Raw genomic sequence first — 115,343 nt, 5'->3', positions numbered from 1 at the left:
AGATTGAGCGTTTACAACGGCAGAATTGATTTTGAGACGGTTTTTGATGATGCCGGAATTGTTCATGAGCTGTTCAATTTTATCGCCACCGTAACCGGCAACAATTTTCGGGTCGAAATTGTCAAAAGCGTCCCGAAAAGCGTCCCGCTTTTTCAAAACCGTGATCCAACTGAGTCCGGCCTGCATGCCTTCTAAAATCAGCATTTCAAATAAAAGACGATCGTCATGAACAGGACGTCCCCATTCGTTATCATGATAACTCTGATATAACACATCATTACCGGCCCAAGCGCATCGAATCCTATTTTCCAAACTCTCCACCTGTTTTCTGTCTTTTGAAAGCGAAACTTTAAGAACGAATATCAATGTACAGATTAAAATAAAATACACGGGATGTTCATATAAATAATCAAAGGAAAATTTAAATTAAAAAATTAAATTTCAAAAAATCTAAAATCTAAAAAATCGAATAATCAAAATTTAAAAAAAGAATCCGGAATTCTGAAAAATCGGTAAGGTTTGAAAATATGGGAAACGTCTTAAAAACGCTTTTAATCACGGCAAACGAGTGCGACTACCTTGAAGAGAACGCCCTATCCAAAATAGGCCGCCATATTTCATTTATTCAGGAATCCGGCATTCGAAACATCATTTTTCACATCAATATTTCGGATGAAATCAGCGATGAAAAAAAGAATCTTTTGATTCACTTTTTGACGGCGGAAATCGAAAAAACTTTTGAAAAAGCAACCGTGATTAACCATTATGCCGTTTCGGCAAAACCCGATCAGTTGAATGATTTTTCAGTTTACTTTGTATTGGGACTCGGCGGCCGCGAAGAACTAAAAACAATCCTTTCCGAATTGGTCCAAAGAAGTAAAAACGGATTGATCGATATTGAAAATATGACGCCGGAAGGCGCTCAAGAATTCATTTCCGAAAATTTATTCTTGCCGATGGAGCCGGATTTGGTTTTATCCTGCCACGAAGAAACGCTGACGGATTTTATGATTTGGCAAACGATTTATTCGGAATATGTTTTTGTTCAAAAAAGCCTGGGAGAACTGACAGCGGCGGATTTGGACAAAGCGTTTTCGGATTTTAAAGCCCGGCAACGGCGTTATGGCGTTTAATAACCTCTTCGTTTCATTTTTCAATTTTAAAAACTCAATTTAAAATTCAATTTAATCAGGGGAAAAATGTATCTCGTCTTTGTTTGTCCGAAATGCGAAAGAAACGCGCAGCTGCTTGAGCCGGGACATAAAACCGTGCGTTGTCAGCGTTGCTCGTCAATCATTCAAACAAAAAGTTTGCGCGTTTTGGGCTCTTTTGAGGAAAGAGAAGAAGCCGTCTTCCTTCGTTCTCAGCTTCAAGCCGAACTGGCGAACCAACCGGATGGAATTCCGGTCCAAAGAAAAGAAGACGGAACAGTCTACCACGCAAACGATCACGTATTTGAAACAAAAACGCCGCTGAAAACAAAATCCAAAAAGGCCGATGAAATCATTTGCGAAATCCTTCGGGAAAAGGGACCGCTCATCGTTGCCGACTGTGAATATTATTGTCAAGAAAAAGGACTTGAGCCTGAAAAATTCCAAGAAATGCTTCAAAAACTGATCCAAAAGGGAGATGTTTACCGGCCGGATAAAGGAATCGTGGCGCTTGTCCCTTAATTTGGCTGAAATTTTATGATATTTATTAGAGGGACGTTGCCGCGCGCTAAAGCAATCGGCGTACGGCAAAAGAGTTCGAAAAAAAGCAACCGGTTTACGGTAAAAAAATTAAAAAAGGAACGTCGGTTTGTAACGACGATAAAAATTTTATCTGAATCTGTTTTATTTTGCCGTTGACACGATTTTAATCACGTCGCCGTCTTTCATCTCATGCTTTTCAGCCAGACGCATTTTGGTTCTGGCGTCGACTGCATACAAAAATTTGTCGCCGATTTCCGTGTGAATCATGTACGCCAAATCCTTGCATGTCGACCCGCGCTTCACCAAATACGCATCCAGAAGCATCTCTCCCATTTTGTTGGCCCATTTGCCTTCATCTTCGACCGGATAAACGACAATCATGTCCAAAATACCGAAAACGGCTTCATGAATGCACTTTTGAACGCCGGTTCCGTGATTGCTTTGAAGCAAATGCTCCACCGACTTCAAGCCTTTTTCCTGTGCGGGCGTCAGCGTTCCTAAAATTTCAAAATGATCGTCGCCGGGAATGTATTTGATAAGACCGGCTTTTGACGCCGATTTGAGCACCAGTTCTGCCGCTGCGCTGATAAAAATAACCGGTTTTCCGACGTCTGACAACTCGGATTTTGTTTTTTCAGGCGCCACATCGCATTTGTTGGCCGCAATAATCATGGGTTTGCTTTCCTTTCGGATAACCTGACAAAGCGTGACCATATCTTCTTCCGTCCAATGTTGAGCTTCTTTGTTCCCCAACTTTGTTTCGTGAAGCGCGAAAAGCGCATGCTCAACCGTAATTCCGGCGCCGCTCAATTGGTCGGCGATGACTTCTTCCAATTTGAGATTTTCCGCTTTAATTTTTCGGGATAACTTTGACCAGTTGCGGTTCAGAATTTCAAAAAGCCACATTTCCAGTTCATAGTCCAAAAATTTCACATCCGCGGCCGGACTTCCGGTGCCGATGTCAATCGGATTTCCTTCCGCGTCGGTTCCCCCGGATGCGTCAACAACATGAATGATGGCTTGAGCTTGCCGAAGGTCATCCAAAAAAGCGTTCCCAAGACCTTTTCCTTTGTGAGCGTCCGGAACCAAACCGGCCACATCGATAATGTCAATCGGGACGTAACGGATTCCGTTATCACATTTGCGACAGCGGGCGTCGCGTTCAAGGCATGGACATTTGGTTTGAACATACGTCACGCCATGATTGGCATGAATCGTTGTAAACGGATAATTGGCAATTTCAACGTCCGCAAGCGTTGCCGCCTTATAAAATGTTGATTTGCCGGCATTCGGTTTTCCGGCGAGTCCGATGGTCATTGACATAAAATATAAAACGGGCTTTAAAGATTTAAAAGCTTTCAAAAGAGAATAATCAAATGTATTAAAATTGAAAACAAAAAAATAAAACAAAATAAAACAAAATAAAACAAAATAAAACAAAATAAAACAATAAAATAAAACAAACAAAATAAAACAAAAAAACAAAACAAATAAAACAAATAAAATAAACAAAATAAAAACGGAATAAAATAAAAACAAAAACATTAAATTAAATAAATTAATATATTAAAATTTACTTTAAAGACTATGTTGTTTTAAATAAAAATAAGTTTATCAAACAATATTTTAATTTTATTCACATCTTTAAACGAAACTTGGTGAGTCAATGGAGTTATCGGTCAATAAGAAAGTTTGGCAGTACATGTTTATTGTTTTCGTGCTCTTGGTTTTGATGGTTTCGTTCGTCTTTTATTTAAGAGTCGTTTTCATCGCCTTGGTCATCGGTCTTTTGGCCATTATTTTCATTGAGCGTCTGCTCAAAATATTCAACAAGATGACGGTAAATTATACGAAAAACCAACAAAAAGTTATGATTGCCGGCATTCTCATTGTCACGTTTCTGACCATGGGCGCTTTGGTTGTCAGCCAAGCCGCTTATTTCTCGGATTATTTTAACAGCTTTACGGAAAGTTTAGACGAACTCAACGCTGATTATAACACAACCGCCGGAGATATCGCTGAAAATTTAACCAACATTTCCGTTGTTGAATTTGTTCCCGGAATAGACGACAACACAACCAATCCAAATGCCACCGGTGAAAATAATACGCCTCCGCCGCCGGCCAGCAATACGACAAACACTTCTGCCAACAACACAACCGTCAGCAACGCAACTGCCAACAATGTGTCCGGTAACAACACAACCGGCAATTCATCAATTCAGCCGTTTAACTTTTCATTCACCTGGCGGGATTTGATCCGGTCCATGTTGGTGTCGGGAAGCGGTATCTTGACGATGGCCAAAAGCTCGATTTCAATGATGATTTCCATCATCTTTGCGACCTTGTTGGTGATTCCGATTATGACCGGATTTTACTTTAAAAGAAAAGGATACATCGGCGACAAAATTGTATCGTACGCGCCGGACCAATACAAAGATGGCGTCGCGAAGACAATTAAGAAAATTCTCAAAGACTTGGACACCTACATGTCGATGAAAATCTTGGAAGCGATTATCATTTCATTCCTCTATTGCATCGGGTTTTATATCGCAGGTCTTCCGCATTGGCTCATCAGCGGTGTCTTGATGGGAATATTTAATACCGCGCCGTACATCGGATTCGTGATTCCGGCGCTGCCGATTGTGGTTTACTCCTACAATTTCGGCATGAACACCATGCTTGCCGTCATCGGAATCATCATCGTCATTCAGTTGTTCGACTATTTCTTCATTATGCCAAACGTCGTGACGTCAAACATCGGCATCAAAGTGAGTTCGTTTACGTCCGTCATATTGGCATTGGCCGGACTGAAATTGTTCGGGGTTTTCGGACTGATATTTGCGATGCCGCTTTATATTTTCTGTAAGATCATTCTGACATCTTGTTATGAGCAATTGGTGGTTTTATATCCGGACCCGGTCGATCCAAATGACCCGGAAGAAATCGCGCCAAGCGTTTTAGCACCGCCTGAAGAAAAAGCGGCCGTTTAATCTAAACCGGATTCCAGAGGTTCCGAAAATCGGAACCTTTTGATTTTCAGTTTGCATCTGCGGTTTTCTATTTTCAGTTTGCATCTGCGGTTTTCTATTTTCAGTTTGCATCTGCGGTTTTCTATTTTCCAATTGCATCTGCGGTTTTCTATTTTCCAATTGCATCTGCGGTTTTCTATTTTCCAATTGCATCTGCGGTTTTCTATTTTCCAATTGCATCTGCCATCACTGTACCCAATTCATTCCATGGAAATCCGTTTAATCAGACGCTATGCGTCTGATTAAACGGGATGGTTTGCTTGAAATCAAAAAGAGTAACAGACTAAAATTAAAATCAAAAATAAAAACTGAGGCATCAGGCTTTAAAAATAAAATCAAAACGAACCCCTGTTTTTTTCGACACTTAGAAAAATGTGTCGCCATAACGCGCGCGCAGACCGCCATAAAAAACAAAATTCCGAAGCGAAGCGTAGGAATTTTTTTTACATAAAATCCGACAGCTGCGTCTTTTTAATCCGGTGATTTTCAAACGTATCTTCAATGTCTTTTTCCAACAAATCAATCCGCTCCTTTGTGTAAACGGATACATTATACTTCTCCGCCACCTGCTTTGAAACTTCAACGTATTTCCGAACAGCGCCTTCGTGGACCGTCAAGATCACATTTCCGCCGTTGCATTTCGGACACGTTCCCGTGAGCGGCGGGCGCCTGAATTTGGCTTCACATTTGATGCAGCGGAACGTTTGTTTGGAAAAGGCGCGCAAATTGCCGGTAATGTCGGGCAAAAAGTGGGACTTCAAAACACGCTCGGCAACATCGGATTCGTCAACCGCCCGGATGATTTCCGCCAATTTCAATTGCGCGTCCATTTTGTCTGTCATGCTTTCAAGCGTCTTGTACGCGGAATAAGCGGGACCTTTAGCAATGTTCGTCGTCGGATGCGTGTACATGAAATTTTCATACTGATCATTTGTTTTCAAGCGGCTGCTCACGAGGTCCATCATTTTTGAAATCTCGCCCGGATTTTTGAAATTTTCAGTCGCGAGATAGAACTCCCGCGGATAGCGGGCACACATATCGATATTATGCGCTTCCTTGTCAATTTCATTTGGATCGATCCGAATCGTCAGAACAAGAGGCGCGTCCATCTGTCCGCCGCGTTTGTCCGGCAAATATGCCCGGGAAAAATTGAGAAGACCATCCAAGAGAAGCATCACACAATCTTCGTCCCCGTCGCAGTTCCGGCGCTTAGACGCATGGAAATACGGATGCGCAAAGCCAACAGACGCGCTGGTAAAGCCAATCAGCCGACCCAAAACACCGGCCGACGTGTGCGGCGCAAGACCGATCACAAGAACGCCGATCAAATCTTCTCTCTTTTCACATTTGTAGTACGGCTCAACACCGTAATACCGGACCAACAAGTCGTCAATGTATTGGGTCGTCTTGACCAAATAATCGGCGCAATCGTTTGAAATCACCAGGTCCTGAACAAAAAGGCAAACCACTTGGCTCGGATCCGTTAATTCGTTTCCGTAAATATCTTTTTTATAACCGGCTTTTTTCAAATCGTCTACCGTAATTCCAAGCTCATCCGCCCGGATGTGCGTGAGCGGGATGTCGGACATGTCGTAGCGGACCGTCCCGTCTTTAAACATATAAACATCATGAAGAGACCTTAAAATTCCTTTCTCAAGCGGTTCCGGCGTTCGTGAGCGGCTCATCAATTCCTTGACGCCCTTGATCATATCAAAATTATCCCGGACACCCAGCCGTTCGATCGCTTCTTTATAAATCGGGCGAAACTCAATCGTTCCAATCCGAACACCCGTCGTTGGTTTTTCGCATTTCGGACATTTATCTTCCGTTGTTTCAATCACGCAGCGCGGGCAGAAAAGTTTCTCAGTCGTGTATTCGCCGCATCCGCACCGCCATTTATGCGTTTCCCGGCCGCACCGCGGGCAAGTCCGGGTTCCCATTTTTACCTTAATTTGGCCGGTCGAACTGTTCATGGTTTCACGGTATTCGGAAGCATCAACAATGTTTCGCGTTTTTCCGCCTTGATCGCCGATGGGAAAAAGAGCTTGCGCCGCCGGCGACATTTTGCGCATATCTGACTTTTCGGGACGCCCCATCCGGGCACCGATTCGAGACGGGGCCCGTGGCTTGACAATCATCCCGGACAACAAATTGACCGCTTCAAGACATGTATCCGCGCCGTTTTCTTCAAAGATTTTGGTTGCCGCCGCCGAATCGAAAGGCTGAATTTTCCCGTTTTTCCAAAGGCCCAAACAACACAGAAACGGAACCGGATCCTGAATCAATATGGTTTTTTCAGGAACAAAGCGGATGATATGCGGGAGCAAGATATTTTCAAGAAGAGATTTGATGCCGCAATCGGCTGCCGCCTCATCAGGAAGAGTCAGGCAAACTTTCCCGGCAAATCGGGAATCCGACAGCAACTCCCCAAATGAAGCCGTTCCGGCAAAATCCAGTGCTGGCGGATTATATTCCGCCAGTTTTCCGGTTTCAGAAACAAAAGCGGCCAGCCGGAAAAAATCATCCAAAGAAAGGTCGTGCCACAAATAATCATAGCGAGGATGGAGCGGAATTCCATATTTGGTCAGTAAAACGGCATCTTCCGCGGACAAATTCAAAAGCCGGTCTAAAATTTCAAGATAAGGAGACGATTCATTTTCTGTTTGAGGGTTCGGAAACTTTTCAAAATCAAAATCTGTCGGCTCTCCTTTTATTTTTTTGTCCGCTTCCACGCGGTATCCGTCTTCATAATCATAGATCCACCATTCGAAAACATAAGGAGACGGCGTCAACGGATGATTGTTTTCCAGAAAATCTCCGAAATTGAACAAAATCTCTCCCAGGTCGATCAGGTGGTCCAACTCGGGTTTGATTTTTTCGGCCGTTTCGGCGTCGTCCACTCGAAACACATCGCCGCATTTGAGACGGACTGTCGGTCCTTCTAGCGAATCCACTGCCGCCATTCCGGCCGCTTTTCCGGGACGTTCGACTTTGAGCTGTGTTCCGTTGGTGATAAAATCGCCGAGAAGGCTCATGGAAGCGGGACTGATTCCGGCGGCGGCGAAGGATGTATTTCGGGCGCGCCCATAGCGGAGACGAAAACCGCCCGGACGGGACGGGTGTGAAAAAAGAGGCCGCCCGGCAATCAAATCTTGAAGATATTTGTCTTTCGGCTTAATTTTCTTGGTGACTTGCCCCGGCTTAATTGTTTCAACTTTTCCGGCGTCAGCTTTGTCTTTGTCATCGTCGCCGGATTTGGAGCCTGCGATCAATTTATCCAAAAATTCCCAGCCATCCATACCAAGAGCATCGACGTGTTTTTTGACTTTTGGCGCCTTTAGAATCATGCCTTCCGCCACCACAAGCGCCATTCCGCCGCGAACGCGGTTTCCGGGAATTTCCGGCAAATTCCGGTAACCTTCAACTTCAGCGTCTTCCGTCGCGTCGCCGTCCACGCAAACCGGACAATTCTCAACAATCAAACGAATTTCATCGTCCGTCGGGGAGTATTGAAGCGAAGCCGTCCGCTTGTAAATTCGGATTTCTTCCGCATAACGCTCCACCAACTCTTTTCGGGGTTTGAACCGGTCAAGCCCGATGCTGCGCCGGACGTAATCGCCCACCAAAACCGAAAGCGCTTGCGCGGTTCCGCCGGCACTTCGAATCGGTCCGGAATAATAAATCCTTAAATATTCAGTTCCGTCATTGTTTTTGTCAATTTTAACTTCGGCAATTCCTTCAATCGGCGCCGCAACGACACCTTCCGTCAAAACCGCCATTGAAACACGGATTGCGGCATCGACCGCTTCCTGTTTGTCCCGAAACTTTCCGACTTTTCCTTCCGCAATTTCCTTACCAATCAACAGAGCGGATTCTTCACGATTTTTGCCTTCAAGCTCAATTTCTCGGAGTCGAACGGCAACGCCGGAGACACCGATTAAATTTTCCACACGGTCGGCTAAGTCCTTTGCCAGTGGGATTTCGGCATGAGGATGCGGATCTTCACCGTTTGAACGGGCTTTATCGGCAATTTCAATTTCAAGAAACAGCTTCGACTCAAGACGGCTGAAATAGTCCGCCATATCGTCGCTGACCGCTAATTTCTTTTCCATTTCCATCACCCGATTCAAAAAACAATGAACAACTCATCTGATTAATACGGCTTTTCCGATTGAATGACGTTTTAAATTATTTCTTTTTCCGCAATTTTGACGTGAAATACAATTGAATAACAATGGTGGCGACGACCATAATGGCTCCCGCCATAATGAGTCCGGAACCGATTTTTGTCATGAGTGCTCCGGTGCTGAAATAATAAAGAAGCACACCGCCAACGATCACAACCAAGTTGATAATATTTAAAATACGAACCGATTCGCCCAGCTGAGCTACTTGCTGCCGGCTTTTGATTTTTTCTTTCTTTTCCGATTTCATTGGAGATCTCCGATACATTCTTTGATAGATTCAATGGAAAGCCCGCCCTGTCTGAGAATTTTAGGGGGATTTTCCGTCAGATCAATAATCGTGGAAGAGATTTGTATTTTTGTTTCGCCGCCGTCGATTAAAATGTCAATTTTGCCGTCCAAATCTGCCAAAACATCCGCGGCGGACTTTGGATCTTTTTTCCCGGACAGATTCGCACTTGGACAGGCAAGCGGACCGGTTTTCTGAATCAGCGACAAAGCGACCGGATGGTTCGGCACGCGAAGGCCAACCGTTTTTTTACCGCAAGTGACATTGTCGGGAATTTTGGAGTTTTTATTTAAAATAATGGTCAGCGGCCCCGGCCAAAATTTTTCCGCCAAAAGAAGAGCAACTGCCGGAACATCCGCAGCGATTTGTTTCATATCGTCGGCGGACCCGATCAGAACGCTGAGCGGTTTTTCGGAAGGCCGTTCTTTTATTTGATAAATTTTTTCAACCGCCTTGGCATCAAAAACGCTCGCGCCAAGGCCGTAAACCGTATCGGTCGGAAAAGCGATGACTTGACCGCTCATCAACGCCGCGGCAGCGTGCTCGATAACGGTTTCAAAAACCATCCGATCGGCCGGATTCGGTTTCTCTTTGACAGACAACGGAAAGACAATTGTTTTTGAAAACGTCATAAGTTCACCTCAACCCGTATTTTTGTTTTTTGCCGCACGAACCCGGCGGCTGTTACTGGCCGGTGTTGTACCTTAAAACGGCAACGACGCCGCCAAAAGCCGACATCAGCTGATTTCCTTCCTCAAAATCGGTGGAAATGAAATAAACTTTGGCATTGGACTTGTCGGCCAATTCGGAAAGTTCGTCAACAACATCTTTGATTTCAATATTTTCAAGAACGGCGCCACATTTTTTACAAGTTCCCATATCCGGAACATGTTCTCCCGGACGCCACATACGCGTTTTATTGTTGTATTCGCCGCAGCTTTGGCAAACGGACGACATAATTTCGGCACGCAAATCTTCGGACAAAATCAACGTTTCAACCGCGTTGATTTCAAGGTTGGACCGAACGCTTTTTTCACCGTAAGACGCGCGTCCGGATTCGGCGATGAGTTCCTTGAAAAAGCCTTTCATGATGTTTTTTTGTTCCATCAATTCTAAGTCCGCCAATTTTTCGCCGGCGGCATTGACAAGTTCGTAAAGGCCGGATTCGTCCGTATAAGCGATATCAAAAAGCCCGAGAACTTTTTTCATGAGCTCGTGATGGAAAAATTCGCCATCCTGAAACTCTTCCTTCGTCGGGGACGGACCGCCGATTAAAATACCTTTAAAATGTTTGGGTTCGACCGCTAAAAAAACTTCGCTGGCAGCATCGCCGATGCGTTTGTAGAACTCATGGATCGCAATCAAACGAAGGCTTTGGAAACGCTGCGCACTCTGACCGCCTTTTCTTTGTTTTCCGGGAACGGTGGATGTCAATCGGCGGTAAGAATCAATTTTTTTGCCGGTCAAAAGCCCGACGGTGGCCTCTCTCCGGTCCAAAACCAAAAGTCCGAACGTTCCTTTTTCCTTTAACATTTCCTCAAGCGGTTCCAGATAAAATTCGGAGTTGCAGTGATACTTGTACGTCACAATCGGTTCCGGCGGGTGGATGACATAACTTTCCATGCTGGTTTTGTTGGCGCCGATATCAACAGCGCCCGTAAAGTAAACAATTCCATTCTCCGGCACCTTGTCCAAATAGCGCAGCCGGGACAGGAGAGAGTCAATCGCGCCTTGAACATTTGTTTTGGTGAGTTTGGACTTGATGTTGGCCGCCTGACTGTGTTCTTCACGAAGATCGGCGGCAACGTCCGAAATTTGTTTGTCCGGCGGAATGTAAAGAGAAACCAATTCGGTACTGCGCCCGTGCTTGTCGCGAAGGATCTCAAGCGTTTTTTTGAATTCATATTTGTCATGTGCTGACGTTTCTGCCATTTTAGTAATGCTCCGAAAGAATCATTGTCGATGAATGAATTGCTGAATCATTTTGAATGATCTGAATAAATGGATAATAATATAGTTTTAGAATTTTGGATTAAATGAACTCATAAATTATAAACCAATCTGAAAAAAGAAGAAAACAGACAAACAATCAGAAGAAAAATGAAAAAAAGAATGAAGAAATATAAATTTTAAAAATAAGCGCCCCGACTGAGATTCGAACTCAGGTCGAAAGCTCCGGAGGCTCTCAGGATATCCACTACCCTATCGGGGCAACTTAACTTTATCAATAAAAGAACAAAACGGCGGCCGTTTTGCAGAAAAACGACCGCCAAGAAACGTCCCGACTGAGATTTGAACTCAGGTCGAAAGCTCCGCAGGCTTCCAGGATATCCACTACCCTATCAGGACACAGAGCAACAAATAGGCAATATCGGATATAAACCTTATGATAATAACCCGCCGCATAATCCGCCGCAAAGATTCCATACCTGTTTCCGGCACACCTATTGTTGAAATGAATCCCTGTGTCTCAGAACGGTGTGAGAAAGATAATGTTTTAAAGATTCAGATGATTAAAGCGGAAAGATTTGAAAAGAGGAGGAATCAGGATGGATGTGGCCGATAAAAAGTATTTTATGAAATTCAACGACGCCGCCGGACGGAAATTGAGACCCTTAATCAATGATTTTGAGAAAGATTTCCCGACCGCAACCGAACTTGAAGATTCCGACAACGAAATTCTCATGCTACTGGCCTTTTATTTGTGGAATTTGGACAAAAAGACGGACGTTATCAAAGAAAAAGAAGCGGTTCCGGAATTATATGAACCGACCGTCGAGGAAATCGAGCGGGCGATTTTGGCGTATCATGTTGTTTTTGAAAAAGAACTGACGGAAAAGAATTTTCATGAAGCGGTTCATTATTTGTCCGGAATTTTGTCGGGACCGAACAAAAAAACGCCGCGTGTTGAATACCGTCGTGTGCCGGTTGCCATATTTAACACACGCGGGAAGCGCGTTTATGCGCCGCCGGCGCCGGAGTATGTCGGCGCGCTCATGTCAGCTGTTTTTAATCAAATCACTCTGCTGCTCAAACAAGATCTTTCCGCTTCCGAAATTTTTTATCACGCGACACTCATTCACCTGAAAGTGATTCAAATTCATCCGTTTACGGCAAACAATGTCAAAGCTGCGGTTTTGCTCGAAAAATGGTTTTTAAAAGAAAAACTCGGAAATTGTTTTGTCAAACTGCCGTCCGAAAAATATTATTTTGAAAATAAAGACCGGTACAATGTCAATACGCTGACCGGGCTGTCTTACGAGACGATTGATGATGAACGCTGCCTTCCGTTTCTGCTGATGCTTCCGGAAAGTTTGAAAATTCGGGAAATTTAAAAGAGAAATGAAAGATTCCGAAAATTAAATATTTAAAAACAGATCGAAAAGACGGAATTATACAAAAGTCCGACTAATTTGCAATGACGTTGCAAATTAGTCAATAAATTGGGTTGTATTATAAATCAAAAAATAAAACCAAATTTTTAACCATTGGTTAGATGTATCCGACCGGAATGATATTCACGTCTTTCGTTAGCGGTAGCAAATTTTGATAAAAGCAAATGATTGCGCCTTTTCCTTTTTTGAGTCCTATTTTTTCCAAAATTTCAAAATTGGCGACGTCTTTTTGATGCGGTGAAGCTGTTCGCTTGATTTCAACCGGATAAAAAGTACCGTTTTGCTCAATCAGCAAATCAATTTCATCTTTGTCTTTATCCCGATAGAAGTAAAACCCGGCTTGTTTGCCGTTATACCAATAACTTTTCAGAATTTCGGAAACGACATATGTTTCCAAAATCGCACCGCTCATCGCGCCGTTTGACAAGGCGTCTGCATTGTCCCATCCGCTGAGATAGCAACATAGTCCGGTGTCTAAGAAATACATTTTCGGTGTTTTTGTTGCTCTTTTGGCAATGTTATTGTAATAGGGCTGAAGCAAATAAATGAGACCGGACGTCTCTAAAATAGAAATCCAAGACTTGATGGTATTAACACTCACATCGACGTCTTTCGCCAAATCGCTGTAATTCAAAAGTTGCCCGGTTCGGGAGGCGGCAACTCTCATAAATTTGAGAAAACTGTGTTCGTCAGAAATGTTAAGTAAATCGCGGACGTCTCGTTCAATGTATGTTTTGAGATAAGAGGCGTAAAATATATTTTTATCCAAATCCGGCACCGCAAACAATTCCGGATAAGACCCTCGTAAAATCAAATCATAGATTTGACGAATATCCGTCTGTTGTTTATTTTTAAAACCGCCGTCCGGCAAAAATGGTTCAGATTCGGGTTTTTGTTGTTTTTCGGAAAAAGACAAACCTTGCAGTTCCAAAATAGCAATCCGCCCGGCTAAACTTTCGGAAACATTTTTCATCATTTGAAATTGCTGCGAACCGGTCAGCCAAAACAACCCTTTTTTCTTTTCCCGGTCAATGGCCATTTTAATATAAGGGAAAAGTTCCGGAGCATATTGAATTTCATCAATGAGAAGCGGTGTTTTGTATGTTTGAAGAAACAAGTTCGGGTCGGTTTGGGCGAGTTCACGAATTTGAGGATCATCCAAAGACACGTAAGTTCTCCCGAGTTCCTTGTTTTTTTCAAAAAGAGTCGTTTTGCCGACTTGCCGCGGCCCGGTAATCAAGACCGCCGGAAATGTCGCCGTCACTTTTTTCAGGACGCCGGACAAAGTTCTTTCAAAATACATGTTAACCCTTCTTCACGTGATTTTTAAATATCTCGACTTTTTTGCAATGCTACTGCAAATTAGTCGAAGAAATAGATATAGATTTGGATGAGCAACTCAAAAGATTGAAATAAAATTGAAACAGAATTCCAAATGAAGAAACATCGCAAACTGAAGAAACGCCCGCAAACTGAAGAAACGCCTGCAAATGAAAATAGAATCGGAAAAACAGGCAGAGGCCTGTTTTTCACAAACTTGGCTTTACTTTATGAGTTATTTAATTATTTATTTTCCGATTTCTTCGACGTGGTATAGAAATAGTACACGCCGGCTGCCGCAATGACAATCACGACAATGCCCAAAGCAACCCAAATCCAGGTCATGGAAGACATGCTGTCGGTCTCTAAATCAACATTAAATGTGTCGGATGTTCCCGGAGCCGGACGGTTGCTGTTTGTAATCGCAATGGTCTCGGTTTGGTAACCGCCGGCCTCGACCATAATTTCAGCAATGGTCGGACCGTTGCTGTCCGTATTAATGGTGACAGACCCGCCGGTCACGTATCCGGTGTAAGCGACTTGGCCGTTCGTGTTAATCAAAGTGACTTTGGCGCCATCGACATTACAATTGACGATGTAGGTGCTGGTGCTGCTCGGCTGGGAAACCGGAGACAAAGTAATATTAACAGTAACGACTTGCCCTTGATCCATCGGATAGGTGTACACCGGCACGCTGGTGTTGTAGTAACCGCTGGCAGACGCACGGATTTCCGTAATCGGCGTGGCCGGAATGTAAATCGGGAACCAAGCATAGCCGTTTTGAATCGAACCGGTATAAACAATCATTCCGTTTGCGTTAACAAGCTGGACAAGCGCGCCGTTGACATTACAATCCACTTCAATGAAAGCAATATTTTCACCGTTATAATCGTCGCCGCTGTCTGTCGGAGCCAAACTGACCGAAACGGTTGTGGTCTGACCGGATGCCGGAGAATTCACGGAAACGACAGCCGTTTGATAACCGTCGGCGGAAATGACGGCTTCGGTAACGGGCGTTCCGGTTGTGTAAACCGGAATGACGGCATAGCCGTTTTGGATGGTGGCCGTATAAAGAACACTGCCATTTGATGCCAGGAGCTGAACGATGGCGCCGTTCACGTTACAATTGACGCGAACATCACCTTGATCGCTGCCCGGCGCCGCAAAAGCTGCACCGGAAAGAGCGAACAAAATAAATAGAACGATAAAAAGGGATGATATTTTTTTGATACTTCTCACAATATTTCCAACCTGAACATTGAATCGAAATTTATTTGCTAAATTTTAATCGTTAATCTTAATTTTTTGAATTTTGTAATGGGTTCATATAATACTTTTAATAAAGTCACTCTGCGTATATTGAACTCTTTTAACGGCAGGACAAAATTATTAAAAGATATTTATTAAATAGTAAATATGTTATTTATATTTTATTAAAGATTTTATTTATTTTTATGTATTTTAATAAGAGCAATAAAAATAAGGATTAATGCTGTGTCAAAGAGGAGATCAAAAAACCTCATAAATGAAAAAAATGAGAAGTTGATAAAATTAAATAAATTTAGACGTTAATAAAATTAAATAAATTGAGAAATTAATGAAATTAAATAAATTCAGAATTAATGAAATTAAATAAATTCAGAATTAATGAAATTAAAAAATGTTTGAAAAAATGATTTTTTAAAAAGTTGAAAATGGTTTTTTAAAAACAGATTTGAAAAATAGTGAATGTTAAGTTTTTGTTAAAAAAAGGATAAAGCCAAAGCTTTATCCTGTCTCAAGTGGGGTTAGAACTTAAGATTGATTAATTAAGTCCGCCAAGTGTCTTTTCCTTTTTTTCTTTGTAGTAAAGGTAAGCATAGGCAATGATCAAAATAATGATCAAGATAATTAAGATAATCGGAACCCATGGAACGGTCTTCTTTTCAAGGTTCACCGTGATGGTCGCTGTTCCGTTAACGGCCGGGCGGCAACCGTCACTGATGGTCACAACAGCGGTGGTGTATCCGTCCGCTTCGACTTTAACTTTTTCAACCGGTGTTCCGGTCAAATAAACCGGAACGGAGACTTGACCGTTTTTGATCGTACCGTTATAAGCTGCATTTCCATTGATGTCAATTAATGTGACATTGGCACCTTCAACATTGCTTTTAATGACATACGTGCCTTTGTCGCCGCCAATCGGATCGGCTGCAACGGCAACGCTCGCCAATGAGAGCAAAACCAAAAAAACAAAGAGAATTGAGATTAAGTTTTTAAAATTTTTCATGAGTACCCTTACCTTTATTTTATAATATTTATTGAGAATATTGAAATGAATTTTTCATAAAATATTCCAACCCAATGCATTTTATAAAAAATCCGGATTAACGGATATACCGATGGTATAAAAACATAGATAGTATATAAAAATGTCCCCGTATTAAACGGGGAATAATCGTCCGGACATAAGATTTTTCACCGTTCCGCACATGGATTTATTTTGATTGTTCAAGGCGTTTTTAGTGCGGTCATTTGTAATGCTTTTCGTGGATATGATTGGATTTGCGAGTTGGTCCGTTTTAATTTCTGTTGTTCTTCTGTTGTTCTTTTTTTTAAGACACTTTGTTACCGTTTTTCTTTTTTCCGTTTTGTGAATTTTTGCATGCATTTGGATTATGGGTCCTTCGTTTTTGCAACGTTTTTAGCATATGCGACCGGTTACGAATCGATTGAAATAAAGCAATTATGGGAAACCAAGATAGCAGAAACCGAAATAATTGCGAAATCAATCGATTTTGCCGGCTTTTTATTATATAAAATAAATTATATATAAGATTATGTTTTAATCTTTTTTCGGAGGAAGACCGAGTGAATTGATTCGGTCGATCAATTCTGAAAATGCCTGAACCTCAAACTCAATGATTTCTTCCTGTGTCATGCCGGCCGACATTTCCCCGTCCATTGAAAGCGTGTCCGGCCCTCGTCGAACAATTCGATTGAGGCCATCGGATTCCATAAATTCTTTGAGTTCGCGGTCATGCACAAACGCACGTCCCGGAATAAAAACCGTTTCCTTAATCTTTTTCATATCGTTCGGACTTAATCTCTTAAAATCTTCAATTGTAATCAAGCAGCCGATGTCCTTAGGAACGGCAACAACATTGACAAGTCCGCCGAGTTTTTCAAAAATTTCAGTTAATCGAGGTTCTGCGGCCTTTCCGGTAATGACGGTCGCTTCTTTTGTGATTTTCGGCAGTTTGAGAAGAGCTTTTGAATCATTACGAATCGCAAACGGAGAATCCAAAATCGGATCGCAAAGCGGCGTTCCTGAAATTCGGAGATTCGGATGATTTTTGGCGGCGTTTTTCACAATTTCAGAAAATTCCGGAATCGTATGCGGCACAATCCCCGGCATAACCGGTTCGTTTCGAAGAATCAAACCGTTTTCATAACTGTTGGCAAACCGCATCAAAAGCGCGCCTTTAGCGCCGGCTTTTTCAAGCCAGGAAAGCGTTTCATCCAAAACGGCGCCGTCGTTGATGCCCGGAACAAGAACAATCGCCGCATAAACGCTGCAGCCGGCACACAATTGTTCAAAAACCGCCAGCGACATTTCGGGTTCGGGGTCGCGCATATATTCACGCCGAAGCGCCGGGTCGGATGCAAAAAGTGTAAAATTAACTTCGGAAACGCCTGAGCCGAGCAAAACCGGCGCTTCTTTTCCCAAAAAACCTTTCCCGCTGGTGTAGCCGATTTTGACCGGAAGCCCGAATTCGGACAAAAAAGAAAGCAAAGAATAAAAATCAGGATAACAGCTGACGTCGCCGCCGCCGGTGATCATAAATCCAGTGATGTCATCCGGGTTTGCTTGTGAGAGTTTTTGAGCCGTTTCATCCAAAACCTGGCGCATCGGCTTAAACCCGGAATATGATTCCCGAACGCTTCGCGTGCAGTAGTCACAGCCTTTTTTAAACGGAAGACAATATTTGCAGCCGAGAGGTTCGGCATCTTTGACTTTTTTGAAATAGCAATATTGACAAAATCCACGGCAATCCACCCCGGGATTTCCACCAACATCGATCAAGATATCCATGACAGAAAAAAGAAAAGTCTTCTATTAATAATATGTGCTTGGGAAATGAAGGACGGAAATCCGCCATCTGAACCATTTGGTGCTTGCCTGTATTTTTCAGTTCCGATTGCATCTGCCGTTGACTGTTCCGATTGCACCTGCCGTTGACTGTTCCGATTGCACCTGCCGTTGACAGTTCCGATTGCATCTGCTGTTGACTGTTCCGATTGCATCTGCCGTTTACAGTTCCGATTGCACCTGCCGTTGACTGTTCCGATTGCACCTGCCGTTGACTGTTCCGATTGCACCAGCTGTTTATGAAATTCATTCATTTCATTGAAATCCGGTTAAACAGACGCATCGCGTCTGTTTAACCGGGATGGTTTGCTTGGGATTTTGAAAGAATCGGGACATATTTTCAGTGACCGATGGAAACCATTTTCAATATTTGATGAAGTTGCATGACAAATTACTAAAAACGTCCCCACAAAATGTAAAAAATAAACAAACCGACCCGTAACTTGATTATTTTTCAAAAAATGTGTCGCAATAACGCACGTGCACCCCGCCCTTTCAAAAAAACAAAACAAAAAGAATCGAAAAAAATAGAAACAAAACATAATGATAGATCATTACTATTTTTCGGCAAAAAGAATTCAAAGAAAAATAAAAGAATTCAAACCGAAAATAAAAATTTGCATAAAATAATTCTTCTGTTTCGAAAATGGTTGATGACGTTTTTTGACGGATACATAAACATTAATTAAAAATGTTTTGATTCAATAAATTGATGGTTTTGAAAAAAAACAACGATTTTTAAAAAAAATGACCGAGATTCAAAGTATTAACACGTTTTCAATTCAAAATAATACCCCGTGCTAAAAATATATTTTGTCGTATTCGCTCACCGATTTTCAAAATGATTTTTGGTTAACAAATCTCAAAAGCTTTAAGTATAAAACTTACGAATTGGATAGATGATTGGAATGGTAAAGAAGTGCAGTGATATTATCTCTGCTTTTTGAATTTTTTATCATAGCCAATTTTTGTTTTAAATATTTAAGGAGGATATATCCGTGTCTGACACAGTAGATATCTACAGCGATAGAGGAAAACTCTTAGAGAGCAATGTCAACATTAGAGACCTTGCCCCGACAAAAAACAAGGCAGTCCAAAAAATCATTATGGACACTAAAAGATCGGTCGCAGTCAACCTTGCCGGAATTGAGAAATCACTCTCCACCGGAAAGATGGGCGGCGCTGCAAAGCAAATTCTCGGACGCAAACTTGAGTACAAAATCGTTGCGGACTCAGGCGCGCTCTCCGACGCCATCAAAAAGCTCGTCCAAGTTGACGCAGGCGACGACACAGTTGTAAAGCCCCTCGCCGGCGGAAAACAACTCTTGGTCCAAGTCCCAACCTCCAGATTAATAGCGAGTGCGGACTCTACCACCTCCATGACCGTCACTGCCGCCGCAGTTACCCAAGCGATTCTTGACACATACAACACCGACATGTACGACTCCATGATGGTCAAAGCCGCCATTTGGGGCAGCTACCCGCAAACCGTCGGTATGGCCGGAAGCCCGATCAAAGGAATTCTCGACATCCCGCAAAACAACGAAGGTCTCGGATACTCGCTCAGAAACATCACATCCAATCACGTTGCCGCTATCACCAAAAGAAATGCGATGAACGCAGCCGCGCTCTCCTCCATTTATGAGCAAGCCGGCATCTTTGAAATGGGCGGTGCTGTTGGCGAATTCGAAAGACACCAACTCCTCGGCTTAGCCTACCAGGGCTTAAACGCCAACAACTTGGTCTACGAGATCGTCAAAGAAAACGGAAAGTCCGGAACTATCGGAACCGTCGTTGAGTCCGTTGTCAACCGTGCAATTGAAGCAAAAATCATCACCGTCGACAAAACCGGCCCGTCCGGATACAAATTCTACAAAGCAAACGACGTCGCCATGTGGAACGCATGTGCCGCTGTCGGAACCCTTGCCGCAACCATGGTCAACTGTGGTGCCTCCCGTGCCGCACAAGACGTTGCCGCAACCATGCTCTACTTCAACGACATCCTTGAAAAAGAAACAGGCCTTCCGGGCTGTGACTATGGTAAAGTTCAGGGTGCGTCCGTCGGATTCTCCTTCTTCAGCCACTCCATTTACGGTGGCGGTGGACCGGGTATCTTCAACGGTAACCACGTCGTTACAAGACACTCCAGAGGATTTGCCATCCCCTGTGTCGCCGCAGCCGTTTCACTCGACGCCGGAACTCAGATGTTCACCATTGAATCCACGTCCGCCATCATCGGAGACGTTTTTGGAACAATTGATGAATTCAGAGAACCCATTAAAGCCGTCGCAGGAGCCGTCTAAAATAACCAAGACAAGGTCTGATGTGTATGACAAATCCCACAGAATCAGGTACAAAATGCCCGGAACAACCGGAACTTGGGGACACACTCCAAATTGAGATCGTCCCGCAGCGAATTTTGAGTCCTGAGACCTCGGAAAAGCTTCTCGGAAGAATTTACGAATGCGACGGAATTGTCAGAGTCATGGTTCAAGGATCGCGTCTCCCCGATATGGTCGGATACGGACCCGGAAAAGGCGAAAAAGTCAGCCATCCGCTGAAAAAGCAAATTGAAGTGGAAGGACAAGAAATCAACATGAGAGTCAGCCTCGGGCGGCTCCGGATTGAAGTTCTCGACGAAGAATGTGTGGAACAAATCAGATTGGCTTGCAAAGAAGTCCTGAATTTTCCGTTTGAATTTTATGTCGGAACTTTTTTCAAGAAACACGCAACTGTTGTTGATTACGCCAAAATGGGACCCTGTGCCGATGAAACCCTTCTCGGAATGACAGATCCGAAAGCAAAACTTGACCAAATCATCTACATTAAAAAAGATGAGGACAGCGAAGACGACAACATAAGCGACGAAGAATGCAAAAGCACCTGCGGATGCAATGATTAAGAGATTAAATGATAGATCACAAATCTGTCCGATCGGTGAAAAAATGATGAACTTTAACCGGAACACCCAAGTTGTCGATTGCCGTTGCGGCTTAAGCCACGGAAAAGGCGGCAGTCTCGCCCGCGCGGGAACACTTTCCCAAGCCGGAAAACTGGAAGTCGTCGTTGTGGCGATGGGGTCGGGACGAAGACACGTTACAAAACCGATTTGCGAAATCACTTATGCCATCCGAAGAGAAAATATTCACACCGGTGTTTTGGTCCTTTATGCCGGAACCGGTTATCCCGATTCGGGAACCATGGGATCTTTCGGTATCGACCCGAAAGAAATCGACCAAATCAACATGCACAAAATGGCCATCATTCATTTCGGAAACGTCCGGAACCATTTTGTGAAAAAAGCCCGGGATATTTTCAGCGGCGTGCACATTCCCGCAATCATCATTTGCCAAGCGCTTGTGGATTTTGAAGACTTCGCCAAAGTCGGCATCAAGACACGCAACGTAAAACCCAAAGAGAAAGACATGATATCCGACGGTATGATCTTAAATATTGTGACAGGAGTCGCAAGAGGCGACGCTTGTTCAAGAGAGAAGTTGAGTGAGATTATCGTCAAAACAAAAGAAGCATTAGGCCAAATCCAATAAGGAGTTAATAATATGGCATACAAAGCACAATATTATCCAGGTACAACCTCTGTTGCAAAAAACAGAAGAAAACACATGGGTCACGACTTAGAAAAATTGAGAGAAATTTCTGACGAAGACTTAACCGCAATTCTCGGACACCGCGCTCCGGGTCAAGACTACCCGAGCACCCACCCGCCGCTCGCCGAAATGGAAGAGCCGCCGTGCCCGGTCAGAGAAATTGTTGAGCCGACCCCCGGCGCAAAAGCCGGTGACCGTGTCAGATACGTTCAGTTCGTTGACTCTATGTACAACGCACCGTCCGTTCCGTACGTCCGCTCCTACTACGCCGCCATCAACTTCAGAGGCGTCGACCCGGGAACCCTTTCCGGTCGTCAAATCGTTGAGGCCCGTGAGAGAGACATGGAAATCATCGCCAAAGACCAACTTGAAACTGAAATGAGCGACCCGGCCCGCTCCAGCATCCGCGGCGCCACCGTTCACGGACACTCCGTCAGACTTCAAGAAGACGGCGTGATGTTCGACATGCTCGACAGAAGCAGAAAAGAAGGCGACGTCATTATCATGGACAAAGACCAAGTGGCCATCCCGCTCGACCGCAAAGTCGTCCTTGGAAAGCCGATGTCCGAAGAAGAATTGGCCAAGAGAACCACCATCTACCGTGTGGACAACGTCCCGTACAGATCCGATGCAGAAGCAATCGAATGGGTCCACAGAGTGTACTTACAGAGAACCCAGTACGGTTTCAAACCGGGATCAAACAAAGCCCAGTAAGGAGAGACAAAAATGGCACAAGATATTTTTGCAAGATTTAAGAGATCCATGGAAATCAAATTCGGTGAGGACTATGGAGACAACAGACAGGGCGGCACGGACATCACCTCAAAAACCGCGAAGTTCTTGAGATTAGGCCCCGAACAGAGCCCGAGAAAGAGAGAAATGATCAAAGCCGGTAAAGAAATCGCGAAAAAGAGAGGCCTTGCCGGTTACAACCCCATGATGCACACCGGTGCTCCGCTCGGTCAGAGATGTATCACCCCGTACAGAATTTCCGGCACCGACATGGTCGTTGACCCCGATGACCTCCACTACGTCAACAACGCCGCAATGCAGCAAATGGTTGACGATATCAAGAGAACTAACATCGTCGGTCTTGACATGGCTCATGAGACCCTTGAGAAAAGACTCGGTAAAGAAGTGACTCCGGAAACCATCAACAACTACCTCGAAAACCTCAACCACTCCCTTCCGGGCGGCGCCGTCGTTCAGGAAATGATGGTCGAGTGTCACCCGGGACTTGTTGACGACTGTTACGTCAAGATCTTCACCGGAAACGATGAACTCGCTGATGAAATCGACAAACAATTCTTAATCGACATCAACAAAATGTTCCCGGCCGAACAAGCCGCACAGTTGAAAGCCGCCATCGGAAACACTTCCTGGCAAGCGCTCCACATCCCGACCATCGTCATCAGATCCACTGACGGCGGTCAGACCAGCAGATGGTCTGCCATGCAAATCGGTATGTCCTTCATCTCCGCGTACAACATGTGCGCCGGTGAAGCTGCTGTCGCCGACTTGTCCTACGCTGCCAAACACGCCGGAGTTATCAACATGGGAGAACTTCTCCCGGCCCGCCGTGTCAGAGCGCCGAACGAGCCCGGAGGAGTTTCCTTCGGTCACCTTTGTGACATCGTCCAGTCCAGCCGTGTGAACGTCGATGACCCGGCCAAAGTCGCCCTCGAAGTTGTCGGCGCAGGCTGTGTCATGTACGACCAAATCTGGCTCGGTTCCTACATGTCCGGTGGTGTCGGATTTACGCAATACGCAACCGCAGGATACACTGACGATATCTTGGACAACAACTTGTACTACAACATGGACTACATCAACAAGAAGTACAACCAAGCTGCCAAGACCGGAACCAACAACAAGGTGAAAGCCACAAACGACATCATCAAAGACATCACCACGGAATCCACCCTCTTCGGTATCGAGGAATACGAGAAATACCCGTCCGCCCTTGAAGACCACTTCGGAGGCTCCCAAAGAGCAACCTCCCTTGCGGCCGCTGCCGGATGCGGTGTCTCCATCGCCACCGGAAACGCAAACGCCGGTCTCTCCGGCTGGTACCTCTCCATGTACCTCCACAAGGAAGCCTGGGGACGTCTCGGATTCTACGGCTACGACTTGCAGGACCAGTGCGGTGCCTCCAACGTTTGTTCCTACCAGGGCGACGAAGGATGTCCGGCTGAACTCCGCGGACCGAACTACCCGAACTACGCCATGAACGTGGGTCACCAGGGCGGTTACGCCGGTATCACAATGGCTGCTCACTCCACCCGAGGAGACGCCTACACCGTGAGCCCGCTCGTCAAAGTCTGTTTCGCCGACGACCTTTTGCCGTTTGACTTCACCAGACCGAGATACGAATTCGGCCGCGGTGCCCTCAGAGAATTCGAGCCGGCCGGCGAGAGATCTTTGATCATCCCCGCAAAATAAGCGTGAAACTCAAATAAAAATTAAAAAACAAAATCCGATGACTTGAAAGATTCATCAGATTTAAGCCGGACAAACTTTTGCTTGTCCGGCCTTTTTTTGGCTTATAAAACACTCATAATTATTTTAGGAAACATATTAAAAAGGAAAAAGTATAAAAGCAACAATTTGATATATTCATAATCATTTAATATCCGAATAATATCCGAATAATATCCGAATATAATTTAGTTCTTTTAAGCTGAAATCAAAATTTGATTCAGGAAATGAAAAATGAAAAAATATTTATACGTTCTTTTGACACTTTGCTTTATTTTGACGATTCTTCCAAACGGTGCTTCCGCAGCGGATGCGCCGGAAATTACATACGTTTCAAATGCGCAAGGAACAGCTGGTGATCGTTATGGGATTACTGTTCTTAATCATTCGCCGGATATGAAAATTTATTTTGGGACAAATGAAGCAACAATTACTATGCAACAACCCAACCTTTCGAATTTCATGGTAATAATTCCATCCGGAACCGGTAAGGTAAATATAACAGTTGTAAACTCTGTCGGAACCAGCAATGCTGTTCCTTTTATTTATTACAATACGCCTTACATTACCGGGATTACACCGTCTTCCGGCAACAAATTACAAGAAACGGCGGTGACAATTACCGGCGGTAATTTTGAAACGCCCGTCAGTGTGATGTTTGGAAGTGAGCCGGCAACAAATGTTCAGCTTGTTAATTCAACAAGTATTACTTGCGTAACTCCTTTGAGTAACGAAGACAGCGCTTTGGTTAAAGTCACTTGTAACGGAAAGGAAAGCAATGAGTTTGTTTTCACGTATTCCAATCCCGAAGTTCATTTGCCCACCATCACGAGCGTTTCCCCTTCTTCCGGACCTGTGACCGGCGGCACGCTTGTAACAATTACCGGAACGAATCTGGGGGATGTTTCGGTAATGTTTAATAATACACCGGTGTCGGGAACTATAATGCAAAATGGCGATTTTATGGAAATACATGTTGTTACTCCCGCACACAGTGCAGGATTTGTTGATGTTTCTGTCACAAATCCGGATGGTACGGCAACTCTTACAGACGGTTTTGAATATGAGGCAGCAGATTATGGAATCTCACTCACACCGTCAACCGATAAAATATTTGGCGCCGCTGAAAAAGGATATGCTGCGCAAACCTCGCATGAAATTACCGTTGAAAACACCGGTACCGACAGTACGGGATCCTTAGCAATTTCTTTAAGCGGAACCAATGCTGATTCATTTACATTGTCTGCGTCTTCAATCGCTTCATTGGGAGTCGGAGGAACCGATAACTTTACAGTTGTTCCGAAAGACGATTTGGACGTCGGAAATTATGAAGCAACTGTTACCGTATCGGGAACAAACGGGATTTCACAGAGTGTGAATGTGAGTTTTACGGTGAATCATATTTATGATATTTCTCTGACGCCGTCAACCGATAAAATATTTGGCGCCGCTGAAAAAGGATATGCTGCGCAAACCTCGCATGAAATTACCGTTGAAAACACCGGTACCGACAGTACGGGATCCTTAGCAATTTCTTTAAGCGGAACCAATGCTGATTCATTTACATTGTCTGCGTCTTCAATCGCTTCATTGGGAGTCGGAGGAACCGATAACTTTACAGTTGTTCCGAAAGACGATTTGGACGTCGGAAATTATGAAGCAACTGTTACCGTATCGGGAACAAACGGGATTTCACAGAGTGTGAATGTGAGTTTTACGGTGAATCATATTTATGATATTTCTCTGACGCCGTCAACCGATAAAATATTTGGCGCCGCTGAAAAAGGATATGCTGCGCAAACCTCGCATGAAATTACCGTTGAAAACACCGGTACCGACAGTACGGGATCCTTAGCAATTTCTTTAAGCGGAACCAATGCTGATTCATTTACATTGTCTGCGTCTTCAATCGCTTCATTGGGAGTCGGAGGAACCGATAACTTTACAGTTGTTCCGAAAAACGATTTGGACGTCGGAAATTATGAAGCAACTGTTACCGTATCGGGAACAAACGGGATTTCACAGAGTGTGAATGTGAGTTTTACGGTGAATCATATTTATGATATTTCTCTGACGCCGTCAACCGATAAAATATTTGGCGCCGCTGAAAAAGGATATGCTGCGCAAACCTCGCATGAAATTACCGTTGAAAACACCGGTACCGACAGTACGGGATCCTTAGCAATTTCTTTAAGCGGAACCAATGCTGATTCATTTACATTGTCTGCGTCTTCAATCGCTTCATTGGGAGTCGGAGGAACCGATAACTTTACAGTTGTTCCGAAAGACGATTTGGACGTCGGAAATTATGAAGCAACTGTTACCGTATCGGGAACAAACGGGATTTCACAGAGTGTGAATGTGAGTTTTACGGTGAATCATATTTATGATATTTCTCTGACGCCGTCAACCGATAAAATATTTGGCGCCGCTGAAAAAGGATATGCTGCGCAAACCCCGCATGAAATTACCGTTGAAAACACCGGTACCGACAGTACGGGATCCTTAGCAATTTCTTTAAGCGGAACCAATGCTGATTCATTTACATTGTCTGCGTCTTCAATCGCTTCATTGGGAGTCGGAGGAACCGATAACTTTACAGTTGTTCCGAAAAACGATTTGGACGTCGGAAATTATGAAGCAACTGTTACCGTATCGGGAACAAACGGGATTTCACAGAGTGTGAATGTGAGTTTTACGGTGAATCATATTTATGATATTTCTCTGACGCCGTCAACCGATAAAATATTTGGCGCCGCTGAAAAAGGATATGCTGCGCAAACCCCGCATGAAATTACCGTTGAAAACACCGGTACCGACAGTACGGGATCCTTAGCAATTTCTTTAAGCGGAACCAATGCTGATTCATTTACATTGTCTGCGTCTTCAATCGCTTCATTGGGAGTCGGAGGAACCGATAACTTTACAGTTGTTCCGAAAAACGATTTGGACGTCGGAAATTATGAAGCAACTGTTACCGTATCGGGAACAAACGGGATTTCACAGAGTGTGAATGTGAGTTTTACGGTGAATCATATTTATGATATTTCTCTGACGCCGTCAACCGATAAAATATTTGGCGCCGCTGAAAAAGGATATGCTGCGCAAACCCCGCATGAAATTACCGTTGAAAACACCGGTACCGACAGTACGGGATCCTTAGCAATTTCTTTAAGCGGAACCAATGCTGATTCATTTACATTGTCTGCGTCTTCAATCGCTTCATTGGGAGTCGGAGGAACCGATAACTTTACAGTTGTTCCGAAAGACGATTTGGACGTCGGAAATTATGAAGCAACTGTTACCGTATCGGGAACAAACGGGATTTCGGAAAGTTTGAACGTGAGTTTTACGGTGAACAAACGGGCAATCGGATCAAGTTCTTCCGGATCAGCCAATGTTGTTACACCGTCGAAAATTCAAATTGAAGCCTGGGAGATAGATAAAATTGCGTCATCAAGTGGTTTTATTGTTATTACCGGCTTGCCGGATACATTCACATTTTACATCGGAGAAAAAGTTAATTGGACGCCGAGTCCTGAAGGCGGAACATGGACTTACGACAAAAACAGCCTTAAGATGATTGAAAATGGCGGCGAATATACATTTGAAGCTCTCAAGAAAGGTAATACGACTGCAATATATTCTATAGACGGTCTGTCTCATACGGTTTCAATAACTGTTGAAGAATCCGACCTTTCGCTGACAAAAATTAAGAATTTTTGGCCGGCGGTCTTACTTTTAATATTGGCCGTTATCTTTACTGCAATTATCGTATGGAGATACCAAAAAAAACATTCATCCGAAAAAAAGACATAAGAGAAAGGAAATAAAACCAGTAAATTGAAAGATTCATCAGATTTAAGCCGGACAAGCGAAAGTTTGTCCGGCTTTTTTTTGGTTTGTAAAAACATTCATAAATAACCGGTACAATATAATATTTGAGTTTAAACAAACGCGAAGGAGTTTGCGTTTGGAATCAAATAGAATTATATTTTTCATCACTGAATCCATAGAATTGATTTCCGGGATTTTTTAATGGGGTCTCACAAATGAAAGAAAATAATAATTCCGAAACCGGTGGTTCGACGCCTCAAAAACAGACGGCAGCTCAAACCATAAAAGGCATCGTCATTTTGGTTGTTGTTTTTGCCGTGATTGCTGTTGTTTTGTCACAGAGCGGCGCTTTTGCAATCATCAACCCGGGATGGGGTTTTAAAGTCCTGAACGAAAAAAGTTCCGAGGACTTTGACGAAGCGCTGGTGTTCATTTACGATACGCATTTTACGAAACCGAGCGTGAGCGGCGTCCAAAAATGGGCAACGCCGATTAAAATTAAGGTGGAAGGCAATCCGTCCGAAAAAGATCTCAACGCGCTCAACGAAATTATCGCGGCGTTTAACACTGTTGATGGTTTTCCGGGAATGCAAATCGTCAATAGCGGCGAAAATGTTAAAATCATATTTACGACAAACGAAAACTATGAACAAATCAGAAATATGTACACCGGCGACAGTTTTGACAAAAGCTTTTGTGATTTCAACGTGAGAAACGGAGAAATTTATCAAGCCAACATCATTATGGAACCGGGCGGACCGCAAGGTTACAGAAACAGCGTGCAGCTGCATGAATTTTCCCATATGATCGGATTTTATAATCACGTCGACGGAAAAACAAGTATTATGAATTACAATAACCCGGTTTCCGGAATGTCGAAAACCGATACATTGGCATTTAAAATGCTTTACAATCCGGAAATCCCGATTGGGATGCCGTACTTCCGAATGGTGGATTACTATGACAGCATGACTGTTGATGAATTTTTAAATCAATAAATCCAAAAATTTCAAAAACAAAATAAAAACGGAGGACTTCAAAAATGGAAAAACTCACACCCGAACAAATCACCGACGCTAAATCCAAAGGATTTTTGCTGAACAAAAACACGAACTGTTTTTCGGGACGAATCGTCGCTCCCGGCGGCGTTTACAGTGCCGGACAACTGGCTCAGATTTCGGAATGCGCCCGCCTGTTCGGAAACGGAACCGTCGCGTTTACATCCCGCCAGTCTGCGGAAATCGTCGGCATTCCGTATGAAAATATCGATCCGGCGCGCGACTATTTGGCTTGTTTGGCATCCGGACTTTTGTTCGGCGGCACCGGTCCGAAAATCCGTCCGATTGCGGCATGTAAAGGAACGACATGCGTTTTTGGAAACGGCGACACCCAAGGATTGGCGCGTCTTTTGCATCAAAAATATTTCCTCGGCCTGTCAAACACGGCGTTTCCGAGCAAAGTCAAAATGGCGGTCGGCGGCTGTCCAAACAGCTGCGTTAAACCGGATTTGAATGACATCGGCCTTGTTTTTCGCCGGCAGAAAGGAGAAGAAAAAATTCAGATTTATGTCGGTGGCATGTGGGGACGAAAGACAAGAGCCGGAACACCGCTTTCAAAACCGATTGGGCAAGAAGAGTTGTCGCCGATTTTGGATAAAATATTGGGATGGTATCAAAAGAACGCGAACCCGAAAGAACGTTTGGGTTTTGTGATTGAGCGGGTCGGAATTGAAGATTTGGAACAGTTTTTGTTTTCGGAAAAATAAAAACAGAACCATCAATTTATTTATGAAAACAGGGTATGAAACGTATTTCAAACATTATTTTTAAAAATGAGGAGGCATTGAATGGAACAGACTTGGATAATCATCATTATTTTAGCAATTATTGCACTCATTGGCTTTTTTACCTATAGAAAACTTGTTAAAAAACACAACGAATTTACATATTACAGCGAAGATGTTGAGAAAAGAGCAGCAGCTGTCGATCTTCAAATTGAAAAACAATTTGACATTATAGACTCAATGGCTCGTCTTCTTCGTCAATACGATCAAAAAGAATACGATTTTGTAAAAGATGTAACTGCTGCTAAATCCGGAAATGTCTTCCAAAGAGCAGCAACCATGGAGATGGCGATGCAAAAAATGTATCAAGTTGTTGAGCAAACGCCAACAATAACAGCAACGTCCATGTATAAAGATTTGAATGGCCAGATAAAAGCCGAAGCTGAAAAAACGATGTATTCAAAAAGGAAATATAACACTGTTGCTTCCAGTTATAACAAAAGAATCAGTATGATACCATATTCTTTTTTTGCAAAAACATGGGGATTTGAAAAAAAACCGCTTTTTAAATCATCGACTCAACTTGTCGAAGAGCATTCTGAAGGGATGAATGGAAAAAAATACAAATCGAAAGAGATCTTCGGATCAAATACAAAATAATTCATTATTTCAGTCCTCACTTCCGAATAATTCTCTCAACTTCTGCTGCAACAGCTTCTTGTCCGGTAATTGAGTTTTATATTCCGAAACCATTGCCGGAGACAGCGTTCGATTGAGTGCGTATTCAACCACGTCGTTATCCTTATCGGAACACAATAAAATGCCGATACTCGGATTTTCATCCGGTTTTTTGATGTCACGGTCCAAAGCTTCCAAATAGAAATTGAGCTGACCCAAATGTTCCGGCTTGAATTTGTCCGATTTTAATTCCATCGCAACCAAACACCGAAGTCCTCGATGGAAAAAAACAAGGTCAACAAAGAAATCACCGCTTCCGACTTGAATTTTGTATTCTTCGCCGACAAACAGAAAGTCCTTCCCGAATTCCAACATGAAATTTTTAAGTTGATGAATCAATCCCTTTTTTAATTCATCCTCACTATATGAAACCGGCAAACCCAAAAATTCAAACACATAACTGTCCTTGAAATAGTTCGTAATATCAGAGTTTAGAGCCTTCACGGAAGGAGGTAAAGTCATATTCCCAATCATGGTTCGTTCAAATATGCTACTGCTGATTTGCCGCTCCAACTCCCTTGAGCTGTATTTTTCACGCCCGCTTAAAAGTAAATAAAACTCCTTTTCTTTCATGGATTTTGTTCTGCTGAGAATAATCAAATTATTTGTCCAGCTGATTTCCTTTAACAATGACAACAATTCCGGATAATTCTTATACGTTTCATAAAACTGTTTCATCCGCCAAAGGTTTTTGTCGGAAAATCCTTTTAAGTCTGAATTTTTCAAGGATAGATAATCAGCTAACTCCTTGACAACCGACTGGCCCCATTCTGACTTTTCAATACGTTCACCGATATATTTTCCGACATTCCAATAGAGACTAATTAATTCGGCGTTCACCAATTTAATGGCATTAAATTGGGACTGTTTTATCAGGAAAACAATATCTTCAAATTGTTTTTGTTTCATGTTTTGCTTCATAAACGGCAAAAGAAAAAACATATTTAAATGGCTTTTTAATTTTTCAGAAATAGATACATTTTGATTGTATAAAATAAAACCCCAAAAAGAGTCACCCGATAGTGCTGAGAGTTTTATTAAAAAAGAATAACATATAGAGACATTAAATTGAAATAATTCAAACAAAGTGCTGAGAGAAATCAAGTAAAATTAAAGTAAACGCGCAATTAAAATGCTGATTTCAGCAACCACTTTTAAAAACAAGCCGACCGATGGTGCTGAGAGTTTTATAAAAAATAACCTAGATCAGAAGACATCATATAAAATATTTTTAAGAAACCTGCTGAGAGAAATTCAATATAAAAAAGGTTGAATAAATGAATCGACTGTTTTGAACAAAGATTTTAACGAATGAGTTCTTTGTTTAATAAAATAATCAGAGGAATCATTCATGGATACGATAATTATTCTCATTGCGGCTTTAATTGTTTGTCTGGCTGTTTTTTTACTCTTTTTCGCGTTCTTTGCCCGAAAGATGACCAAAAAGCAAAACGAATTGACATTTTACGAACAAGACGCCGGCAACAAAGAATATGACTTGGATTTGCTCCTGAGAGATCAAGCCGAACGCCTCAGTTACTTAGCGGTTTTGCTTCAAAAATACGATGCAGACGGAAAACTTCAACAAACTGTCGCCGATGCGCGGGACGAGGAAAAAACCGTTGCCGAACATTACAAAAGCATTCAATCGGCCTCCCGGATCATGAACAGCATGATCGGGAAAAACCCGCAAATCCCGGAAAACCCGATGTATGCGGAATTAATGAACGAAATCGAAAATCATGCCCGAAAGATTCATGAGGCAAAGGAAAAATACAATGTTGCCGCCAAAAAATACAACGAAATGATTAAATCGTCGTCAAACGACGATATTTCGAAAAAATGGGGATTTGAAGAAAAAGAAATCTTGGGATCAGCGCCGGAAGCGGACAGACCGTATTGAGCAAAACCCTGATTGAGTTTTTTTAATTATTCTCTTCTTCTCCTTTTTCCTTTTTTTCTTCGTTTGGCGGGCATCGCGCGCGTTACAGCATCACATTTTCCGGGGGCGTTGAACAGGAACCGGCTTTCAAATGACTTCAATTCCGTTTGCAGTTAAAGTAAAGGCTTTATAAAAACCAGCCCTTTTTGGATTCAGATTTTGAATAAAGGCAATTTAAAAGCATTTTATTGAAATCATTAAGGAGTTGAAGGTGAAAGTTATGGATGAAAAGTCGCACATGAAATTATGGATTATCATTTTAGCCGCTGTCTTTATTGTGATCGCAGCCATCGGGGTTTACACGGCAATGAACAAACAAGACAAAGACACGGCGAATGAAACGGATCTTGGAACAATCATGATTAACTGGTATTTCCCGGAATTTTCGCAACTGGTTGACAATTCCGATTTGATTGTGACCGCAACTGTCACCGGTGAAAAGAGCATTTGGGACACGCCTGACGGGCAAAAGCCGGCAAACATGACCGACTACAAAGACAATCACGGACAAATCTCTACCGAATACACATTTCAAACCGATGAAATCTTAAAAGGAAATATCAGCGACACGTTTACCGGCCGCGTGAAAGGCGGAACACTGGACGGATACACATTTACTGCCATGAAAGTGCCGACTTTTGACGTAAACGACACGGTTTTGTTGTTCATCCAATATCCGAAAGATGAAAATGGAAACGTCATCCAAAAAGATTTCGTCCAAATCGGGCTGCCGGACGCCTTTGTTCAAACCGAAAACGGCAACTTTACCAACGAGTATTACGGCGAAGTTTCCGAAACCCAAGTGAAAGAAGAGATCGCGACTTAAGCGGTTTCTCTTTTTTATTTTGCTTATTTTGAAATTCTTTGCATTTTTTCATAAACTGGGTGGATTCATGAACCGAAATCAAAAAATCACTGCCGCAGTCATTATTATTGTTCTGCTGATTTTGCCGGTTGTTTTCATGGGTATTTACATGAAAAGTCAATCCGCTGACAAAACCATATTTCTTGGCGGGATGTGCATTTGTTACGCCGGAATGACGATGGATGAAAAGATTGCGCAGTCCGATGCGATTGTCATTGCAACATTAACGGATTCAAGCGGTGTCTGGAACTTGAAAAAATGGGCAACATCACTTGATGACATGCCGTATGATATGCCGATCAATACCGAACACACCTTTGAAACAAACACTGTTTTGAAAGGAGAAATGCCGGACACCTTCAAAAAAGAAATGTGGGGCGGAACCGTCGACGGATTTACTTATGATAACTGCTCGCAAGACTTGGAAATCGGCGGACAATATATTTTGTTTATTCGAAATAGCGAACCCGATAATTTCATTTCCGGTCTGTACATCGAGCCGGCGGGCGAAAATATGACATTTGGGGATGGAAGCGGCTTTATCAGTTTTGAAGAATTGACAGAAAAAGTGGGCGAAACAAATTCTTAACTGTTCTTTGTTTCATTTTCACTTTCATTTCCTTTTTTATTTCCAATTATTCCTTATTCCCCCGTTTTTTCGAAAGCGCGCTTGCGACCATAATTGCTTTCGTATAATGGCCGGCCGACCGGGACGTATCCACAAAAACGTGGTGGTCCATCAAAATCGGAGCGCCGAGGCCGTCACCACCGCCCAAAAAGGTGAGCGCCCGAAAAATCAAATTTCCGGAAATGCCGTTGGGCGCGATAATGTAGTTGGAATTCTCAAACGCCTTTTCCAAATTTAAACCGTAATCCATCGCGACAATATCCCGTTTTTTCATTTCCGAAAGGATGATGGCCGCTTCTTTTCGCCCGGCTTCGTCGGGCGTTGTGATGAGGCCGACGCCGGGCAAAACACCGACGCGCCGCAAGAGATGCGTCCCGAGACAGATGAATTTGACTTTGTCTTCGGCAGTCGTTCCTTCGTCAATGCCGACCGGCGCGAAAAAGTAAGGATGGCCTTTTTTGGTCAGAAGGATGGCAATCCGATGAATTTCGTTGATGTCGCACGCTTTTTTGAGATTGGAAAGAGAATCGCTTGCCCGGGCAGTTCCGCGAATGGCAGCATCGACTTCGCCGGACATCAATAAAGAAATAATTTTTTCTTCCGGCGCGTCCGTGTCCACAATTTTAAACGGGAGAGGCGAATTTTTCGGCAAAACCGATTCCGACGCTTTTTCAATTTCCGCTTGGTTGCCGACCAAAATAACATCGGCATAACCGTTTTCAACCGCGCGCTTGGCGCATTCGATCGTTTCCGCATCCGCCATCCGAACGCCCATCGCGACAGTCGCGTGTTTCAAAACAGCAAATTGTTCAATGAGGCCGATGAGTTTTCTCATCTCTTTTGACTCAGAGGCCGGTTTTTGATCCATATTTTTCACCCCGTTATTTTCGACTGTCAAGCGCTTTTAAAACCGCATTTTTCATCACGGAAATGTCCGGTTTTTTTCCGGTCCAAATTTCAAAAGCCAACGCCCCCTGATAGACAAGCATCATGGTTCCGTTCATCGTTTGAGCGCCGGCAGCTTTCGCTTCCCTTAAAAATTTTGTTTCTGCCGGATTGTAAACAATATCAAAAACAACCGATTCCGGCGTTAAATATTTTTTGAGCTCAGCAACTCTCAGATTTTCATTTTTTAAATCAGATTCTAATTGGTCAAAAACAGAAACATTTTCATATTTTCCCATGCCAAGCTCCGTTGTCTGAATAATAATGTCCGCTCGGGCAATGTCAGGAAGAAGATTTGAAAAACCGCCGCCGGACACATTCAAGTTACCGGTTTTCTCTTGAATTTCCACCGCCAATTTTTCCGCTTTTTCTGCCGTCCGGTTGACGATTTTAACCGGATTCTTTCGTAAACCGAATAAAAAGGAAATGGAACGTGAAGCGCCGCCGGCCCCGATGATCAAAATGTTTTTGCCGTCCGTGTGGAAATTTTCAGATTCAAGCGCCAGAAGCGCGCCCATCGCATCCGTATTAAACGCTTCGATTCCGTTTGAGGAAAAACGAAGTGTGTTTGCCGCGCCGACCATCTTTGAAAACGGGTCGGGAGAAATGAAATCAAATTTTAAAACAGATTCTTTATGCGGAATGGTGAGGTTTAAACCGCAAAAACCATCATCTTTTGCCTTTAAAATTGATTTTTCCAAATCCTCCGGTTTGACTAAAAAAGCATCATAAACCGCCGAAAGACCGAGATTTGAAAAGGCGGCCTTGTGCATTGCGGGAGACAACGAATGGTGAATCGGGTCACCAAAAACGCCGTATTTTTGAGGATTGGAATTCATTTTCACCTGCCTTCTCAAACTTGTCAATAAAATGATCTCAAATCAATGAAAAAAAGAAATGAATCAAATAAAAAAGAAATGGTCTTTAAACGTCATCTTAAATTCAAACTTTTGAGTCCGGACTTGATTTCATCCACCCGGAGCTGCCCCGGTGCTGCCGGCATCGTCACATAGCCGTACGATAAAACGGAACCGAAGACGGGTGCGATTATTCTTGAATATTGGTAAGAACCGCCCATGGCAATCAAACAAACGCATCCGAGACCCGCATTTGTTTTCAGCTTTGCTTCCAGCCGGACGTCGGATTTTGGTTCGTCTCCGGTTTTTTGGGTCCCATCATTTTGTAAAACTTTTTTCTGAGACAAAAGACCGGCTTCAAACAATTTTAAAACATCGGCGTCGTCTTTGGGCATAACAGCGATTTTTGAAATATCAGCGCCTGCCTTCTGAGACGAAACAATCATTTTCATCATCTGTTTTTTGGACGGCATCTGATCAAAATAATGAGACGAAATAATCACTTGCTTTTGATTTTGATGTGCCGAATCAATCAATTTTCTCATTTTGCCCTTCGGGCTTGACCATTCGATATCGATGAAATCAACATAAGGCAACACAAACCGCATCCATTTGAAGGCGTCGCGAGAATTCAAATCCATATTCCCGCCTTCTTTTTTGGAACGGAATGTTCCGATTACCGGCAAACCGGTTTTTCGAATTTCTCGAATCAAAGAGACGCATTCCTTTCGAACCGCCTTTTCATTCAATTCGGAAAGCAAGCCGTCCAAAATCAAATCGAACCGGATTTCCAAAATATCAGCGCCGAGCTCCCGTCCGAAAAAAGCGGAATGAATTGCGTCTTCCGTAATCGTGCCGACCGCGGCAGGATAAAATGTTAAATTCCGATATTCACTCATAACGCTCAACTTTTAATTCTCAATAATTTTTTCATTCACGCTCATGCCGAAATGCCGCCCGGATTTTTCGGTTTTGACCAAAACTTTGTCGCCTTCCTTTAAATCCGTAATCGGTATGCTTTTGCCGTCCGGCCGAACCAGTTTAATGGTTTCGGCGTTTTGAAGAATGACTTTTATTTTTTTGCCGTCCGCTTCGGCTTCCACAAGCATCATCGGCCGGGACTCAATTTTGACGCGCCCGACAATTCCGGGACGCGTTTCGCCTTTTTCATTAACAATCGTCACATCGTCGCCGGCTTGAAGTTCGGACAAATAACGCGTCATTTCCCCGACTTTCACATAAGAATAAACAGCGCCGGCGTTGACACGAAACGGTCGGGACGCGACGTATTGGCTTTCTTCAACCTCGGCTTGAACCAAAAACATGCCGGACGATTGAGAACCAACCAGCATGCCTTCGCCGGGTTCCATCAAATTGCATGTATCCACGCAAACACGGTCACCCATTCCCAGAGTTTGAACTTTGGTCACGGTTGCCGGACTCAATTTTTCACAAACGCGGTCGGAAAACTTAATGGCGGACACCGACTCTCGGATTTCATCCGGGTCGTCGCAGTCAATTAAAACACCGTCAACGCCTTTTTCCAAGATTTGAGCGGCGGTTTTGACTTCATCGCCGGAATGGACGCAAGCAATAATTTTAACCTCATACTTTTCAAGCGCCGCAATCAGATTTTCAAGCGGAATAATTCGCCAATCGTTGGCGGAAATGATCAGATAGTCCAACTGCTTTCCGGCCTCGGCGGCATATTTTTCCGCCTTTTTGCTTTGGATATCCACATAACCGGCCATCGTTTTTCCGGCGCGCTTTAAGTCCCGAATCATTTTGATGTTGAGCGCTTCGGTGTAATCGTCCAAAACGTCGCTGTTTTCCGGCGTAATGTCCATGACCAAAACGTCAGCGCCCTCTTTTTCCTCATCGTAAAAACAAGCCACTTTGACAGTACCAAGCTTCTTGATCTTGGAAATATCAGCCGGATTGGCGAAAACGAAATCAATTCCGGATTCAAGACCCATTGTAATTCTGTCTTTCTTTTGTTCCCAATCGCCTTCGTCTGCTTTGATCCATGCTGTTTTCATGATATTTCCTCGATGATGATTATTTTAATTCATTATGTTCGAAGCTTATCTTTAAGTTTTGCCTTTCTTTTCCTGAGCAGCCCGCGCTTTTTTCTGACTGTTTTTCAATTCCGCCGGCTTGTTGCTGCTGGAATACTTGTGCGTATTTTCTTTCGGTTTGCTTGCCGATTTGCTTGCCGGTTTAGAGGCGGGCTTCTGAGCCGGTTTTGCCGGTTGACCCGATGACTTTGTTGATTGTGATTTGGTTGGTTTGGACGCCGCTTTTTTGCCGGAAGTTTTGCCTTTGGAGGGTGATTTTTTGCCTTTGGATTTGTCCGAATCTTTGTTTTGAGTATAATACCAAGCGCCGCCCGCAATCAAAACAATCAGCAGAATGACGCCGCCGACCAACGCAACTGTTTTCCAAGAGACCGAACCCAAATCAAATCCAAGCCCGTTGCCGGTGTTTTCATTCACGTAAAACGCGAAGGTTTGGTTGTCCACCGTAATGACATTATAGCCAACCGCATCCGGTTTAACCGTATACGAAATTGTTTTTGCTTCATTCACATCCAACGTCACTTTTTTGACAGTGGTCTGGCCGTTGTAAGTAATGGAAACGTTTTGCGTTCCGTTTTCTTTGCCGACATTGGTCACTTCAAACGGAATTTTTGTGCGGTGGTTGAACGAAAAGTTCATTTCCGACAAAGACACGTTCGTCACCGCGAAATACGGACCGTACGGCAAAATGTTTTGAGTCATTGAGCCCTGAGTGTAGCCGGATTTCGTCGCTTTGTAGTCATAGCTTCCGGCCGTTTTCGCGGTCACCGAAACGGAACCATTGTCGTCGGATGTTCCGATGAGGACACCATTTTCATAGACGGAAGCGTCCGGCACATACATGTTGGTGTCATCCCGAACGAAAATTAAGAACATGTCACCCGAAAAAATATAAGCCGGGGCGGTCATCGTCAATATTTTTTCAGGATCCGTCGTGGATTTGCTCGTCGACGCCGAGCTGTATCCGCTCTTTTCCGCGGAGAATTGATAGGTTCCGGATTCATTCACCGTGTACCGAATCGTTCCGGAAGAACTTGTGTTTCCGATGCTGTTTCCATTGACTTTGACTTGGGCGCCTTCCGCATTAATCCAGCTGTTGCCGTCGGACGCCAACACTTGAATGTCGATGTCCTGATACGGGAAGACAGCGTCCGGAAGAACGATTTTTAAAGACTTGGACGTTGTCGTCGATCCGTTTTGATTGTAGAAGAAGAAACGAACATCATCGGAATCGGCCACGTGAATGGAAAGGTTGTTCACCAACTTGATGTCGCGGCCGCGGGATAAATCAATGGTGTCGTTGTTGAGCAAGTAGAACCCGTTTCTGCTGGTGTATTCCACCCGCATGTTGTCAATGCGTTGTCCGGCCGTTACATTGGTTGTGTTTTCCGAAATTTGAAAAATTCCCGGAACGGAAATTTCGGTGCTGCTGCTGCCGACAAAGATCGAACCGATCCGGACAACAATGGTCGGCACATTGCTGACATCGCCGATTGTTCTTTTATATATGTAATTTTGATTTTCGGAAACGCTGACATTCTCCACAACAGACCCGTTTTTCAAAAGAGACATGTTAAGCGTTTTGCCGCTGCCTTCTCCTTCGATCTTATTAAGTTTTAAGGAATAGCCGTTTTCAAGAGAGATTTCCGAACCGGTGCCGTAACTCCGGCTGCTGTTGTTATTCACCAATACTTTTGAAATTTGACCTTTTTCAAGAATGTTGTAATCACTGCTTGTGAAATTGGTGGTGTTGTTCCGGTTTGACGAACTGTACGCCGTGTAGCCGGCAAAATATTCATCACCGGCAATGCTGACAGAACGGAAACCGCCCCAGTCGGAATAATTGAAGGTGGAATTGTAAGATAAAATTTCATAACTGATTTCTTTCGGATTGAGCGTTCTTCCAATATTGTTTTTAATGTCAATGGTCAGATTTTCAGGGGTCGATCCGTCGCTCCAAACATACGCAAATCCGTCATAACTGCGGCCGGTCCAGCTTTTCATATTGTTGCTGTTGTTGTCGTAAACGGAACTTCGGGACGGATATTTCTTTTCCGCGTCCGTTTTCGGGTCGGACATGAGTTCAAACCGGAGTTTTGAAGAGTCGCCGACTTTGATTTTTACATGGTCCATCAGCGTGATGTTCCGGTTGGCGGACAAATCAATCCGGCTCGGATTTTTCATGACAATCGTTGTGTTGTTCACGCTTGTGATTTCCATGGCGTCGACACGTTTGTTGAGAGAAACGTCGGCGGACCGTTCCGAAATTTGAAAAATGCCGTCAATAACGGCTTTTCCGTCAGAAACTTCTTTAACGTGAATCGCGATGATGGGCGTGGTTCCGATGTTATCCAAACTTTTTTCGTAGACAAATGTGGAGTTGCGGGAAACGGTTTCATTTTTAACGGAACTGCCGCCTTTTTCAAGGGAAATTCTGAATTCCTGATTGCTGCTGTTCACATCGGAAATCCGGATTTTGTAATCATTTTCAAGATTGAAAGTGTCGCCGGAACTGATTTTGCGTTCCGATTTTTCATTGACGAGAACCTCATATAACTTCTTCTCGGAAAGCGTGCTCACATTCGAATTGGCAAAATAGGCGGTGTCGTTTCGGTCGCTTGAATTGTACCGTTCGTAACCGGCAAAATACGGGTCGCCCAACCAGGCGATGAAATTGTAACTGCCCCAATCGGAATAAGCAAAATGGGCCGGCTCAACTTCCGTTGTGTAGCGGGCGTTTGAAGAGTCAATGGTCCGATTTGATGTCGTGATGGTCATTTCCAGATATTCGGTATACAGATTGGCGTCCGTATCAAAATAAAATCCGGAATAGATGTGCGGCGTCCATGTGTAAGTGGACGGCATTTTTTGGTCTTCGTCCCAAATGTTGCTTCCTTTGGTGTCGGCTGCGGCTGCCCCGCTGAGGCAAACCGCCGCCAAGAGGAGAATCAGCAGCAAACAGATTTTGAGTGGCGCTTGTTTTAAAACGGTCATGACGATGCTCTTGAAATTGTGTGACAGGTGTGAAACATACGAATGTGTGTGATAACAGGAATGATGTGAAAGCAAAGAATCAAAAACTTGCGTGGCTGAAAATTAAACGGCTGTCAAATAGGGTTTAATTTAAAAATTAAATCTCTGATTCGGTTTTTAACTATTATGCATTCTTTATGATATAATACTTTTTTGCTCTCCTGCTTTGACGATACTTCTTTTTTCGATACAATGATTTATTTTTCAAAAATAATACAAATGAAAATTATTTAAAAAGATTGAAATAGATTCCGGTTTTCCGTCAAGAGATGAAAATGAGGCGAAAAATAAACTTTTTTCATAAATTTTTAAAAAGCAAATCCGGCGTTTCCTCCGTTTTCGGCGCTCTTTTGCTGCTCGGCATTTTAGCGGTGGCTGTGTCCTTGATGATCGCAAACGTCTTGCCCGCTTTGTCTCAAAAGGAAGAAGAAAAAGAAGATAAAATATTCTTAGCCTCTGTCGTTTCCTTTTCGGAAAAAACAGATCAATTGATGAAAAAATCAATTTCGTTCACGGGACAAAATTATTCACTCTCGGAAAGCCAAATTATTATCGGAAAGAATTCGTCGGTTTTCGTTGACGAAAATACCGGCGGGTTTCTGATTTGGACCAATGCGACTGTTCCGCCAAACAAAGATTTTTTGAAATTTTCGGGAAATCATTCGTTTTCGGAACCGGAATCCGAAAAGGAGGAAAATGAGAATGAAAACGAATCCGGCAATGCTTTTGAAGCTTTAATATTAAGCAACGGTTCCGTTATATTTTTCAAAACATATCAGCAACTACCGGACCGAATGTATTTTTACGGGCCATCCTCATTTGTTTTAAGCCAGAGAACAGGTGCCACCCAAGTCTCTCCCCTGTCGATATTTGTCACAAAGAATGCGGAAAATCAAACAATGATTTCATTGTCGGGCCAAATTTTCAAAAGTAAAACGCCCCCCGTTGAATCCGATCAAAAAAACATCCGCTTCTATGTCACCAAAACCGCAACCGTTCGAGATCGGATTAACTATTTGGAAATTCAATATATTCCAAATAATTCACCGCCGGCGGATTTTTCAGACTACTATGAAAACCGGGAGTTAGCCGTCGAAAAACAAATGATCGAATGGGTTGAGAAATGGAACGTCGAATGTCCGGAATGGAAAACGGAATTTGACCCGGAAAATAAAATTCTCCGGATTGAATCGGACGTTTCATTTGAAATTGAAATTGTCGTATCGGAAATTGAAATCGAGTTCGGATAATTTTTTAAAGGGGGACGTCAACAAACAGACAAAAAAATTATCTCCCAAAAGCTTGAAATAGTCTAAAATTTTTTGAGAAATTGAAATATTCTGAAATTCTATTCCAAGAATTAAATACGATAGATTCAAGAATCGGTAAGGATAAAATAAGCGGAAATACTATTTCATCCATCTTTAACCGGAAGGAATTATCTATGAAACTCAACGAACAAAAAATCGGATTTTTGGGCGCCGGAAAAATGGCGTCCGCTATCATTCGCGGGCTTTTGAAAAGCGGTATTCCCAAAGAAAACATCTTCGCCGGGGAAAAATATGAACCATCCGCCGAAATTGCCCGAAAAGATTTCGGTATTTTCGTGACCGCCGACAATGCCGACGTCGTCAACCGCGCCGACATTTTAATCATCGCCGTCAAACCCAAAGACATTGCCGCCGCCTTGTCAACCGCCGGTTCTCTCGGGAAAAAACTGTTTATTTCAATTGCTGCCGGCGTGACAACCGCCAGCCTGGAAGAAATGGTTGGAAAAGAAGCACGTGTTGTCCGCGTTATGCCAAACATTTGCGCAACGGTTCTTGAAAGCGCAACCGGCATTTGTCCCGGAAAAAACGCGACCAAAGAAGACGTTGACTTGGCAAAGGCCGTATTTTCAACGGTCGGCGTTGCGATGGAAGTTCCCGAGGACCTTTTGGACGCCGTCACCGGTCTTTCCGGGAGCGGTCCTGCCTATATTTTCCCGATCATCGAAGCCATGGCCGACGGCGGGGTTTATGAAGGACTTGACCGAAAAACCGCAATGATTTTGGCGGCGCAAACCGTAATTGGTGCCGCGAGAATGGTCATTGAGACCGGCGACCATCCGGCCGAACTCAAAGACATGGTTTGTTCGCCCGCCGGAACCACGATCGTCGGCATTCAAACGTTGGAAGAATACAAAATTCGAGCGGCGTTTATGAATGCGGTGATTAACGGCGCCGAAAAATCCAAAGAAATCGGTAAAAAGAAATAAAACAAACAGACGAAAATCCGTTTTTTTCTATTTATTTTTTATTTCTACCTTTCGTTTTTATTTTTGTGTTCTCTAAAAGCTTTATAATCTTTCAAGGTTTTACAGAAAAAATATGATTGTTTCCGTCCAAAAATCCGTTTTAGCGGGAGAAGTAAATGCTCCGGCTTCTAAAAGCTATACCCATCGGGCTGTCTTTGTTTCAGCGCTTGGGACTCGAAAAACACACCTTTACAACTGCCTGATTTCAGATGACACACGCTCGACTATGAACGCTTGCCGTCTTTTCGGGGCGCGCTTTGAAGAAACGCCGGAAATGATTTCCGTGACCGGATTTGGAAAATCTCCGGCGGCTCCGAATGAAACCGTCGATATCGGAAATTCGGGAACGACATTGCGCTTTATGACGGCGCTTTCGGCGCTTTGTGACAAAGAAATCATATTAACGGGCGACGAATCAATCCAAAAACGTCCCAATGTTCCTCTCTTATCAACACTTCAACAAATGGGCGCAACCGCTTACTCAAAAAATAATAATGGTTGCGCGCCCTTGATTGTTTCGGGAAAAATGAAGCCGGGAAAATATTCAATTGATGGCGGTGTCAGCTCACAATTTATTTCGGCACTTCTTTTGACATGCCCGCTTCTGGACGGTTCGACTGAACTTTGGATTGATGGAGAACTGAAATCAAAACCATATGTAGACATTACTCTTGATGTCGCCGAAAAAGCCGGCGTCAAAATCATTGAACAAAACCGGAGTTCCGGCAACGGAATTTCTTATAAAATCGAAGGCAGCCAAATTTACAATTTGGGCGACTATACAGTTCCCGGAGATTTTTCATCCGTGTCCTACGTCCTGGCAGCCGCGGCGCTGATTCCGAAATCGCGCGTCCATGTCAAAAATATATTTCCGTCGGCGCAAGGCGATTCGGCAATTATTGAAATATTAAAAGAAATGGGCGCCGATATTTCCTGGGACAAAAAAACCGGCGTTGTGTGCGTTTCAAATTCGGGAAAAAAACTGAAAGGGATTTGCGTCGATGCCGGAAAAACGCCGGATTTGGTGCCGACACTGGCTGTTTTAGGCGCCTTTTCGGAAGGAACGATGACGATTCAAAATGCGGAACATGTCCGTTTTAAAGAAACTGACCGGTTAAAAGCGATGGCGACCGAACTTTCAAAAATGGGCGCCGATATTGTTGAAACAAAGGACGGATTAATCATTTCAGGCAAAAGCAGTTCATTAAAGGGCGCAAATCTTTGCGGGTGGGACGACCATCGGATTGTGATGGCGCTGTTTGTTGCGGGACTTGCTGTCGGAAATACAACAATCGACACAGCGGAATCGGTTCGGATCTCTTACCCATCATTTTTTGAGGATATGGAAAAAATCGGAGCATATGTTGAAAAACAATAATTTTTAAAATTGCATTTTCCAAATTATGAATTTTCTTTTTTGATGTCATCCATAATTTCTTTGACAATATTTTTTAAGTCTTCTTTCGTAATGGAAAGATTTGTCTCCCGATTGAGGATGAGCTTTTTTTCGCCATTTTTATTGTAATAATCCAAAAAATTGTCTAAGGCGATTCGAACAACATAAGATTTATTCTTTTGAGTGACAAGGCAAAGTGCCTCCAGCTCTTTGTCCAAAAACTCGCTGTAAGAAACCGAGATTTTCTCACGTGGTGATTTATCATCCTGGTAAAACGCATCCAGTTTTGCGCAATCAAACTCCGGATCGTCTTTATAGACCGAAAGTTTTCCGATAAACATAGAAACGGAAACGTTGACGATGTCTGAAATGGATGAGAATTCGCTGGTGTTGATCAGCTGATTCATCTTATTCAGAAACTTTTGGTTCACCGTCAAAGAAATCGACGTCTTTCTGCGCTTTGTCGCACTCATATTTCTTATGACCGTTTTTTAAAATATTATCGTTTTTGCTATATACATGTCATTTTATTATAATTACTATATTTATGAGATTTTGATATAAATCTTATATATAAGTAATACAGATATAGTATTGAAGATCATATGCCTGACAAAATACTTATTCAATAACGCTTCGTTTCGTCACCAATAAAGGACGAATTATTATTTTTCGTTTTTGTTACAGGTTGTTTACGATGTCGGATAACCATGATCAATCTCAAAATTGGAAAATATGTTTTATATTTAAGGTATGCGGTCTCCGTCAAACTGAATATAAAAGCATTTGAACTTAAGAAATTGAAACAAAATCAAAAACAAGAACAGAAAATTAAATCAAAATTAAAACAAAACACCTCAAACCCGAAAATTGAATAAAGAACGATTAAAGCGAAAAAATAAAACACTAGAACACGAATAGAATCCGTAAAATCGCGGTTATTCTTGTTTATGGTATAATGCGGTTTCCCGCATTCCAAAACCAAACCAAGATAACAAAAAAACAAAAAACGAAATATACTCAACCCGAAAGACCGGTGAAATGCCGGTCTTCTACTTTTAAAATGAGAAAATGGAAATAAAAAACAAAAACTCAAAATAAAAAAGTAAAATTAAAATAAACAACAAAACTCAATAAAAAGTAAAATCAAAAAAATAAAAGACGAAATTTTACTCTCGTCATTTATCTTATTTTCCCAATTCTTTCAAAACCATTTCGCGGGCTTGCCGCGCGTCGGCTTTTCCTTTAGCTTTTTGCATGACTTTTCCGACAATGAAATTGAGCGCTTTTTCCGTTCCGGCTCTGTAATCGGCAACCGCTTCCGGGCTTTCGGCAATGGCTTCTTTGGCAGCTTTTTCAAGGAAATCGCCGCCAACCATGGAAAGGCCTTTTTCGGCGATGATTTGCTCCGGTTTTTTACCTTCGTCCAAAAGTGCGCGGACCACGGTAACGCCGCCTTCATCACTGATTTTCTTGCAGCAGACCATGTCGATGACACAGATGATGTCGTCGGGATCGCATGTCGTCACCGGCATGTCCCGATAGTTGAGTTCGCCTTTCACAATATCGGCAACCCACGACGCGGCAACTTTCGGGTCTACTTTTTGGGCGACGCGCTCAAAGAGATCGGCAAACGCTTTTTCCGACGTCAAACTTTTCGCGTGGGCATCGGAAATGCCGTACTGCGCTACAAAACGCTCACGTTTGGCGTCCGGCAATTCCGGCATTTTTGCGCGAATTCCTTCGATTTTGTCGCCGACATAAAGCGGCACCAAATCAAAGTCCGGGAAATAGCGGTAATCATCGGCTGTTTCTTTCACACGGAGACTGATCGTTACATTCCGGGCTTCGTCGTAGTGGCGGGTTTCCTGAACCAATTTTTTGCCTTTTCGGACAGCGTCCTTTTGGCGCATAATTTCATAATTGATGGCTTTCTCAACAGCTTTGTGGGAAGAAATATTTTTCACTTCCACACGCGTGCCGTGATAAACGGAAACGTTGGCGTCGGCTTTCAGGGCACCTTCGCGGGAACCGTCAAAAACATCCAAGTATTCCAGAATGCTTCTGAGCTTGTCGAGGAAGCGGCGGGCTTCTTTGGCCGTTCTCATATCCGGCTCGGTCACGATTTCAACCAAAGGCATTCCTGAGCGGTTAAAGTCAATGATACTGCCGGTTGACTTTTCAATCGTTCCGAAGTGTGCCATCTTTCCGGGGTCGTCTTCCATGTGGGCGCGGCGGATTCGGACGGTTAATTCCCCGTCTTCGCCTTCGATAACCACATGTCCGTTTTTGACGATCGGTTTGTCAAACTGAGTTACCTGATAGCCATTTCCGAGATCCGGATAGAAATAATTTTTCATATAAAAGTCCGTCTCTTCAGAAATTTCCGCATTGAGCGCAAGCCCGATTTTAATCGCGTATTCGACGGATTTTTCGTTCAAAACCGGCGTCGTTCCGGGAAGGGCCAAACAACCGGCACAAAGACAGGTGTTGGCTTCCTCATCCGTATAATTGGTGGTGCAGCCGCAAAACATTTTGGTGTTGGCTTTGTTGAGCTGAACGTGGACTTCAAGTCCGATCATCACTTGGTCCGGGTTTTCGTAAACCATTTAGATCACTTCCGGGTTTTTGACATAATCTGTTTGTTTTTCAAAGGCTTCCGCCGCTTTGAGCAAATCGGCGTCTTTCAAGAAGCCGCCAATCAGTTGGAATCCGACCGGCATTTGATTCGAAAATCCGCACGGAACTGAAATGGCGGGAAGACCGGCCAAGTCAACACCCGCAATCGCCGGCGAAAACGCGCTCATTTCTCCGGCGCAACCGGCACTGCAAGCGTCTCCCAAAGGCGGCGCTGTTTTCGGGGTGGTCGGACACACCAAAAAGTCATATTCGGCAAGAGCTTTTTCGAGTTCCGACACGATAAGGGTTCGGGTTTTGAGCGCTTTCATGTAATAATCTTGGTATTGACCGACGGTTAGCAAGTGAACACCGAGCATGATTCTTCGTTGAACGACCGGACCGAAAAGCCCGCGGGTTTTCGCAATCATTTCATGCCAGTTGTCTGCCGGAACGCGCGGTCCGAACCGCGTGCCATCGAATTTGGCAAGCATCGCGGAACTTTCACCCGCAAAGATGATGTCATGAACAGCCATTGAATATCGGGTGTTTGGAAGAGAACATGGACTGACTTTGGCACCCAATTTCTCAAAGACCGAAAGCGTGTCCTTAAAGACTTTTTCAACAGCCGGATCAACCTCTTTTAAGTATTCTTCGGGAACGCCGATTTTGACGCCTTCAAGCGGCTTGTCGGATTTTGCGGCACCGATTTTGCAGCACACTTTCTCCGGAAGAGAAGTCGTATCCCGGCCGTCGTGCCCGGAAATTGTTTCCATCACAGCGGCAATGTCCGCCACTTTCGTTGCGACGACGCTGATTTGATCCATGGAACCGGTACAGTAAATCAGTCCGAAACGGGAAACTGCGCCATAAGTTGGGCGGAATCCGTAAACGCCGCAGTAAGATGCGGAAACACGCAAGATGCCGCCAGCGTCAGAAGACAGCGCAACCGGCACAACTCCTGCGCTGACAGCCGCCGCGCAACCGCCGGAAGGACCGGCCTTTTTGGTTTTGTCCCACGGGTTCTTGACGGGACCATAAGCGCTCGACGCGCCGAGGATTCCGAATTCCATCATATTGGCTTTTCCAAGTAAGACCGCACCGGTTTCTCTCATCCGGTCAATGGCAAATCCGTCAAACGGCGGAACGTAGCCTTTCATGATTTTGGAAGCGCACGTCGTTTCAATGCCTTTGGTGGAAAAGTTGTCCGACACAAAATAAGGAACACCGAAAAGCGGACTTTCGGAGCTGCCGCATTCACATTTGCATTCGCCTTTGGAAAGAGCGACAGCGGCGTCCGAAACGGTAACGACCGCGTTTAAATCGTCTTTTTTGATTTTATCAAGACTTGAAGCAACCGTTTTTTCACGACTGCTTGCAGCCGATTTTTTAAATTCCGAGATGTCTTTGACCATTTTATTCCTCTGTTTGCCTTTTATTTTAGAATTTGTTTAAAGGATTTTCGGGATTTTAAAAGACGTTTCATAGGTTTCCGGCGCGTTTTTCAGAGCTTCTTCGACGCTCATCGACGGAACCACGACATCTTTTCGGAGGACGGTTGCCAGTTTTGAAGGGTTGACGGTCATTTTGACACCGTCGGTTGGCGCGCCGCCGAGAATGGAATAAGAATCCATTTTTTGATTGAGTTTGTCGCAAAATTCAGGAATGTCCTCATCTTTGACGGCAATTCGAGCGGCCCATGCTAAAGTTTTCGTCTCATCTTTTTGAATCATACAATACCCCCTTGACCGCCGATTTAAGAATCGACGAAATTCGGGTTTTGGTTGTTTTAAATAATACTATTTTTAAGTGTAACAGTTATCCAATAAAACATTATCTATCTGCATAAAAAACTGTCATGATTATTAATCGAATCGGTTTCGGATTAAAATTTTTTAAACCGAATAAAAATAGATTCAGGATGCTTTAAAAAAACAAGCGTTTCGAAGTATTAAAAAATAAAATATGTATAATTTATAATAATTGTTTGCGCAAAATATAACTGAAAATACATAAAGTGGCTTAATCGGAAATATGAATTGGAGAAATCTGATTTTCCGGTTCAAGTTTCAAGATTTGGCGGTTGCCAACCAACGATTTTAATTGAGTAATCGCAATTTGGTTCAACTGAATTAAGCGGCTGCTTTGAGGCAGATTTTGTTCGATCAACAAAGCGTTAATGCTCTCAAGATTGGATAAAACGACAAGCTGCTCAATCGTTGCTTCATCCCGAATATTTCCTTTTGCTCCCGCGTTTTTCAAACGCCACTCTTGAGCGGTTTTTCCGAACAAGGCCGTGTTCAATAAATCCGCCTCCGACGCGTAAATATACGACGCTTGTTCCGGAGTGACAAATGGCGGAACGATATGTTCCCGAATGGCGTCCGTATGAATTTTATAGTTTATTTTGGCAAGCGTCCGCTGCAAATTCCAATCCAATGACAGGCGTTTTTGTTCTTCTTCTTTGAGCCGTTGGAACTCCCGAATCAAATAAAACTTGAATTCGGCGCTGAGCCAAGTGGCAAATTCAAAAGCAATGTCTTTGTGCGCAAACGTTCCGCCGCCGTAACGACCGGGTTTTGAAATAATTCCAACTGCACCGGTACGTTCAATCCATTTTTTTGGCGTTAACACGAAATCATTTGACCCGGATTTACTTTTAATTCCATCGAATTCGATGGGATTAAAATTAGGATTATTAAATTGTTCCCAAAGTCCGATAAATTCGATTGTGCTTCGATTACGCATCCAATTTTGAAGAATATAATCACTTCTTTTAGAATCGCGATAACGGGCGATGTCTGTCAGTGAAATGTAATCTCCCTTTTCTTCTTCAAACCAAACAATTTCTTTTCCTTGAATCATCATTTTTTCTTTTTTTGCCTTGTTCATGCTTCTGTCTTTAACAACATGAAATAAATAATTTTCTAATGATTTTGATTGATTCCGCTTTATATATTAAAAGGATATCTATTTGAAAATTATATTTAACCAATTTAAGAATTGAGTTGACGAAGTATTGGCAAATACCGGCATTTGCAACGGACACAAATGTTCTCGGATAAATATTAAATGAACAAGTGATTTACATACCCTGTTTAATTGACTGAATTCTTTTAAAAATGAAAATTGAGAAAAATGTCTTCGCCTGAAATGATTTACAGCCGTTATCTCGGCCAAAAATTCACGCTGTCAGATTCTTCTTTCATCGTCGCGTCCGTTGAAGTCGGCAACACGACCACCAAATGCATTCTGACGGCAACCGATTTGAAAACAGGAAAGGCGGAACTGATCGGAAAATATGTCTGTCTTACACGCGACGTGCGCCCGCCAAATCCGGATGAAATTATCTTTGGAGAAACAATATCGAGTGTTCACTTAACAAAACAATCTCTGGCGGAATTGGTTCGGGATACGATTTTAAATGTCCTTTCCGAAAATAAAATGACGGTGGACGACGTTCATTTTGTGGTCCGGTCAACCGGCGTGACAAACGGTGCGGCAACAGCTGCCGCAGCTTCCTCCTCTGTTTCCGACAAAACCGGTTCGAATCATTCCGGCCCGCTTCCGGATTATATGGAAACGATTGTCCAAGCGCTGGCGGACGGATGTTTGATGGCCGGATTTACTCCCCGCAAAATGACCGGTTATTTAAGCTTGAACAAAATACCGGAAAGAATCCGCCCCTATTCGCTTTTGGACCGCGTTTACTTTGACGGCGCCGTTGCCGGCGTCCTTCCGCCGAAATGTTTTGCCGAAAATATCATTTCCAATGAAATGGAAGGCGAACTGGCTGCTGCCGGCCTGAAAGAGGCAGGCAAACACACCCGGATTGATTTTCGAAACCCGTGTTTGGCAATCGATATGGGAACGACACTTTCGGGGCGGATTATCGGTCATGAAAAACCATACGCGAAAACGCATGGCAACTTTTGCGGTTATGCCGGCGCGGTTTCAGATTATTTGATCAAAAAAATTGACGCGGACAAACAAAGCGCGTTTGAACTTTTCGGAATGGCAAAAAATAAACAGCCGATTTCATCTTTATCAACTTTATCCGTCCCACGTTCTTCTTTTTTGCCGCCGGTCCCGTTCTTTTCATCTCCCGCCCGCCGCGAAATCCGGTCGGCACAAAATGAAATCCGGTCGCTCATATCCGTGACGGAAATTCCCGAAAACCGGACTCAATTCGGTCCGTTTTTGGTCAATCCGGCGGCGGCCAAGAAAAGCGGTTTTGTTCTGATTGGCTGCGACGTCGGTGAAAACGGGTCCGGACTTTCAGCACTTTCCGACATCGGTTATTCGGTTTATGAAAGCCGCGGTTTTTCGGCCGTTTCGGGTTTAATCGACGAAGTCATGTCGGACATGGCGGTCGGTTTGGTGAAATGCGTCATTGACGCCGGCCTTTTCCCGGAGGGTGCCGCCATCGGAATAACGGGACGAGCGGGGACAACCGGCAAAAAACCGGATCTGACTCTTCAAAAAATGAGCCGGGTGATCAAATCTCCGGAAAGGCGGATTTTGTTTGCCGAAGACGGTTTGGCGCGCGGTGCGGCCGTCATGGCGCGGTGTATGAATTCTCTCGGCTGCCCGCAAAATCCGCTCGGCGGAAACAGCGGTGGCGGCTGCATTTTGTCGGAGCGGAAGCGGTTCCAGCAAGTTTAAGTTCGGCGGCCTGCGCGCGCGTAAGGCGACACATTCTATTTCCGAATCAAGCAAACCAAGGGACTATTTTTATTTCCGAATCAAGCAAAAAATCCCGAAAAATCAAACGCTTTGCGTTTGATTTTCTCGGATTTCAGTGAAATGAATCGGATACAGAATTGGTGGATGCAATCTGTATCGGAAACAGGAGATGCAATCTGTATCGGAAACAGGAGATGCAATCTGTACCGGAAACAGGAGATGCAGTCCATGCCGGAAACAGCACACGTAAACAGAACCAAAAACGGGAATGTCACCCCGGTTTTTGAAATATCAAGACAACAGCATCAGCCATCCGACAAACAATATTGTTTGAGCGACAGTCAGCGGAACGCCGAATTTCAAAAAGTCCGTAAAAGTCAACGTTTCTTTTTGTTTTTCCGCGTTTTGAATAATAATAATCGTGCTGGCCGCGCCGAAAATGGATAAGTTTCCGGCAAGAGTACTTCCGGCAACCAGGGTCATATAACTGACAATCGGGGCGGCCGCGTTTTCCAAAACCGGCAGTACAAATGTGACGTACGGAACATTGGAAATGAATTGGCTGATGACGACGCTCGTCAAATATAAAACGGGAACCGATGTTTCAAAACCCGTCGGCAAAAGGTTTTGGAAAAAGCCGGTGTCGTAAACAGCTTTCATGAGAATGAACATGGACACGAAAAAAAGCAGCGTCGTCCAATCGACTTTTTGAATCAATTCAACGCGCCGGTTTGAAAAAATTAAGAGAGGAAGCGCGCCGGCAACCGCAATAAACAAAAGTAAAAAATCATATCCGGCGATGGAAGATGCAATCAAAAGCGCAATCATCACAAAAACAACAACAACCGATATTTTTGTCAGCAATATAAACCCGGAAGAAGCCTTTTGCTCGTTCGGAACTTCGCAGCCGACAGTTTCTCCTTTTTCATCCAAAACCGGGTTTTTGCAGATTGTTTTATTGTATTTTAAAGACCAAGCCAAAAGAACGTAAACCATCAAAAGACCGATGGCGGTTGGAATGAACAAATAATACAAAAACTGTAAAAACGGATCGGAAATGCCGCTTGACGCAATGAGCAAATTTTGCGGATTGCCGATAGGAGACGCGACGCTTCCGGTGGTGACGGCAGCCGCCAGCGCAAACAACATCGTTTTTGCCGGCATGTTGTACCTTTTGGCACACCAAAGCGCAAACGGCGTTCCGATAATGGCCACCGTGTCATTCATCAATATGGCGGAAAAAAAACCGGCGGCAAAAATAAAACAAAATAACATTTTCTTTTGAGACCGGATGCCGGAGAAAAACGAATCGGCATACGACCGGAGAAGGCCGGATAAATCAATCGCGGCGCCGATAACAAACATCCCGAAAAGAAATAAAATGGTTTCCCACTGAACCGCAAAAAACGCATCCGAAATTGAAATCTGACCGAGAAGAAGAACAACCACTGCGCCGGCCGTCATAATTCCCCAAATCGGAAGACGGACGTGTCCGATCCGCCGGACCGCAATCAAAATAAAAACAAAGAAGAGAACGATAACGGCAAGCTGCATAATTATCCGAGAGACAGGCACTCAATCAAATCAAACCAAAACAAAATTCACAACAATCAAATGTGGAAAAGAATGAAAATAAAAACCAACTCATCTGTTCAATTAAAAATTAAAACAGAAATGGGAGACTGGTTTTAATTTAACCGGCGCCGCCCATTTCGACATTTTCAGTACTGGCCGATCCCGCAACTTCCTCGCGCAGACGGATCTTTTCCTGAATTTCATCTTCCAAATCTTTTCTTTTATCGGCAGCCGTTTTGATTTCGAGTGTGATTTCCAAAAAGCCGATTTTGTAATAAAGCTCGGTGGAATCTAAATAGGCCCAAACGCCCTCGTCATCTTCCATAATTTCAAGAATATGGCCGACTGTTCCCGTATTGATGTATTTGACAAAGTCGCCGACTTTCATCGGAACGCCGCGGACGTCAAAGACTTGAAGTTCGCTGCCGCCTCCGCTTTTTTCTTTGCTTTCCTTATTTTCTTTGTCTTGATTTGCCATGCTTTTTCCTACGTCTTCCACAGATTTATAATATTCGTCATTTCATTTTTTGAAATGATTCGGCATTTGGCTACGCTTTGCTTTCATTCATTGACGCTTTTTACCCGTTTGCGAGTTCATCCCGAATATCACCGATTCGAGCGATTCTTTCGGCAAAAGCGTTGTGTTTGTGAATGCTTTCCTCATTGATCTGCTTAATCGTGACCAGCGAGTCACCCGACAAATTCGGGAACGTCTCAACCACCTTTTTCGCCATCGTCCGGACGCAATCTTCCACAAATTTCGGATTATTGTGCGCGCGCTCAACAACCACTTTTTCATCCGCGCGTTTGAGAACTTCAAAAACGTTGGAGCTCATCGATTCTTCAATAATTTTAATAATTTGGTCCAAACTTACGCCTTTCGTATCCGTGGTTTGAATCGAAATGATGCCGCGGCCGCGTTGATTATGCGTCGCCATCGGGACCGCTTTTAAAAATTCGGCAATTTTTTCCGGCTCAACGCCCAACTTTTGAAGTTGCATCTCCGCTTCTTCCTGCATCATGGATTGCGCGCACGGACAGGCGGTCATACCCATTACTTCCGCGCCGATCATTTTTTGAACCCGGACGCAACTGTCGTTTTCCCCGCGCTCGGCAACGGCGTCCGCGAAAATATCCACAAATTGCTGGCATTCGATTTCGGTTGCCGGCGATTTCCGTTTGAGAACATACTCGCTTCTCATACGCACTTCTGCCCTTGATGCGTATTCGTGCCGTCCGATTAAATTTTCGGCGATGTCGCCGCATAAATCTTCAATTTCATAAACGGGGAGATGGAAAATGTTGTTGAGCGTTTCATCAATCGCCTCAAAATTACGGGACAGGTTAGCGCCTTTTCGATCGGACGGAAGATCGACGAAAATATCAAACGACGACATTAAAATAATCGGGCGCTTGTTCTCACGCTTGATTTCAACCAGTTTTTTGACGTCGGTCACGCCGACGCGCGTCAAATTAATCGGAACATTGGGCTTGTTGGCCTGAACGTCCGGAAGAATCGGACATGCTTTCATTGAATGTTTACCTCTATTGTTTTTAAAAAATAAAATATATTATTCGAGTAGCCAATATTTTCTGCGGATATAAAAGCTTGTTCTCAAAAATCGGACGCATTATTTTTCGTTTCTCTTTTTCATTTAATTTCATCAATTTCATTATTCAATTTTCAATTTTCAATTTTTAGTATTTTTTTCAAATCTATATAGTTGCATCATCCGATGCTTTTTTTCAAAGCATGTTTTTTGGGACCGTCACGATAGTATGCAAAAAAAATATGATTTCGCTAAATTTTAGTTTTTCAAAAATCAGATTCAAAAGACCTTTTTTTCTGCCCAAAATTGAAAAATATTCACATTCATGTATAAAATTATCCTCTTTGCGAAAAAAAATAAAAAAATCGTTAAAACGGCGTTAAAAGAGTCAATATATAGACAAACTATATATATAAGAAATGCCAATTCACTCACTAGCAATATATCCAAGATTATTGCAAAGGTGATTAAGATGGCAGAAACAAGAAACTTTGTTTTAAGAGAAAAAGATGGCACAGAATCCGGTGTCTTTACCGGTAAACAACCCAGACAAGCAGCCTTAAAAGTTGCAAACCGCGGCAACGGCAACAAAAAGAAACCGGAAACAATCATGCTCCGCGAGAGAGGAACCAAGAAAGTCCACGTCTTCAAAGCCTGGAAAGAACTTGTTGACGCTCCGAAGAACAGACCGTCCTGGATGCCGGCAAAAATCAACAAGCCGTTCGTTAAAAAAGTCGAAATCATTAAACTCGACGAGATTTAAGTACGATAAATGAAGGTTCATTTTTCATTTACAACACCCACATAAAGCGGAAACGAAATTCGATTCCGCTTTTTTTAATCATTTGTTTACATTTGAAATATTTTTATTTTTATTCGATTTTGTCATCAAAATCTTTAAGAGAACAAAGAGACTAGGCATATTGGATTATTTTTATCCTAATATTTTATACACAATGGCAAGCAATTGACAGAAACAGCGGAAAGACCACACATGGGATTAAAGTTTGAAGATGTTTTAATCGAATCCCTTCCTTACATTCGGGATTTTTCGGAATCGGTCATGGTGATCAAAATCGGCGGCAACGCGATGATGGGACCGGAAGCTGCGGCAAACTTAATGGACGAAATTGTCCAAGACATTGTCCTTTTGCATTTTGTCGGCATTAAGACCATTGTCGTTCACGGCGGCGGTCCTGAAATCAATGAAAAAATGGAAAAAATGGGCAAAACGCCGAAATTCATCGGAGGCCTCCGGGTTACCGATGACGATACGCTTGAAATTGCCACCATGGTTTTGGTCGGGAACATCAACACTAAAATGGTATCCCTTATCAATAAATACGGCGGAAAAGGTGTCGGTTTAAACGGTGTTGACGCGAATTTGATTCAAGCCAAAAAGAAAAAGAGTCAAAAGGTCGTTGTCGACGGCAACGAAGAAGATGTTGATATCGGATGGGTTGGCGAAACCGAAATTATTAACCCGAAAATTCTGCGCATGATGATTGAAAACGGCTACATCCCGGTAATTTCGCCGGTCGCCGCCGAAAAGAAAGGACACATGCTCAATATTAACGCAGATACCGTCGCCGGTGACGTCGCCGCCGCACTGGGCGCTAAAAAACTGATTATGATGACCGATATTTCCGGTGTTCTCCGGGATGTGAAAGACAAAAACAGCCGGATTTCCAAAATTGAAGTTTCCGAAATCGATAAAATGATTGAGGATGAAATTATCACCGGCGGAATGATTCCAAAAATCCGGGGCGCCGAAGTGGCTGTCCGAAGCGGCGTCGAAGGCGTTCACATCATCAACGGAAGCACCCCGCACTCGTTGCTTTTAGAACTTTTCACCGACATCGGCGTCGGAACCATGATTTACAAAAAGGAAGACGAAAAAGAAGAAGAATAATTTTTCTTTTTTTATTTCTTTATTTTCTCATTTTTATTGCCCGCTTTTTCCGGCGCCCTGCGCGCGCGTTATCGCAACCATTTTGGGAAAAATGACTCAAAGCCGATGGCTGTTTTAAAAAGATAAATGAAAAAAAGAAAATGAAAAGAAAAATCAGGAATCACTTTTTCCCGATTTCTTTCACAATTCTTGCCACATCCGTTCCGACTTCGGAACACTTGTTCGTGCCGCCCATGTCGGATGTTTTCACAATTCCCGCGGACACGTTCTTTTCAATGGCGTTCACAATCGCGTTTGCTGCATTTGATTCGCCGAGCGTGTCCAAAAGCAGCGCGCCGGCCCAAATCGTTGCCAACGGATTGACTTTGTCCATGCCTTTGTATTTCGGCGCAGACCCGTGGATCGGCTCAAACATGCTGGTTCCGCTCGGGTTGATGTTTCCGCCGGGCGCCAGGCCGAGACCGCCCTGAATCATGGCGCCAAGATCGGTAATAATGTCGCCGAACATGTTCGGCGTCACGACGACATCGAAAAATTCCGGATTTTTAACAAACCACATGGTAACAGCGTCCACATAATTGAAATCCGTCTGCACCGTCGGATATTTTTTTCCGATTTCGGTGAAATTTTCCCGCCAAAAACCGTAAATGTCGGACAAAACATTCGCTTTATCAACCGACGACAAATGGTTGCGGCGGTTTTTGGCGAGATCATATGAATATTCAATCACGCGGCGGGTGCCTTCTTTGGAAATCATGCCGATTTGGTAAGCAATCTCTTCGCTGTCGGTTTCAATGTCAAGACCGAATTTGGCGGAATAAAGCTGCCGCTTCACTTCCAACAAGTCTTTTTTCTCTCCTTTTTTCGCACGGCCGCCGATTCCGATATAGAAATCCTCCGTGTTTTCGCGGACGACGACAAAATCGATGTCTTGGGCGGTTTTGCCGCGAATCGGAGATTCCACGCCGTCCAAAAGCTTAATCGGGCGCAAGTTAATGTATTCGTCAAAGTAAAACCGCATGTTGAGAAGAATTCCTTTTTCGAGAATGCCGGGCGTCATGCGCGGATCCCCGAGAGCGCCCAAATAAATCGCTTTGTATTTGGAAAGCTCCTTGAGCGTGTCTTCGGAAATCAGTTCGCCTGTTTCCAAATAGTGGTCGGCGCCATGCGGATAGTCGATCCATTCCACATCAAATCCGAAAACGTCTCCGGCGGCATCAATGACTTTTTTGCCTTCGCGCACAATTTCAGGACCGATGCCGTCCCCGCCGATAACCGGTATTTTGTATTGAGTCATTTTGAAAACTTCCCATGAATATGTTTTTGATTAATTGGATTGTTTTTTAATTATTTTTGGTTCTTTAACTTAGATAATAAACGAGTTTTAAATTTCATTGGGTTCGGATAGAAATTTATTCGAAAATCTCTTGCCGGACGTGCTTGACGAGTCCGCCGTCGTTGACGATTTCCATGAGAAAATCCGGAAGCGGCGTTGATTTATATTCTTCTTTTTTGGTGAGATTTTTAACGGTTCCCGCGCTTAAATTGACTTCTAAAAGGTCGCTCTCCGAAATTTTATCCGCGTCGGTGCACTCAATGAGCGGAAGCCCGATGTTGATAGAGTTTCTGAAGAAAATGCGGGCAAACGACTTGGCGATGACGCAACTGACCCCGGAGCCGATCAATGCGAGCGGCGCATGTTCGCGAGAGGAACCGCATCCGAAATTGTTGCCGCCAACCACAATATCTCCCGGTTTGACAAGACTTACAAAATCCGGACGGACGCCGCAAAACGTATATTTGGACAACTCCTCGGGCGTGTTGTAAATCAAACATGTTCCGGAAATGATCGCGTCCGTGTCAATATCGTCGCCGAATTTGAACGCTTTTCCTTGAAATATGTTACTTGATGCCATAATGCTTACACTTCCTTCTACGATGATTTAAATTTTTTGTATTGAATAATTTTAAATAATCTCAAAACGACATACATTATTGTTTCATATTTAAACTTGTACACTTGGTTTACATAGAACAGAAAATACAAGAAGTGTTAAAAACAAAATCCATAAAAATAAAAACGGGTGAATTTAACCGATATTTTAATTTTTCAAAACAGGCGGTGAATATCATGGCAATTTCCGAATCTTTCCGGACCGAGAGGAAAGAACAAGAATTAAAAGACTTCTTTTCCCGACAAAAAAGTGTCTTGGTCGCGTTTTCAGGCGGCGTTGACAGCTCTCTTTTGGCTGCCGTTGCCGCGGGAACGCCGGATTTAAAAGTTTTAGCGGTGACGGTGTCGTCTCCTTTGGTTCCGGACCGGGAGCTTGAAACATCTAAAAAAATAGCCGCTGATATCGGCATTCCGCACATGGTTCTTGAAAAGAGAATGCTGGACTTGAAAGGTATTCGGAAAAATGAACTCAATCGTTGTTTCGTGTGCAAAAAAGAAATCATGGAGTCGTTGATTCAAATCGCCAAGGAGAAAAATTATGAAACAGTCGTTGACGGAACGAATTATTCCGACATCGTGGGAACGGTTTTCCGCCCGGGCTACAATGCCATTTTGGAAATCAACTCCCAATCAGATCTGAAGATTCTGACGCCGTTTGTGGAGTTTCAGATTACCAAAGACGATATTCGGAAAATGTCCAAAAAGAAAAGTTTTTTGCCGTCGAACAAGCCGACCATGTCTTGTTTAGCCACACGTTTTTCATACGGTATGGTTCTGACGCCCGATTTGCTCAAAACCATCGACATTGCGGAAGAAATGATGGTGAAAGCCGGCTTTTCTCAAATCCGCATTCGGTGCCACATTGATTCCGGTCAGCGGAAAATAGCCCGGATCGAACTCGATAAAAACGAAATGGATAAACTTTTCGGAAAAACACTCTCAGACGGTTCAAAGGAATTAAAGATTCAACCGGCGATTGATTATTTGAAAAAGAGCGGATTTTCATATGTGACTCTGGATCTTGAAGGATTCAGGAGCGGGAGCATGGACTTATGACTAAAAATGAAAAGCCGGAGAAAGAAAACACTCCGGAACCGGATTTTTTAATGGAGTCGGTTTTTGTTGCGGAATCTGATGTTGCCGCCGAAACAAATGTTACCTCAAAAGGCCTTCATATCCGGATCCGCCCGGCGACGGCAAATGATGCCGAATCGATTGAAATCATTCTCTCCACCTACTTTTTGGACCGGGAGGACATTCCTTATGAAAATTTCATCGTTGCCGAAATGGAATCCGGCAAATCTTTCAAAATAATCGGCTGCGCTGTTTACAATCGGTTTCGTTCTCCCAACTTTGAATCTTTTTATGAAATCCATACGATCGCGGTTTTGCCGTCTTATAAAAACAAAGGTATCGGAAGGCAATTACTTCTGGCGCTCGTGTCGGATATTTTAAAATCGGGCGAACCGGCGTTGTCAACAACCGTTTATACTCGGACGACCTCTCCCGAATTCTTCATACGGGAAGGTTTTTCCATGATCGAAAACGATGAAAAAAAAGAGCTTTGGCAGGAATGCCGCGATTGCGCCAAATTTGAAACGTGCATCCAAAAAGCGTTGTCCAAATTGGTCAAATATAACTGAAATTTTCAAGTTTTTAAGATTTTAAACAGTGATTGCAGGAAAATAAATATTTCGCAATGATTGTCCGCTTTTCCTCGGATTTTTGTTATCCTTAGGCGGTGACATTTTCAGCGCTTTTCCTCACAATTTTAAAAATGGTCGAAAAATTATTTATCACACATGACTTTATCATCTACAGCGACGGTCTTCAGTTGTTCTTCGCCATTTTACTTTTGTGTCTCGGCATTTCCATATCTGTTCAAGGAATTCGAAAACTTTGGGAGACAAAAGCAGATAAAGCGCAACCGGCGGTTTGACGGGAACGTTTCAAAGTTAAAAAAATAAAAAAATAAGATTTAATTTTTGAACTGATGTGAATTTATGTTAACACTCGGCATTGTCAACATGTACGACAAAATCAAAATCGTGGACGCCCACTACCGCGCCATTGCGCGGGCGGCACCGATTTGTTACGCTTACGATTTTTCTTTGGCGCTTTTCGATTTTCCGTTTAAGATGGAAAGAGACGAACTGGTCGAATTTGTTCGGGGCGAGACGACGATCGGTGAATCCGGCAAATATCTGGAACTTTTGAACAATGAACACCATCTCTATGTCTCGGATTTGCCGCCGAAAGGCTTTCCGGCGCATTTCGGCTCAATTGTTGTGACGACGTCCAAACCGTATCCTCAAAAAACGCTGACGCCGCTTGATGTCGCCGACGGCAATATGAGAAAAAAGTCATATATGTTTTTGGTTGGTCTCGGACGAAAAGGACTGCCGAAAGACTTGTTTGAGCGGGCGGAATATCATTTGGACATTACGTCAAAGCGGATTTCTTTGGAAACCTGCACCGCGATTGGCGCAATTCCGACGCAAATCAATGCGCTCACGTTTGCGCTGGAACAGAAAAACAAGCTTCAAGAAAGTAAAAAATTTTAAAATGAGATCTGATTGAAAAGAGATGCGATTGATAAAAAATACAATTGTTTACCGCAGGGTTCAATAAATCGAAAGGACTTTTCAGATTATGCTTCGAAACTCTTACATTCAAATGGAAGGCATTGGAAAATGCGCGGAAAAAAATATTTGGGACGCCGGCATCGAATCTTGGGAAGATGCCGCTGCTCAAATCGACAGCCTTCCGATTTCCAAAACAAAAAAAGCGGCGGTTGAGAAAGGGATTGACGAATCGGCCGCGGAACTTGGCGACAAAAATCATTTGTTTTTTGCAGAGCGTTTGCCGTCGGCCGAACATTGGCGCGCCTATTCCGAGTTTTCAGACTCGGTAGCATTTGTCGACATTGAAACGACCGGCCTTGCTCCCGGATTTGACAGTATAACAGTGGTTGGAATTTACAATCGAAAAGAAGCAAAAACGTATGTACAAGGCATTGACCTTGACGACATTACCGAGGAGATTCAAAAGTACAAAATGTTGGTCACATTCAACGGCGCTCGTTTCGATTTGCCGTTTATCAAACGTGAGTTTCCGGAAATTGAATTCAACCATTTGCACATGGATCTTATGTACCCGCTCAAACGCATCGGATATTCGGGCGGTCTCAAAAATATTGAGCGGACGCTTGGGATTGAAAGAGCTGAGGATCTCAAATCCGTCGATGGGTTTGAAGCCGTCCGCCTGTGGCGGCGGTATGAACGCGGTGATGAGGAAGCTTTGGATACGCTTCTGCGCTACAACAAAGAAGATATTGTGAATCTGGAAACCATCATCGATAAAGTTTATCCGTCTTTTATCCGGAATTGTTTGGAAAAATAAAGAAACTTTTCGGAATGATTTTTGTGTTAAGATTTTTAAGAAGCATGACATGATTCGTCAACAGAGTATATCTATCGTAAACTAATGGATTATACGGATAAAACTATCAAAATAATTCTGCCCCGCATCTTCCGATGGAAAAACAGAATTCGTTGATTCAATTTCCAATATTCTCAATTTTAAATAATTTTATTTTAATAAATGGATTGACCGATATTCTTTTTTATTTTTTCTTTTTTATTTTTATCTAAATATGGTTTTATTGTTTTTTTGCAAAAAAATCATTCACAATTTAAGTTACTCTTTCAAAGATGATCACGACGATGTGTGTCACCGACAATGTGTGCGAAAACACGAAATGAGAGAATAAACAAAAAGAGAAAATACTGAAAAGAAAAAAATAAACAAAAAAGAAAATAAAATGAGTGAAAAGAGAAAAAAGAAAATGGAAAGCCGATTACTTTTTAATCGGCGTTCCGGTTGTGCTTGTTAATTTTTCAAATCTTTTCACCATGTCCAAAGTGATTGGTCCCGGCTTTCCGTTTCCGATGTTTCGCCCATCCACGTAAACGACCGGCGCAGCTTCGGCGGCGGTTCCGGTGACGAAAATTTCGTCGGCAGTGTACACGTCAAAAAGGCCGATTTCTTCTACTTTGACCGGAATTTTGGCTTCCTGCAAAAGTTCGATGGCTGTTGCGCGGGTGATTCCTTTTAAGTTTCCGATGGTCGGCGGGGTATAAACGACGCCGTTTTTAATCACGAAAATGTTATCGCCTGAACCTTCGGCAACGCGGCCGTTGCTGTCAAGGAAAATCGCTTCATCGCCGCCTTTGACGTTCGCTTCGATTTTTGCCAAAATGTTGTTCAAATAGTTCAAGGACTTGATGTTCGGCGGGAGAGCGTCCGGCGCCACGCGGCGAATGCCGACGGTAACGGCCTTTAAACCGACCGTATACAGGTCGCCGTACATGGAACCCCAATATTTGGCGATGATGTAAACGTTCGGTTTGGCGCATTTGCGGGGGTCCAGACCCAAGTCGCCGTCTCCGCGGGACACGATCGGACGGATGTAAGCGTCAGTCAAATTGTTGACCCGAAGCGTTTCTAAAATGGCTTCTGCCATTTGTTCCTTGGTCATACCGATGTTCAAATCGATGGCTTTGGCGGAATCAAACAACCGGTCCACGTGTTCTTTTAATTTGAAAACACGGCCGTTGTAAGCGCGGATACCTTCAAAAACACCGTCCCCATAAAGGAAACCGTGGTCAAACACCGATACTCGGGCTTGTTCTTGCGGAACAAATTTGCCGTTCATGTAAATTAAACTCTCATTTTCACTCATGAAAATCACTTTTCATCCTTTCATATTTGATTCATAATTAAAAATCAAAAACTATCAAACCTCAATTCATTTAAATATTTTTCCCGTTTGAAATATTTTAGAAAAAATTGAAGACCCGTATCCCAACAATTTTAAAATCAACTGTTTCGATTCAGGAATTATCATAAACTATATATGCAAAAAGAAACGTTTCTCATCCCCAGTCGGTGAAAATCGGCAATGCGTTTTTTGGGCTCGTGGCTTAGCCAGGATATAGCGTCGGGCTTCTAACCCGAACGTCGGGGGTTCGAATCCTCCCGGGCCCGCTTTTATCCTTCCTTGTATTAAGATTCGTTTTTTGTTTTCGCTTTTTTCGCGCCGGCGTCGCGCGCGTTATGGCCGCACATTTTATTCAAATCGTCCAAAATCCGAGGATGGTTTTTGAATGAAAAGGAAAACAGAAAATCCGGATTCAGTCCAAAAGTGCAATATTTTCTTTTCGAATCACGTTGTCGTAATCTTTGTGGCCGAGAATTTTTTCAATATCGTCCGTATGGACGCCCTTTATTTTTTCAATGTCTTGTGCATCATAATCCGTGATGCCTTTTGCGAAAACAGCGCCGCCGCATTCGATTGAAACGACGTCTCCGCGTTTGAAATTTCCAGAAACCGACTTGATTCCCTTGGGCAGAAGGCCGCTTGTTTTGATGACAGCGTCCATGGCGCCGCGATCAACGGAAATCGTTCCTTCAGATTTTGAAAAAGAGATCCAACGGCTTTTGTTATTGGAAACATTTTCTTCCGCCGCGTAAAAGAGCGTTCCGATGTTATCGCCGGCAACAACGCGTTCAATAACGTTTTCAATTTTGCTGTTCGCAATCACCATGTGGCAGCCGGCCTTTTCGCAAATTTTTCCGGCAATGAGTTTGGTGCGCATGCCGCCGACGCCTTTCATGCTGGTCGGATCGCCGCCGTACGCTTCAATTTCAGGCGTGATTTTTTCAACAAAACTGATCAATTTCGCGTCGGGATAGACCTTCGGATTTTTGTCGTAAAGGCCGTCGATATCGGACAAAATAATCAAAAGATTCGCCTCGATTTTGCTGGCGACCATAGCCGACAGACGGTCGTTGTCGCCAAAAACCGTTTCGATTTCATTCGTGCACGTGCTGTCGTTTTCATTGATAATCGGAACAACGCCATAACCAAGAAGCGTTCCGATGCTGTTTCTTAAGTTCAAGTACTTGACCCGGTCGGAATAGAAATCGTAAGAGAGCAAAATTTGAGCGACTTGGGTGTTATAATTTTGAAACGCTTCACTCCAATAGCGCATGAGTTCGCCCTGCCCGACGGCTGCCGCCGCCTGACGCGCCGGAATTTCTTTGGGTTTGGTCGGAATGCCGAGCATCAATAAACCGACACCGATTGCTCCCGATGTCACAATAATGACTTCTTTGCCGGCGGCCATCAACGCCGATGTTTGGGCGGCGATATCGTCCAGAAACGATGTGTTGACCGTGGAATCGTCATTTGTCACGGATGTTGTTCCGATTTTAATCACGATACGGGACAAACTTTCAAAGAGACGGGACCGATCAACTTCAATATCGGTTACCGCTTTATTTACCGTATTTTTTGCCATATTATCGTCCGACATGTCCGTTTCATCCCGTGTTTTTATTGAAGCCGGCAGTATTTTTCATCTGTCCGCTTGTGAACGTATTTTTTGGCGCCGACGCCGGTGTAGTTGGCCACCACTTGCCCGCTTCCCGATAAAATGTATTTGTAAATCATGAGACCTTCCATGCCGACCGGTCCGCGGGAATGAATTTTGTTGGTACTGATTCCGACTTCCGCACCTTTTCCGTAACGGAACCCATCCGAAAAACGAGAAGAGGCGTTAATCATCACATTTCCGGAATCAACCAAACCGGCAAATTGATCAATATTCTTTTGGTTTTGGGATAAAATGACATCGGTGTGGTGAGATCCGTGTTTGTTGATATGTTCAATGGCTTCATCAACAGATTTGACAATTTTAACGGAGAGAATCAAATCGTTATACTCGGAATCCCAATCTTTTTCGGTTGCCTTTTGGATGCATGCGCTGCTCATATCGAATTTCGATTTTTTCAAAACGGCTTCGGACTCCCCGTCCAGCCGGAGTTCAACATTGTTGTCGGCATACAGTTTTGCCATTTGCGGCAAAAATTCGCCCGCGATTTTTTCGTTCACAAGAAGCGTCTCAATGGCATTACACGCCGCAGGGTATTGGATTTTGGAATCCAAGCACACCTTTTTCGCAAGTTCAATGTCAGCGCTTTCGTCCACGTAGGCGTGGCAAATGCCGCTGGAATGACCGAGAACGGGAATCCGAGTGTTGTCTTGAATGTATTTGACAAAATCATTGGACCCGCGCGGGATGAGCAAATCGATATAATTATCCATTTCAAGCATTTTGGCGACATCCTCACGGCTTTCCGCCAAATGGAAAGCTTCCTTGGGAATTTCCGGAACTTTTGAGATGGCACCAACCAGTGTCTCAAAAAGAGCGCGGTTGGAATTTTTGGCTTCGCTTCCGCCTTTAAAAATCGTCGCGTTTCCGCTTTTGAGGCACAAAGACATGACTTGAGGAACCACGTCCGGGCGGGCTTCAAAAATGACGCCGATCACGCCGATCGGGCAGCTGATCTGATACAGAGTTAAACCTTCGTCCAAAACAACGGTCGACAATGTTTTTCCGACCGGATCTTCCAATTTCGCGACATCCACCACGCCGGAAACCATGTCGTTGAATTTGGCGTCGCTGAGTTTTAAACGATCATAAAGAGAAGACGACATTTTGCCTTCTTTTTTCATCTTTTCCGCTTCTTCCAAATCTTTCCGGTTGGCCTCTAAAATTAATTCTTTATTCTTCTGAAGTTCCTGCGCCATAACCGCCAATGCTTTGTTTTTAATGTCTGTTGAAACGTTGGCTAAATGAACAGACGCACGCTTCGCCGAATAAGCTTTTTCCTCAATTGTGTGGTTCATGAATGATTGTCCCGTTGCTTAAATTGTAAATTTCTGTGGATTAAAATGAATGGCTTTCAAAAATCAGATATAAATAATTTGTTTTTTTGCTTTGGTGTTGTCAGCGATATATAAATAAGTTATGAACAGGGGCTTTATTCCCGGGACAGGGATAGATTGAAATTATAAAGAAATAATTATATAAAATTAAATCAACTATTTATGTTTTTTAATCCAATTTAATTGAGTCTTCCGATTAGGCTTTGTAAACAAAAACCGTATAATTATAGCAATAATATTTATAAGGGAGCATATCTATAATAATACACTTAATTATTTCAAATAAAAAATTTAACTTTTTATGTTTTTCAAATATGAAAAGATATTCTTAACAAATTTTAACGATTTGTGAAACTTGACGGCGGAAAGTGTCTGTTTTCAGAAAAATTCACCGCTTTAAAAACATTATAATTTTCACAAAATGAAACGAATAAAAGCCATAAATCAAAACACAATATTTAAAAACATTTGAATATCATTGACATAAGATAATAAAATTTTAATCGAAATACATAAAAAATGATACATTGCAAAACAATATTTCTATTGAACCTTGAAATTCAATAAAATTCAAAACATTGGGAATAACAATATAATAACATAATAATAATTAAATGAATCAATAGTAATAAAAACACCAACTTCTATAGAACCAATGAAAAACGAAAATAAAAAAAACGACCCAAAACGATAAACCAATCAAAAACAAAGAAAAACAAAAACAGTCGACAATAATTGAATAAAAATGTTCTCGATTCAATTAAAAATGTAACATGTGGTGGAATAAAAATGAAATCTTTCGCTTTAATTCGAGCAGATGACCCTGATAAAGTAAAAATAGCATTGCATGACTTAGAAACATACGGACACATGCAATTTAGTGATAATCCGAAAAATATCGCAACAAAATATGCCGACCAAATCTTGATGAATGTCATGAGCGTCACGCTTAAAAACGAGTGCTGCTCAGCATCTTTAGTTCAATTGGACACGCCGCCCGGAGCCGCCATCAGCAATCTGAAAAAGATTCATCCGCCGGCACACATCATCATTATCAGCCCAAGGCATGAAAAAGTCTACGAAGAATTGATGAATAATTACAACAATTTTCCGGATTTCGACCGCAAATTCACAAACGCGATCAAACCGAAAAAGGAAGACACATGAATTAAAAATGGTCGGATTTTATTCCATTTTTAATTTTTTCTTCGTTTTTCAACCTTTTCATTTTGAATCTCTGCATACTCTTTTTATTTGTTTTTGACTCTTGATTTTATATTTTGTTTAAAATTCCTTTTTCAAAACTTTTATTTTAAATACTTTTTATTTCAAATACTTTTTATTTCAAATACTTTTTATTTTAAATACTTTTTATTTCAAATTCAGACCGTTTCGTCATCAATCTCCGGGTAAAACATCTGCCGGAGCTTGCCGACATAAGAATAAAGGCTTTCAACGTCCTTGATTTCTCTTTTGGAATAAAACAAAATTTTTTCCCGAAACATCAAATCACATTTAACGTCCAGGTTTTTGAATTGTTCGGACAAAGAGGACGCCAAAATCCCGCCGCGTCGGTCCCAATCCGTCAAGATAATAACACCTTTTCCGGTTTCGGCAATATTTTCACAAAAAGCGGCCAACGGTTCATACGCGCACGGACGAATGTCGCCCGAAATTCCCAAATTTCTCAACGAAAAAACATCACGTCGGCCTTCGACAACAAGAATGGAATCAGACGCCGCTTCGTTAACGGCGTTTAAAATTTCTTCAAGCACCTCAAGCGCTTCCTTACACCGGTCCGTATTTTGCATAAATTCCTCAAACAAAATAAAACAAAAATAAAACAAATTAAAGAAAAAAAGATGAAACTCAAAATAAAAGAATTACAGTATCGTATTTATACTAAGACCCTGCAACTAACACAAAATATAAAAACCCGAATCAAATAAAAATCTGAATCAAAGTAATACATTAAAAAATGAAACACATTAAAAATAAAAGCGCAAATTACAACAATGGAGAAATTCAATGCAAATTTATGATTACAAAGTCGTTAAAATCAACGCGGACGTGGTGAACGGAAAAGTCGTTTTTGACGCGACCGGGCCGCTCTCTTTGGCCGCCAAACCGGTTGTTGACCGGATCAATAAAGTGTTTCAGGAAGAAAAGCCGATTTCCATAACGGATGACAAAATCATCTTCTCAACATGGATTCCGCCGATTCCGGGACCTGTTTTTAACCGGATGATTCATTCTCAAATCAACTTCTCTCTTTTCAAAAAAAGAACGCCGGACCAATTCTCAATCGGCGTGACGCCGCGTTGTCCGAACAAATGCTTGCACTGCGGTGCCGCCGACATGATGCAGCCGAACAATGAAATGACGTTTGAGCAAATTACGGGAGCCATCAATCAGGCGCTGGACATGGGAACGTATTTGGTCACGCTTGACGGCGGCGAGCCGATGCTTCGAAAAGATTTGCCGGAAATTGTGGCGGCCATTGACAAAGAAAGAACGACGGTTTCCATGTTCACCTCGGGATTCCGGCTCAATGAGGAGCGCGCAAAAGCCTTGGCGGACGCGGGCCTTAATTCCGTAAAAATCAGCTTTGACAGCGCCGACCCGGAAGTTCACGACAAATTCCGCGGCCGAAAAGGCGCCTTTGACGACGCGATTGCCGCCGTCAAAAACGCGAAAGCCGCCGGCATTATGACGGACATGTACCTGACAATTTCACCTTACAACATCGACAACATTGAAGATTTATACGCGCTCGCCACTGACCTTGGAATGGATGAAATGTCCATGACCGGAATTATCGCCGTCGGGAACTGGAAAAACCATGAGGATGAAGTCATCACGCGCGTTGACGCCAAGCGCCTTGAAGAATTCCACAAAAGAATTAATTCAACGCCCGGCGGACCGCGCGTCTCCGCCCTTCCGTATCTCCTTGGCCCCGATATGTTCGGGTGTTTTGCCGGCAGCCGCTGGATGCACGTCGCGTCCACCGGGGATGTTTTACCGTGTCCTTACACGCCTCTTTCGTTCGGAAATGTGAAAGATGAGCCGCTTTCCGAAATTTGGGAAAATATCGGAAAATTCCCGGCTTACAAAAAACAATCCATGGTCTGCCTCATGAGAGACAAAGACTTCCGTTCCAAATACATCCACACGATTCCGGAAAATGCGCAACTGCCGTATTATGTCGGACCGAAAAATAAAGAGACGAACGCGGAAAAGGAAAAAGTCAAAACCCAATAAAAGCGGATGATGATTTCGGATTTTTGTTTATCCAAAAATTTGATACATTCTTCTGATTCATATTTTAAAAATGGATGCTGTAACGCGCACGGGACAGCACGCTCAAATCAAAAAAAATAGAACAAAAGAAGGGAATTATTCGCCTCTTGCTTTTTTAATTTGCGCCGCGATCTGCCGGACTGCTGCCGTTTTCGGCTGAGCATTCACAATCATAATCCGGCCGCTTTTTTCCCACCAGGAACGCGGGTAGGCTTTGGACGACTCGAATTCCGGTTCAAACCCGAGTTTTTGCGCGGCTTTTAAGATTTCATCCGGCTTCGGCTCCTGAACCGCGCTTTTTTTGGAAATGATTCTGCCTTCCGCTTTTGTCTTTTCTTTGTCCAAATAAGCAGGCCAGACAACCAATTTTCCTCTGTCTTTCATCATCATAAATAAGCCTCGACAAAATATAGATTGTAAAAATACAAAATAAAATATAATACTTACCCAAATGCCAAAATTCAATAAATACTTTCTTTTTAGGGCGTCAGCACTTTGGACAAATATTCTTTTCCTTCGGCCGCTTCTTCCGTTGAAAAAACTTCCAAATTATAAATGCCGTCGTAATCGCCCAAATTTTTAAGAACGCTGTAGTCAATCACGCCGCGTCCCGGGCACATGTGTTCGTCGCCGCCGTACGGTTCCGTTTTTTTGCCGTAATTGTCGTGAACATGAACGTGAACGACATCCGGCGACAATTTTTTAACATAATCCGCCAACTTTTTTTGGTCGCCGCCGCAAGTCAGATTCGCGTGTCCGATGTCAAGCGCCGCGCCTAAGAAATCGGAATTGACGGCTTTGACAGCGGACAGGAGTTCTTCCGCTTCGCAGCACAAATTCAAAGGGTCGGTATTTTCCTTGTTTTCAAGCGCCAAAAGAATACCGTTGTCTTCGGCGTATTTGGTCAAAATCCGTAAGTTTTGAACCATCCGCCAAAACGATTTTTTGGGCGTGTCCGTAATCCGCCCCGGGTGAAGAACCAAAACATCGGCGCCCGAAAGCACCGCAATATCAACGGCTTCGTTCATCAGCAAAAAATCCTTGCCCGTCATATTGGACATGTCCACCAACAGCTCAATCGGATATTCAACCGAAAATTCAATATGGTAAGGCGCGTGCGCCGTCGAAAGCAAATCATAGGAAAAAAACTCGTCCAAAAAAGCATGAAGACGGTCTTTTTGAAGAACGCGGCCTTCATAAAGGCGCATCTTTGGAATATAAAGCTCAATCGAATCGACAATTTCATTTAAATCGGAAAGAGAACCCGCAAAAGTGGAAGCCCCGAATTTCATAAAGTGGAAAAGAGATTAAAAATAATTAAACCTTGCCTTTTAGCAGAATGATGTGATTTGTTTGAATCCGAAAATTATGAAGAGAAGGGATTTAAAAAAGGGCTTTTACATTCTTATTGGATTTGTGACAGATTTTTTAAAAGATTGATTATAAAATGAAGATTTTTCATCCAAGCTTCGGAAAGCTTTTAAAGGGAAGAACTTTTTTCATACAAAAAAATTGAAAATCAATTGAATTATTTTAATCGTTTTTGATATTTTAAAAATATTATGAAGAAATGAGAGGGGAGAATGGATCCGTTATTTGGTATGGGATTTTTGGCATTGGTCGGCGCGGCCGCCGCGATTGCCGGCTGGTCCGAGGACTTGGAGTCCGACGTCGGTTCCCAAAGCAACCCGAACTCTCAGGTACAGCTGGCGCCCCAAATGGGATTCCCGCACCGGCTGTTCAATAAAGCCATTTCCGGAGAGCCGCTCTCAAATGCCATGATGTGTACCATCGGCGGAACCGTTGCCGTCATTTTCATGACTGTTTTCGGAATGACAGACCTTTTCTCAATCGTCGCCGGCGCTCTTTTGGCGGCAGCAATTCATGGAATGTTTTCCGCAACGTCTTTTATGGGAAGAATTTCCAGCCAAAGCCGATTCAAACAACCGTTTTACAAAGATGTTTTGAGGTCCCATTTGCCGGTCATTGTCGCTTACGCTTTTTTGACAATCGTGTCCATCCTGATCATATCGGATTTGATGATTGTTTACTTAAAAGCGCCGATTCCGCTTCCGATCATTGCGTTTTTGCTTGGAATTTCCGCCGGATCCATCGGGTCTGCGATTGGAGATGTTCACTACGGCGCTGAAAGATTGTTCCAAAATATGGAATTCGGCGCCGGTATTAACGCGTCTTACTCCGGAAATATTGTCCGAAAAGCGGAATCCGGAATACGTTCCGGATTTGACAACGTATGGTTCTGCGCCAAGTTCGGCGGGCCCGCTACCGGAATTACGGTTTCTGCGGTTGTTTTTCTGACGTCTTGGATTATTCTTTTATTTAACCCGGCTTACGGAACGATTGTCGGGTGGGCCGGCGTTTTGGCCGGACTTTTAATGATACTTGTTCTTTTTGCCGCAAACCGTGTTCTTGAAAAATCCGCCCGCAAAAAATTCGGGCCGTATCGGGAAGAAGAAAAAACGGAGATGGTCGAATGATTGAAGGCGTTTTTGATTATTTGTATTCGTTATGGTTTATCGAAATCCTGTGGGCGTTTTTAATATTCACAGTTTTAATAACAATCGGCGGCGTTCTGATTTCACTCAGCGTTCATTTTATTCCCGTCGGCGGCGCGCCGGCCGCGATGGCTCAAGCGACCGGTGTCGGAACCGGAACAACACAGCTGGCTGCCGGCGCCGGACTGACCGGCCTCTTGGTTTCAGCATCCGTCTCTCTTCTCACGAACAGTTTTTGGCTGATTCTCTGTTTAGGCGCCATCGGGTCAGCCCTGATGATTGTGATTGTCATGTTTATGGCAAACATTGTTTACGTGTACGGCGTTGGCTGCACGCCTGCTTCCGGAAAGCTTCAACGTGATCCGGTCACCAAGGACCGGCAAGACATTTACGTTTCCAAAGGAACCGAAGGACATGGCATTCCAACCATCTGCTTTATCAGCGGCATCTTGGGCGGCCTTTTGGGCGGTTTTGGCGGCGCGCTGATTTTTGAATTGCTCTACATATACGCCTCAAGCGGACGTTTCTTTGACCCGATAACGGCGGTATCTCTGGCAGTCGTCCTTTCAATCGCGCTTTTCTTTATCAATGCGGTCATTGCGTCTTACAACATCGCGGGAACCATTGAAGGATATCATGACCCGAAATTTAAAAAATGGCCAAAAGCGGTTATCGTTTCCGCCGTCATGACTTTTATTTGCAGTTTGTTGTGTTTCTTTGCCGTCGGAAATATCGGAGGAATTTTATGAGTTTAAACGCCACTCCAAACGGCGCGGCCATGCCCGAAAATCCGCCGGGACGGTTCAAAAAATTTACACCGCATAAGACGGTTGCCGCCATGGGAATTGCCGGGTCTTTAATCGGTATTTACTTGCCGGCTGCATTGTCGCATCTGATATTAAATATTTGGAATATTTACGTTCCCGCTGTTACTTTTTCATTTTTGGCCGGCATCGGTATGGTGCTGGCGCTTGTGTGGGCGGCCGACAATGTCAGAAGAATTGCGAAATACGGCCTGGGAACCGGTGTTCCGTCCGTCGGTATGTACGGCATCGGCATCGGGATGATCGCCGCTCTTTTTGCGCTTTCAATTTCCGGAATTGGGGGGCCGATTGCCGGACTTTTGGCGGCAGCGGCCATCGGCTGGGTCGGCGGATGGCTGGTGAATCATGTTATCCAACTTAAAATCCCGTCTATGGAAACACGAATGGCGGAAGTTGCCGCCGGCAGCATGCTTGGGTTTTACGCATCGTTTGTAACCATTTTCGGGGAAACGGCAATCGTTGACATTTTAACATACTTGATCACCGGCGCGATCATCCTCGGATTTATGGGGTGCGTGTTTGTGATTTACCATGCTTATAACGCCAATCTCGGACCGGACGAATCTTTGGACCGGACGCGGACGCTCGCGGCTTTGGACGGATTTTTGTTGATGCTGGTTCTGGGTATTGTTTCATTTGTGTCCAAAGATCCGATCGGCCCGTTGGTCACAATCTTTATGTCAATTGTTTTCATAGTTATGCTGTACCGCAAGTACTGGACTTTGGTCAAAAGGGACGCCTACGCGGTCAGGGAAGCCGGTTTGCTTCCGGCCGAGGAGGAATTGTTATGAAAATTCAAATTTCACCGGAAACGGAACTTGTCATGGACCCGCTGACATCCGTGATTTCAAAACAAAAAACATTGACGGAAAAGCGTTCAATGATCGCGTTGATTCAAAAACTCGATGAAACGGAGCGGGCGGTGGACAGTTTAATCAATGCGCTTGCTCCCGACAAACCTCTCGCCAACTCCTGGCGCGGACGGGAAAAAACATCTGTCGGCGCCGGAATGGTCACCAATATTTTTTACGGAATCGTTGCCGGCTTGTTGGTGATTGGTGTTTTTTTAATTATCATCTTTTTGACGGGAGGATTTTAAATGCCGGAAAAAAGGGATGCTGCCGCCGGATGGCCGATGCTCAAAGGAGAATACCGCGCGGGAGATTCAAAATCTTGTGTTGCGGTTGTCACCTGCGGATCTCACTTAAATGATGAAGCACTTGTGAATGCGGGCGCCGCGGTGTCCGGCTCCTGTAAAACAGAAAATCTGGGGATTGAGAAACTTGTCACGCATATTGTGTCAAATCCCAACATCCGATACTTAATCGTCTCGGGCGCCGAAGTGAAAGGACATATCACCGGCGAAGCGATTTTAATGCTTCACAAAAACGGAATTTCAAACAACCGGATTGTCGGCGCAAAAGGCGCGATTCCTTATGTTGAAAATTTGTCATCGGCCGCTGTTGACCGGTTCCGTGAACAAATCGAATGCATCAACATGATTAATGTAGAAGATGTCGATTTGATTGCGAAAAAAATCCGGGAATGTATTCAAACAGATCCGGGCGCGTTTTCAAAGCCGGCGCTTCTTTTGGACCCCAAAGAAGGGGAAGAGGATGACAGCAAAACGGACGGTACGAACAGCGAAGAAAATACCGCTGACGGAAAAACAATGCCGGCAACCGGTCCTATCGGGATTGAAAACATGTCGGCGCTGATGATGACGATGCGCTTAAAAGCGGTCGATCAAAAAGTGGCCGGGATCGGCGATTACAACAAATTCCAGGCCGGATACAATGCCGGACGGATTGAAGGATTTGTCATCGGATTTGTGGCCGTTTTGATCATACTTGGTCTTTTGATTTTGATCCTGTAAGTTTGATGTGAAAGGGAAAGACATGGCAAAAAAAGTGCAAAATTCGGAAGAAATCTACATTGACCGGTTGGTGAAAAGCATTCAAATGCGCTGCCAATTGATTTCACGCTCCCTGAAATTAGACTCCGGCATCGAATCGACAAGAGTTGTCGGGTTTTCCATCGGATTCGTTTTGGTCTTTTTATTTGTTGTTGTGATTCCGGTTTTGGTTTTACGGGTTTTTGGGATTTGATGATAATATTTATTCAATAATGACTCAATAATATGTTTAATAAAAGAGAAGAGAGGATTTGTTATGATGGAATCGTTGACGGCGGAATATAATGAAATCCTGCACCGTCTGGACCGTTTGGATGAAAAAGCGGAATTTGCGAGCGCCGAAGTTGCCCAAAGAATGGGCCGGAAAATCGGGCGGGAAGTCGGTACCCTGTACGGTTTAATCGCCGGACTGGTGCTTATTTTAATTTATTTACTGATTTAAGAGGAATTTTATGTTTAAATTTGACAAATCCCAGGAAATTTACGATATCGGCGGCGTTCGCTTCGGCGGGCAACCCGGCGAAGTTCCGACGGTCATTATCGGAACCATGTTTTACAACCGCCATAAAATTGTCACCAATGCGGAAGCCGGCATTTTTGACAAGGCGGCCGCTGAAAAATTGTGGAACGACCAGTTGGAAATTTGCGATCAAACCGGGATTGCCTGCGCCAATCAATTGGTTGGCGAAACACCGGAAGCCATTCGAAATTATATCGACTGGTTTGTTGAAATTGATGATCAAGCGCCTTTTTTGATGGATTCTTCCGACGGCGCTGTTCGGTCTTTTGCCGCGCGCTATGCCACCGAAATCGGGATCTGTAACCGGGCCGTTTATAACTCCGTGAACGCGAGCATTGAAGAAAAAGAGATTCAAGCTCTTGTCGAAAGCGATATTGAAGCCTCCATTGTTCTCGCGTTTAACGCCGTCAATCCGACTGTTCTTGGAAAAGTGGAAATTTTAGAAAAAGGCGGAACCGGCTTAAAAGGCGGCCTTCTTCAGATTGCCAAAGATTGCGGCATCAAAAAACCGCTCATTGATATTGCGGCCGTCCCGCTCGGATCCGGCGCCGGCGCGTCGATGCGCGGCATCACCGCGATTAAAGGACATCTCGGCTATCCGGTCGGCGGCGGTTTTCATAATACGGCATCCGCTTGGGATTGGATCCGCGATTTTAAGAAAACAAAAGAGAATCCGAAAGAATATTACTTACCGGCCGACGTTGGCACAAACTTGGTTGCGCAAACGCTTGGCGCTGATTTCTTGCTGTACGGACCGATTGAAAACGCAAAATATGTGGCGCCGTCCGTTGCGATGGTGGACATTATGCTGGAAGAAAACGCAAAAGAGCTTGGCATCAAGTTAACCGGCGAGGAAAAATTACCGATCGGAAAACTGATTTGATTTTCTGAAATTTCTTTTTGGTTTTCTCTTGTGTTTGCTTTTCTTTTTCTCCTTCCTTTTTTTCTCTTTTTTTCTTTTCTTTTTTTTCTTCCTTTTCTCCTTCCTTTCTTTTGACATTAAATTTTTGTATGATTTGAAAAATAAAACAACGGTCATCTTAAACATTAATTATATATACATTAATATAATATATGATGTTTTAATCTTTTCAAATCATTTTTGGAAATATTCATTTCTTTAAAATATTTTCAGACTCAGATAAAGAGGATTATTCATGGTTGATACAACAAGCACAATGCCGAAAATGGCTGAAAAAGAAAATATGATGGCATCCGCTCCTGCGGCTCCAAAATCGACCGCAAAACCGGTTATGTCATCAACGGCTGCATCAAAACCGGCGACTTCTAAACCCGCAGCACCGAAATCCACTGCAAAACCGGCCGCTAAAACCACTGCAAAACCGGCCGCTAAAACCACTGCAAAACCGGCCGCCAAAGCCGCTGCAAACCCGGCATCTAAATCTGCCGCAAAACCGGCCGCATCCAAAACAACAAAAGCCGCTGCAAAACCCGCTGCAACAAAATCCACAAAGGCCGCAGCAAAACCGGCAACATCCAAATCATCACTCGCACCCAAGGCATCCGGAACGAAATCCACTGCCGCAAACAAAACCGCTGCCAAAAAACCGGCAACGAAATCCGCTTCAAAGCCTTCCGGTACAAGCGCCAAGAAAATCCCGGTTAAAAATGCCGGCAAAGATGACATTGATGATATTGATATCGAGCTGTCTTTTGACGATGTCAATGAGATTTTATTTTACGATGATGAAGATTACGAGGAGGAAAACAACATGTACATGAAAAAAGAGAAAAAGAGCAAGAAGAGCAAAGTCAAGAAAGTTGAAAAATTGGCTTACTACGGAATTATCATCGGCCTTGTCGCCTTTATGCTCCACTTCTTGGCCGGCAGACACCACCAAAAGTAATGACCAAAAATATTAAAGAAAAAATTAAAGAAAATAAAGCCCTGATGAGTTTTCTCATCAGGGTTTTTTTTATTTTTACCCAAAGTCCTTTTGCGACAAACTTGGGAACAAACCTTGATAAAGAGACATTAAGAGTGGACATCCGTTAATTTGTTTGGAAGATGTTTTTTGAATAAAAAAAGGACGTTGAAAAAATCAACATCCTAAGAACCATCAGTAACCAACCGGTTTACTCGACAACGGTGGCAAATGCGTATTTCGGAAGCACTCTTGTGATTTTAACAGTAACTTCCTCGCCGGCTGCGGTGTCCGGAACAAAAATAACATAGCCTTCAATTCTGGCAATGCCGTCGCCTTTTTGAGCGATATCTTCGATTTTGACATCATATGTTTTGCCTTCGGAAACCGGGGCAGTGACATTTTCATTACTATTCTTAAACATTGAATTTTTAAACATTTTAATCTACCTTTGAATTTGTGTTGCCGGCTCCGCTTTAAAAGCAAAAACGGCACAAAAAACTAATTTAAAAGAGACCAATCCATATGTGTCAAATTGCAAAAGCAAAAACAGAAGGCTTAGTATAATTCTAATAAATTAATTAATCATTCATGGTGAGGATGATATAAATAGGTTCCGACATTACTCCCGATTATAAAAATCCTTCCCGATTAATAAAATTTTAAAAAATAAAATTCAAAAGTTTATAAAAAATATCGTGAGGATCCCGGATTTGGGCAAACGTTTTCAAAACAAAGCGGAAAGCCGTAAAAAAGATTTTCGGAAACCTTTATATAAGGTCAAACGGATTATGGGATATCCGTTTCAAGGGGATTCATCCGAAAAGACGGACAAGATACTGTTTTTAAAAAGCAGTTCTTTTTTTAACAACCCTTCAATCATATATACATCATAAACAATCGTGGGCCCGTGGCTTAGTCAGGCAGAGCGGTGGACTCTTAATCCATAGGTCGGGGGTTCAAATCCCTTCGGGCCCGCCATACACTTTTTTCGTGTTTTTCAGCCATGAAAAACAAATTTTTACAACTTATCCGTTGACGGCACCGTTGTTAATTTTGAAAACTTCACGCCGTTTAACGACAAAATTTTTTCGGCAAGCAACTTGATTTCAATGCCGTCGCCTTCCAAAACGACAACTTCCAAGCAATTCTCATGATCCAAATGAACGTGAATGGACGTTTTAATGATGTTGGAGTGTTCATGCTGAATGTCAGCCATCATATTGGAAAGCCCGCGTTTGGTGTGGTCGTAAACCAAAGAGATCGTTCCCACGCGTTTTCCTTTGATGTCGTTCATCCATTCATAATGGTTAATATAACTTCGAATCGCATCGCGGATGCCTTCCGAGCGGGAAGAATACCCGCGTTCTTCGATAATGTTGTCGAATTTCGTTAAAAGGTTGTCCGGGAGCGAGACGCCGATTCTCATGAGTTCTTTTTCGGTTTTTTTATCGTCGATCATTTTTCCACCACTGATCTTAGAAACGCTTTTTTAGATGATAAGATTTTGTGTTATTCTTTTCTGTATATTTAATACTTATTATCCAAAATATGACATTTTGTTTTACTCAATTTTAATTGCTCAAAAATTAGATTTATATACACGGAAGAATGTTTTTAAAAAGAACCGTCTGAAGAAAGTAGGCAAAAAATATGAATTTCCGCATAATTTACAGAGACAAACGTAGCAAGGATTCGAAAAATACGAAATAAAAGTGATGGAAAGAAGAAAAAAGAATCAGAAAAATAAAAAAAGAAAATAAAAAAGAAGGAAATAAAAAAGAAGGAAATAAAAAAGAAGGAAATTCAGAAAAAGGAAAATAAGAAAGAAGGAAAACAAATGGAAAGTAAAGTGAAAATTAATAATTCCGCTATCGGTTTGGCGCTTTTGGCCGCCCTGTTATTCGGTTTGAACGCACCGTTTTCGAAAATGCTCCTCGATGACATCCCTCCGATGCTTATGGTTTCTCTTCTTTATTTGGGCGCCGGAATTGGTATTTTTATTTTGAGATTTTTCTCTCATGCAGCCGGTTCCGAAAAAAAAGAAGCGAAAATTACCAAAAAAGAATTGCCATGGACAATTTTGATGATTCTTCTTGATATCGTTGCGCCGTTTTTGTTGATGCTCGGCTTGTCCCTGACAACCGCGGAAAATGCGTCGCTGTTGTTTAATTTTGAAATGGTTGCCACCTCCGTTATTGCCCTCATCTTTTTCAAAGAAGCCGTCGGAAAGCGGATGTGGCTGTCCATTGGAATCATTACGCTTGCATCCATTATTTTATCCATTGATTGGACTGCCTCCACATTCCGGTTTTCCACCGGCTCATTGTTGGTCTTGGCCGCTTGCTGCTGCTGGGGACTTGAAAATAATTGTACCCGAAATATGTCGGAAAAAGATCCCGCTCAAATTGTTATTTTGAAAGGGTTCGGATCGGGACTTGGCGCCGCGCTCATTTTCTTTTTGTTCGGACAAAGCACGCATTCCGAATTTTTGCCGGAGATTCCGCCCCAAATTCTTCTCTACGCCATGATTCTCGGATTTGTGTCCTACGGCCTTAGTATCTTTTTGTACGTCAAAGCCCAGCGCCATTTGGGCGCCGCCCGGACCAGTGCCTATTACGCCGCAGCGCCGTTTATGGGCGTGATCGTTTCGTTCATTCTCTTTGGAACGAATGTCACCGCTTCTTTTTGGGTTGCTGCCGCATTGATGATTATCGGCGTTTGGCTTGCCGTCAAAGAAAATCACAACCATGAACACCTCCATGAAGAAATCACTCACGAACACCGCCACGGCCACGACGATGGTCACCATGATCATGAATGGACAACGCCGCATCCAAATTCAGCCGACACGCACACCCACGCGCACACGCATAAAAAAGAAGAGCATGCGCATACACACAATCCGGACATTCATCACCGGCATTTGCATGAATGACAAATAAAAGAATAAAAACAACACATAACGAAAGGAGAAAATCATGACATCATCCATTAAAGAAGGAGATGGCGTCCCAAACGTCTGCCTTCCGAATCAAGAATCGAAAAAAACATGTTTAACAGACTTTCTCGGAAAATGGGTTGTTTTTTATTTTTATCCGAAAGACAACACCGGCGGCTGTACCAAAGAAGCCGTCAGTTTTTCCGAAAAGAAGGATGATTTTGAACGCGAAAACGCGGCCATCATCGGCGTCAGTAAAGACAGCGTCGCATCGCATCAAAAATTCACGGAAAAACGCGAACTCAAAATCATTCTTTTGTCGGACGAAGAATTGACGGCAAACATTGCGTTTGACGTTTGGCGCCTGAAAAAATTCATGGGCAAAGAAAACATGGGAACCGTCCGAACGACATTTTTGATCAATCCGGACGGAAAAATCGCAAAGATTTGGAATAATGTGAAAGTGGACGGGCATGTCGAGGCTGTTTTGGAAGAGTTGAGAAAACAAAAAACAAAATAATTTTTTTGAATAATACTAATCCATCTCCCTTTTTCAAAATCAAGAACATTGCCCTTCAAATAAATACCTCATTTTACCCCTTACATTATTCATCCGGTTTCAAATCGTTTATTTTATCCAAAATCAAAAATGTACAATAGATCACAACCACCGCCGGCCAAAAAACCAATAACGGACCGCAAAGAGGGGTGTCATAAAAAAGAAAGGACAAAAAGGTCGTCGGAATAAGAACAAAAACGAAACCGAAAAAAAGCGAACTCAAACCATATCTGTAAATCGTATCTGTATCCATATCAATCATCTCTTTCTGTAAATGAACAAAACAACGCCAATACCAACGAAAATTCCGGCTGCCAATTCAAATCCCGGCAGCTTTTTGGGTTTTTCCATTGAATTGTCGGGATTCAAATAAGAAACGTCACCCGGCGGTTCTTCCTGCCACTCGAAAACCGGCAACGGGTAATCCGCAAAATCCTTTAATTCCCAAGGAACGCCAAATGCATTCCAATAAAAATGTTGTCCCGCTGTCCCCCAAACGTCTTTGCTGCTGACAGACAGAGTGACTTCATTGTCGCCGTCTTTTCGGAATTTTTCATTCGTCGTCATTTCATCCCAATAATAGCACCAAAAAATAAAGCCCGTACAATAATCATCATTCACACCGGCAATTTTTCCGATTGATTTTTGCTGAGCGTATTCGGAAGAATAATCGGTACCAACGTCGACAGACTCCGTCAAAGCGTAACTGTCCTTTAAATAACCTTGATTTAAGCCGACCAATCCGCCGGCATAATCCCTTGTCGCATAAACCGTTCCGACAGCATAACAACGATCAATAATTCCTTCATAATTTCCGCCGGCCAGACCGCCAACGATGGAATTCGAGGAAACGGAACCAAAGGAATAACAGTCCCAAATTCGTCCTTTGAAATTATAACCGACCAAACCTCCGGCATCATAACCGGTTCCACATATCGAAAATGATGCATAGCTTTCATTCACGACGCCGCAATTAATACCGACGAGACCGCCGATCATATTTCCGCCCGAAAGATGACCCGTTGCAAAACAATTTGAAATAAATCCATTGTTGACGCCGACAAGACCGCCCAAATCGTTGAATGCTTCCGCTGCGACGTGAACAGCCGAACAGTTTCGAATGATGCCGTCGTTTTGACCGGCTAAACTTCCGGCACTGCTTTGTGCAGAAATCGTCACATTGTCAAGCGTTAAATTTGTAATCTCGCCGCGCTGACCAACGTGCCCGAACAGTCCGGCGCCCGACCGTTCCGGATATGAAACCGAAAGATTTCGAATGGTTTTGCCGTTACCGTCAAACTGTCCGGAAAATAAACCGGACAATTGGCCGGATTTTGAATCGACGTCGGCTTCGCCGATCGGTTCCCATGAAAGGTTTGACCCGGAAAAATCCAAATCGTTCATTAAAATGTAAGAAGCGGAAAGGTTATGGCGGACTTCGTCGAGTTGCGCAATCGTCGTGATTTGATAGGGATCGGACGGCGTTCCGTTTCCGGCTCCCGAAAAAGCAGCAGCTGCCGGCCCAATAAAAAATGAAAACAGAACAAAAATAAGAGAACAAATAAAAAGAAAATGAAGCGGCCTTCTTTGAGAAATCATAAAAAATGTTCGGCAAGATAATATAAAAACATATTGAATTTTTTGAAAAATATAAATAAAATTCTGTATTGTCTATACCGCTTTAAACGGCATCAGCAAAAAAGATATCCGCTTAAACAGACGCGATGCGCGTCTGTTTAAACGGGAGGGTTTTCTAAGAATAATAAAAAAGAGTTGTTATCTTACTTTTTTCTGTAAATGAACAAAACAACGCCAATCACCGCTAAAACGCCGACGATGAGCTCAAATCCGGGAACTGTTTTTTCAGAATCGGAATTTGCGCCGGCTGCCGAACTTTCGGAGAGCGGCGTGAGAACCGGAACCGTTAATGTTGTTTTGTAGCTGTGACCGTCCGCGGTTTGGTTGGACGCGGCGACATACATCCAAACGCCGGATTCGCTTGGGGTTGAAACGAAATCGCCGGACGCATCCGTGTAAGCCCGCTTGGAATAGATGAGGTAAATATCTTCACCGATTTGCGGATAAGCGGTTTTGATTTCATCATACCGTTGTTTGGCTTCAGCGGCGGTGTTCACGGGCTCGCCGTAAAACGTAATGTTTCCGACACCGGTACCGTTTGCCACCACTTTTCCGTAAAGTGCTTCACCGCTGGCAAGACCGCCGACACGGGTGTACGGAATAATTTCAAGCGGAAGTCCCAAATCCCGTGCCCAACCGTCCCAAGTGCCTGTGCCGACAAAAACCATCATCTTGGAAATTTGAGTCGTTGTGGTCGTTTGGTTGTTCGAGGTTGATGTTTCATTCAAAGAGGTGGACAAATAATAAATGCCCTCTTGATCAAAAGTGACGTTCACTTGTTGGTAACTCAAAACGGATTGACCGCCTGATAAAACGTTGGTGATATTTTCGGATACAGTCCTTGTCGTAACACTCTTTGTTGTCCCGTCCGGCGCCGTAATCACAACCGTGAGCGGACCGGATGTGTTTCCGAAATCATATTCGTAACCGTGGCCGCCAACAATGATAATCGATTGAACGCCCGGGGAAATCAAATAATCGTTGATATCCGCTTCAGACGCGTCAGTTATGTTGTCCCCGGCCAGCATCATCAGCGAATGGGCGGATGCGGGCATCGCCGCGCAAATTAAAACAAGAAAGGCAAAAACTGCCAGAAATGCCATCTTTTTAAACATAATATTTCTCCAAATCTGTCAAATAAATAAAAATAAAAACAAATAATTAACACGTTTTTTTAATTTCGTGTTAAAAAATAGAATGAAATTTTAAATATTTAAAACTTATTCTGCGAAATTCAATCTTTAAAAATATTTAAAAAATAAAAAAACAAAAGGATTCGCCATTTTTCACATCACGGGAAAAGCAAACGCCATAACGCGCGCGGCGGCCGATAAAACAAAAACAGGAAACAACAAAAAGAAAAAAACAGTAAAAAAATAAAACAAAAAAAAGAAAAGAAGAACGAATTCTTCTTTTTATGATTTTTCGTCCTTGCCGTCAGAATCCTTTGCGTCGGCATTACCATCATCGTTTTCACGTATTTCTTCCAATTTTTTCTCAGGAATCGCTGTCTGAAGGTCAGGATTTTCTTCCAACTTTTCTTCCAGCTCGGATTCTGAAAATCCTTCCGTGAGTTCCGGACGGGCTTCAAGCTCTGTTTTTTCGTCCGAATCTTCCGGCGCTGAAATAACGTCATCCAAATCAGTGAGAACCGGCTTCGTCTCGGCCTCCGTTTGTTCCGGTTTTGAAACATCCGACTTGGGCTCGGAAACCACTGTCTTCAAACCATCATCAATGACTTCGTCCTCAATCGGAACCACCGTATCCGGCGTCGTTTCAACAACATCGGTCGCCAAATCCGTGATTTCCTTTGAAAACTGCGTCGCCAGATTTTCCTTATATTTGTTAAAGGAATGTGCTTGATCACGTTTATCCAAGTCCACATAAACGTAAGAACCTTCGTGGAAATCGAAGTCATCGCAATAATCGCCCTGACGTTTTCCGCAGTATGCGTCAAAAATCGTCTGGTCGCATGGTGGTACGTTGATGTTGTACGCCGCCCGCGCGATCACATGCCCGGCAACCGGCGCGGTCATGAGAAGAAAAACCGCAATCGCAATGGATTTGATGCCAAGAGGCGTCAACCCGTCCGCGACCAAAATGCCCAAGAGAACGAAAAAAGCGCCTGTTGTCGCGATCTTTGTGGTCGCATGAAGCCTGTTGTAAATATCAGGCAGCCGAATAAGACCGATCATTCCGATTAAAATATCCAAGACGCCCAGCAACAGGAAAAAGTAACAAATCCAAAGGCGTAAGGATGAAAAATCAAACGGGAAAACGGACAAATCCATCAAACCACATCTCCTCTGTCAACGTATTTGGCCATCGCCAACGTTCCGATGAATGAAATAATCGCAAGGAGAAGCGCGATATCAATCAAAAACTGAGAGTCTTGAGAAAAAGCGTAAATCGCCAAAATAATAACAATCGTGTTCCCGATCGCGTCCGCTGCCGCAATTCGGTCCACAATGGTCGGGCCGACAAAAACACGGTAAATCGCCATAAAAAGGGCGGCCGTCGCAACAAACAAAGCAATGACGGTCACCCAGCCGAAAGCTGAAAGCGCATGAATCATTCAAAAGCCTCCAAGACCGGTTTTTCCAAATCGTCGCGAATCGTGTCACGCACATCCTTGGGACTGTCGATGTAAATCGAGTGAACATAATAAATGCCCGGACCCTTTAACGTCGGGTTTTTAACATGAACGTCAATAATGAGCGTTCCCGGCGTCAGTGAAATCGTGTTGGCCAAAACGGTTGTTGAAATGCTTTTCGTCGTCGTGAACGGATAAGCGATAATTCCCGGACGAATATCCAGCTTCGGTTGAAGGATTTTATAAGCCATGAAAAAATTCGCTTTCACAATTTCGCGGAACAAAATGTAAATATACCATAATTTTTTCGGGAACTGGCGGACAAAATGACCGAAGGAATCCGTAAACGTAAACATGTCTCGGAACGGATACAAAATTAAAAACGCAAAAAACACGCCCAAAATGAAATTGCCGATTGAAAAGCTGCCGCTGATGAGCATCCAAAGAATGCCGAGCATCACATAAACCAAAGTTCGCATGAAATTAAATTTTATTTTCATCTCGGAGCCCTCCCGAGGACTGTTGAAATATATGTTTCCGGATCCAAAATTTGAGTGGCGATTAAGTTTGAAATCTCATAAAGCGGTTCCGGATAAATACCGAGCAAAATAACAACGGCGCACAAAACCACAATCGGAATGACGATTTCGAAGGGTATTTTATGTTTTTTATGCGAAACACCGGTCGCCGGCCCGGAAGAATCCGGTGCGACTGTGTGCGAATCTGACACGGCGTGCGAATCAGATACCGAATGCGGACCCGATACAGCGTGCGGATTCAGCATATCGGTATGCGGAACCGACACCGCCCCATCAGCATGCGCGTCCGCCGCATTCGGAACAGAACCGGCTGCATTGGTACCGACACCCGTGTTGGCACCTGTTCCGGCACCGGCATCTACATTCCGGTTTTCACCCCAAAAGATGGAAATCCATGTGCGGAACATGTAAAAAATGGTGACAATCGCGCAAACAAGCGCGATTAAAAACGCCAAATAAAATTCACCGGAAACCGACGATTGGAAAAGCGCGAACTTCGCAATAAAACCACCCATCGGCGGGATCCCGGCAATCGACATGGCGCCGATTAAAAACGCCATTGAGAAAAGCGGCAAAACCGTAATGAGCCCGCCCATCTTCCGAAGGTCGCGCGTTTTGGTTTCATGAATAATGCCGCCCGCTGTCAGGAATAAGAGAGATTTGGCAACCGCGTGGTTAATCAAATACATAATCGCTGCCGCAATCGCGCCGGCGGTTCCAAACGATAAACCTAAAAGAACATAACCGATTTGAGAAACGCTTGAGTAAGCAAGCACTCTTTTGAGATCGGTCTGCCCCATCGCGGAAAACGCGCCAATCGCAATCGTCATGAGCGCAAAAAACATCACAATCGGAAGAACAAACGAAAGCGCCGGCGCCAAAACGACAAACAAAATACGCAACATGCCGTAAACGCCGACTTTGATTAAAACGCCGCTGAGCATCGCGCTCACCGGTGTCGGCGCGGTCGGGTGAACATCCGGAAGCCAAAAATGAAGCGGAACCAACGCGGCTTTGTTTCCGAAAACCACGACAAACAGAAGAGCTGCCCCGATAACCACCCAGGGAACCGATCCGGAATCCGTCAGCGTTTGAATCTTAGCGGCGAGGTCGGCAATGTTTAAAGATCCGACGGAAGCGTAAATGGTTGTAATCGCAATCAACATCACGAACGACCCGAGCATTCCCAAAACCAAATATTTGTACGTGGCTTCAAGCTTATGAGATATGTCGGTCACGCTGAGAGACTCGTTGGCCATAATGAGACCGGTCGACGACAAAAACATTATTTCAAAGAAAACGAACATGTTAAACAAGTCGCCGGTCAGGAAGATGCCGTTGATGCCGCCCAGCATCAGGAAGAATAAAACGAAATAGCTGTCGCTCAAAGACTTTCTTTCGATGTAATCTAACGAATAAATCAAAACCAAAAAGCCGATAAACGTATTGAGAAGAACCATGAGCGCCGACAAAAGATCGCCGACGAGAACGATGCCGTATTTTCCGAATTCGCCGATATCGTAGACCAAGATACCGTTTTTGTAAACGTCCAAAAACAAAACAATACCGATAAAAAACAAAAAGGCGGAAACGAAAAGGGCGACATATTTCTGCGCATTTTTCCGGTTCCGCAAAAGAATCATAACCGGCGCCATCAGTAAACAAATGGCAATCGGAAGCACGACAATGTTGGTCATGAAAAAGGACGTCACGTAATCGAGCGGCGCCGAAAAGAGAAGAGACGGATCAAAGTTCATCCGCGCAGCCTCCTGAGTTCGTCAACATCGGTTGTCCCGTATTCTTCGCCGATCCGGTACGCGAGCGTCAAAAAGATGGCGGTGGTCGCAAAACTGATAACAATCGCCGTCAAAACAAGCGCTTGCGTGAGCGGGTCCGTAAATAAATAATCTTCCGAAACACCGAGCACAATCGGCGCCAAAATACCATTTTTATAATCATCCGTGAAAATGAAAGAAGCGTATTTGTTAATCGTGCTCATCAAAATCGGAACCAAATTTCCTTTTAAAATGCCGGAAGAGACGATTGTCAAATTGATGGCATGGCTGATTAAACCAAATCCCATCGCAATTTTAATGATATCGCGGCGCAAAATCAAATAAATACCGATCCCGAAAAGAACTGATATCGTGAGCGCAAGCCATACGTTCGTCATTTCTTTTCCTCCTGTTTTGCGTTGAGATCGTCGTCTTTGTTGAAAAGATCAAGATTAGGATTGTGAAAACTCGACGCGCGATTGAGTTCATCAATATTTGAATCCTCATAAAGGTAATGGTGATGCTGGTGATGCTTTCCCGAGGAGGCGGTTGAACCGGAAAAGCCGGCCGAACCGGACGTTTCGGAAGAAAGAGTGTCCGAATTTTTAGACGATTCCGTTTTTTCGGCAACTTTTGAACTCAAAACCGCCGGCATCGATGTGTCCACTCGAACCGGACTGTCGGCTGTCCCCGTATATTTAAACGGACTTTCCGTCTCTTTCGCCCGAACTTTGTCAGACGCGATATTTGTCAAAATGAACAAAAGACCGCCGATCACGGCAAAATAAACGCCGACATCGAAATACATGGATGAAATCAACTCAATGTGACCGATGTGTATACCCAAAATTTCAATCGGGAAGTCGTCAAACGCGCTTCTGAAATAGTTATGGCCGACAAAGAGAGGGGCCAGCGCCGTGACGGAAGCAAATAACAAACCGTAGCCGACCCAGCCGAGCCAATCCGGCTGCAGCCGGACATTGATGTAACGCATGCCGTAGGTGACATAAACAAGCGCAATACCGCACACGAACAAAACGCCTCCGACGAAACCGCCGCCCGGATAATTGCCGCCGTTAAGCAGCAAGTAAATGGAAAAGAACAGGCAGATCACAAGACAAGCTTTAGAGATGGTTTTGGCAATGATTGTGGTCATTTCTTTTCCTCCGTCATGGTAGATGTGACTGTTTTTTCTTGCTTGTCTTTGGAACGGCTTTTAATCAAATTGAAAACCGCAAGCGCCGCAATACAAATAACCGAAATTTCGCCAATCGTATCATATCCTCTGAAATCGACCACGATCACGTTGACGATATTTCGGCCGGCTGTCATTTCAAGACCGTTTTCAATGAAATAGTGAGAGAAGGTTTCAAAAGGCGCAATCAGATCGGCGCCGGCAAGCATCATAAATAAAACAAATGCGCACCCGACGGCCAAAAGCACATTTTTGACTTTTGCCCGCGTTTTTTCGGGACGGACGGCTTCTTTATTTTTAAATTTCATGATGACGACCAAAAACATAATCGTGGACAGCGTTTCAATACAAAGCTGCGTCATCGCCAAGTCCGGCGCTTTGAGATAAGCGTAAAGAAGCGACACGACAAAACCGCAAGCGGACAGAGAGATGATCGCCGACAAATATTTCGGAAGCGAGGCGGCTCCCCAGGCGGTTAAAATAATGAGAATAAAGACGAGCATCTCGGACGGCATTCCGGCAAAATCCAGATTCGGGAAAATAGGAAGCCCCGTGAATAAGGCATAGACAATCGGAATGAGAACCATCGCGATGATGAAAACAAGCATGGTCTTGACATATCCGGCCGGTGGTCCTTTTTGAAGCATTTTCCCCAGCGTCGCCCCGAAATCAAAAGCGTTGTCAACCAAAGTGTTGTAAATCCAATTGATGCTGATTTTGGGATGTTTGGAACTGAAACGGGTCTGCCAACCGGCAATCGCGTCATATTTCCAATAAACCAATATGCCAAACGCAAACGTAATAATCGTCATGATGAGAGACGGCGTGATGCCGTGCCAAAGCGCGACATGCAAATGTTCCGCGCCCGGCAAAATGGCGTTAATCGCCGGCTGAACCAAATAATCAATGAACGGCGTCGGGAAAAGTCCGATGAGAATGATGAGCGCCGCTAAAATGGCGGCGGGACCCAAAAGAATCCAAGACGGGTCATGAACGTGGTCCGGAACATCGGGATCAGTGGTCCGTTTGCCGCAAAACACTTTTAGGATCAAGCGGAAAGAATAGGCAAACGTCAAAACACCGCCGACAACCGCTAAAATGGGAATCATCCAGGCCATTCCGCCGCCCAGCGCCTCCGCCATTTGAATGGAAGATTCGTAAAACAATTCTTTACTCAAAAAGCCATTGAGCGGCGGGATTCCGGCCATGGCGCAAGCGGCGATCACGGTCAAAATGAATGTTATCGGCATTTCTTTTCGAAGACCGCCCATTTTTCGGATGTCACGCGTGTGGAGTTCGTGCGCGACAATGCCGACCAAAAGGAAGAGGCACGCTTTGAAAGTCGCGTGGTTGAGCAAATGAAAAGTTGCCGCGGCCACACCGATTCCGGGCTCCGCCAGCGTGGTGTAGCCGTACATGGTCATCAGGTAAGCCAGCTGACTGATGGTGGAGTAAGCGAGAATTCCTTTCAAATCCGTCTGCCGGAGCGCTAAAAAGCCGGCACCGACCATGGTGATAAGCCCGATGCCGCAGACCAAAACAAACCAGTCCGTTGTTCCCGAAAACATCGGATGAAAACGCGCGACCAAAAAAACACCGGCTTTGACCATTGTCGCCGAGTGCAAAAAGGCGGAAACCGGCGTTGGCGCTTCCATGGCGTTCGGGAGCCAAACATAAAACGGGCCTTGCGCGGATTTGGCAAAAGCACCGATGAGAATGAAGAGGAGAGTGACCGTAAAGAGCGGACTGCTTTTGACAACAGCAATCATGTCGGGACTGGTCAGCATTTCGGAAATACCGTACGTTCCGGTGATGGAAAAGAGCAGCAAAAAGCCCGCGAACATGAAAAGTCCGCCGCCGCCGGTAATCAGAAGCGCCTTTGTTGCGCCGTAAATGGATTCTTTGGTTTTTCGATAATAACCAATGAGCATAAATGAACTGATGCTGGTTAATTCCCAAAAGATAAAGAGTTGAATTAAATTATCAGAAAAGGCAATGCCAAGCATGGATCCCATGAATACGAGAAGATATTGGTAGTAACGGACCAAGTCTTCGCTTTTGGAGAGGTATTTGTTGGAATACGACAGGATTAAAATACCGATGAAAGAGACGATGATTCCGAGAAGAACGGAAAGCCCGTCCGCGTAAAAGGCCAAATTGACAAAAAGTCCCGGAATCCAAGACATTGCCCCGGATAAAACGTCACCCGCATAGGTTGTCGGAACGATGGCGCCCACCATGATCAAACAAACAAAAGCGACCAACGCCGCGAACCATCCGACCTTATCTTTGAGGACTTTGTACGCAAGCGGTACGAAAAGCGCCATCAAAAAAGGCAAAAGAACAATCAGGGCCAGAAAATAAAACGCATCCAAGAGAAATCACAACTTTGAAATCAGTGTTACAATAAAGCCAATGTCTGACAATTTTAGATCAATACGACAACATTCATAAATATTTTCAGCATGCTCGAAAAGCCTTTTTAAATAACGGCAAAGCTTGTGAGATGATGAAATAAAATCATCCGAATAGAGGATGAATAAAAGGATAAATAGTGAATAAACAAGCTGAAAGATACTATATGTTCAAATTCACCATATATTAAATTATTTGTGATTTTGGGAAAAAAGAACGAATGAAAAACCAATCTTTGGTTTTTGAACTCAAAAAAATATGTCGCTGTAATGCACGTGCCGGCGCCGTCGGACAAAAAAAGAGATGAAAGATCATTTGCGATTGAACTCACAAATGACTTTTTATTTAACCGCCGTTACGGCAGCCAATTAAGAACCGGATAAGCGATTCCTTCATCAATGGTCCAAATCGGCGTTGCGAAATCCCAGGACAAAGACGACGGAAGAGTTCCGTCGTAGAAAGCTTGCGTTTTTGCATCGGATGACGTGATATTTTCACCATCAAATCCCGTTAAACTGCTTGTTCCGGTTAAACTATTCAACGCGTAATTGCCGGTTAAAAGAACGCTGCCGGAATCGCCGTCCGATCCGAGAATCCGATGAATCCGGCCGCCTATTGGAAGGGTTGTTTCAAGACCGCTGTTTAAGGCGACAGATGTTGAAATACCAGAATCCGGCGCGGCTGTCCCGACAAGACCGCCAACCGGCGAATTGCCGGAAATATTTCCGGAAGCGTAACAATTCAAAACTTTTGAGGTATGGTCCATCGACCCGATTAAACCACCGACATTGGCGCTGTTTCCGGCGGACACGTTCGATTCGGAATAGGAATTGTTCAATTGACCGCCCACGCTTTGACCGATGAGGCCGCCGACATGGTTACCACCGACAACCGTCACGTTTCCGCCGGACATAACGTTTGAAATATTTCCTTTGTTCAGGCCGATGAAACCACCACTGCGTTCGGCCCCGTTGACATTGTTGAGCGCCCGAACGTAGGAGAGGCCGCCTGTATTGTTGTTATTGCCCATGAAACCGCCGACGGAACTTCCGGTTCCGTTTACGTTTTTGCCGGCCGTCATTGTAATGCTGTTTGCGGAACTGAGATTTGTGAATGTTCCGCTCTCCGAATTATTGCCAATAAAACCGCCGACGGAAACTGTTCCGGTCACATTCTTAGAAAGCTCGATTGGAGAATTGACCGCAATCGTTCCGTTGTTGTAGCCGATAAAGCCGCCGACATTGTTTTGCCCCTTGACCGGTTTAGCCGGATCAATATCCGTGACGACAACCGGAGAATCAATGACGATTGCGCCTGATCCGCCGTTTGAACCGACAGCGCCGCCGACGTTGTTGCTGTTGTTTGCATAAATTGTGGAATGGATAACGGTATTTGAATCAAATGTGATTTGACCATTGACGTTATTAAACCCGACAAGCCCGCCAACGCCGGAACCGGCGCCGTTGTTTGTGTCAATCTCAACATAAACTTCGGACGAAGAAATCGCTCCAATCGCTGCCGTATTTCCACTGTTTGAGCCGGCCAAACCGCCAACGGAAGAGTTACCGGTTATGGAAATCGGATGAGCAGCATCTCCGACACGGCCGTTAGAAATTGTCCCCGCCGCCGATGATAAATTGGAATTGTTACCCACCAAACCGCCGACGTTGCTGTTTCCGGTCACCGACGAAAAAGATGTGACGTTTGAAACCGTTCCGCCCCGGTTCCATCCGATAAAACCGCCCGTGTTATTATTGCCGGAAACGATAAAGGGAGATGCCTGAGAACCAACCGTGACATTTGAAATGACGTTGGAATTGTACCCTGCAAAACCGCCGGTATTGTCATGTCCCTGAACACTTCCACTCACATCAATTTTGTAAGTGCCTAAACCTACAAAAGCGCCGGAATTGTTACCGATAAAACCGCCGGTAGAATTCAATCCTTTAATGTTGACCGCAAGAACCAAATTATTGGAAATCGTAACCGGCCCGGCATTGTTGCCGATAAAACCGCCGACATAATTGCTGTAATCAGCAGATACGGTGGAGTCAGAAGTCGAATTATTCAAAGTAACGCTGCCGGCTGCCGTGTTATTTCCGATGAAGCCGCCGATGTAATTGCCGTTTGCGGAAGTGTTTCCGGTTCCGGTAACCGCCGTTACTACGGTTGAATTTTTAACTTCCCCGCGGTTTTCACCGATGAGACCGCCGATATAATTAAAACCGGTCACTGAAACACGGTCCATTGCAGAACCGACGCTGGCATTGGAAATGTTGCCGCCTCTATTGTTGCCGGTACCGTTTCCGTTTGTGCCGATCAAACCGCCGACATATTCCTTTCCGGCGACCGTCGCGTTCGAACGAACATAACCGATGTCGGAAACAAAATTGATGCCGATCAGGCCGCCAACCGATTTGTTTCCGGAAACATTTCCGGTCATCGTTATATTATTTGTTGCGGTTGTCGCGATGGTTTTGACCGGACTTGCCCCGTAATTTTGACCGATAAAACCGCCGACGTTGTCTTTTCCGGTAACATTACTTGAAAAAATCAATGAGGAGTCGGCTGTTATATTGCCCAAATTCTTCCCGATAACGCCGCCGACATCGTTGCTGTTTTGAGCGGCTACCGTCGAATTGAACGTTATATTCGCCAAAGTAATGTTTCCCGTGTTGTTGCCGATGAGACCGCCGACGGAATTTCCGGTTCCGTTTTCGCTCACCAACGAATAGATGGAAGAATTATTAATTGACGCGGCGTTGTTGCCGATAAAACCACCGACATCCGTTTTTCCGAAAACGGAAATCGGAACCGTCGTTGTTCCGGCGGCGGACGCGGAAATATTTCCCCGGTTATAGCCGACAAAACCGCCGATATTTTGGTTGCCGGAAACAAAAACTTGCCCGCCGGAAATGCCGGCCGACGCGTTTGAAATGGAACCGTTGTTGAAACCGAAGAGACCGCCGGTATTGTTGCCGCCGATAATCGAAACCTGCCCAGTTGAAGGACCGACGCTGACGTTTGAAATCGACCGGTTATTCCAGCCGATGAAGCCGCCAACAATATTACTTCCGGTGACGTTGCTTTTCATTGTGATTTTGTTGGCGCCGTTTGAAATGGATCCTGTGTTGTTGCCAATGAAACCGCCGGTGATGTTGTTCCCGTGAACGCTCTTTGAAAATTCCACATTTTCGGAAACGGTAATCGTTCCATTGTTGTAACCGATTAAACCGCCAACTGTATTTGTTTTGCCGGCTGAGACGGACGAGTTGGCCGTCGAATTATTGACAGTGATGGCGCCGCCGGCGCTGTTGCTGCCGATAAAACCGCCGATATCATCTCCGCCACCGTTTGTTATTTCCGAGACGACGGCGTTTACGGAAGAAGTTGTCACGGAAGCGTTGTTCTGTCCGATGAAGCCGCCCACAGAGGATTTACCGGTCACGGAGACCGGCATTCCCGAAGAACCAACCGTTGATTCCGAAACGGAACCGTTGTTCCAACCGGCCAGGCCGCCGACATACATACCGCCGGAAATATTTCCGCCAACAACAGCTGAATCATTAATTTTTCCGGAATTGTTACCGACAAGGCTGCCGACATAATTATTTCCGGCAATTGTTTCGCCGGTCAAATTCAAGTTCATATTTTTCATTTCGGAAACGGAAGAGGTGACGCCGAAAATACCTTGGTTATTTTCCGCCGGGCGGTTCATGGAAAAACCGCTGAGCTCCTTGTTGCCGCCGTCCAATTTTCCGCTAAAGCCAACAGTTGCGTTTCCGGCCGGCACCCAGCCTTTTTCATCCGAATAAGCGCGCTTGTAATAAGACGGAACAGCGGGATTCGACGACGTCGGAACGTTCCACGCCGCCGGAAGTTCCAGGCTTGAATTGATTCTGAAATATTTGTTGTTGCCGGCAGCCCCCGTATAATACCGGAGCGCGTCGAACTGAACAATATGGTCAATCACAAATTCATTCCCGGAATCATCAGCGCCGGTTCCGGATTGAAACGGATAGTTGACGGTTCCGGCGGTTGTTGACGCATTTCCATCCGACACGGAATACGTATAAATATTACCGCTGCCGGGTGCACTCAGCGGCGCTCCCGCAACGGAAACTAAAAATGAATCGGCTTTCGGCAAATAAACTTCAACGTCTGTCGGCGCTAAAGTGCCGCTGTCCGGGCCGCCGTTGATTTGATTGTAACCGACGGTGGTGAGGTCAGCTGCCGCAATCGGTTGGTCGGCCGTTACTAAAATACGAAGTGTGTTTGTCGTTTCATTATAATCGTAAAGTTCCGCCGACAAAGACAAGGTTGACGGAACCGGCGGGCTGACCGGCGTTCCACCGCCGCCGGGCGTCACGTTCACCGGACCCAAAGATCCGCCGGAACTGTTTGACCCGCTGCTTGAATTATTGATTTCGTTTCCCATCGGAGGATTTGAAACCGAACAGTCGCAGTCCTGTTCTGTTTGTTGAGATTGGAGACAAGTTGTTAAAAGAAGAGCCAGCAAAATAACAATTAATAAGATAATGCCAATTTTAAAACAGGTTTTCCACTTCGAATCCATACAAGTCCCCTTTTTTAATAACAAATATATAATATTTTAGAGAGTATATAAATTATCAGAACCAGTGTATTTATCAATAGTATATAAATTTGTTTTAGATAAAATAGTAAATCATTAAAATAATGAATTGAGAAAACAATGAAATTCCACGTGTGAGAAAAGGTTGAAAATTGAATTTAAAAAAATTGAACTTAAAAAAAATTGAATTTTAAATATTTAAATAATAAAAAAACTGAAAATAATAAAAAATAATTTTGGAAATTGAAAAGATTCAATTTCCGGTTGATTTCTCGTTTTTCAAATTACATGTCCATGCCCATGTCGCCCATGCCCGGCATTCCGCCCGGAGCACCGCCGGCGCCTTGGGATTTGGTGGTCGCGATCACGTCGTCGATTCTGAGAATCATAACGGCGGATTCGGTTGCGGCGTTAATGACTTGGGTTTTGACGCGAAGCGGCTCGACAACGACTTCTTTCCACATGTCAACGACTTCGCCTTTAAACACATCGAGTCCGGCGGTTTTCATGCCTTTTTCGTGAGCAGAGCGGAGCGCCATTAACATGTCAATCGGGTCAAGACCGGCATTTTCGGCCAAGGTTTTCGGGATGACTTCAAAGGCTTCAGCATAAGCGCGAACGGCGAGTTGCTCGCGGCCTTCCAAAGTGGACGCGTATTCGTTTAAGCGCAAAGAGATTTCGACTTCCGGAGAGCCGCCGCCGGCCACCAATTTTTGGTCTTCGATGGCAACGCCGACAACACGGAGAGCGTCTTCAAGAGCGGTTTCAACGCTGTCAATCACGTGGTCGGTTCCGCCGCGAAGGAGGATGGACACGGATTTCGGGTTGTTGCAGCCGGTCACAAAGACCATGGGTTCGCCGGAGATTTTCTTTTCTTCCACAACGGCGGCGTATCCCAAATCGTCTTTGGAGATTTCGTCAAAGTTGGAGATCAGATTTCCGCCGGTTGCGCGGGAGAGTTTTTCCATGTCGCTTTTCTTAACGCGGCGGACAACGAAGAGTCCGAGTTTGGTTAAGAAGTGCTGGGCCATGTCGTCCACGCCTTTTTGGCAGAAAACGACGTTTGCGCCGCTTTTCGCGACTTTGTCAACCAAGTCTTTAATCATTTTTTCTTCTTGGTCGAGGAAGAGTTGGAGCTGGTCCGGCGACGTAATGGAAATTTCGGCGTCGACTTCGGTGTCCTTGAGTTCGATCGCTTCGTTAAGGAGCAAAATTTTGGCATCCTTGACAACTTCGGGCATGTTGGTGTGAACACGTTCCTTGTCAATGATCATGCCGTTGATGAGTTCGGAATCTTCGACACGGCCGCCGACTTTTTTGACGACGTTGATTTGTTCACGGTCAACCACTTTTTTACCGCCGATTTCATCGACGACGCTGGTGACGGCTTTTACGGCAATTCCGGCGAGAAGCGATTTTGCGGATTCGGCACCTTTTCCGGTAATCGCGGTGGAGGCGATGCTGGTCAAGAGTTTTTCATCGTTGGTTTTGACTTCTTTCGCCAAACCGTTCACGATTTCAATCGCTTTGTTGGCAGCCAACCGGTAACCGGATGCGATCACGGTCGGGTGAATGTCCATTTCAATGAGATCTTCCGCTTTCTTTAAAAGTTCGCCGGCAACAACCGCCGCACTGGTGGTTCCATCGCCGACTTCTTCGTCTTGGGTTTTTGACACTTCGACGATCATTTTAGCGGCCGGGTGTTCGATGTCCATTTCTTTTAAAATCGTGGCGCCATCGTTGGTGATGGTGACGTCGCCCATGGAGTCGACGAGCATTTTGTCCATGCCTTTGGGACCGAGTGTTGTTCTGACAGCTTCCGCCACCGCTTTTGCGGCCATAATGTTGTTGCTTTGCGCGTCGCGTCCGCGAGTGCGTTTGCTTCCTTCTTTTAAGATAAAAATGGGTTGTCCTGACATTTTATGTCTCCTGATGATAATGATTTTGAATTCATGGAGCGTGACACAAATAGCGTCAATGCATTGCATATTTTATGACAGATTGCGAAATATGCACAAATGTATAAAAATCGAACCGGTTCCGAATTGCTGTTTACATTTCCCGAAATTGAATTTTTTTCCCGGGTTTGCGTCTTGCAGGGACCGCTTCCAAATTCAATTTCATATCCTTCGCCTGAAAAATGTCTAAAACCGGGAGTTCATGCCGGTTTATTTTGGATCATCTTTCCGGACAAATCGGAAAAATACAGCTTTCATATGTCAGATATTCTATATATAAGTTGCGAGACAAGAAATTGAAAAACAGGAGCGGATAAAAGAAAATAAAAAAATAAAAAATAAATGGATAAAATCTCATCCATTCATTTCATTTGTAACCAATTATGTCATCCATAATTTAACTGTGCGTTTGGCCATCTTCATGAACATGGTCGTCATCATGTTCATGTTTTTCAAACGGGAAGCCTTTTGCTTTCAAAAAAACTTCAATGGATTGATCAACAATCTGCGTCAATTGTTCTTTGGGAATATTGGTCACCGCCGACAAGAACCGAAGTTCAATTTCATCATCCTCATCGTAAAAAACGGTGTCTTGCAAGATGTATTCCGCTTCCAGCTTTCGATCATTTGAAACGGATGTTTGGCTGACTTTGACCATCATATTCCCGACTTTAATCGCCATTTTGATGTGGCCAACAAAATGAGGATTTATCTTAGAAATATCAGCCCCGGCGGCCGTCACAACGGTTTCAAGCAATTTTCCGGCCGATTTGTCGGAAAACGTTTTTGGCGCTTTAAAATGATAAAGGGCGGAGTACGTGGTCACGTTAGACATTTCAATGGAGTCAAGATGCTGTTTTGTCATCAAATCCGCATCATAATCGGAAGATAGAGACGAATTATCTTTATTGAACAACAACTCATAAAGCCGGCGAACAGATTCGTCATCTTTTGACGCCGACAAATGCATTAAAGTCGCGTCCGGATTTATTTTTTTCACAAAAGCCTCAACCGATTTTATTTTTTCAGGAGTTGCCAAATCCGTTTTATTAAGACCAACCACGCGCGCTTCCTGCAATTGCTCATTGATGAAATTGGGAATTTGAACGAGTTCTGTTTCCAATCTTGAAACGTCCACAAGCACAGTAATCGGTGAAAACATCATCATGACATTGATTTCAAAAAGTTGATTGAGAATTTGTTCCGGGAAAGAAATACCGGTTGGTTCTATAATTAAAACATCCGGGTGAAACAAATTATTAATTTCCGTTATTGTGGCGGGAAGACTCATTTTTAAAGAGCAACAAATACATCCGTTTGTGATTTGCTTGATCGGGATACCGGATGTTTCAAGCGTTCCACCGTCAATTCCAATTTCACCAATTTCATTGACAATAATTGCTACTTTTTGATCGGCGTCATTGAGCATTTTGACAAATTTTAGAATCGTTGTTGTCTTGCCGCTTCCCAAAAAGCCGCTGAGAATTAAAACTCTTATCATTTTTTATCACCAAACCATTAAAAACACACATTTTTAAAAAATCGGATTAAACAATCACACACTTTTTTTGAACAATCCGAACTTGATATGATAATATGATTACAAAATTTAATTCAGATTTAATTTAACAATACAAATAGAAAATCAAATCCGAAGTTAAATTTGATAATCTGATTGTAGAATAATGAGATGAATACATATGAATTTTTGTATATTTTATAAAAAAGCGGAATGAATAGCTTAGAATTAGAAAAATAAAAAATAAAAAAAGATAACAAAAATAAAAGAGATGATAAAAATAAAAGAGATGATAAAAATAAAAAAATAAATATTGAATTGTAATTTAAAATATTACAATTCAATCAAATTCTTTTTTCCTTCCGCGCTTTTTCTTTTTTCAAATTCAAGTCCCTTTGCCTTTAAAAAAACCTGAATCGATTGGTCGATAATCACCGTCAATCGGTCCTTTGGAATATTGGTCACCGCCGACAAAAACCGCAGCTCATACTTGCCGTTATTGTCTTCCGGCTCTTGCACAATGTATTCCGCTTCAATTTTCCGGTCGTCGGACGCGGACACTTGACTGACTTTGACCAGAGTGTCACCGATTTTGACAGCCATTTTGACATGCCCGACAAAATAATAATTGATTTTGGACAAATCCATTCCGGCCGATGAGATGATATGTTCAAGCATTTTTCCGGCATCTTCTTTGGACAACACTTTCCCCGAAAAATCGTAAAGCCCGGAATAGGTGCTGACGTTTGAAATTTCAACGGAATTCAAGGTGGTTTCACTTTTTTCATAATCCGACGAACATTTTTCATGGTCCGCGCTCATGAGAAGGTCATAAAGCCGGGCAACGGAACTTTCATCGGTTGCCGCCGACATGTAAACGAGAAGAGCATTCGGGTTGATTTCCTTTAAAAATGATTCGACTTCGGCAACTTTGGAAGCGTCCGCCAAATCCATTTTGTTCAGGCCGATTATTTCGGCTTCGATCAACTGCTGCGTGATAAATTTCGGAATTTGAGATATTTCGGTCGAAAAACGGGATGTATCGACCAGAGCCGTAATCGGGGAAAATGTCATCATCACGTTGAGTTCGCACAGCTCATCTCGAATTTGTTGCGGAAAAGAAAGACCGGTCGGTTCCAGAATCAAAACGTCAGGATTGTAAGTATCCGAGAGTTCCGAAATGGTAAGACTCAAACTGAGTTTAAGAGAACAACAAATACACCCGTTTGTGATTTGTTTGGACGGGATTCCGGCAATGTCAAGCGTTTCACCATCAATCCCGATTTCACCAACTTCATTAACAATAATGGCGACTTTTTTCCCGGCGTCGGTGAGCATTTTCGCGATTTTTAAAACCGACGTTGTTTTTCCGCTGCCCAAAAACCCGCTGATAATCATAACCCGCATGTGAAATTCCTAACCTGTTCTGATTTTATTTTTTTATTTTACCATTGATTTGATGGATTTTGATTTAGATCAACGAAACCAAATCTTCAAGCGCAACCTTCGGGTCCTTTGCTTTAATGATGCCGGACGCCAGCAACACGCCGCCGGCCCCAAGCTCGATTGCCGCTTTCAAATCTTCACCTTTTGAAATGCCGGCGCCGCAAAGCACAATCACTTTTTTATTTATTTTTCGAGCCGCTTCGACCGAATCCGTAATAATTCCGGGGTTTGCTTTTGAAACCGGAACACCGGTTCCGATCAGTTCGGGCGGCTCAATCGCGACATAATCCGGCGACAGCGCTGCTGCTGCCGCTGTTGTCGCAACATTGTTCGTGCAAACCACACTTCTCATCCTGTTTTCGTAAAGCGACAAAAGCGACCGTTCAATGTCGGCCAGCGTCATTCTCTTTTCGGAATGATTGATCAAACTGCCGGTTGCGCCGGCTTCCCGAAGGCACCGCGCGTAAACTTGTCCGGTGTTGCTGCCGGAACCGATGCCGTCAACGTGTTGCGCAAAAATCGGAATGTCGACGGAAGAAGAAACGCGGAAAAGGTCTGCAAATTGGGGCGCAACAGCGATTTCAATGCCCGAACTTTCCGAAACATCCCGGCAAGCACGTGCGATATCAACGGATTTTTGACCCGTTCCCTCGTCAAAAGTTTTGTAATTGAGCAAAATAAAAACCATCTATTCACCTGGAGATCTGAATTATAAAATAAATTGGAGAATTAAAGGATAAATGTGACGATGGATATAAAATGTATCATCAAAAATGTCTGCATATTTTTAAAAAAGCCAAGACGAATTTGAATGATTCTGAAAAAATGTCCGCAAATTTTTGAAATCAAAGGAAAATATGCCGCCATAACGCGCGCCGCCCATCGCAAAAAACAAAAAAATTATGTCCAAAACCCTTCAGATTTCCAATCAACCGGAAATCCCATTTCTTTTAAACCAATTGACGGATACCTGTCAAGCAGGCCAATGAGCTTGATTTTAAAATCATTTTGCGGTTCAATAACATCTAACAAATATCGGATAGCGCAAACATAAACATAAATTTTATTAGAAGGGATGTTTAAATTCATGATAAATGGCTCTGAACAAGGTTTTTTAAGAAATTCCATGTCCATCGGAATTGTCCGATTCCATAACCGACCGTGATGAGCGCATATATTTCGAATAACACTGAGACAATAAATCCAATTTTCTAAAACAAAATGAGATTTCATTTTAAAATGGGCTGCTATTTCTCTTTTACAATCTGATTTGCGCAAATTTGTAAACAACTTTGAAAGTTTTCCAAGGCTAATTATTTCAAAACTAATCCAACACGCCGGTACCATCCAGCATGTTATTCCTTGTTTCATCTTATACGGTTCAATAAAATCTTCCGTGCTACGCTGTAATGTATTATAAAAATCGTCCAAAAACAAATTATAATTCGACTGATTTCGGAAATGGCTTTCATCTAAATACCAATGTGCTCCATATACCATCGAATATTGTTGAATAAGTTGCGTTCGAAAAGCTATTTCAATTCTTTCCGTTGCCTTAAATATCAAAGACCGCAGCTCAATGTCAAAATTGTAAATATCCAACACATCTTCAAAACAAACATGGTTTACAAACAGTCTTTCTCCAACATTATTATCTTGAAGCGTGTGCGTATAACCCTTTAATCTGTAATAAGTATTATTTGAGAGAAACGTTCGAACCTGCTGCGAGTCATGAATAACAAGGCCTTTATTCATTAAAAGAATAATTTGATTGTCTACAGATAAAGGTTGATTGTTGTTCATATAAATCATCAAAAAGATTGAAAAAAGATAAAGAGAAGAGCCTACCCTAGTGTGCGTTAATGACCAATTCAAAAAGAAAGGATTCAATAACTAGGCATGGTAGGCATTATTAAATATCAATAAACATCCAACGTATAAAAACGTGTTGTAGATCTATTTTCAAATTAATTATAAAATGTGTGGCTGCCATTTTTTCAATCTGCCACTTATAATTCAATTTTAAAACAGAGCTTTCTTATAACGTTTAAAAAAGAAAAAGAAAAGAAACGGGAATTAATTAAATGCCGTTTCCGACTTCGCTCTTTCTGAGCCAATCAATATCGGATTGATACAGTTCCCGAAGATCTTTAAGCCCGAGTTTCAACATCGCCACCCGGCTGACGCCCAATCCCCAAGCAAGAACCGGCTCGGTAATGCCGAACGGCTCCGTCACTTCTTTTCTGAAAACGCCGGCGCCGCCAAGCTCCACCCAACCCATACCTTCAATGTAGACTTCCGGTTCCACGCTCGGTTCCGTGTACGGGAAATATCCCGGACGGAAGCGAACTTCCGAAAATCCCATGCGGTGGTAAAATTCTTTCAGGCAGCCGAGAAGGTTTGAAAAACTCATGTCTTTGTCCATGATGATGCCTTCCAATTGCTCAAATTCAGGCGTATGCGTCGGATCAATCGTTTCGCGGCGGTAGGCACGGTCGATCGAAAACACTTTGATCGGACCTTTCGGATGGTCGGCCAAATATTTGATGGTCACCGATGTCGTATGCGTCCGAAGAACATTCTTTTCCGCGATGTCGGCGCTCCACTTACCTCCCCAACCGGTCGAACCGGTGTTGCCGCCGGTTTCATGGCAGGCGCGCACTTTATCCACAAATTCTTCCGGAACCGGAGAACGTTCTCCGAGATGGAATGTGTCTTGCATTTCCCGGGCGGGATGGTCCTGCGGCTGGAAAAGCGCATCGAAGTTCCAGAAAGACGATTGGACGATGTTTCCTTTGATTTCCGTAAAACCCATTTCCAAAAAGATTTGCCGCATTTCATCAATCAAGCGCTGGTACGGATGAATTTTCGCGCCGTAAAGCGGCTTTAACGGCTTTTGAACTTTGTAGGGACGGTACGTTTTTCCTTCCCAATCGCCGCTTTTTAAAAGTTCGGGCGTGATTTGAGCAATTTCTTCCGTGATGAAAATACCTTTGGCCGCCAAGGCTTTTCCGGTTTTCGTAATCACAATTTTGCGGGTGACGTAGTCGTCTTTTTCAAGCAATTTGCGCTTTAAAAGGTCTTGAATGGTCGCTTTGGACGCGGCTTCTTCCGGCAATTCAAAAACCGGATCGAACGTATCGTTTTCCAAAGAATTTTCATAAAGGCCGCTTAAGACTTTTTCATCTTCCCCTTTTGAAATATCGCCGAGCGGAATCAGAACGCCGTCTTCGATTTTCGCCCATTTCTTTTTAATGAGCCAACCGGTCGCGATGCCGACAAATTGGGGTGAAAAAAGCTCTCTTAAATTTTCAAGCGGCGTCGGACCGTCGATGTTGTCCATAATTTGCCGTTCCGGAAGCCCGGCCTCAGCATATTGTTTTCCTTCGCAGGAAAGCCCGTAAAGCTCAAAAGAAGATTCGATGACTTGGCAAAGTCCCTTTTCTTCCAAAAGAAAAGCCGCTTGCATCGACGCGTCAGCATTGAGATCGGAAATTTCGACCACGTCTTTGAGCTCGGCCGTTTCCAATTCATTTAAAGCCAATAGAACCTTTTTTTCATTATTCGTTAAATCGTAATCCGCCATAAAAACACTCTCACAAGAATCATACTTTTTGCTTTTTGTAATTCATCAAAAACTCATTTAATTTTCCTTTTGCCAATTCTCTTTTTTCTTGATGGTCCTTTAAAAATGATTCAAGTTTTTCGCCGGCTATTTTCTTACATTCTCCGCACAGCATCTGTCCATTGACACATTTGGTCTTTATTTCTTCCAATTCGCAATCATTTTCAATCAAGTGGAAAACATATAGCTCATAAACGGAACAATTACACGGATCTCCACCGATTCTTCTTTGCTCTTCCGCCGTTTCTCGTCCGCCTGTTTTGGCTTTCATGACCTTTTTCTTGGCTTCCTCGGGGTTTTCTGTTAATGCAATGTTACTTCCCGGAATACTGCTTGACATTTTCCCGCCGGTAAGCCCGCTCATAAACTTATGATAAGTTGACGAAGGCTGAATAAAAGCATATCCGCCATATTTAAATTCAATTTCTTGAACAACTTTCGATAATTCTTCTTTTGAAATGTTGCTCTCCGGGACAGTAATATGTTCCTTGAATTCCTGAGCAATGTTCAAAGATACAGAGTATCCTTTTTGAATAAAATCCTCTGCTAAGCCTGCCAAAACAGAAGAATTGTTTGGAAAAAGATAAGGACGCATAATTTTCCAACCACCCTCCTCACAAACACAAGCTTTTGAAAAATCAAAATCAATATGATTGCTTTGCATCACTTGAATTAATTTTTCTGGAGAGATGTTTTTGACGATAATAAAATCATTTGAAGATTCAAGAGCTATCTTTTTGGAGATCTTTTTTATTTCTTTAAACAAATCTTCAATTGGTTCTGTAGAGCCTTGTTTCTGTGAAATTCTCCAATAGCTGAACGAACTCTTTTCGTTTTGAGGGATTAAATCGATTGAAAATAAATTCATTCGGGAAGCAAGATCACGTGTCAGGCGAATATGAGGGTCTTGATCAGCTCCAACCGGAACGACCACCGGAATCGGACCCCCTCCGATGAGTTCAAGATCGGAATCCAGCTTAAGAGGACCATCTTCCGAAAGCTGAAAATGTAAAATGTCCGCGCTCTGTGTAACAGTGCTCATCATATGTGCAAGACGGGTTGAATTTTCAAAACCATAAATAGCAGAAAGTTCTGAAAAATTGACTTTTGTTCCTAACTCAAAGGCCAAATCCTTAACCGGCTGACATTCCGATTGGAAATAAAGACAAGTTTTTTCAGGTTTTAATCCGAGTGCAATTAAGCTGGTCAAATATTCATCAATGCCTATTCTTCTGCATTCCTTCCAAGACAAACCGCGCGCTTCATACGCTTCACGGTCTGCAATTCCGACAATAGCAATAGCACCCGTGCTTTGATACCAAACAATTTGGTCCATAACCATTTTGTGACCCAGATGCGCTTTTCCGGTCGGCATGAACCCATCTAAAACGACAAACGGCTTTTTATGCTTTAAAGAATACGAGATTTGTTTAAAATCCCGATGACCAAAAATAACGCCTCGTCTCATTAATCTGTGTGGATTTGGAATTTCATTCAACACTTCTTCATCGAAAGGCGAAATGCCAAAATACTCAATAAGCTTGTTATAATCAGTAACTCCGGTAACATTCCATGGATCAATCGATTGAAGCATAATATCACATAATAAAATTCAAATTTGTTTTTCACCTTTAATTCTTTCATCTTATTTATTTGTGCTTCATAAAAACCGGAACGGAAAAAAATAAAAATATCTCCTCTTTTTTCAATACTATAAAAAATGATTGCAATAACGCGCGCGTGAGCCGACGCAAATCAAGAATATAAAAGAAAAAACAATACAAAAACATAAAAAAATAGCGAGGGATGGATTCGAACCATCGGTCTACGGGTTATGAGCCCGTCGGGATCTCCTGGCTACCCTACCTCGCTTCGCCAAAACAAACAAAATTAAGATAAAAAAGCAATGCAACGACTCAAATTATTGAATCCCTGCTCAATTTGCAATCCTAAAACTAATTGATTTTATAAATACTTATGGATTGGGAAAATTCGAGATATAATAAAAAGAGGAATCAATCAAGACGGAATCAAAAAATAAAGAACAAAAATGGATTGAACAAATTGCAAAATTAAAAACAAAAAACAAAAAAATAAAAACCCGAAACAAAGAAAACAAATGAATCCAATAAAGGAAAATAATAAATCTTTAAATACCGTAAGGCTGTAATGAAGATATTCACATTTGTATGATTTAAATAGCCAATGACAATGAATATTATTCCGATTCAATTCTTTAATTCTTTTTCAGTACGGTGAAATCCGATGCCACACAGATGTACGAAATGCGGTGCCATTTTCAGTGACGGCGACCCTGTCATTTTAACAGGATGTCCGACCTGCAAATGGAACAAATTCCTTTACGTTCGAGAAGAAACAGTTGCGGCGACGGCCGGAAATGTCCACGTGGACGCGGGTCTTGAGACCGATCTTCATGAAATCGAAAAAACGAAATGGCCGGATCAAAATGAAAAGTCCGAATCCATTAACAAAGTTCTCGAAAATATCGACAGCGTGCTTGATTCGGAAGAAATGACCAAACAAGAGCCGGAACCGGGACGCGTGGATTCTATTCGGATTTTGGATACCGGGTCTTACGAACTGAATCTGGGCTCTATCATGGACAAAGAGGAAATCGTCGTCGGGATCAAAGAAGAAGGACAATACGCCATCGATTTGCCGGTGATTTTGCAGCAATCCGCCAAAAAAGGAAAGGCGAAGAAAAAATAAATTTTTTTATAATTATTTAACATATAATAAATAATATATCTATAACTATTTGTCTTGGCGTGAGCGAAGAAATACATTGTTCTATTTTTACCCATGCATAATTGCCATATAATTTTTGGAAGGAGATTCTTCCTTTTTTTGATATTTTATCTTTTTTTTGAATTTTTTGTCCGCATCTGTTTTTCACATTATTCATATGAATAACGCAGTAAAATAGAACATTTTTCATATGAATAATGCAAAATTTTTCACGTTTTTGATAGGAATCTTGACTTGAACAATCCGTTTTATCCTTTAATCACGCCGATCGGAATCAACCGCGCCACTTTATTCGCGATCCCGAGTTGATCGACCACATCAACAACTTCGTCACTTGGTTTGTAAACGCTTGGCGCTTCTTCGGCAATCACGGATGGTTTATCGGCGCGCACCGTGATTCCTTGGCGTTCCAACTCATCCCGAATCGCTTCACCGCTCATATTATTTTTGGCTTGTCCGCGACCCATCACACGGCCGGCGCCATGGCAAGCGCTTCCGAAAGACAGTTCCATTGACTTCGGGCCGCCTTTAAGAATGAAGGATGGCGTCCCCATGCTTCCGGGAATCAAAACCGGCTGCCCGACATCACGGTAATGTTGCGGCACTTCCGGGTGCCCGGCCGGGAACGCACGGGTGGCACCTTTCCGGTGGACGTAAACATCTTTCTTTTTGCCGTCAACCGTATGGGTTTCATATTTGGCGACATTGTGAGCCACGTCATAGAGGAGCTTCATACCGAGTTCATCGACGTCTTTGCCGTAAAAATTTTCAAAAACCTCACGTGTCCAATGCATAATGACCTGCCGGTTCGCCCAAGCATAATTGGCGCCGCAAATCATCGCTTCAAAATAGTCCTGCGCTTCTTTGGACTGCGCCGGCGCGCAGGCCAACTGTTTGTCGGGAATTGCGATTTTGTATTTTTTAACCGCTTCATTCAAATTTTGGAGATGGTCGGTACAAATTTGGTGACCGGCGCCGCGGGAACCGCAGTGAATCATGACATTCACTTGCCCTTCATAAAGACCGTAAGCCGCTGCCGCTGCAGGATCATAAATTTTGTCCACATACTGGATTTCCAAAAAATGGTTGCCGCTCCCAAGCGTTCCGAATTGCGGGCGCCCGCGTTGGCGTGCTTTGGTGCCGACTTTTTCGGGATCCCCGTCTTTCATAAATCCGCCCGACTCGCAATTTTTGGTGTCGTCTTTAATACCGTATCCGGCTTCGACCGCCCATTCCGATCCGTGTAAAAACGCATCCGTCAACTGTGTGTCATTGACGCGGAACTGCCCTTTGGAACCGACACCGGACGGGATTTTATGAAAAAGGCTTTCTGTGAGCGTTTTGATGTGCGGAACAACATCCGCGCGAGATAAATTGGTTTTCATCAGACGGACGCCGCAATTGATATCAAAACCGACGCCTCCGGGACTGATCACACCGTCCTGCGGGTCAAAAGCGGCAACACCGCCGATTGTGAATCCGTATCCTAAATGGACATCCGGCATCGCCATCGAATAATCTAAAATGCCGGGAAGCATGGAAACGTTGGCAATTTGATCGACGGTCGCCAAATCGATACTGGAAAGGAGTTTTTTGGATAAAAAAATACGGCCGGGAACGCGCATTCCACGTATATGTGAAACCGGAATGTCCCATGTGTTTTCATTGACTTGAACAAGCGCGCCCGAAACGTCTTCCGGAAGGTTGTCGGCGGATTCTTTGGCTGAACCGTCTTTTTCATTTTGATTTTTGTATTGCTGAACCATAATTTTCCCGGAATTTTTGATTTTTTATAAAATTAATTTGAGAAGATAGCTTGAAATATAAAGAATTTGGGGTTAATAGTTAATGATTATCAATTCATTGTCATTCATTGATTTAATTGTTTGGAATCCGAAAATTAAATTTATTTTTTAAAATGGTCTTTAGAACGGAGGTTTTCAGTTGTTCAAATTCATGTCCCCGGATGAAGCGGTCGGTTTAATCAAAGATGGAGATGTGATTGGTGTCAACGCTTTTTTGTCGATTTGTAACCCGACGGAACTCCATTTGGCACTCACCCGCCGCTTTCAAAAAACACAAAGTCCACGCGACTTGACGATTTTTTGTTCCGCCGGATTTGGAGATTGGACTGAAAATTCCCCGATTGAAGGATATATTCAAGATGGGGCTGTATCCTGCGCTGTTTTGGGACATCTCGGGTCCATGCCGACTGTTGCCAAAAAAATATTGACGGAAGAAATCGAAGGGTATAATTTGCCGCTGGGAACCATGTCACACATGATTCGAGCCGCTGCAGGCGGAAAAGATTTTTACGTGACCAAAATCGGAATGAATCTTTTTACCGATCCCGACGTCGGCGGCTATCAGCTCAACAAGATCTCAACAGAAAAATGGGTGTCCAAAACAAAAATGGACGGCCATGAATATTTGATTTACAAGACACCTGAACTTGATATCGCGTTTATTAAAGGAACGAGCGCCGATTCCCAAGGAAATATTTCTTTTGAAAAAGAATGTGCCACCGTTGACGCGCTTGCGCTCGCTCAGGCTGTTCACCGCCGGGGCGGCAAAGTGATTGTTCAGGTGGAGCGGGTCATCTCCAACCATCTGCGTCCCCGCAATGTGATCGTTCCCGGCATTTTGGTGGACGCGATCGTCGTTTGTTCCAATCAAAGTCAAATCTTGAGTGTGAACGGCTACGAGCCGACTTATTCGGGCGATACGTACATTCCGCCGCAGGAGTTAGCCGAATGGGCGAAAGCCAAAGAGAAAAGCGCAGCCAACTTAAGCGATCCGGAGCGTTTGCTTGTGGCATCCCGCGCTTTTTTGGAACTTTCATCGGGACAAGTGGCCAACATCGGCATCGGAATTCCGGAAGCTGTTGCCGTCGTTGCTGCCAAAGAGGGACTTCTTAAAGACATTACACTCACGGTGGAATCCGGCGCAATCGGCGGCCTTCCGGCGTCCGGCGTTTCTTTTGGCGCGACAAGCGGCGCCGACACGATTTACGATATGTCGCAACAATTTGATTTTTATGACGGCGGCGGCCTTGATATTTGTTTCATCGGCGCCCTGGAAATTGACGGTTCCGGAAACGTAAATGGTCACCTGTCTTCCGGAAGAATTACCGGAATCGGCGGTTTTGCAAACATCACGCAATCAACACCGGTTGTCGTCTTTTGCGCCACGTTTACCGCGGGCGGTCTCAAAGTCAAAATTGAAAACGAAAAGTTAAAAATTGAATCGGAAGGAAAATATCCGAAATTTGTAAACGGCGTCCGTTCCGTCAGTTTCAGTTCGATCAACGCGAAAGAATCCGGTCAACGAGTTCTTTACGTCACGGAAAGATGTGTTTTTGAATTAAAGGAATCGGGCCTTATGCTCACGGAAATCGTGAACGGCATCGATTTAAAAAGAGATATTTTAGACCAACTTCCATTTTCGGTAACGGTTTCCCCCGATTTGAAAACAATTCCGGCAAAATTGATTGGAGAAAATTCGTAACAAGCTGTTATTGCGGACGGCCGCCGCGCGCGTTACAGCGACATATTCTCTTTTGGAGTTAAAAACACAACGAGTTGGCTTTAAAAATTTAAATCATAAATCCAAAACAACTTCCGCCTCAAACCCGGAGCCGGTTTTTTCAACCCGGATTCCGTTATAAGTAACCGCTTTGACTTCCGTTCTGAAATTTTGTTTGGACGAATCAATCGGCTCACCGGAAATGACAGCTGAAACGGAATATCCGTCGTTTGTTTTTTGGATTTTCCGAACCGCTATGTTTCCGAAGAGTGTTTCTTCAGCGTCGAACAAAAAAAGAAGTTCGGAAAGAAAATGAACCAAGAGGTCTTCCAAATCCGAAGCGGAAACTTCGACATCAAATTCAACCTCCGGCATAATGTTTGAAACGTCCGCAATCACATGAAACATCGCCAACGCCGAATTTTCAAAAACCTGTTCCAGCGAATCACCGTACGCAATAAAACGTGTGTCGGCAATGTGGTCCAGATAAATAAAAGGCAGATTCGCGGTCATAAGAACAACTGTTTTTGGTTATTTTCATTATTTTTTAAATTTCTTTAGACTTGATTGTTTTTGAATTTCTTTTGATTTGATTGTTTTTGATGCTTTTGATTTTTTAATTACGACGTGTTTTTTGATTTTTCATTTCTTTCTTCAGCGCGAATGGCTTTCCAAATGTAATAAATGCGTTGAAGCGCCGTGACATGAGATAAAATCGCAATAATGACCATGACCCAACCGAGGAATGACAAACCGTAAAAGGAGGCTGCGCCGTGGTAAATCAAAATGTAAATGAAATCCAAAAACGTTCCCGCTAAAATAATAACGAGGCGGTCAGCCCGTCCCATAATGCCGCCGTAATAACGTCCGATTCCCATTGCCTGCGCCTGCGTCCCGAGATAACTGGTCAAAAGAACGCCGACAATTGCCACGAGCCCGATTTGCCAAGGACAAAGTCCGCCGAAAATGATGCCGCAGATGATGAAAACATCGGCGTAGCGGTCAATAACGTGGTCCAAAAAGTCGCCGCGTTTTCCGGCAACGCCCATAATGCGGGCAACAGCGCCGTCAAAAGCGTCCAGCCCGGAATTGACCAAAACACAAAAACCGGCCACCAGAAGCATCCAGTAAGAAGAGGAAGAAGAAACATAGTTCGTCCCCGCCAAGTAAAAAGAAACGCCGGCCAGAAATGAAAAAAGAAGAGATAAAACGGAAAGGACATCGGGCGTGATTTTATATTTCACAAGACGGACCGCAACCGGATTGATGAACTTATCCGTCGCAAAAGGTCTGAGAGAATCGACTGCCATTGAATATTTTCCCCATATATGAATGATGAAAGTAAGAGAGCAAGTTCCTTTATAATCCTATTTCTCAGTTTAATTCTACATCTTTATTTTATAAATATTGTTTGATAAAAAATCAATTTCAAAACAAATTTTTAGCGGCAGCATACAAATATTTGATTTTTGCCGCATATTCCAGCTGCGCCGTGATGCGAAAAGCTTGCTTTAAATCGTTGCCGACCGCGAATGTTCCGTGCCCGAGAGCAACAATTCCGAAAACTTGTTTTTCATTCATGCCCGTCCCGCCGCAAAAAGCATTTGCCGCGTTTGCTGCCAATTCATCGCTTCCGATGCCGCCGACAACGAGTGGAATTTTGCCGAGAAACAGTTTTCCTTCGCTGTCAACCGGAACAATCGACAAATTGCCGGCCTCAAATTCCAAAAGCGACATCACCACCGAATACGGGCAATGCGCGTGAAGAATGGCCATTGCATTTGTTTTCTGATAGATTTTACGATGAACGGCCGTCTCCGACGACGCTGATTTTTCCGCTAATGATTTTTCGTTGCCGCTTGGAAAAATCGGAACTTCAACGATTCCGTTTCGGTCGATTTCATCCATCGCCACGCCGGTTTTTGTGATCACGAACGTGTCGCCTGACGCAGACCGAACGCTCATGTTCCCAAAATTGGATTCAACCAAACCCGATTCAACCACTTTTTTTCCGATGGTTTGAAATTCCTGCCACATTTTTTCACCGACAATTGATGAATAATGAATAATAAAAAATGAAAAATAAATAATGAAATAGAAACGGAATAACAATGAAAGAATTCAAAAAAATATAAAAGTATCCGCTCGGAATCCATAAGATTTATTTAGAAGAATACCGTTAAGGGTTTGTTTCATAACGCCTCGTTAGCTCAGCGGTGGAGCGAGTGATTTGTAATCACTAGGTCGCGTGTTCAAATCACGCACGGGGCTTTCTCATTCTTTTTTTGTGTTTTCCAAATAACAGTCGTCTCAATAATCATTGTTGAGAAACAATTCCATCATTTTTTAGAAGAAGAGATTTTTGAAAAATCAAAAATCACTGCAACCCATCATAAAAGGTGTAACTGACATCGTTCTTTTCAACCAAAATCGCGCTTTGATTGAGTTCTTTTAAAACATCATCCAAGATGGCAATCACCCGTTCTTCATCCGTCCGGTAAAAGACGTAAACAAGCGTGTTTTCATCAATCACAACACCTTCCGGCGTCGTCCAATGTCCTTGGGCTTCAAACGACGTATAGCCCGGCGCATATTTGTCGCAAATCGGATTCACAATTTGTTTGACTTCTTCCGAAGAATAAAGCGCATTTCCATTTTGGTCATCCGTTCCGATGTAAATCGTATATTTTTCAACGTTTTGATAATCTAATTGGCTTGAGTCACCGTGATTGGAAACGTAAAGCTATCCGGCGATACCGGCTGTCGCCAAAAGATTGACAAGAAGCAGAACCAAAATGATAAGAGTCATTTTGTCGAGTTTTTTTTCAGTCATTTGTATTCCTCTTTAACATCATTTTTACTTAATTCAACATTTTCTTTTTAATTTCCCCAAGCTTCAAAAGCGCTTCGACCGGCGTCATATGGTCAACGTCGAGTTCCGCCAGTTCGCATTTGATTTCTTCGGCTTTCGGATCCGGCACGTATTTTTCAACCGTTTTCTCAACGATTTTTTCAACAATCTGTCCGCTTTCCACCGACGGGTCTACCAGCAAAAGCTGCGTGTAACGGGCGCTTGTTCGTTTTCGTTTTCCGTCGCTTTCACTTTCCGCTTCGATCATGCTTTCGTTTTCAAGTTCTCTGAGAATTTCAGACGACCGCTCAATCACTTTATCGGGAACGCCGGCCAATTTCGCCACATGAATACCGTAACTTTTGTCGGTGGCGCCCGGAATGATTTTTCGAAGGAAAACAAGTTCTTTCCCGGTTTCAAGAACGGCGATGTGGAAATTCTTAAGCCGCTTGAGTTTGTTTTCAAGAGCTGTCAATTGATGATAATGTGTCGCGAAAAGCGTTCGGATTCCTTTTTTGTCTTTGTTGTGAATGAATTCGACAACCGCTTTGGCAATGCTGTAACCGTCATAAGTACTGGTCCCACGACCGATTTCATCCAGCAAAATCAGGCTGCGTTCATCCGAATTGTTGAGAATGTTGGACAGCTCGACCATTTCCACCATAAACGTACTTTTCCCGGCGGCCAAATCGTCGTAAGCGCCGATCCTTGTAAAAATACGGTCCACAATTCCGATTTTAGCGTAAGCGGCGGGTACGAACGATCCGGCCTGCGCCATGATCACAATCATCGCCACCTGGCGCATGTAAGTGGATTTTCCGGCCATGTTGGGTCCCGTGATCAATAAAAATTGGTTTTCAACACAATCCATTTCCGTGTCGTTTGGGACGAACGTTTCCCTGGACATTTTGACGGTCTTGGCGTCGTTGGTTGCCTTTTCCACAATCGGATGGCGGCCGTCGCGAATGAGAATTTCAAAGCTGTCGTCCACTTCCGGACAAATGTAATTGTTTTCAAGCGCCGCTTCGGCAAAACCGGACAAAACGTCGGTTTGCGCCACCAGCTGCGCAATTTTTTGAATATCTTTGGCATGTTCCGCCACCCGGACGGTAATTTCCCGAAAAATCTCGTATTCAATGGCGATCGCACGGTCGTCGGCCGACAAAATCAGGCTTTCCCGTTCTTTTAATTCCGGCGTATAATACCGTTCGCCGTTCGCCATCGTTTGTTTTCTGATATAGTTGTCCGGCACCGCATTTTTATTGGAGTTGGTGATTTCAATAAAATAACCGAAAACTTTGTTGTAGCCGACTTTTAAACTTTTAATGCCGGTCCGTTCCCGCTCGTCTGCCTGGAATTTCGCAATCCAATCTTTGCTGTCGCCGGCGACGTTTCGAAGCTCATCAAGCTCCTGATTGTAACCAAACTTAATCATTTTGCCTTCACGAACCGTAATCGGCGGTTCGTCTTCGATCGCGTTTGTAATGAGATCGATCAATTCTTCATAAAAATCAAAACCAATCAACTGATCACGAATGTCGGCCATCATGGCGGATTCGTTGCCGAGAAGATTCGTATCTAAAAGATGGGCGATTTCCGGAATTTTAAGCAGGGAGTTGCGCATGGAAATGAGATCGCGCGCGTTAGAGTTGCCGTAAATCATTCGGCTGACCAGCCGCTCCATATCGGAAATTTCGGACAAGCATTTCCGAAGGTCAAACCGCAGCAAATTGTTTTCCTTTAAAAATTCAACCGCATTCAAACGTTTTTGAATATCAGCCGGAGACAAAAGCGGACGCAAAAGCCAATTTCGGAGAAGACGG

100 protein-coding genes and 6 tRNA genes (2 of these 106 cut by a window edge) are annotated in these 115,343 nt (G+C 43.6%); 45 read left to right on the top strand and 61 right to left on the bottom strand.

Translation table 11 applies throughout. The annotated features are described in order from the left end of the window. On the bottom strand, window positions 1-312 hold the 5' portion of the coding sequence (locus tag MsAc7_RS06895) for a DNA-3-methyladenine glycosylase I (RefSeq protein ID WP_338102182.1). The gene continues 264 nt to the left of window position 1, outside the view; only the first 312 of its 576 coding nucleotides appear in the window; it begins with the start codon at window positions 310-312; its stop codon lies beyond the left edge, outside the window. 215 nt (window positions 313-527) lie between these two features. On the opposite strand from MsAc7_RS06895, the gene MsAc7_RS06890 reads away from it, so the two are divergent. Together MsAc7_RS06890 and MsAc7_RS06885 are read left to right on the top strand one after the other, a co-directional pair. Then, window positions 528-1,133 carry an undecaprenyl diphosphate synthase family protein gene (locus MsAc7_RS06890; protein WP_338102181.1) on the top strand — a complete coding sequence of 202 codons (606 nt, stop codon included), beginning with the start codon at window positions 528-530 and terminating at the stop codon, window positions 1,131-1,133. Between the two features lie 66 nt (window positions 1,134-1,199). After that, complete coding sequence (locus MsAc7_RS06885) at window positions 1,200-1,673, top strand: DUF5817 domain-containing protein (RefSeq protein ID WP_338102180.1); 474 nt, start codon at window positions 1,200-1,202, stop codon at window positions 1,671-1,673. A 162-nt stretch (window positions 1,674-1,835) separates the two neighbouring features. On the opposite strand, the gene MsAc7_RS06880 is transcribed toward MsAc7_RS06885, so the two are convergent. Then, window positions 1,836-3,017 carry a redox-regulated ATPase YchF gene (locus MsAc7_RS06880; RefSeq protein ID WP_338102179.1) on the bottom strand — a complete coding sequence of 394 codons (1,182 nt, stop codon included), beginning with the start codon at window positions 3,015-3,017 and terminating at the stop codon, window positions 1,836-1,838. Between the two features lie 343 nt (window positions 3,018-3,360). On the opposite strand from MsAc7_RS06880, the gene MsAc7_RS06875 reads away from it, so the two are divergent. Next, window positions 3,361-4,686 (top strand): AI-2E family transporter, encoded by a 1,326-nt coding sequence (locus MsAc7_RS06875; RefSeq protein WP_338102178.1) that lies wholly within the window; start codon window positions 3,361-3,363, stop codon window positions 4,684-4,686. Between the two features lie 482 nt (window positions 4,687-5,168). Here the strand turns inward: MsAc7_RS06875 and MsAc7_RS06870 are convergent, their stop codons facing one another. From MsAc7_RS06870 to MsAc7_RS06845, 6 genes are all read right to left on the bottom strand, one after another. Next, window positions 5,169-8,837 (bottom strand): DNA polymerase II large subunit, encoded by a 3,669-nt coding sequence (locus MsAc7_RS06870; RefSeq protein ID WP_338102177.1) that lies wholly within the window; start codon window positions 8,835-8,837, stop codon window positions 5,169-5,171. Window positions 8,838-8,913: 76 nt separating this feature from the next. Next, window positions 8,914-9,159: a hypothetical protein gene (locus MsAc7_RS06865; RefSeq protein WP_338102176.1), complete on the bottom strand. Its 246-nt coding sequence runs from the start codon at window positions 9,157-9,159 to the stop codon at window positions 8,914-8,916. Next, window positions 9,156-9,830, bottom strand: coding sequence for an L-threonylcarbamoyladenylate synthase (locus tag MsAc7_RS06860; protein ID WP_338102175.1), 675 nt, complete (start codon window positions 9,828-9,830; stop codon window positions 9,156-9,158). Before MsAc7_RS06860 ends, MsAc7_RS06865 begins: the two co-directional genes overlap by 4 nt. 52 nt (window positions 9,831-9,882) lie before the next feature. Further along, window positions 9,883-11,130 carry a peptide chain release factor aRF-1 gene (gene prf1 / locus MsAc7_RS06855; RefSeq protein WP_338102174.1) on the bottom strand — a complete coding sequence of 416 codons (1,248 nt, stop codon included), beginning with the start codon at window positions 11,128-11,130 and terminating at the stop codon, window positions 9,883-9,885. A 208-nt stretch (window positions 11,131-11,338) separates the two neighbouring features. Continuing rightward, window positions 11,339-11,410, bottom strand: a tRNA-Arg gene (locus MsAc7_RS06850). 65 nt (window positions 11,411-11,475) lie between these two features. Further along, window positions 11,476-11,547: transfer RNA gene (locus MsAc7_RS06845), tRNA-Arg, on the bottom strand. A 200-nt stretch (window positions 11,548-11,747) separates the two neighbouring features. Here MsAc7_RS06845 and MsAc7_RS06840 point away from each other — a divergent pair. Continuing rightward, window positions 11,748-12,533, top strand: coding sequence for a Fic family protein (locus tag MsAc7_RS06840; protein WP_338102173.1), 786 nt, complete (start codon window positions 11,748-11,750; stop codon window positions 12,531-12,533). A 157-nt stretch (window positions 12,534-12,690) separates the two neighbouring features. Here MsAc7_RS06840 and MsAc7_RS06835 read toward each other — a convergent pair whose 3' ends face one another. The 5 genes from MsAc7_RS06835 to MsAc7_RS06815 form a co-directional block, all read right to left on the bottom strand. Next, window positions 12,691-13,896 (bottom strand): ATP-binding protein, encoded by a 1,206-nt coding sequence (locus tag MsAc7_RS06835; protein ID WP_338102172.1) that lies wholly within the window; start codon window positions 13,894-13,896, stop codon window positions 12,691-12,693. 260 nt (window positions 13,897-14,156) lie between these two features. Beyond that, on the bottom strand, window positions 14,157-15,152 hold the full coding sequence (locus MsAc7_RS06830) for a hypothetical protein (protein WP_338102171.1): 996 nt from the start codon (window positions 15,150-15,152) through the stop codon (window positions 14,157-14,159). 565 nt (window positions 15,153-15,717) lie between these two features. Continuing rightward, window positions 15,718-16,182 carry a hypothetical protein gene (locus MsAc7_RS06825; RefSeq protein WP_338102170.1) on the bottom strand — a complete coding sequence of 155 codons (465 nt, stop codon included), beginning with the start codon at window positions 16,180-16,182 and terminating at the stop codon, window positions 15,718-15,720. A gap of 555 nt (window positions 16,183-16,737) precedes the next feature. Then, on the bottom strand, window positions 16,738-17,988 hold the full coding sequence (gene mmp10, locus MsAc7_RS06820) for a methyl coenzyme M reductase-arginine methyltransferase Mmp10 (protein ID WP_338102169.1): 1,251 nt from the start codon (window positions 17,986-17,988) through the stop codon (window positions 16,738-16,740). Further along, window positions 17,976-18,299, bottom strand: coding sequence for a hypothetical protein (locus tag MsAc7_RS06815; protein ID WP_338102168.1), 324 nt, complete (start codon window positions 18,297-18,299; stop codon window positions 17,976-17,978). The genes mmp10 and MsAc7_RS06815 overlap by 13 nt, the downstream gene beginning before the upstream one ends. A gap of 744 nt (window positions 18,300-19,043) precedes the next feature. On the opposite strand from MsAc7_RS06815, the gene mcrB reads away from it, so the two are divergent. The 9 genes from mcrB (at window position 19,044) to MsAc7_RS06770 (ending at window position 30,411) form a co-directional block, all read left to right on the top strand. Then, on the top strand, window positions 19,044-20,348 hold the full coding sequence (mcrB, locus tag MsAc7_RS06810) for a coenzyme-B sulfoethylthiotransferase subunit beta (protein WP_338102167.1): 1,305 nt from the start codon (window positions 19,044-19,046) through the stop codon (window positions 20,346-20,348). Window positions 20,349-20,374: 26 nt separating this feature from the next. Next, window positions 20,375-20,947 (top strand): methyl-coenzyme M reductase operon protein D, encoded by a 573-nt coding sequence (gene mcrD, locus MsAc7_RS06805; RefSeq protein ID WP_338102166.1) that lies wholly within the window; start codon window positions 20,375-20,377, stop codon window positions 20,945-20,947. Between the two features lie 46 nt (window positions 20,948-20,993). Beyond that, window positions 20,994-21,593 (top strand): methyl-coenzyme M reductase I operon protein C, encoded by a 600-nt coding sequence (gene mcrC, locus MsAc7_RS06800; protein ID WP_338103479.1) that lies wholly within the window; start codon window positions 20,994-20,996, stop codon window positions 21,591-21,593. 12 nt (window positions 21,594-21,605) lie between these two features. Next, window positions 21,606-22,367, top strand: a complete 762-nt coding sequence (mcrG, locus tag MsAc7_RS06795) for a coenzyme-B sulfoethylthiotransferase subunit gamma (protein ID WP_338102165.1) — start codon at window positions 21,606-21,608, stop codon at window positions 22,365-22,367. Between the two features lie 12 nt (window positions 22,368-22,379). Continuing rightward, window positions 22,380-24,095, top strand: coding sequence for a coenzyme-B sulfoethylthiotransferase subunit alpha (gene mcrA, locus MsAc7_RS06790; protein ID WP_338102164.1), 1,716 nt, complete (start codon window positions 22,380-22,382; stop codon window positions 24,093-24,095). Window positions 24,096-24,365: 270 nt separating this feature from the next. Next, window positions 24,366-27,950: a choice-of-anchor D domain-containing protein gene (locus MsAc7_RS06785; protein ID WP_338102163.1), complete on the top strand. Its 3,585-nt coding sequence runs from the start codon at window positions 24,366-24,368 to the stop codon at window positions 27,948-27,950. 233 nt (window positions 27,951-28,183) lie between these two features. Continuing rightward, window positions 28,184-28,966 carry a DUF2927 domain-containing protein gene (locus tag MsAc7_RS06780; protein ID WP_338102162.1) on the top strand — a complete coding sequence of 261 codons (783 nt, stop codon included), beginning with the start codon at window positions 28,184-28,186 and terminating at the stop codon, window positions 28,964-28,966. Between the two features lie 44 nt (window positions 28,967-29,010). Beyond that, window positions 29,011-29,733 (top strand): hypothetical protein, encoded by a 723-nt coding sequence (locus MsAc7_RS06775; protein ID WP_338102161.1) that lies wholly within the window; start codon window positions 29,011-29,013, stop codon window positions 29,731-29,733. 81 nt (window positions 29,734-29,814) lie between these two features. Further along, on the top strand, window positions 29,815-30,411 hold the full coding sequence (locus MsAc7_RS06770; RefSeq protein WP_338102160.1) for a LemA family protein: 597 nt from the start codon (window positions 29,815-29,817) through the stop codon (window positions 30,409-30,411). 9 nt (window positions 30,412-30,420) lie between these two features. Here the strand turns inward: MsAc7_RS06770 and MsAc7_RS06765 are convergent, their stop codons facing one another. Further along, complete coding sequence (locus MsAc7_RS06765; protein ID WP_338102159.1) at window positions 30,421-31,398, bottom strand: PDDEXK nuclease domain-containing protein; 978 nt, start codon at window positions 31,396-31,398, stop codon at window positions 30,421-30,423. Between the two features lie 442 nt (window positions 31,399-31,840). Between MsAc7_RS06765 and MsAc7_RS06760 the strand changes: the two genes are divergently transcribed. From MsAc7_RS06760 to MsAc7_RS06750, 3 genes are all read left to right on the top strand, one after another. After that, the gene (locus MsAc7_RS06760; protein ID WP_338102158.1) at window positions 31,841-32,392 is read left to right on the top strand and encodes a LemA family protein; all 552 of its coding nucleotides are present in this window, start codon (window positions 31,841-31,843) and stop codon (window positions 32,390-32,392) included. Window positions 32,393-32,651: 259 nt separating this feature from the next. After that, window positions 32,652-33,257: a hypothetical protein gene (locus MsAc7_RS06755; RefSeq protein ID WP_338102157.1), complete on the top strand. Its 606-nt coding sequence runs from the start codon at window positions 32,652-32,654 to the stop codon at window positions 33,255-33,257. Between the two features lie 67 nt (window positions 33,258-33,324). After that, window positions 33,325-33,885, top strand: a complete 561-nt coding sequence (locus tag MsAc7_RS06750) for a hypothetical protein (RefSeq protein ID WP_338102156.1) — start codon at window positions 33,325-33,327, stop codon at window positions 33,883-33,885. 46 nt (window positions 33,886-33,931) lie between these two features. On the opposite strand, the gene MsAc7_RS06745 is transcribed toward MsAc7_RS06750, so the two are convergent. The 5 genes from MsAc7_RS06745 to MsAc7_RS06725 form a co-directional block, all read right to left on the bottom strand. Continuing rightward, window positions 33,932-34,792: a methyltransferase gene (locus MsAc7_RS06745; RefSeq protein WP_338102155.1), complete on the bottom strand. Its 861-nt coding sequence runs from the start codon at window positions 34,790-34,792 to the stop codon at window positions 33,932-33,934. Window positions 34,793-34,805: 13 nt separating this feature from the next. After that, window positions 34,806-35,708, bottom strand: a complete 903-nt coding sequence (gene aroE, locus MsAc7_RS06740; RefSeq protein ID WP_338102154.1) for a shikimate dehydrogenase — start codon at window positions 35,706-35,708, stop codon at window positions 34,806-34,808. Window positions 35,709-35,800: 92 nt separating this feature from the next. Continuing rightward, window positions 35,801-36,625, bottom strand: a complete 825-nt coding sequence (locus MsAc7_RS06735; protein WP_338102153.1) for a type I 3-dehydroquinate dehydratase — start codon at window positions 36,623-36,625, stop codon at window positions 35,801-35,803. Between the two features lie 12 nt (window positions 36,626-36,637). After that, complete coding sequence (locus MsAc7_RS06730) at window positions 36,638-37,765, bottom strand: 3-dehydroquinate synthase II (RefSeq protein WP_338102152.1); 1,128 nt, start codon at window positions 37,763-37,765, stop codon at window positions 36,638-36,640. 51 nt (window positions 37,766-37,816) lie between these two features. Continuing rightward, complete coding sequence (locus MsAc7_RS06725; protein ID WP_338102151.1) at window positions 37,817-40,798, bottom strand: S-layer protein domain-containing protein; 2,982 nt, start codon at window positions 40,796-40,798, stop codon at window positions 37,817-37,819. A gap of 314 nt (window positions 40,799-41,112) precedes the next feature. On the opposite strand from MsAc7_RS06725, the gene MsAc7_RS06720 reads away from it, so the two are divergent. The 3 genes from MsAc7_RS06720 to aroA all read left to right on the top strand — a co-directional run bounded on the left by MsAc7_RS06720 (window position 41,113) and on the right by aroA (window position 44,511). Continuing rightward, a complete protein-coding gene (locus MsAc7_RS06720) occupies window positions 41,113-42,087 on the top strand; it encodes a hypothetical protein (RefSeq protein ID WP_338102150.1) in 975 nt (324 codons plus the stop codon). Window positions 42,088-42,281: 194 nt separating this feature from the next. After that, on the top strand, window positions 42,282-43,094 hold the full coding sequence (gene proC, locus MsAc7_RS06715) for a pyrroline-5-carboxylate reductase (RefSeq protein ID WP_338102149.1): 813 nt from the start codon (window positions 42,282-42,284) through the stop codon (window positions 43,092-43,094). Window positions 43,095-43,206: 112 nt separating this feature from the next. Further along, window positions 43,207-44,511 (top strand): 3-phosphoshikimate 1-carboxyvinyltransferase, encoded by a 1,305-nt coding sequence (gene aroA / locus MsAc7_RS06710; protein ID WP_338102148.1) that lies wholly within the window; start codon window positions 43,207-43,209, stop codon window positions 44,509-44,511. 23 nt (window positions 44,512-44,534) lie between these two features. Here aroA and MsAc7_RS06705 read toward each other — a convergent pair whose 3' ends face one another. From MsAc7_RS06705 to MsAc7_RS06685, 5 genes are all read right to left on the bottom strand, one after another. Then, window positions 44,535-45,002 (bottom strand): hypothetical protein, encoded by a 468-nt coding sequence (locus tag MsAc7_RS06705; protein ID WP_338102147.1) that lies wholly within the window; start codon window positions 45,000-45,002, stop codon window positions 44,535-44,537. Window positions 45,003-45,716: 714 nt separating this feature from the next. Continuing rightward, complete coding sequence (gene gatB / locus MsAc7_RS06700) at window positions 45,717-47,138, bottom strand: Asp-tRNA(Asn)/Glu-tRNA(Gln) amidotransferase subunit GatB (protein ID WP_338102146.1); 1,422 nt, start codon at window positions 47,136-47,138, stop codon at window positions 45,717-45,719. Then, complete coding sequence (locus tag MsAc7_RS06695) at window positions 47,139-48,560, bottom strand: amidase family protein (RefSeq protein ID WP_338102145.1); 1,422 nt, start codon at window positions 48,558-48,560, stop codon at window positions 47,139-47,141. A gap of 36 nt (window positions 48,561-48,596) precedes the next feature. After that, window positions 48,597-48,878: an Asp-tRNA(Asn)/Glu-tRNA(Gln) amidotransferase subunit GatC gene (gatC, locus tag MsAc7_RS06690; protein ID WP_338102144.1), complete on the bottom strand. Its 282-nt coding sequence runs from the start codon at window positions 48,876-48,878 to the stop codon at window positions 48,597-48,599. Window positions 48,879-49,167: 289 nt separating this feature from the next. After that, entirely contained in the window at window positions 49,168-50,037 is an 870-nt protein-coding gene (locus MsAc7_RS06685; RefSeq protein WP_338102143.1) for a KilA-N domain-containing protein, read from the bottom strand. A 246-nt stretch (window positions 50,038-50,283) separates the two neighbouring features. Here MsAc7_RS06685 and MsAc7_RS06680 point away from each other — a divergent pair, with 246 nt between their 5' ends. Next, window positions 50,284-51,810, top strand: coding sequence for a methanogenesis marker 14 protein (locus tag MsAc7_RS06680; RefSeq protein WP_338102142.1), 1,527 nt, complete (start codon window positions 50,284-50,286; stop codon window positions 51,808-51,810). Window positions 51,811-52,122: 312 nt separating this feature from the next. On the opposite strand, the gene MsAc7_RS06675 is transcribed toward MsAc7_RS06680, so the two are convergent. The 3 genes from MsAc7_RS06675 to mptA all read right to left on the bottom strand — a co-directional run bounded on the left by MsAc7_RS06675 (window position 52,123) and on the right by mptA (window position 54,938). Next, complete coding sequence (locus MsAc7_RS06675; RefSeq protein ID WP_338102141.1) at window positions 52,123-53,385, bottom strand: ArsB/NhaD family transporter; 1,263 nt, start codon at window positions 53,383-53,385, stop codon at window positions 52,123-52,125. 139 nt (window positions 53,386-53,524) lie between these two features. Continuing rightward, the gene (locus tag MsAc7_RS06670; RefSeq protein WP_338102140.1) at window positions 53,525-53,884 is read right to left on the bottom strand and encodes a DUF2098 domain-containing protein; all 360 of its coding nucleotides are present in this window, start codon (window positions 53,882-53,884) and stop codon (window positions 53,525-53,527) included. Window positions 53,885-53,984: 100 nt separating this feature from the next. Next, window positions 53,985-54,938: a GTP cyclohydrolase MptA gene (mptA, locus tag MsAc7_RS06665; RefSeq protein ID WP_338102139.1), complete on the bottom strand. Its 954-nt coding sequence runs from the start codon at window positions 54,936-54,938 to the stop codon at window positions 53,985-53,987. Between the two features lie 490 nt (window positions 54,939-55,428). Here mptA and MsAc7_RS06660 point away from each other — a divergent pair, with 490 nt between their 5' ends. Both MsAc7_RS06660 and argB read left to right on the top strand, forming a co-directional pair. Continuing rightward, entirely contained in the window at window positions 55,429-55,719 is a 291-nt protein-coding gene (locus MsAc7_RS06660; protein ID WP_338099235.1) for a non-histone chromosomal MC1 family protein, read from the top strand. A gap of 231 nt (window positions 55,720-55,950) precedes the next feature. Beyond that, on the top strand, window positions 55,951-56,868 hold the full coding sequence (gene argB / locus MsAc7_RS06655; protein WP_338102138.1) for an acetylglutamate kinase: 918 nt from the start codon (window positions 55,951-55,953) through the stop codon (window positions 56,866-56,868). Between the two features lie 160 nt (window positions 56,869-57,028). Here the strand turns inward: argB and MsAc7_RS06650 are convergent, their stop codons facing one another. Both MsAc7_RS06650 and MsAc7_RS06645 read right to left on the bottom strand, forming a co-directional pair. Continuing rightward, window positions 57,029-58,165, bottom strand: coding sequence for an isocitrate/isopropylmalate dehydrogenase family protein (locus MsAc7_RS06650; RefSeq protein WP_338102137.1), 1,137 nt, complete (start codon window positions 58,163-58,165; stop codon window positions 57,029-57,031). Between the two features lie 115 nt (window positions 58,166-58,280). Beyond that, a complete protein-coding gene (locus MsAc7_RS06645; protein WP_338102136.1) occupies window positions 58,281-58,784 on the bottom strand; it encodes a 3-isopropylmalate dehydratase small subunit in 504 nt (167 codons plus the stop codon). 215 nt (window positions 58,785-58,999) lie between these two features. On the opposite strand from MsAc7_RS06645, the gene larE reads away from it, so the two are divergent. From larE to MsAc7_RS06620, 5 genes are all read left to right on the top strand, one after another. After that, window positions 59,000-59,878 (top strand): ATP-dependent sacrificial sulfur transferase LarE, encoded by an 879-nt coding sequence (larE, locus tag MsAc7_RS06640; RefSeq protein ID WP_338102135.1) that lies wholly within the window; start codon window positions 59,000-59,002, stop codon window positions 59,876-59,878. Continuing rightward, the gene (locus tag MsAc7_RS06635) at window positions 59,875-60,465 is read left to right on the top strand and encodes a GNAT family N-acetyltransferase (RefSeq protein WP_338102134.1); all 591 of its coding nucleotides are present in this window, start codon (window positions 59,875-59,877) and stop codon (window positions 60,463-60,465) included. Before larE ends, MsAc7_RS06635 begins: the two co-directional genes overlap by 4 nt. Before the next feature lie 134 nt (window positions 60,466-60,599). Next, on the top strand, window positions 60,600-60,761 hold the full coding sequence (locus MsAc7_RS06630; protein ID WP_338102133.1) for a hypothetical protein: 162 nt from the start codon (window positions 60,600-60,602) through the stop codon (window positions 60,759-60,761). A gap of 64 nt (window positions 60,762-60,825) precedes the next feature. Then, entirely contained in the window at window positions 60,826-61,386 is a 561-nt protein-coding gene (locus MsAc7_RS06625; protein WP_338102132.1) for a DUF531 domain-containing protein, read from the top strand. 88 nt (window positions 61,387-61,474) lie between these two features. Then, complete coding sequence (locus MsAc7_RS06620; protein ID WP_338102131.1) at window positions 61,475-62,224, top strand: ribonuclease H-like domain-containing protein; 750 nt, start codon at window positions 61,475-61,477, stop codon at window positions 62,222-62,224. A gap of 457 nt (window positions 62,225-62,681) precedes the next feature. On the opposite strand, the gene ilvE is transcribed toward MsAc7_RS06620, so the two are convergent. Then, window positions 62,682-63,566, bottom strand: coding sequence for a branched-chain-amino-acid transaminase (gene ilvE / locus MsAc7_RS06615; RefSeq protein WP_338102130.1), 885 nt, complete (start codon window positions 63,564-63,566; stop codon window positions 62,682-62,684). 230 nt (window positions 63,567-63,796) lie between these two features. Here ilvE and MsAc7_RS06610 point away from each other — a divergent pair. Beyond that, window positions 63,797-63,871 (top strand) — tRNA-Arg (locus MsAc7_RS06610). Between the two features lie 146 nt (window positions 63,872-64,017). On the opposite strand, the gene proB is transcribed toward MsAc7_RS06610, so the two are convergent. Beyond that, window positions 64,018-65,187 carry a glutamate 5-kinase gene (gene proB, locus MsAc7_RS06605; RefSeq protein WP_338102129.1) on the bottom strand — a complete coding sequence of 390 codons (1,170 nt, stop codon included), beginning with the start codon at window positions 65,185-65,187 and terminating at the stop codon, window positions 64,018-64,020. Window positions 65,188-65,222: 35 nt separating this feature from the next. Next, the gene (locus MsAc7_RS06600; protein WP_338102128.1) at window positions 65,223-66,578 is read right to left on the bottom strand and encodes a glutamate-5-semialdehyde dehydrogenase; all 1,356 of its coding nucleotides are present in this window, start codon (window positions 66,576-66,578) and stop codon (window positions 65,223-65,225) included. Between the two features lie 828 nt (window positions 66,579-67,406). Between MsAc7_RS06600 and MsAc7_RS06595 the strand changes: the two genes are divergently transcribed. After that, window positions 67,407-67,784 (top strand): DUF356 domain-containing protein, encoded by a 378-nt coding sequence (locus tag MsAc7_RS06595; protein WP_338102127.1) that lies wholly within the window; start codon window positions 67,407-67,409, stop codon window positions 67,782-67,784. 215 nt (window positions 67,785-67,999) lie between these two features. On the opposite strand, the gene MsAc7_RS06590 is transcribed toward MsAc7_RS06595, so the two are convergent. Further along, on the bottom strand, window positions 68,000-68,428 hold the full coding sequence (locus tag MsAc7_RS06590; protein WP_338102126.1) for a toprim domain-containing protein: 429 nt from the start codon (window positions 68,426-68,428) through the stop codon (window positions 68,000-68,002). A gap of 217 nt (window positions 68,429-68,645) precedes the next feature. On the opposite strand from MsAc7_RS06590, the gene MsAc7_RS06585 reads away from it, so the two are divergent. Next, window positions 68,646-69,878: a radical SAM/SPASM domain-containing protein gene (locus MsAc7_RS06585; RefSeq protein ID WP_338102125.1), complete on the top strand. Its 1,233-nt coding sequence runs from the start codon at window positions 68,646-68,648 to the stop codon at window positions 69,876-69,878. A gap of 135 nt (window positions 69,879-70,013) precedes the next feature. Here MsAc7_RS06585 and MsAc7_RS06580 read toward each other — a convergent pair whose 3' ends face one another. Both MsAc7_RS06580 and MsAc7_RS06575 read right to left on the bottom strand, forming a co-directional pair. Continuing rightward, a complete protein-coding gene (locus tag MsAc7_RS06580) occupies window positions 70,014-70,307 on the bottom strand; it encodes a signal recognition particle protein Srp19 (RefSeq protein WP_338102124.1) in 294 nt (97 codons plus the stop codon). A gap of 89 nt (window positions 70,308-70,396) precedes the next feature. Further along, window positions 70,397-71,209: a sugar phosphate isomerase/epimerase family protein gene (locus MsAc7_RS06575; protein ID WP_338102123.1), complete on the bottom strand. Its 813-nt coding sequence runs from the start codon at window positions 71,207-71,209 to the stop codon at window positions 70,397-70,399. Between the two features lie 291 nt (window positions 71,210-71,500). Between MsAc7_RS06575 and mtrE the strand changes: the two genes are divergently transcribed. The 9 genes from mtrE (at window position 71,501) to MsAc7_RS06530 (ending at window position 77,560) form a co-directional block, all read left to right on the top strand. After that, complete coding sequence (gene mtrE / locus MsAc7_RS06570; RefSeq protein WP_338102122.1) at window positions 71,501-72,415, top strand: tetrahydromethanopterin S-methyltransferase subunit E; 915 nt, start codon at window positions 71,501-71,503, stop codon at window positions 72,413-72,415. Beyond that, complete coding sequence (gene mtrD, locus MsAc7_RS06565; RefSeq protein WP_338102121.1) at window positions 72,412-73,182, top strand: tetrahydromethanopterin S-methyltransferase subunit D; 771 nt, start codon at window positions 72,412-72,414, stop codon at window positions 73,180-73,182. Before mtrE ends, mtrD begins: the two co-directional genes overlap by 4 nt. After that, window positions 73,179-74,048, top strand: a complete 870-nt coding sequence (gene mtrC / locus MsAc7_RS06560; RefSeq protein WP_338102120.1) for a tetrahydromethanopterin S-methyltransferase subunit MtrC — start codon at window positions 73,179-73,181, stop codon at window positions 74,046-74,048. Before mtrD ends, mtrC begins: the two co-directional genes overlap by 4 nt. Next, window positions 74,045-74,356: a tetrahydromethanopterin S-methyltransferase subunit MtrB gene (gene mtrB / locus MsAc7_RS06555; protein ID WP_338102119.1), complete on the top strand. Its 312-nt coding sequence runs from the start codon at window positions 74,045-74,047 to the stop codon at window positions 74,354-74,356. The genes mtrC and mtrB overlap by 4 nt, the downstream gene beginning before the upstream one ends. Continuing rightward, window positions 74,357-75,133, top strand: coding sequence for a tetrahydromethanopterin S-methyltransferase subunit A (mtrA, locus tag MsAc7_RS06550; RefSeq protein ID WP_338102118.1), 777 nt, complete (start codon window positions 74,357-74,359; stop codon window positions 75,131-75,133). 22 nt (window positions 75,134-75,155) lie between these two features. Then, the gene (gene mtrF, locus MsAc7_RS06545; RefSeq protein ID WP_338102117.1) at window positions 75,156-75,365 is read left to right on the top strand and encodes a tetrahydromethanopterin S-methyltransferase subunit F; all 210 of its coding nucleotides are present in this window, start codon (window positions 75,156-75,158) and stop codon (window positions 75,363-75,365) included. A 63-nt stretch (window positions 75,366-75,428) separates the two neighbouring features. Beyond that, window positions 75,429-75,614 (top strand): tetrahydromethanopterin S-methyltransferase subunit MtrG, encoded by a 186-nt coding sequence (mtrG, locus tag MsAc7_RS06540; protein ID WP_338102116.1) that lies wholly within the window; start codon window positions 75,429-75,431, stop codon window positions 75,612-75,614. Window positions 75,615-75,624: 10 nt separating this feature from the next. Then, entirely contained in the window at window positions 75,625-76,575 is a 951-nt protein-coding gene (gene mtrH / locus MsAc7_RS06535; RefSeq protein ID WP_338102115.1) for a tetrahydromethanopterin S-methyltransferase subunit H, read from the top strand. 274 nt (window positions 76,576-76,849) lie between these two features. After that, window positions 76,850-77,560 (top strand): hypothetical protein, encoded by a 711-nt coding sequence (locus MsAc7_RS06530; protein WP_338102114.1) that lies wholly within the window; start codon window positions 76,850-76,852, stop codon window positions 77,558-77,560. Between the two features lie 229 nt (window positions 77,561-77,789). On the opposite strand, the gene MsAc7_RS06525 is transcribed toward MsAc7_RS06530, so the two are convergent. Next, a complete protein-coding gene (locus MsAc7_RS06525) occupies window positions 77,790-78,017 on the bottom strand; it encodes a TRAM domain-containing RNA chaperone (RefSeq protein ID WP_420847449.1) in 228 nt (75 codons plus the stop codon). 465 nt (window positions 78,018-78,482) lie between these two features. On the opposite strand from MsAc7_RS06525, the gene MsAc7_RS06520 reads away from it, so the two are divergent. After that, a tRNA-Lys gene (locus MsAc7_RS06520) sits at window positions 78,483-78,559 on the top strand. A gap of 40 nt (window positions 78,560-78,599) precedes the next feature. On the opposite strand, the gene nikR is transcribed toward MsAc7_RS06520, so the two are convergent. After that, window positions 78,600-79,040, bottom strand: coding sequence for a nickel-responsive transcriptional regulator NikR (gene nikR, locus MsAc7_RS06515; RefSeq protein WP_338099204.1), 441 nt, complete (start codon window positions 79,038-79,040; stop codon window positions 78,600-78,602). 378 nt (window positions 79,041-79,418) lie between these two features. On the opposite strand from nikR, the gene MsAc7_RS06510 reads away from it, so the two are divergent. Then, a complete protein-coding gene (locus tag MsAc7_RS06510) occupies window positions 79,419-80,516 on the top strand; it encodes a DMT family transporter (protein WP_338102113.1) in 1,098 nt (365 codons plus the stop codon). Window positions 80,517-80,559: 43 nt separating this feature from the next. Continuing rightward, window positions 80,560-81,039 (top strand): thioredoxin-dependent thiol peroxidase, encoded by a 480-nt coding sequence (gene bcp / locus MsAc7_RS06505; RefSeq protein ID WP_338102112.1) that lies wholly within the window; start codon window positions 80,560-80,562, stop codon window positions 81,037-81,039. A 297-nt stretch (window positions 81,040-81,336) separates the two neighbouring features. On the opposite strand, the gene MsAc7_RS06500 is transcribed toward bcp, so the two are convergent. From MsAc7_RS06500 to MsAc7_RS06415, 18 genes are all read right to left on the bottom strand, one after another. Continuing rightward, entirely contained in the window at window positions 81,337-82,677 is a 1,341-nt protein-coding gene (locus MsAc7_RS06500) for a GLUG motif-containing protein (RefSeq protein WP_338102111.1), read from the bottom strand. A 182-nt stretch (window positions 82,678-82,859) separates the two neighbouring features. Further along, window positions 82,860-83,831, bottom strand: coding sequence for a DUF4198 domain-containing protein (locus tag MsAc7_RS06495; RefSeq protein WP_338102110.1), 972 nt, complete (start codon window positions 83,829-83,831; stop codon window positions 82,860-82,862). A 300-nt stretch (window positions 83,832-84,131) separates the two neighbouring features. After that, entirely contained in the window at window positions 84,132-85,007 is an 876-nt protein-coding gene (gene mnhG / locus MsAc7_RS06490) for a monovalent cation/H(+) antiporter subunit G (protein ID WP_338102109.1), read from the bottom strand. Then, complete coding sequence (locus MsAc7_RS06485; protein ID WP_338102108.1) at window positions 85,007-85,291, bottom strand: monovalent cation/H+ antiporter complex subunit F; 285 nt, start codon at window positions 85,289-85,291, stop codon at window positions 85,007-85,009. The genes mnhG and MsAc7_RS06485 overlap by 1 nt, the downstream gene beginning before the upstream one ends. Further along, window positions 85,288-85,809 carry a Na+/H+ antiporter subunit E gene (locus MsAc7_RS06480; protein ID WP_338102107.1) on the bottom strand — a complete coding sequence of 174 codons (522 nt, stop codon included), beginning with the start codon at window positions 85,807-85,809 and terminating at the stop codon, window positions 85,288-85,290. Before MsAc7_RS06480 ends, MsAc7_RS06485 begins: the two co-directional genes overlap by 4 nt. Next, on the bottom strand, window positions 85,806-87,605 hold the full coding sequence (locus MsAc7_RS06475; RefSeq protein WP_338102106.1) for a proton-conducting transporter transmembrane domain-containing protein: 1,800 nt from the start codon (window positions 87,603-87,605) through the stop codon (window positions 85,806-85,808). Before MsAc7_RS06475 ends, MsAc7_RS06480 begins: the two co-directional genes overlap by 4 nt. Further along, a complete protein-coding gene (locus MsAc7_RS06470; protein ID WP_338102105.1) occupies window positions 87,602-88,021 on the bottom strand; it encodes an NADH-quinone oxidoreductase subunit K in 420 nt (139 codons plus the stop codon). Before MsAc7_RS06470 ends, MsAc7_RS06475 begins: the two co-directional genes overlap by 4 nt. Next, window positions 88,018-88,779, bottom strand: a complete 762-nt coding sequence (locus MsAc7_RS06465; protein WP_338102104.1) for an MnhB domain-containing protein — start codon at window positions 88,777-88,779, stop codon at window positions 88,018-88,020. The genes MsAc7_RS06470 and MsAc7_RS06465 overlap by 4 nt, the downstream gene beginning before the upstream one ends. Next, window positions 88,776-91,193: a hydrogen gas-evolving membrane-bound hydrogenase subunit E gene (gene mbhE, locus MsAc7_RS06460; protein WP_338102103.1), complete on the bottom strand. Its 2,418-nt coding sequence runs from the start codon at window positions 91,191-91,193 to the stop codon at window positions 88,776-88,778. Before mbhE ends, MsAc7_RS06465 begins: the two co-directional genes overlap by 4 nt. A gap of 395 nt (window positions 91,194-91,588) precedes the next feature. Next, window positions 91,589-95,809 (bottom strand): beta strand repeat-containing protein, encoded by a 4,221-nt coding sequence (locus tag MsAc7_RS06455; protein WP_338102102.1) that lies wholly within the window; start codon window positions 95,807-95,809, stop codon window positions 91,589-91,591. 302 nt (window positions 95,810-96,111) lie between these two features. After that, window positions 96,112-97,746: a thermosome subunit beta gene (thsB, locus tag MsAc7_RS06450; RefSeq protein ID WP_338102101.1), complete on the bottom strand. Its 1,635-nt coding sequence runs from the start codon at window positions 97,744-97,746 to the stop codon at window positions 96,112-96,114. A gap of 436 nt (window positions 97,747-98,182) precedes the next feature. Next, window positions 98,183-99,286 carry a CobW family GTP-binding protein gene (locus MsAc7_RS06445; RefSeq protein ID WP_338102100.1) on the bottom strand — a complete coding sequence of 368 codons (1,104 nt, stop codon included), beginning with the start codon at window positions 99,284-99,286 and terminating at the stop codon, window positions 98,183-98,185. Window positions 99,287-99,637: 351 nt separating this feature from the next. After that, a complete protein-coding gene (locus MsAc7_RS06440) occupies window positions 99,638-100,711 on the bottom strand; it encodes a GTP-binding protein (RefSeq protein WP_338102099.1) in 1,074 nt (357 codons plus the stop codon). Between the two features lie 64 nt (window positions 100,712-100,775). Further along, window positions 100,776-101,438, bottom strand: coding sequence for a triose-phosphate isomerase (gene tpiA, locus MsAc7_RS06435; RefSeq protein ID WP_338102098.1), 663 nt, complete (start codon window positions 101,436-101,438; stop codon window positions 100,776-100,778). Between the two features lie 212 nt (window positions 101,439-101,650). After that, window positions 101,651-102,553: an Abi family protein gene (locus MsAc7_RS06430; RefSeq protein ID WP_338102097.1), complete on the bottom strand. Its 903-nt coding sequence runs from the start codon at window positions 102,551-102,553 to the stop codon at window positions 101,651-101,653. A 277-nt stretch (window positions 102,554-102,830) separates the two neighbouring features. Continuing rightward, window positions 102,831-104,336 (bottom strand): phenylalanine--tRNA ligase subunit alpha, encoded by a 1,506-nt coding sequence (gene pheS, locus MsAc7_RS06425; RefSeq protein WP_338102096.1) that lies wholly within the window; start codon window positions 104,334-104,336, stop codon window positions 102,831-102,833. 19 nt (window positions 104,337-104,355) lie between these two features. Next, entirely contained in the window at window positions 104,356-105,969 is a 1,614-nt protein-coding gene (locus tag MsAc7_RS06420) for a tryptophan--tRNA ligase (protein ID WP_338102095.1), read from the bottom strand. Between the two features lie 203 nt (window positions 105,970-106,172). Further along, window positions 106,173-106,247 (bottom strand) — tRNA-Met (locus MsAc7_RS06415). A gap of 393 nt (window positions 106,248-106,640) precedes the next feature. On the opposite strand from MsAc7_RS06415, the gene MsAc7_RS06410 reads away from it, so the two are divergent. Continuing rightward, a complete protein-coding gene (locus tag MsAc7_RS06410) occupies window positions 106,641-107,105 on the top strand; it encodes a Zn-ribbon domain-containing protein (protein ID WP_338102094.1) in 465 nt (154 codons plus the stop codon). A 287-nt stretch (window positions 107,106-107,392) separates the two neighbouring features. On the opposite strand, the gene MsAc7_RS06405 is transcribed toward MsAc7_RS06410, so the two are convergent. Next, window positions 107,393-108,910: an RtcB family protein gene (locus MsAc7_RS06405; protein WP_338102093.1), complete on the bottom strand. Its 1,518-nt coding sequence runs from the start codon at window positions 108,908-108,910 to the stop codon at window positions 107,393-107,395. Window positions 108,911-109,088: 178 nt separating this feature from the next. Between MsAc7_RS06405 and MsAc7_RS06400 the strand changes: the two genes are divergently transcribed. Beyond that, window positions 109,089-110,651: a CoA-transferase gene (locus MsAc7_RS06400; RefSeq protein WP_338102092.1), complete on the top strand. Its 1,563-nt coding sequence runs from the start codon at window positions 109,089-109,091 to the stop codon at window positions 110,649-110,651. 93 nt (window positions 110,652-110,744) lie between these two features. Here the strand turns inward: MsAc7_RS06400 and MsAc7_RS06395 are convergent, their stop codons facing one another. From MsAc7_RS06395 to MsAc7_RS06385, 3 genes are all read right to left on the bottom strand, one after another. Then, window positions 110,745-111,182, bottom strand: coding sequence for an archease (locus tag MsAc7_RS06395; protein WP_338102091.1), 438 nt, complete (start codon window positions 111,180-111,182; stop codon window positions 110,745-110,747). 107 nt (window positions 111,183-111,289) lie between these two features. Continuing rightward, window positions 111,290-111,979: a CDP-alcohol phosphatidyltransferase family protein gene (locus MsAc7_RS06390; protein WP_338102090.1), complete on the bottom strand. Its 690-nt coding sequence runs from the start codon at window positions 111,977-111,979 to the stop codon at window positions 111,290-111,292. Between the two features lie 118 nt (window positions 111,980-112,097). After that, the gene (locus MsAc7_RS06385) at window positions 112,098-112,706 is read right to left on the bottom strand and encodes an aldolase (protein WP_338102089.1); all 609 of its coding nucleotides are present in this window, start codon (window positions 112,704-112,706) and stop codon (window positions 112,098-112,100) included. A gap of 162 nt (window positions 112,707-112,868) precedes the next feature. Here MsAc7_RS06385 and MsAc7_RS06380 point away from each other — a divergent pair. Further along, window positions 112,869-112,940: transfer RNA gene (locus tag MsAc7_RS06380), tRNA-Thr, on the top strand. A 106-nt stretch (window positions 112,941-113,046) separates the two neighbouring features. On the opposite strand, the gene MsAc7_RS06375 is transcribed toward MsAc7_RS06380, so the two are convergent. Together MsAc7_RS06375 and mutS are read right to left on the bottom strand one after the other, a co-directional pair. Continuing rightward, complete coding sequence (locus MsAc7_RS06375) at window positions 113,047-113,343, bottom strand: DUF3574 domain-containing protein (protein ID WP_338103478.1); 297 nt, start codon at window positions 113,341-113,343, stop codon at window positions 113,047-113,049. Between the two features lie 187 nt (window positions 113,344-113,530). Beyond that, a protein-coding gene (gene mutS, locus MsAc7_RS06370; RefSeq protein ID WP_338102088.1) for a DNA mismatch repair protein MutS crosses the window boundary here: on the bottom strand, window positions 113,531-115,343 show its 3' portion. The gene runs 1,064 nt beyond the window's last position; 1,813 of the gene's 2,877 nt are visible here — the last part of the coding sequence; its start codon lies off the right edge, out of view — the gene reads right to left on this strand; it ends in the stop codon at window positions 113,531-113,533.

Source organism: Methanolapillus millepedarum, assembly GCF_032594115.1.
GTDB lineage: Archaea > Halobacteriota > Methanosarcinia > Methanosarcinales > Methanosarcinaceae > Methanolapillus > Methanolapillus millepedarum.
This window is presented reverse-complemented; position numbering and strand designations above follow the sequence as displayed.

Excerpts from the sequence above, each read along its gene's own strand:
- pheS (WP_338102096.1), bottom strand. The coding sequence starts at position 104,336 with ATGGCGGATTACGATTTAACGAATAATGAAAAAAAGGTTCTATTGGCT.
- MsAc7_RS06485 (WP_338102108.1), bottom strand. The coding sequence starts at position 85,291 with ATGATTCATGCGCTTTCAGCTTTCGGCTGGGTGACCGTCATTGCTTTG.
- MsAc7_RS06500 (WP_338102111.1), bottom strand. The coding sequence starts at position 82,677 with ATGATTTCTCAAAGAAGGCCGCTTCATTTTCTTTTTATTTGTTCTCTT.
- MsAc7_RS06470 (WP_338102105.1), bottom strand. The coding sequence starts at position 88,021 with ATGACGAACGTATGGCTTGCGCTCACGATATCAGTTCTTTTCGGGATC.
- MsAc7_RS06890 (WP_338102181.1), top strand. The coding sequence starts at position 528 with ATGGGAAACGTCTTAAAAACGCTTTTAATCACGGCAAACGAGTGCGAC.
- MsAc7_RS06785 (WP_338102163.1), top strand. The coding sequence starts at position 24,366 with ATGAAAAAATATTTATACGTTCTTTTGACACTTTGCTTTATTTTGACG.
- MsAc7_RS06675 (WP_338102141.1), bottom strand. The coding sequence starts at position 53,385 with ATGCAGCTTGCCGTTATCGTTCTCTTCTTTGTTTTTATTTTGATTGCG.
- MsAc7_RS06705 (WP_338102147.1), bottom strand. The coding sequence starts at position 45,002 with ATGAGTGCGACAAAGCGCAGAAAGACGTCGATTTCTTTGACGGTGAAC.
- mtrA (WP_338102118.1), top strand. The coding sequence starts at position 74,357 with ATGCCGGAAAAAAGGGATGCTGCCGCCGGATGGCCGATGCTCAAAGGA.
- MsAc7_RS06525 (WP_420847449.1), bottom strand. The coding sequence starts at position 78,017 with ATGTTTAAAAATTCAATGTTTAAGAATAGTAATGAAAATGTCACTGCC.
- MsAc7_RS06865 (WP_338102176.1), bottom strand. The coding sequence starts at position 9,159 with ATGAAATCGGAAAAGAAAGAAAAAATCAAAAGCCGGCAGCAAGTAGCT.
- MsAc7_RS06680 (WP_338102142.1), top strand. The coding sequence starts at position 50,284 with ATGTCTTCGCCTGAAATGATTTACAGCCGTTATCTCGGCCAAAAATTC.
- MsAc7_RS06735 (WP_338102153.1), bottom strand. The coding sequence starts at position 36,625 with ATGAGTGAATATCGGAATTTAACATTTTATCCTGCCGCGGTCGGCACG.
- MsAc7_RS06480 (WP_338102107.1), bottom strand. The coding sequence starts at position 85,809 with ATGAAAATAAAATTTAATTTCATGCGAACTTTGGTTTATGTGATGCTC.
- aroA (WP_338102148.1), top strand. The coding sequence starts at position 43,207 with ATGATTGTTTCCGTCCAAAAATCCGTTTTAGCGGGAGAAGTAAATGCT.
- MsAc7_RS06465 (WP_338102104.1), bottom strand. The coding sequence starts at position 88,779 with ATGACCACAATCATTGCCAAAACCATCTCTAAAGCTTGTCTTGTGATC.
- MsAc7_RS06410 (WP_338102094.1), top strand. The coding sequence starts at position 106,641 with ATGCCACACAGATGTACGAAATGCGGTGCCATTTTCAGTGACGGCGAC.
- MsAc7_RS06385 (WP_338102089.1), bottom strand. The coding sequence starts at position 112,706 with ATGTGGCAGGAATTTCAAACCATCGGAAAAAAAGTGGTTGAATCGGGT.
- tpiA (WP_338102098.1), bottom strand. The coding sequence starts at position 101,438 with ATGGTTTTTATTTTGCTCAATTACAAAACTTTTGACGAGGGAACGGGT.
- MsAc7_RS06695 (WP_338102145.1), bottom strand. The coding sequence starts at position 48,560 with ATGGTCAAAGACATCTCGGAATTTAAAAAATCGGCTGCAAGCAGTCGT.
- mtrF (WP_338102117.1), top strand. The coding sequence starts at position 75,156 with ATGGCAAAAAAAGTGCAAAATTCGGAAGAAATCTACATTGACCGGTTG.
- gatC (WP_338102144.1), bottom strand. The coding sequence starts at position 48,878 with ATGATTCAAAAAGATGAGACGAAAACTTTAGCATGGGCCGCTCGAATT.
- MsAc7_RS06815 (WP_338102168.1), bottom strand. The coding sequence starts at position 18,299 with ATGAATGAATTTCATAAACAGCTGGTGCAATCGGAACAGTCAACGGCA.
- MsAc7_RS06670 (WP_338102140.1), bottom strand. The coding sequence starts at position 53,884 with ATGGCAAATCAAGACAAAGAAAATAAGGAAAGCAAAGAAAAAAGCGGA.
- proB (WP_338102129.1), bottom strand. The coding sequence starts at position 65,187 with ATGGCAAAAAATACGGTAAATAAAGCGGTAACCGATATTGAAGTTGAT.
- MsAc7_RS06825 (WP_338102170.1), bottom strand. The coding sequence starts at position 16,182 with ATGAAAAATTTTAAAAACTTAATCTCAATTCTCTTTGTTTTTTTGGTT.
- MsAc7_RS06685 (WP_338102143.1), bottom strand. The coding sequence starts at position 50,037 with ATGAACAAGGCAAAAAAAGAAAAAATGATGATTCAAGGAAAAGAAATT.
- larE (WP_338102135.1), top strand. The coding sequence starts at position 59,000 with ATGGCAATTTCCGAATCTTTCCGGACCGAGAGGAAAGAACAAGAATTA.
- MsAc7_RS06635 (WP_338102134.1), top strand. The coding sequence starts at position 59,875 with ATGACTAAAAATGAAAAGCCGGAGAAAGAAAACACTCCGGAACCGGAT.
- MsAc7_RS06430 (WP_338102097.1), bottom strand. The coding sequence starts at position 102,553 with ATGAACAACAATCAACCTTTATCTGTAGACAATCAAATTATTCTTTTA.
- mptA (WP_338102139.1), bottom strand. The coding sequence starts at position 54,938 with ATGAAAGCATGTCCGATTCTTCCGGACGTTCAGGCCAACAAGCCCAAT.
- MsAc7_RS06875 (WP_338102178.1), top strand. The coding sequence starts at position 3,361 with ATGGAGTTATCGGTCAATAAGAAAGTTTGGCAGTACATGTTTATTGTT.
- MsAc7_RS06860 (WP_338102175.1), bottom strand. The coding sequence starts at position 9,830 with ATGACGTTTTCAAAAACAATTGTCTTTCCGTTGTCTGTCAAAGAGAAA.
- MsAc7_RS06840 (WP_338102173.1), top strand. The coding sequence starts at position 11,748 with ATGGATGTGGCCGATAAAAAGTATTTTATGAAATTCAACGACGCCGCC.
- aroE (WP_338102154.1), bottom strand. The coding sequence starts at position 35,708 with ATGAATTCCAATCCTCAAAAATACGGCGTTTTTGGTGACCCGATTCAC.
- MsAc7_RS06780 (WP_338102162.1), top strand. The coding sequence starts at position 28,184 with ATGAAAGAAAATAATAATTCCGAAACCGGTGGTTCGACGCCTCAAAAA.
- MsAc7_RS06445 (WP_338102100.1), bottom strand. The coding sequence starts at position 99,286 with ATGATAAGAGTTTTAATTCTCAGCGGCTTTTTGGGAAGCGGCAAGACA.
- mtrC (WP_338102120.1), top strand. The coding sequence starts at position 73,179 with ATGAGTTTAAACGCCACTCCAAACGGCGCGGCCATGCCCGAAAATCCG.
- MsAc7_RS06600 (WP_338102128.1), bottom strand. The coding sequence starts at position 66,578 with ATGAACCACACAATTGAGGAAAAAGCTTATTCGGCGAAGCGTGCGTCT.
- mtrE (WP_338102122.1), top strand. The coding sequence starts at position 71,501 with ATGGATCCGTTATTTGGTATGGGATTTTTGGCATTGGTCGGCGCGGCC.
- MsAc7_RS06745 (WP_338102155.1), bottom strand. The coding sequence starts at position 34,792 with ATGGATCAAAAACCGGCCTCTGAGTCAAAAGAGATGAGAAAACTCATC.
- MsAc7_RS06755 (WP_338102157.1), top strand. The coding sequence starts at position 32,652 with ATGGATGAAAAGTCGCACATGAAATTATGGATTATCATTTTAGCCGCT.
- MsAc7_RS06770 (WP_338102160.1), top strand. The coding sequence starts at position 29,815 with ATGGAACAGACTTGGATAATCATCATTATTTTAGCAATTATTGCACTC.
- mcrA (WP_338102164.1), top strand. The coding sequence starts at position 22,380 with ATGGCACAAGATATTTTTGCAAGATTTAAGAGATCCATGGAAATCAAA.
- argB (WP_338102138.1), top strand. The coding sequence starts at position 55,951 with ATGGGATTAAAGTTTGAAGATGTTTTAATCGAATCCCTTCCTTACATT.
- gatB (WP_338102146.1), bottom strand. The coding sequence starts at position 47,138 with ATGGTTTACGAAAACCCGGACCAAGTGATGATCGGACTTGAAGTCCAC.
- MsAc7_RS06660 (WP_338099235.1), top strand. The coding sequence starts at position 55,429 with ATGGCAGAAACAAGAAACTTTGTTTTAAGAGAAAAAGATGGCACAGAA.
- MsAc7_RS06880 (WP_338102179.1), bottom strand. The coding sequence starts at position 3,017 with ATGTCAATGACCATCGGACTCGCCGGAAAACCGAATGCCGGCAAATCA.
- MsAc7_RS06405 (WP_338102093.1), bottom strand. The coding sequence starts at position 108,910 with ATGGTTCAGCAATACAAAAATCAAAATGAAAAAGACGGTTCAGCCAAA.
- MsAc7_RS06580 (WP_338102124.1), bottom strand. The coding sequence starts at position 70,307 with ATGATGATGAAAGACAGAGGAAAATTGGTTGTCTGGCCTGCTTATTTG.
- MsAc7_RS06475 (WP_338102106.1), bottom strand. The coding sequence starts at position 87,605 with ATGAACTTTGATCCGTCTCTTCTCTTTTCGGCGCCGCTCGATTACGTG.
- MsAc7_RS06835 (WP_338102172.1), bottom strand. The coding sequence starts at position 13,896 with ATGTATTTTGAAAGAACTTTGTCCGGCGTCCTGAAAAAAGTGACGGCG.
- MsAc7_RS06720 (WP_338102150.1), top strand. The coding sequence starts at position 41,113 with ATGAGGCGAAAAATAAACTTTTTTCATAAATTTTTAAAAAGCAAATCC.
- mtrB (WP_338102119.1), top strand. The coding sequence starts at position 74,045 with ATGAAAATTCAAATTTCACCGGAAACGGAACTTGTCATGGACCCGCTG.
- prf1 (WP_338102174.1), bottom strand. The coding sequence starts at position 11,130 with ATGGCAGAAACGTCAGCACATGACAAATATGAATTCAAAAAAACGCTT.
- MsAc7_RS06420 (WP_338102095.1), bottom strand. The coding sequence starts at position 105,969 with ATGCTTCAATCGATTGATCCATGGAATGTTACCGGAGTTACTGATTAT.
- MsAc7_RS06650 (WP_338102137.1), bottom strand. The coding sequence starts at position 58,165 with ATGACTCAATACAAAATACCGGTTATCGGCGGGGACGGCATCGGTCCT.
- MsAc7_RS06645 (WP_338102136.1), bottom strand. The coding sequence starts at position 58,784 with ATGGCATCAAGTAACATATTTCAAGGAAAAGCGTTCAAATTCGGCGAC.
- MsAc7_RS06440 (WP_338102099.1), bottom strand. The coding sequence starts at position 100,711 with ATGCGGGTTATGATTATCAGCGGGTTTTTGGGCAGCGGAAAAACAACG.
- bcp (WP_338102112.1), top strand. The coding sequence starts at position 80,560 with ATGACATCATCCATTAAAGAAGGAGATGGCGTCCCAAACGTCTGCCTT.
- MsAc7_RS06760 (WP_338102158.1), top strand. The coding sequence starts at position 31,841 with ATGGATACGATAATTATTCTCATTGCGGCTTTAATTGTTTGTCTGGCT.
- mcrC (WP_338103479.1), top strand. The coding sequence starts at position 20,994 with ATGAACTTTAACCGGAACACCCAAGTTGTCGATTGCCGTTGCGGCTTA.
- MsAc7_RS06395 (WP_338102091.1), bottom strand. The coding sequence starts at position 111,182 with ATGACCGCGAATCTGCCTTTTATTTATCTGGACCACATTGCCGACACA.
- mcrD (WP_338102166.1), top strand. The coding sequence starts at position 20,375 with ATGACAAATCCCACAGAATCAGGTACAAAATGCCCGGAACAACCGGAA.
- nikR (WP_338099204.1), bottom strand. The coding sequence starts at position 79,040 with ATGATCGACGATAAAAAAACCGAAAAAGAACTCATGAGAATCGGCGTC.
- proC (WP_338102149.1), top strand. The coding sequence starts at position 42,282 with ATGAAACTCAACGAACAAAAAATCGGATTTTTGGGCGCCGGAAAAATG.
- MsAc7_RS06510 (WP_338102113.1), top strand. The coding sequence starts at position 79,419 with ATGGAAAGTAAAGTGAAAATTAATAATTCCGCTATCGGTTTGGCGCTT.
- mnhG (WP_338102109.1), bottom strand. The coding sequence starts at position 85,007 with ATGGATTTGTCCGTTTTCCCGTTTGATTTTTCATCCTTACGCCTTTGG.
- MsAc7_RS06750 (WP_338102156.1), top strand. The coding sequence starts at position 33,325 with ATGAACCGAAATCAAAAAATCACTGCCGCAGTCATTATTATTGTTCTG.
- MsAc7_RS06455 (WP_338102102.1), bottom strand. The coding sequence starts at position 95,809 with ATGGATTCGAAGTGGAAAACCTGTTTTAAAATTGGCATTATCTTATTA.
- MsAc7_RS06585 (WP_338102125.1), top strand. The coding sequence starts at position 68,646 with ATGCAAATTTATGATTACAAAGTCGTTAAAATCAACGCGGACGTGGTG.
- MsAc7_RS06620 (WP_338102131.1), top strand. The coding sequence starts at position 61,475 with ATGCTTCGAAACTCTTACATTCAAATGGAAGGCATTGGAAAATGCGCG.
- mtrH (WP_338102115.1), top strand. The coding sequence starts at position 75,625 with ATGTTTAAATTTGACAAATCCCAGGAAATTTACGATATCGGCGGCGTT.
- MsAc7_RS06530 (WP_338102114.1), top strand. The coding sequence starts at position 76,850 with ATGGTTGATACAACAAGCACAATGCCGAAAATGGCTGAAAAAGAAAAT.
- MsAc7_RS06390 (WP_338102090.1), bottom strand. The coding sequence starts at position 111,979 with ATGGCAGTCGATTCTCTCAGACCTTTTGCGACGGATAAGTTCATCAAT.
- MsAc7_RS06630 (WP_338102133.1), top strand. The coding sequence starts at position 60,600 with ATGGTCGAAAAATTATTTATCACACATGACTTTATCATCTACAGCGAC.
- MsAc7_RS06625 (WP_338102132.1), top strand. The coding sequence starts at position 60,826 with ATGTTAACACTCGGCATTGTCAACATGTACGACAAAATCAAAATCGTG.
- thsB (WP_338102101.1), bottom strand. The coding sequence starts at position 97,746 with ATGTCAGGACAACCCATTTTTATCTTAAAAGAAGGAAGCAAACGCACT.
- mtrG (WP_338102116.1), top strand. The coding sequence starts at position 75,429 with ATGATGGAATCGTTGACGGCGGAATATAATGAAATCCTGCACCGTCTG.
- mcrG (WP_338102165.1), top strand. The coding sequence starts at position 21,606 with ATGGCATACAAAGCACAATATTATCCAGGTACAACCTCTGTTGCAAAA.
- MsAc7_RS06575 (WP_338102123.1), bottom strand. The coding sequence starts at position 71,209 with ATGAAATTCGGGGCTTCCACTTTTGCGGGTTCTCTTTCCGATTTAAAT.
- mmp10 (WP_338102169.1), bottom strand. The coding sequence starts at position 17,988 with ATGGATATCTTGATCGATGTTGGTGGAAATCCCGGGGTGGATTGCCGT.
- MsAc7_RS06870 (WP_338102177.1), bottom strand. The coding sequence starts at position 8,837 with ATGGAAAAGAAATTAGCGGTCAGCGACGATATGGCGGACTATTTCAGC.
- MsAc7_RS06590 (WP_338102126.1), bottom strand. The coding sequence starts at position 68,428 with ATGCAAAATACGGACCGGTGTAAGGAAGCGCTTGAGGTGCTTGAAGAA.
- MsAc7_RS06885 (WP_338102180.1), top strand. The coding sequence starts at position 1,200 with ATGTATCTCGTCTTTGTTTGTCCGAAATGCGAAAGAAACGCGCAGCTG.
- MsAc7_RS06595 (WP_338102127.1), top strand. The coding sequence starts at position 67,407 with ATGAAATCTTTCGCTTTAATTCGAGCAGATGACCCTGATAAAGTAAAA.
- MsAc7_RS06725 (WP_338102151.1), bottom strand. The coding sequence starts at position 40,798 with ATGACCGTTTTAAAACAAGCGCCACTCAAAATCTGTTTGCTGCTGATT.
- MsAc7_RS06495 (WP_338102110.1), bottom strand. The coding sequence starts at position 83,831 with ATGTTTAAAAAGATGGCATTTCTGGCAGTTTTTGCCTTTCTTGTTTTA.
- MsAc7_RS06765 (WP_338102159.1), bottom strand. The coding sequence starts at position 31,398 with ATGAAACAAAAACAATTTGAAGATATTGTTTTCCTGATAAAACAGTCC.
- MsAc7_RS06730 (WP_338102152.1), bottom strand. The coding sequence starts at position 37,765 with ATGAAAACAGCATGGATCAAAGCAGACGAAGGCGATTGGGAACAAAAG.
- mtrD (WP_338102121.1), top strand. The coding sequence starts at position 72,412 with ATGATTGAAGGCGTTTTTGATTATTTGTATTCGTTATGGTTTATCGAA.
- MsAc7_RS06775 (WP_338102161.1), top strand. The coding sequence starts at position 29,011 with ATGGAAAAACTCACACCCGAACAAATCACCGACGCTAAATCCAAAGGA.
- ilvE (WP_338102130.1), bottom strand. The coding sequence starts at position 63,566 with ATGAGTGAAAATGAGAGTTTAATTTACATGAACGGCAAATTTGTTCCG.